General features: G+C 32.5%; 99 protein-coding genes, 1 pseudogene and 3 other annotated features (2 of these 103 running past the window's edge). Of the genes and pseudogenes, 85 read left to right on the top strand and 15 right to left on the bottom strand.

Going from position 1 to position 115343, the window contains the following annotated elements:
• The 11 genes from AXE85_RS05445 to AXE85_RS05395 form a co-directional block, all read left to right on the top strand.
• Positions 1-446, top strand: partial view of an energy-coupling factor transporter transmembrane component T gene (locus AXE85_RS05445; protein ID WP_062173728.1) — the 3' portion only. Its footprint begins 244 nt before the window's first position; only the last 446 of its 690 coding nucleotides appear in the window; its start codon lies off the left edge, out of view; its stop codon occupies positions 444-446.
• Positions 433-1836, top strand: coding sequence for an ABC transporter ATP-binding protein (locus AXE85_RS05440; protein ID WP_062173726.1), 1404 nt, complete (start codon positions 433-435; stop codon positions 1834-1836). The genes AXE85_RS05445 and AXE85_RS05440 overlap by 14 nt, the downstream gene beginning before the upstream one ends.
• Positions 1837-1848: 12 nt before the next feature.
• Positions 1849-2433, top strand: coding sequence for an MptD family putative ECF transporter S component (locus AXE85_RS05435; protein ID WP_062173723.1), 585 nt, complete (start codon positions 1849-1851; stop codon positions 2431-2433).
• 46 nt (positions 2434-2479) lie between these two features.
• Positions 2480-2676 (top strand) — a binding site (T-box leader).
• Between the two features lie 208 nt (positions 2677-2884).
• Positions 2885-3706, top strand: a complete 822-nt coding sequence (locus AXE85_RS05430) for a transporter substrate-binding domain-containing protein (RefSeq protein WP_062173721.1) — start codon at positions 2885-2887, stop codon at positions 3704-3706.
• 18 nt (positions 3707-3724) lie between these two features.
• Positions 3725-4366: an amino acid ABC transporter permease gene (locus AXE85_RS05425; RefSeq protein ID WP_062173718.1), complete on the top strand. Its 642-nt coding sequence runs from the start codon at positions 3725-3727 to the stop codon at positions 4364-4366.
• Between the two features lie 12 nt (positions 4367-4378).
• The gene (locus AXE85_RS05420; protein WP_174222374.1) at positions 4379-5095 is read left to right on the top strand and encodes an amino acid ABC transporter ATP-binding protein; all 717 of its coding nucleotides are present in this window, start codon (positions 4379-4381) and stop codon (positions 5093-5095) included.
• A 205-nt stretch (positions 5096-5300) separates the two neighbouring features.
• Positions 5301-6965, top strand: a complete 1665-nt coding sequence (gene dnaX, locus AXE85_RS05415) for a DNA polymerase III subunit gamma/tau (protein ID WP_062173714.1) — start codon at positions 5301-5303, stop codon at positions 6963-6965.
• A 105-nt stretch (positions 6966-7070) separates the two neighbouring features.
• The gene (locus AXE85_RS05410) at positions 7071-7388 is read left to right on the top strand and encodes a YbaB/EbfC family nucleoid-associated protein (RefSeq protein ID WP_062173712.1); all 318 of its coding nucleotides are present in this window, start codon (positions 7071-7073) and stop codon (positions 7386-7388) included.
• Positions 7389-7392: 4 nt separating this feature from the next.
• Entirely contained in the window at positions 7393-7989 is a 597-nt protein-coding gene (recR, locus tag AXE85_RS05405; protein ID WP_062173710.1) for a recombination mediator RecR, read from the top strand.
• A gap of 16 nt (positions 7990-8005) precedes the next feature.
• Positions 8006-9982 carry a transketolase gene (gene tkt, locus AXE85_RS05400; protein WP_062173708.1) on the top strand — a complete coding sequence of 659 codons (1977 nt, stop codon included), beginning with the start codon at positions 8006-8008 and terminating at the stop codon, positions 9980-9982.
• Positions 9972-10343 carry a S1 RNA-binding domain-containing protein gene (locus tag AXE85_RS05395; protein WP_062173706.1) on the top strand — a complete coding sequence of 124 codons (372 nt, stop codon included), beginning with the start codon at positions 9972-9974 and terminating at the stop codon, positions 10341-10343. Before tkt ends, AXE85_RS05395 begins: the two co-directional genes overlap by 11 nt.
• Positions 10344-10596: 253 nt before the next feature.
• On the opposite strand, the gene AXE85_RS05390 is transcribed toward AXE85_RS05395, so the two are convergent.
• Positions 10597-11580 (bottom strand): DDE-type integrase/transposase/recombinase, encoded by a 984-nt coding sequence (locus tag AXE85_RS05390; RefSeq protein ID WP_062174743.1) that lies wholly within the window; start codon positions 11578-11580, stop codon positions 10597-10599.
• A 416-nt stretch (positions 11581-11996) separates the two neighbouring features.
• On the opposite strand from AXE85_RS05390, the gene alaS reads away from it, so the two are divergent.
• From alaS to AXE85_RS05310, 16 genes and pseudogenes are all read left to right on the top strand, one after another.
• Positions 11997-14621 (top strand): alanine--tRNA ligase, encoded by a 2625-nt coding sequence (alaS, locus tag AXE85_RS05385; RefSeq protein WP_062173704.1) that lies wholly within the window; start codon positions 11997-11999, stop codon positions 14619-14621.
• Positions 14622-14750: 129 nt separating this feature from the next.
• The gene (locus tag AXE85_RS05380; RefSeq protein ID WP_062173702.1) at positions 14751-15056 is read left to right on the top strand and encodes an Asp23/Gls24 family envelope stress response protein; all 306 of its coding nucleotides are present in this window, start codon (positions 14751-14753) and stop codon (positions 15054-15056) included.
• An 11-nt stretch (positions 15057-15067) separates the two neighbouring features.
• Positions 15068-15463, top strand: a complete 396-nt coding sequence (gene nusB / locus AXE85_RS05375) for a transcription antitermination factor NusB (protein WP_062173701.1) — start codon at positions 15068-15070, stop codon at positions 15461-15463.
• An 11-nt stretch (positions 15464-15474) separates the two neighbouring features.
• A complete protein-coding gene (gene xseA / locus AXE85_RS05370; protein WP_062173699.1) occupies positions 15475-16734 on the top strand; it encodes an exodeoxyribonuclease VII large subunit in 1260 nt (419 codons plus the stop codon).
• Entirely contained in the window at positions 16735-16935 is a 201-nt protein-coding gene (gene xseB, locus AXE85_RS05365; RefSeq protein WP_062173697.1) for an exodeoxyribonuclease VII small subunit, read from the top strand.
• A complete protein-coding gene (locus tag AXE85_RS05360) occupies positions 16928-17788 on the top strand; it encodes a polyprenyl synthetase family protein (RefSeq protein WP_062173695.1) in 861 nt (286 codons plus the stop codon). Before xseB ends, AXE85_RS05360 begins: the two co-directional genes overlap by 8 nt.
• Before the next feature lie 25 nt (positions 17789-17813).
• On the top strand, positions 17814-18401 hold the full coding sequence (locus AXE85_RS05355; RefSeq protein ID WP_062173692.1) for a methyltransferase domain-containing protein: 588 nt from the start codon (positions 17814-17816) through the stop codon (positions 18399-18401).
• A 27-nt stretch (positions 18402-18428) separates the two neighbouring features.
• Positions 18429-18572 carry a hypothetical protein gene (locus AXE85_RS05350; RefSeq protein ID WP_062173690.1) on the top strand — a complete coding sequence of 48 codons (144 nt, stop codon included), beginning with the start codon at positions 18429-18431 and terminating at the stop codon, positions 18570-18572.
• Positions 18573-18831: 259 nt separating this feature from the next.
• Entirely contained in the window at positions 18832-20025 is a 1194-nt protein-coding gene (locus AXE85_RS05345) for a glycerate kinase (protein WP_231723753.1), read from the top strand.
• On the top strand, positions 20015-20878 hold the full coding sequence (locus AXE85_RS05340) for a DMT family transporter (protein ID WP_231723752.1): 864 nt from the start codon (positions 20015-20017) through the stop codon (positions 20876-20878). Before AXE85_RS05345 ends, AXE85_RS05340 begins: the two co-directional genes overlap by 11 nt.
• 17 nt (positions 20879-20895) lie before the next feature.
• Positions 20896-21771 carry a C39 family peptidase gene (locus tag AXE85_RS05335; RefSeq protein WP_062173688.1) on the top strand — a complete coding sequence of 292 codons (876 nt, stop codon included), beginning with the start codon at positions 20896-20898 and terminating at the stop codon, positions 21769-21771.
• Between the two features lie 248 nt (positions 21772-22019).
• A complete protein-coding gene (gene rpsP, locus AXE85_RS05330; protein WP_021752330.1) occupies positions 22020-22292 on the top strand; it encodes a 30S ribosomal protein S16 in 273 nt (90 codons plus the stop codon).
• A 156-nt stretch (positions 22293-22448) separates the two neighbouring features.
• A pseudogene (locus AXE85_RS05325) lies at positions 22449-23101 on the top strand (amino acid ABC transporter permease).
• 3 nt (positions 23102-23104) lie between these two features.
• On the top strand, positions 23105-23734 hold the full coding sequence (locus AXE85_RS05320; protein WP_062173686.1) for an amino acid ABC transporter ATP-binding protein: 630 nt from the start codon (positions 23105-23107) through the stop codon (positions 23732-23734).
• Positions 23735-23746: 12 nt separating this feature from the next.
• A complete protein-coding gene (locus AXE85_RS05315) occupies positions 23747-24583 on the top strand; it encodes an amino acid ABC transporter substrate-binding protein (RefSeq protein WP_062173684.1) in 837 nt (278 codons plus the stop codon).
• 281 nt (positions 24584-24864) lie between these two features.
• Entirely contained in the window at positions 24865-25488 is a 624-nt protein-coding gene (locus tag AXE85_RS05310; protein ID WP_082729127.1) for a VOC family protein, read from the top strand.
• 118 nt (positions 25489-25606) lie between these two features.
• Here AXE85_RS05310 and rpsD read toward each other — a convergent pair whose 3' ends face one another.
• Positions 25607-26209, bottom strand: a complete 603-nt coding sequence (rpsD, locus tag AXE85_RS05305; protein ID WP_062173680.1) for a 30S ribosomal protein S4 — start codon at positions 26207-26209, stop codon at positions 25607-25609.
• Between the two features lie 365 nt (positions 26210-26574).
• On the opposite strand from rpsD, the gene secA reads away from it, so the two are divergent.
• The 6 genes from secA (at position 26575) to trxB (ending at position 33479) form a co-directional block, all read left to right on the top strand.
• On the top strand, positions 26575-29145 hold the full coding sequence (gene secA / locus AXE85_RS05300; RefSeq protein WP_062173677.1) for a preprotein translocase subunit SecA: 2571 nt from the start codon (positions 26575-26577) through the stop codon (positions 29143-29145).
• Between the two features lie 197 nt (positions 29146-29342).
• Positions 29343-30269 (top strand): manganese-dependent inorganic pyrophosphatase, encoded by a 927-nt coding sequence (locus AXE85_RS05295; RefSeq protein WP_062173675.1) that lies wholly within the window; start codon positions 29343-29345, stop codon positions 30267-30269.
• A gap of 119 nt (positions 30270-30388) precedes the next feature.
• Positions 30389-30775 carry a phage holin family protein gene (locus tag AXE85_RS05290; RefSeq protein ID WP_062173673.1) on the top strand — a complete coding sequence of 129 codons (387 nt, stop codon included), beginning with the start codon at positions 30389-30391 and terminating at the stop codon, positions 30773-30775.
• A gap of 16 nt (positions 30776-30791) precedes the next feature.
• The gene (gene hprK / locus AXE85_RS05285; protein ID WP_021752320.1) at positions 30792-31739 is read left to right on the top strand and encodes an HPr(Ser) kinase/phosphatase; all 948 of its coding nucleotides are present in this window, start codon (positions 30792-30794) and stop codon (positions 31737-31739) included.
• 1 nt (position 31740) lies between these two features.
• Positions 31741-32544, top strand: coding sequence for a prolipoprotein diacylglyceryl transferase (gene lgt / locus AXE85_RS05280; protein ID WP_062173670.1), 804 nt, complete (start codon positions 31741-31743; stop codon positions 32542-32544).
• Positions 32545-32558: 14 nt separating this feature from the next.
• Entirely contained in the window at positions 32559-33479 is a 921-nt protein-coding gene (trxB, locus tag AXE85_RS05275; RefSeq protein ID WP_062173668.1) for a thioredoxin-disulfide reductase, read from the top strand.
• A gap of 40 nt (positions 33480-33519) precedes the next feature.
• Here the strand turns inward: trxB and AXE85_RS05270 are convergent, their stop codons facing one another.
• Entirely contained in the window at positions 33520-33990 is a 471-nt protein-coding gene (locus AXE85_RS05270) for a GAF domain-containing protein (RefSeq protein WP_062173666.1), read from the bottom strand.
• Positions 33991-34422: 432 nt separating this feature from the next.
• On the opposite strand from AXE85_RS05270, the gene pheS reads away from it, so the two are divergent.
• Genes pheS through AXE85_RS05250 form a run of 4 tightly spaced genes read left to right on the top strand, consistent with a single transcriptional unit; the run spans position 34423 to position 39314 of the window.
• On the top strand, positions 34423-35448 hold the full coding sequence (gene pheS / locus AXE85_RS05265) for a phenylalanine--tRNA ligase subunit alpha (RefSeq protein WP_062173664.1): 1026 nt from the start codon (positions 34423-34425) through the stop codon (positions 35446-35448).
• Positions 35449-35460: 12 nt separating this feature from the next.
• Positions 35461-37854, top strand: coding sequence for a phenylalanine--tRNA ligase subunit beta (gene pheT / locus AXE85_RS05260; RefSeq protein WP_062173661.1), 2394 nt, complete (start codon positions 35461-35463; stop codon positions 37852-37854).
• Between the two features lie 10 nt (positions 37855-37864).
• Positions 37865-38482: a glycerol-3-phosphate 1-O-acyltransferase PlsY gene (plsY, locus tag AXE85_RS05255; protein ID WP_062173659.1), complete on the top strand. Its 618-nt coding sequence runs from the start codon at positions 37865-37867 to the stop codon at positions 38480-38482.
• Entirely contained in the window at positions 38466-39314 is an 849-nt protein-coding gene (locus tag AXE85_RS05250; protein ID WP_062173656.1) for a bifunctional 5,10-methylenetetrahydrofolate dehydrogenase/5,10-methenyltetrahydrofolate cyclohydrolase, read from the top strand. Before plsY ends, AXE85_RS05250 begins: the two co-directional genes overlap by 17 nt.
• 247 nt (positions 39315-39561) lie before the next feature.
• Here AXE85_RS05250 and rpsT read toward each other — a convergent pair whose 3' ends face one another.
• The gene (gene rpsT, locus AXE85_RS05245) at positions 39562-39804 is read right to left on the bottom strand and encodes a 30S ribosomal protein S20 (RefSeq protein WP_062173654.1); all 243 of its coding nucleotides are present in this window, start codon (positions 39802-39804) and stop codon (positions 39562-39564) included.
• A 360-nt stretch (positions 39805-40164) separates the two neighbouring features.
• Between rpsT and AXE85_RS05240 the strand changes: the two genes are divergently transcribed.
• The 10 genes from AXE85_RS05240 to rplT all read left to right on the top strand — a co-directional run bounded on the left by AXE85_RS05240 (position 40165) and on the right by rplT (position 52625).
• A complete protein-coding gene (locus AXE85_RS05240; protein ID WP_062173652.1) occupies positions 40165-40692 on the top strand; it encodes a QueT transporter family protein in 528 nt (175 codons plus the stop codon).
• A 183-nt stretch (positions 40693-40875) separates the two neighbouring features.
• Complete coding sequence (locus AXE85_RS05235; protein WP_062173650.1) at positions 40876-41610, top strand: MerR family transcriptional regulator; 735 nt, start codon at positions 40876-40878, stop codon at positions 41608-41610.
• A gap of 98 nt (positions 41611-41708) precedes the next feature.
• Positions 41709-41841, top strand: a sequence feature (ribosomal protein L10 leader region).
• 32 nt (positions 41842-41873) lie between these two features.
• Positions 41874-42374 carry a 50S ribosomal protein L10 gene (gene rplJ, locus AXE85_RS05230; RefSeq protein ID WP_062173648.1) on the top strand — a complete coding sequence of 167 codons (501 nt, stop codon included), beginning with the start codon at positions 41874-41876 and terminating at the stop codon, positions 42372-42374.
• A gap of 40 nt (positions 42375-42414) precedes the next feature.
• The gene (rplL, locus tag AXE85_RS05225; protein ID WP_021752740.1) at positions 42415-42777 is read left to right on the top strand and encodes a 50S ribosomal protein L7/L12; all 363 of its coding nucleotides are present in this window, start codon (positions 42415-42417) and stop codon (positions 42775-42777) included.
• A gap of 155 nt (positions 42778-42932) precedes the next feature.
• On the top strand, positions 42933-43529 hold the full coding sequence (locus AXE85_RS05220; protein WP_062173646.1) for a class I SAM-dependent methyltransferase: 597 nt from the start codon (positions 42933-42935) through the stop codon (positions 43527-43529).
• A gap of 150 nt (positions 43530-43679) precedes the next feature.
• A complete protein-coding gene (gene rpoB, locus AXE85_RS05215; protein ID WP_062173645.1) occupies positions 43680-47477 on the top strand; it encodes a DNA-directed RNA polymerase subunit beta in 3798 nt (1265 codons plus the stop codon).
• A 68-nt stretch (positions 47478-47545) separates the two neighbouring features.
• Entirely contained in the window at positions 47546-51226 is a 3681-nt protein-coding gene (gene rpoC, locus AXE85_RS05210) for a DNA-directed RNA polymerase subunit beta' (RefSeq protein WP_062173643.1), read from the top strand.
• 90 nt (positions 51227-51316) lie between these two features.
• Positions 51317-51429: a sequence feature (ribosomal protein L20 leader region), on the top strand.
• 30 nt (positions 51430-51459) lie between these two features.
• Positions 51460-51987: a translation initiation factor IF-3 gene (gene infC, locus AXE85_RS05205; protein WP_021752744.1), complete on the top strand. Its 528-nt coding sequence runs from the start codon at positions 51460-51462 to the stop codon at positions 51985-51987.
• A 26-nt stretch (positions 51988-52013) separates the two neighbouring features.
• Complete coding sequence (rpmI, locus tag AXE85_RS05200) at positions 52014-52208, top strand: 50S ribosomal protein L35 (RefSeq protein ID WP_004631723.1); 195 nt, start codon at positions 52014-52016, stop codon at positions 52206-52208.
• 57 nt (positions 52209-52265) lie between these two features.
• Positions 52266-52625 carry a 50S ribosomal protein L20 gene (gene rplT, locus AXE85_RS05195; RefSeq protein WP_062173641.1) on the top strand — a complete coding sequence of 120 codons (360 nt, stop codon included), beginning with the start codon at positions 52266-52268 and terminating at the stop codon, positions 52623-52625.
• A gap of 49 nt (positions 52626-52674) precedes the next feature.
• On the opposite strand, the gene AXE85_RS05190 is transcribed toward rplT, so the two are convergent.
• Positions 52675-53487 carry a phosphotransferase gene (locus AXE85_RS05190; RefSeq protein WP_062173639.1) on the bottom strand — a complete coding sequence of 271 codons (813 nt, stop codon included), beginning with the start codon at positions 53485-53487 and terminating at the stop codon, positions 52675-52677.
• Between the two features lie 351 nt (positions 53488-53838).
• Between AXE85_RS05190 and yaaA the strand changes: the two genes are divergently transcribed.
• The 24 genes from yaaA (at position 53839) to AXE85_RS05070 (ending at position 86346) form a co-directional block, all read left to right on the top strand.
• Positions 53839-54054 carry a S4 domain-containing protein YaaA gene (gene yaaA, locus AXE85_RS05185; protein WP_062173637.1) on the top strand — a complete coding sequence of 72 codons (216 nt, stop codon included), beginning with the start codon at positions 53839-53841 and terminating at the stop codon, positions 54052-54054.
• Positions 54044-55183, top strand: a complete 1140-nt coding sequence (gene recF, locus AXE85_RS05180) for a DNA replication/repair protein RecF (protein WP_062173635.1) — start codon at positions 54044-54046, stop codon at positions 55181-55183. Before yaaA ends, recF begins: the two co-directional genes overlap by 11 nt.
• Before the next feature lie 102 nt (positions 55184-55285).
• Complete coding sequence (gyrB, locus tag AXE85_RS05175; RefSeq protein WP_062173633.1) at positions 55286-57202, top strand: DNA topoisomerase (ATP-hydrolyzing) subunit B; 1917 nt, start codon at positions 55286-55288, stop codon at positions 57200-57202.
• Positions 57203-57218: 16 nt separating this feature from the next.
• Positions 57219-59666 carry a DNA gyrase subunit A gene (gene gyrA, locus AXE85_RS05170; RefSeq protein WP_062173631.1) on the top strand — a complete coding sequence of 816 codons (2448 nt, stop codon included), beginning with the start codon at positions 57219-57221 and terminating at the stop codon, positions 59664-59666.
• Positions 59667-60140: 474 nt separating this feature from the next.
• Positions 60141-60425, top strand: a complete 285-nt coding sequence (locus AXE85_RS05165) for a CD1845 family protein (protein WP_041954212.1) — start codon at positions 60141-60143, stop codon at positions 60423-60425.
• Between the two features lie 89 nt (positions 60426-60514).
• Positions 60515-61543 carry a DUF6017 domain-containing protein gene (locus AXE85_RS05160; RefSeq protein ID WP_062173630.1) on the top strand — a complete coding sequence of 343 codons (1029 nt, stop codon included), beginning with the start codon at positions 60515-60517 and terminating at the stop codon, positions 61541-61543.
• A gap of 2 nt (positions 61544-61545) precedes the next feature.
• Positions 61546-62031, top strand: a complete 486-nt coding sequence (locus AXE85_RS05155; RefSeq protein ID WP_062173628.1) for a PcfB family protein — start codon at positions 61546-61548, stop codon at positions 62029-62031.
• Positions 62028-62759 (top strand): phage antirepressor KilAC domain-containing protein, encoded by a 732-nt coding sequence (locus AXE85_RS05150; RefSeq protein ID WP_062173626.1) that lies wholly within the window; start codon positions 62028-62030, stop codon positions 62757-62759. Before AXE85_RS05155 ends, AXE85_RS05150 begins: the two co-directional genes overlap by 4 nt.
• Entirely contained in the window at positions 62749-64530 is a 1782-nt protein-coding gene (locus AXE85_RS05145; RefSeq protein ID WP_062173624.1) for a VirD4-like conjugal transfer protein, CD1115 family, read from the top strand. Before AXE85_RS05150 ends, AXE85_RS05145 begins: the two co-directional genes overlap by 11 nt.
• A gap of 63 nt (positions 64531-64593) precedes the next feature.
• Positions 64594-65031, top strand: coding sequence for a hypothetical protein (locus tag AXE85_RS05140; RefSeq protein ID WP_062173622.1), 438 nt, complete (start codon positions 64594-64596; stop codon positions 65029-65031).
• A 175-nt stretch (positions 65032-65206) separates the two neighbouring features.
• On the top strand, positions 65207-65518 hold the full coding sequence (locus AXE85_RS05135) for a single-stranded DNA-binding protein (protein ID WP_009526171.1): 312 nt from the start codon (positions 65207-65209) through the stop codon (positions 65516-65518).
• 1 nt (position 65519) lies between these two features.
• Positions 65520-65735 carry a Maff2 family mobile element protein gene (locus AXE85_RS05130; RefSeq protein ID WP_004634421.1) on the top strand — a complete coding sequence of 72 codons (216 nt, stop codon included), beginning with the start codon at positions 65520-65522 and terminating at the stop codon, positions 65733-65735.
• A 10-nt stretch (positions 65736-65745) separates the two neighbouring features.
• A complete protein-coding gene (locus AXE85_RS05125) occupies positions 65746-66609 on the top strand; it encodes a VirB6/TrbL-like conjugal transfer protein, CD1112 family (protein ID WP_004634419.1) in 864 nt (287 codons plus the stop codon).
• Between the two features lie 10 nt (positions 66610-66619).
• Positions 66620-66892, top strand: a complete 273-nt coding sequence (locus AXE85_RS05120; RefSeq protein ID WP_021003069.1) for a hypothetical protein — start codon at positions 66620-66622, stop codon at positions 66890-66892.
• 3 nt (positions 66893-66895) lie between these two features.
• Positions 66896-67285 carry a PrgI family protein gene (locus AXE85_RS05115; RefSeq protein ID WP_062173620.1) on the top strand — a complete coding sequence of 130 codons (390 nt, stop codon included), beginning with the start codon at positions 66896-66898 and terminating at the stop codon, positions 67283-67285.
• Positions 67197-69626 (top strand): VirB4-like conjugal transfer ATPase, CD1110 family, encoded by a 2430-nt coding sequence (locus AXE85_RS05110; protein WP_062173618.1) that lies wholly within the window; start codon positions 67197-67199, stop codon positions 69624-69626. The genes AXE85_RS05115 and AXE85_RS05110 overlap by 89 nt, the downstream gene beginning before the upstream one ends.
• A 4-nt stretch (positions 69627-69630) precedes the next feature.
• Positions 69631-71802 (top strand): C40 family peptidase, encoded by a 2172-nt coding sequence (locus AXE85_RS05105; protein WP_062173616.1) that lies wholly within the window; start codon positions 69631-69633, stop codon positions 71800-71802.
• Between the two features lie 21 nt (positions 71803-71823).
• Positions 71824-72060: a hypothetical protein gene (locus AXE85_RS05100; RefSeq protein WP_062173614.1), complete on the top strand. Its 237-nt coding sequence runs from the start codon at positions 71824-71826 to the stop codon at positions 72058-72060.
• Positions 72038-72913, top strand: a complete 876-nt coding sequence (locus AXE85_RS05095) for a CD1107 family mobile element protein (protein ID WP_062173612.1) — start codon at positions 72038-72040, stop codon at positions 72911-72913. The genes AXE85_RS05100 and AXE85_RS05095 overlap by 23 nt, the downstream gene beginning before the upstream one ends.
• Positions 72914-73009: 96 nt before the next feature.
• Positions 73010-74722, top strand: a complete 1713-nt coding sequence (locus tag AXE85_RS05090; protein WP_062173610.1) for a DNA topoisomerase 3 — start codon at positions 73010-73012, stop codon at positions 74720-74722.
• 60 nt (positions 74723-74782) lie between these two features.
• The gene (locus AXE85_RS08635) at positions 74783-83917 is read left to right on the top strand and encodes a helicase-related protein (protein WP_062173608.1); all 9135 of its coding nucleotides are present in this window, start codon (positions 74783-74785) and stop codon (positions 83915-83917) included.
• A 44-nt stretch (positions 83918-83961) separates the two neighbouring features.
• Positions 83962-84780: a hypothetical protein gene (locus AXE85_RS05080; protein WP_062173607.1), complete on the top strand. Its 819-nt coding sequence runs from the start codon at positions 83962-83964 to the stop codon at positions 84778-84780.
• 106 nt (positions 84781-84886) lie between these two features.
• Entirely contained in the window at positions 84887-85480 is a 594-nt protein-coding gene (locus AXE85_RS05075) for a type IV toxin-antitoxin system AbiEi family antitoxin domain-containing protein (RefSeq protein WP_062173605.1), read from the top strand.
• On the top strand, positions 85480-86346 hold the full coding sequence (locus AXE85_RS05070; protein WP_062173603.1) for a nucleotidyl transferase AbiEii/AbiGii toxin family protein: 867 nt from the start codon (positions 85480-85482) through the stop codon (positions 86344-86346). The genes AXE85_RS05075 and AXE85_RS05070 overlap by 1 nt, the downstream gene beginning before the upstream one ends.
• An 83-nt stretch (positions 86347-86429) precedes the next feature.
• Here AXE85_RS05070 and AXE85_RS05065 read toward each other — a convergent pair whose 3' ends face one another.
• The 8 genes from AXE85_RS05065 to AXE85_RS05030 all read right to left on the bottom strand — a co-directional run bounded on the left by AXE85_RS05065 (position 86430) and on the right by AXE85_RS05030 (position 94517).
• Positions 86430-87761, bottom strand: a complete 1332-nt coding sequence (locus tag AXE85_RS05065; RefSeq protein ID WP_062173602.1) for a relaxase/mobilization nuclease domain-containing protein — start codon at positions 87759-87761, stop codon at positions 86430-86432.
• A gap of 5 nt (positions 87762-87766) precedes the next feature.
• Positions 87767-88117 carry a plasmid mobilization protein gene (locus AXE85_RS05060; RefSeq protein WP_005539291.1) on the bottom strand — a complete coding sequence of 117 codons (351 nt, stop codon included), beginning with the start codon at positions 88115-88117 and terminating at the stop codon, positions 87767-87769.
• 184 nt (positions 88118-88301) lie between these two features.
• Positions 88302-89936, bottom strand: coding sequence for an ABC transporter substrate-binding protein (locus tag AXE85_RS05055; protein ID WP_062173600.1), 1635 nt, complete (start codon positions 89934-89936; stop codon positions 88302-88304).
• Positions 89937-90005: 69 nt separating this feature from the next.
• A complete protein-coding gene (locus tag AXE85_RS05050; protein ID WP_062173597.1) occupies positions 90006-90785 on the bottom strand; it encodes an ABC transporter ATP-binding protein in 780 nt (259 codons plus the stop codon).
• Between the two features lies 1 nt (position 90786).
• Positions 90787-91575, bottom strand: coding sequence for an ABC transporter ATP-binding protein (locus AXE85_RS05045; RefSeq protein ID WP_021676601.1), 789 nt, complete (start codon positions 91573-91575; stop codon positions 90787-90789).
• Between the two features lie 2 nt (positions 91576-91577).
• On the bottom strand, positions 91578-92396 hold the full coding sequence (locus AXE85_RS05040; RefSeq protein ID WP_062173595.1) for an ABC transporter permease: 819 nt from the start codon (positions 92394-92396) through the stop codon (positions 91578-91580).
• Positions 92389-93318, bottom strand: a complete 930-nt coding sequence (locus AXE85_RS05035; RefSeq protein WP_021676599.1) for an ABC transporter permease — start codon at positions 93316-93318, stop codon at positions 92389-92391. The genes AXE85_RS05040 and AXE85_RS05035 overlap by 8 nt, the downstream gene beginning before the upstream one ends.
• Before the next feature lie 224 nt (positions 93319-93542).
• Positions 93543-94517: a helix-turn-helix transcriptional regulator gene (locus AXE85_RS05030; RefSeq protein ID WP_021676598.1), complete on the bottom strand. Its 975-nt coding sequence runs from the start codon at positions 94515-94517 to the stop codon at positions 93543-93545.
• 235 nt (positions 94518-94752) lie between these two features.
• On the opposite strand from AXE85_RS05030, the gene AXE85_RS05025 reads away from it, so the two are divergent.
• From AXE85_RS05025 to ppc, 11 genes are all read left to right on the top strand, one after another.
• Positions 94753-96486 (top strand): ABC transporter ATP-binding protein, encoded by a 1734-nt coding sequence (locus AXE85_RS05025; protein WP_062173593.1) that lies wholly within the window; start codon positions 94753-94755, stop codon positions 96484-96486.
• A 9-nt stretch (positions 96487-96495) separates the two neighbouring features.
• Positions 96496-98214 carry an ABC transporter ATP-binding protein gene (locus AXE85_RS05020; RefSeq protein WP_062173591.1) on the top strand — a complete coding sequence of 573 codons (1719 nt, stop codon included), beginning with the start codon at positions 96496-96498 and terminating at the stop codon, positions 98212-98214.
• A gap of 16 nt (positions 98215-98230) precedes the next feature.
• Entirely contained in the window at positions 98231-99580 is a 1350-nt protein-coding gene (locus tag AXE85_RS05015; protein ID WP_062173589.1) for an MATE family efflux transporter, read from the top strand.
• 239 nt (positions 99581-99819) lie between these two features.
• Positions 99820-100230 (top strand): sigma-70 RNA polymerase sigma factor region 4 domain-containing protein, encoded by a 411-nt coding sequence (locus tag AXE85_RS05010; protein ID WP_006267676.1) that lies wholly within the window; start codon positions 99820-99822, stop codon positions 100228-100230.
• Positions 100231-100693: 463 nt separating this feature from the next.
• Entirely contained in the window at positions 100694-100924 is a 231-nt protein-coding gene (locus AXE85_RS05005) for a DUF6870 family protein (RefSeq protein WP_062174740.1), read from the top strand.
• A 141-nt stretch (positions 100925-101065) separates the two neighbouring features.
• The gene (locus AXE85_RS05000) at positions 101066-102736 is read left to right on the top strand and encodes a recombinase family protein (RefSeq protein ID WP_062173588.1); all 1671 of its coding nucleotides are present in this window, start codon (positions 101066-101068) and stop codon (positions 102734-102736) included.
• Entirely contained in the window at positions 102737-104419 is a 1683-nt protein-coding gene (locus AXE85_RS04995; protein ID WP_062173586.1) for a recombinase family protein, read from the top strand. It abuts the gene before it with no gap.
• A gap of 1 nt (position 104420) precedes the next feature.
• Positions 104421-105965, top strand: a complete 1545-nt coding sequence (locus AXE85_RS04990; RefSeq protein WP_062173584.1) for a recombinase family protein — start codon at positions 104421-104423, stop codon at positions 105963-105965.
• Positions 105904-106995, top strand: coding sequence for an ORF6N domain-containing protein (locus tag AXE85_RS04985; RefSeq protein ID WP_062173583.1), 1092 nt, complete (start codon positions 105904-105906; stop codon positions 106993-106995). Before AXE85_RS04990 ends, AXE85_RS04985 begins: the two co-directional genes overlap by 62 nt.
• Before the next feature lie 31 nt (positions 106996-107026).
• Complete coding sequence (gene tnpA / locus AXE85_RS04980; RefSeq protein WP_062173582.1) at positions 107027-107482, top strand: IS200/IS605 family transposase; 456 nt, start codon at positions 107027-107029, stop codon at positions 107480-107482.
• Between the two features lie 344 nt (positions 107483-107826).
• Entirely contained in the window at positions 107827-110517 is a 2691-nt protein-coding gene (ppc, locus tag AXE85_RS04975; RefSeq protein ID WP_062173581.1) for a phosphoenolpyruvate carboxylase, read from the top strand.
• Positions 110518-110542: 25 nt separating this feature from the next.
• Here ppc and AXE85_RS04970 read toward each other — a convergent pair whose 3' ends face one another.
• Both AXE85_RS04970 and AXE85_RS04965 read right to left on the bottom strand, forming a co-directional pair.
• Positions 110543-111028 carry a hypothetical protein gene (locus tag AXE85_RS04970; RefSeq protein ID WP_062173580.1) on the bottom strand — a complete coding sequence of 162 codons (486 nt, stop codon included), beginning with the start codon at positions 111026-111028 and terminating at the stop codon, positions 110543-110545.
• A gap of 9 nt (positions 111029-111037) precedes the next feature.
• Entirely contained in the window at positions 111038-111382 is a 345-nt protein-coding gene (locus tag AXE85_RS04965; RefSeq protein ID WP_062173579.1) for a winged helix-turn-helix transcriptional regulator, read from the bottom strand.
• A gap of 188 nt (positions 111383-111570) precedes the next feature.
• On the opposite strand from AXE85_RS04965, the gene AXE85_RS04960 reads away from it, so the two are divergent.
• From AXE85_RS04960 to clpX, 3 genes are all read left to right on the top strand, one after another.
• Positions 111571-112158, top strand: coding sequence for a nitroreductase family protein (locus AXE85_RS04960; RefSeq protein ID WP_062173578.1), 588 nt, complete (start codon positions 111571-111573; stop codon positions 112156-112158).
• A 251-nt stretch (positions 112159-112409) separates the two neighbouring features.
• Entirely contained in the window at positions 112410-113888 is a 1479-nt protein-coding gene (locus AXE85_RS04955; RefSeq protein ID WP_062173576.1) for an aldehyde dehydrogenase family protein, read from the top strand.
• A 397-nt stretch (positions 113889-114285) separates the two neighbouring features.
• On the top strand, positions 114286-115343 hold the 5' portion of the coding sequence (gene clpX / locus AXE85_RS04950; protein WP_062173574.1) for an ATP-dependent Clp protease ATP-binding subunit ClpX. 154 nt of this gene lie beyond the right edge of the window; the window shows 1058 of its 1212 coding nt (coding positions 1-1058); its start codon is at positions 114286-114288; its stop codon lies off the right edge, out of view.

Genomic DNA, 115343 nt, shown 5'->3' with positions numbered 1-115343 from the left:
TTTATATTTTCCTGCGAATGATTCCGGTAGCAATGATTTCTTATATTTTAGTTAGTGCCGTTAAAAGTAATGAATTATTATCATCGTTTGAACAAATTCGTCTTCCTAAAAAATTAATGTTGAGTGTTACCGTTACGCTTAGATTTTTTCCAACATATAAAACAGAAATAAAGATGATAAGGGAGTCATTGAAAATGAGAAATATTATTCTTACACCTAAAGAACCTCTCAAATATTTAGAATATTGGATAGTTCCGGTTCTCATGAGAATGAATTTAATTGCAGAGGAAATGACGGCAACGGCGATGACTAAAGGGGTCGAGTCACCGTATAAAAGAACATCATTTTATAATGTTAAAATGAGGACATTTGACTATATATTTTTAGTTATTATTCTTTTAATATTTATATTTTTATTAGGAGGAGCGAACAGTGTTAGAATTTAATGATGTTTCATTCACTTATAAGAACTCTAAGGAAAAAGTATTGAAGAATGTAAGTTTTTTTGTAGAACAGGGTGAATGTGTTTTATTAACCGGAGTATCCGGAAGTGGGAAATCGACTGTGGTTCATCTAATAAATGGGCTTATTCCAACTTTATATGAAGGCGAAGTAACCGGTGAAATATTATTTAATAAAGAAAATATAAGTGAAAAAAAATCTTTTGATATAGCAAAAGAAATTGGTTATGTCAGCCAAGATCCTAGAGGACATTTTTTTACAACAAATACAACAAGTGAGTTGGTGTTTGCTATGGAAAATTATGGGATGACTTTGGAAAAAATGCACGAAAGATACGAAGAAATAAAAGAATTATTAGAATTGGATAGTATACTTGATAAAAATATTTTTTATATTTCAAGTGGAGAACGCCAAAAAATTGCGATAGGTTGTAGCCTGTGTTTAGAACCTAAAATGATAATTTTGGACGAACCGTCTTCTAATCTGGATTTCTATACAACTAAGAAACTGACATCTTTAATACAAAAGTTAAAGATAGCAGGATATACGATAATTATAGCTGAACATAGAGTTCATTACTTAAAAGATTTAGTAGATAAAGTTTTACTGGTGAATGAAGGAAAAGTATCTGAAAAAAAAATTTACGATTTAGTAAACAATAAGGAGATACCACTCCGAAGCCTTGATGTGTTTAATTTAGGAATTTATAATAAAAAAGAAGTTACTTCATCTGAGTTGATAGCTAAGATGAAAGATATAAATTATAAAAATATTTTAAATAATATAAACTTGGAAATATTTAAAGGAGATATTATAGGTTTAATCGGAAAAAACGGGGTAGGAAAAACAACATTGCTAAGATTGTTCACGAAGATAATAACTTCAGACAGTGGAGAAATAATAAAAGATTCTAATCCGTTTCTAGTTATGCAGGATATGGATTATCAGTTTTTTACAGAATCTGTTGAAAGTGAGATAAAGTTTGGTAATGACGGAGCTGAAATACAAAGAATTGATACATTATTAAATAGTTTATCTCTTGATAAATTAAAAGAAAAAATTCCATTTGAACTTTCAGGAGGGCAAAAACAAAGATTACTTATTGCAATAGCTGCGTTGTCTAATGTTGATCTTTTAATGTTTGATGAGCCGACTAGCGGTTTGGATTTTGTAAATATGAATAAGGTAAGCGAAATATTAAAAGGAATATCTAAGAACAGTTCTTTAATAATTGCCACTCACGATGTCGAATTCTTGTATAGAACTTGTAATAGAGTAGTATATATTGAAGAGGGGAAAATAAATAAAGATTTTTATTTAACGGAAGAAAATAAAGAAATTGTAAAAGATATATTTTTAAATATGAAAGGATAGGTGAAAATAAAAATGAAATTAAAAACAAAAGATTATATATTTTTGGGAATGACTACAGTTTTATCAATAGTTGTATATGTAATTGCAATGATGATATCTAGTATGTTTGGAGCGTTTGGACATAGTGTATCACCGGGAGTGTGGGGGCTTTTAGCCGGAACAATTTTTGTTTATCTTTGTTATAATTATAACAAATTCGGAATATTTACGGTATTTATTATTATACACATGATTATCTTCTCTTTAATGGGGGGAGCTTATATTCCTTGGCTTATTTCGTCAATATCAGCGGCATTTTTAGCAGATGTTATTTTAAAAGTAATGGGACATGCTAATGTAATTGCCCAATGTTTGGCACTTAGTCTTATAAATATAGGATTTGCTTGTGGTGCATGGATTCCTATTATATTTTTTGCCGATTCATATAAAAGTGATTGGGTAAAACGAGGGCAAACTGCTGAAGCTATGGATGCAAGTATAAAATACGGTTCAGGACACTGGATGATTATAGGAGCAGTTGTTATTATAGCTTTAAGTAGTTTGGGTGTACTAATAGGACGAAAAATTTTGAAAAAATATCAAAAAAATCAAAAATAATACTTGACAATTATTTTTTTAGGGTGTAAAATGATTATCAAATAAAACAAAGCCTTGGAAAAGAATAGTAATTTAGTAAGAAATTTTTAGCGAGTTAACGTTGGTGAAAGGTTAGCAATTACTCTGAATGAACGTACTTTTTTGGTGATTATGAAAATAATTGGTTACTCTGCCTTAAAGAGTTCGAGTGGGTATATTAAATACCAAAAAAAGTGGCAACGCGGAATTTGATTCGTCTTTTTACAATTTACATAAATTGTAAAAAGACTTTTTTATTTAGCTTGCACATAAGTTTATATAATACCATGGATTATATAAACGGGTGATTAATATATCAAAAAGAGTGGCACCGCGTAAATTCGTCTCTTTGTGATTAGATAAAACTAATTGCAAAGAGATTTTTTAATTACTAATTACAACTTTTTCAAAAAATATTTAAGGAGATAAGATGATGAAAAAATTATTATTATTTATAACAGCACTAATGACAATAATCACGTTAACAGCGTGTTCAAAAAGTAATTCAAAAACAAAAGTAACAGAAATAAAAGACAAAGGGAAAATAGTTCTCGGTGTATCACCGGATTATCCGCCTTATGAATTTTTAACAACAGAAAATGGTCAGAAAAAGGTTGTAGGTGCGGACATCTATTTAGCTCAAGAAGTTGCTAAAAAATTAGGAGTTGAAGTAGAAATTCAAGAGATGGCTTTTGATTCGTTAATTGCAGCTCTTAATGCAAATAAAGTGGATATGGTTATTTCGGGTGTTAATCCAACAGATGAAAGAAAAAAAGCGGTTGACTTTTCCGATATTTATTATACAAGTAAAGGAATATTTGTTGTAAATAAAGATAGTGAAGAAATAAAATCTAGTGATGATTTAAAAAATAAAAAAGTTGGAGTTCAAAAAGGGTCAACTTATGAAACTTATGTTAAAGAACAATTAAAACTTGATGATAAAAATATTCAAGCATTAACAGATGTTACAAGCTTACTACAAGATTTAAAAAATAAAAAAATTGATGTGGTTTTAATACCGGACGATGTAGCAAAAATTGCGATGAATAAATATAGTGATATTAAAATCAGTACATTTGCAGCGGAAAACGATCCGGAAGCAACCGGTATGGCAATAGCTTTTAAAAAAGGAAATGATAACAGTAATAAAGAATTATTAGAACAGGTAAATGCAGTTATAAAAGAAATACAGGCTAAAAAACTATTTGAGCAGGAGCTTGATAAATATGCGAAAATAGCTGCTAAAAGCGAATAGAAAGAGGTAAAAAGATAAATGTTTGATTTTCTCCCAAATTACTACACAACATATTTAGAGGCAACGGTAACAACATTAAAAGTTTCACTTATTGCATTATTAATAGGGTTAATACTAGGAGTTTTAGTTTGCTTAGCTAAAATAAGTACAATAAAGATATTAAATATTTTGGCCGGCATTTATGTAGAGGTTATTAGAAATACGCCGATACTGGTGCAAATTATGATTATTTATTTTGCACTACCGGAAGTTGGGGTGTCATTTACACCGTTTATGTCAGCAATTATTGCCCTATCAATTAATTCGGGAGCGTATGTTAGTGAAATATTCCGTTCAGGGATAGTTGCTATTGATAAAGGACAAATGGAAGCCGGACGTTCTCTGGGGTTAAGTTACTTTCAAACGATGAAACTTATCATTTTGCCGCAAGCATTTAAAAATAGTTTGCCGGCACTTGGGAATGAATTTATTTCTCTTGTTAAAGAATCGTCAATAGTATATTTTGTTGGTGTAGCTGATATAATGTTTACGGCTAACACTGTAAAAAATGCAACTTACCAAACGTTTGGACCGTATTTAGTGGCTGCGGCAATATATTTTATAATTACTTCAGTGCTATCACTATTGGTAAAACGTTTGGAAAAAAAATTAGCAAAGTAGGTGAATAAATTGTTGTTGGAAATAAGAAACTTACATAAAAAATTTGGTAAAGAAGAAGTTTTAAAAGGTGTAAATATTAATGTGGAAAAAGGGGAGAAAATTGTAATATTAGGTTCAAGCGGTAGTGGGAAAAGTACGGCACTTCGTTGTATAAATTTATTAGAGAAACCTTCAGCAGGGGAAATAAAGTTTAACGGTAAAGATATTACAAAACAAAATATTAATGAATATAGAAAAAAAGTGGGAATGGTATTTCAAAATTTTAATTTATTTCCCAATATGAACGTATTAGAAAATATAATACTTGCTCCAAAAACTTTTGGTATAGATAAAAAAGAAAACCTTGAAAAAAAGGCATTGGAATTATTAAACAGGGTAGGTTTAAAAGATAAAAAATCCGCTTATCCAAACAGTTTGTCAGGTGGGCAAAAGCAACGTGTGGCAATAGCACGTGCTTTGGCAAATTCTCCGGAAGTTTTGTTGTTTGACGAACCGACAAGTGCATTAGATCCGGAGATGGTTAAAGAAGTTCTTGATGTTATTAAAGAATTATCTGAAGATGGATTAACAATGGTAATTGTTACTCATGAAATGAATTTTGCAAAAGAGGTAGCCGATAAAATAATTTTCATGGATAATGGGATAGCTCTTGAAGAAGGAACACCATCAGAAATTTTTGATAATCCTAAACAAGACAGAACAAAAGAATTTTTCTCAAAAATATTATAAAATTAAATAGTGTGCAAAGTAGCTGATTTATTGTTAAAAATATTTTAATAATAAATCAGCTTAATTTTATGTATAAATATATTTTAGAAGTTCTTATATAAGTTATATATATGGCTTTTTGTTGCTGATAAAAAATATTTTATCCCTATATGTTATTATTAAATTATGATATAATAAGATAGTCAAATTAATATAGGAGGTTTATATGTTTCAGGCATTATATAGAAAGTACAGACCGCAAAACTTTGATGACATAGTAGGTCAAAATCACATTGTTTCTGTTTTGAAAAATGCAATAGAAAAAAACCAAATTAGTCATGCCTATTTATTTTATGGACCACGTGGAACCGGCAAAACATCCATTGCTAAAATTTTTGCCAACGTTGTTAATAAAAATGATATTTATCAAAAAGAAAATGTTGATATAATTGAAATAGATGCAGCAAGTAATAACGGTGTCGATGAGATTCGTGATATAAAAGAAGCTATAAAATTTTTACCGTCAGAAGGGAAATATAAAATATATATTGTAGACGAGGTTCATATGTTAACAACGGCAGCATTTAATGCTTTGTTAAAAACACTGGAAGAGCCACCCGCACACGTTATATTTATTTTAGCAACAACAGAAATTCATAAGATACCTGCAACAATCCTTTCACGTTGTCAACGTTTCGAGTTTAAAAATTTAACAACAAATCAGTTAAAAGATAGATTAATTCATATTGCTAATCAAGAAAATCTTGATATTGAAGATGAAGCGATAACTAAAATTTCTAACTTAGCTAAAGGTGGTTTGCGAGATGCAATTAGTATTTTAGATCAAGTGTCTAACTATGCTGATAAAATAACATTAAAAAATATATTAGATGTAACCTCGTCACTTAGTGAGGAAACTATTCTCGAATTTTATAAATTACTTCTTAGTGGTGATGTAACTAAATCTTTATTGATGTATAATGATTTTTTAAATCAAGCTAAAGATACCAAATTAATATTAAATGATTTAATAAATATTACGAGAGATGTTATTGTATATAAAAATTTAAAAAATACTGATTACACAGGATATGATGTTAATATAATATCAAAAGAAATTGAAACAGTTCCGTTTGATTATTTTTATAGAATAATTCAAATATTGTCAGAAACTGAACAATTTATTAGATTTTCGACAGAACATGTTAGTTATATGCAAATTTGTATTGTAAAAATTTGTTCAAAAGAAATTTTTTCAACTGATAGTAATTTTAATCCATCTCAAAATGTTTCAACAATTGAGATAACAAATTTAGAAAATAGAGTTAAACAGTTGGAAGACAAACTACTAAATATAACTTTTAATAAAACTGAAAATAACGTGTTAGTAGAAGATAAGGAAATTTTACAAGATAATACTACTTTACAAGACGCCTCGCCAAAAGAAGTAATAATAAAAGATAAGATAAAGATTAAGAAATTATTAGCTGATTCTAATGATAATTTTACCAGTTATGCAGCTAATGTATTTAATAAAATTATGGATGAAAATTTAAGTACAAATAATTTTCAAGTTGTGGAAATGCGAAAAATATTCAAATCAAGCACGCTTATTGCATCTTCTAAAACAGGTGGATTACTTGTGTTTAATGAAGTTGATAGTATGATTAGACTGACCCAAAGTACAAAATATAAAAAATATTTAGAAGAGTTATTTAAACATTACATTGGAGTGGAATATACAATATATGCTCTTCAAGCGAATCAATATCAAAGTTTAAAAAATGAGGATAATATTATAGAACAAAAGTCAGTAGAAGTAAAATTAGAAAATATAGAAAAAACTTCAAAAATAGAGGAATTGTTTTCAGATATTATTATAGAAAAATAAACGTTATAGAAAATAAAATTAAATATTTTTAAAAAACTGAAAAATATTGACAAGTTAGCTGATTTTAAATAAAATTATATTATATTAATATTAGGAGGAAATAATATGCGTGGAATGGGAAATATGCAACAGATGATGCGTAAAATGCAAAAAATGCAAAAAGATATGTTAGCAGCCCAAGAGGGATTAAAGGAGCAAACTGTAGAAGGGACAGTATCAGGTGGAATGATAACAGTCACAGCTAACGGTGACGGTAAAATTTTGGATATAAAAATAAGAGAAGAGGTAGTAGATCCGGAAGATATTGAAATGTTGCAAGATTTAGTGTTAACAGCGGTAAATGATGCATTGGAAAAATCTACACAATTAAAAGAAGAAACGCTAGGCAAATTTACTAACGGCTTAAATATTCCGGGTTTATAGTCTAATGCAATATCCAAAACCAATATTAGACTTAATAGATAGTTATGCAATGCTACCGGGAATTGGTAGAAAAACAGCTGTAAGGCTTGCTTTTCACACATTAAAAATGCATGATGATGATATAGAGAATTTTTCAAAATCTCTTGTAAATCTTAAAAAAAATTTAACAAACTGTGAAATTTGTCATAGGCTTAGTGAAACAAAAGTGTGTGATATTTGTTGTGATAAATCAAGAGATGAATCAATAATTTGTGTAGTAGCTACAGATAACGATTTGGTGGCTATGGAAAATATGCAACAATACAAGGGATTATATCATGTTTTAGATGGTCTTATATCTCCTATGGATGGAATAGGGCCTATGGATATTAATATTAAATCGTTGTTTGAAAGAGCAAAAAATCCGGCGGTAAAAGAAATAATTTTAGCGACAAACTCATCACCTGAAGGGGAAGGGACAGCTAGTTTTATTTCACGTTATTTAAAAAATACAGGTATAAAAGTTACAAGACTAGCTCAAGGAATTTCCTTTGGAAGCGATATTGAGTATGTTGATGAAGTTACTTTATCGAGAGCAATTTCAGGAAGAATAGAATTATAATTTAGGAGGATATTGTATGTCACAACAATCAATCAACGCAATAAAAGTATTAGGGGTTGATGCAATTAATAAAGCTAAATCGGGGCATCCCGGCATTGTAATGGGTGCTGCACCGATGGCGTATTCATTATTTTCTAAACATTTGAAAGTAAATCCCGCTGTGCCGGGATGGATCAACAGAGATAGATTTGTTTTATCGGCAGGACACGGATCAATGTTGTTATACGCATTATTACATCTTTCAGGTTTTGAAGATGTAAGTATAAAAGAGATAAAAAATTTCCGTCAGTGGAATTCAAAAACTCCGGGGCATCCGGAATTTGGTCATACTAAAGGAGTTGACGCTACAACCGGTCCGCTAGGGCAAGGGATTTCTACTGCTGTTGGTATGGCGCTGGCTGAGCGTTACTTGGCAGCTAAATACAATAAAGAGGGTTTTGACATTTTTGACCATTATACTTATGTAATTTGTGGTGATGGTGATATTATGGAAGGTGTCGCATCAGAAGCATCAAGTTTTGCTGCAGTACAAAAATTAAATAAATTAGTGGTTCTTTATGATTCAAATGATATTTGTTTAGATGGAGAAACTAAAGACGCATTTTCTGAAAATGTTCGTGCCAGATATGAATCTTATGGTTGGAATACGCTATTGGTAGAAAATGGTGAAGATATTGTGGCGATAAGTAACGCCATTGAAAAGGCAAAACAATCAGATAAACCGACTTTGATTGAGGTAAAAACCGTAATCGGTGCCGGAGCTCCTAATAAACAAGGAACAAACGGTGTCCACGGTGCACCGTTAGGTGAAGAAGAAACAACATTATTTAGAAAAAAAATTGATTGGAACTATGCTCCTTTTGAAATTCCGGAAGAAGTATATGAAGATTTTAAAGTTAATGTTGCAAATCGTGGAAAAACTGCGAATAACGAATGGGAAAAATTATATAATGAATACAAGGAAAAATTCCCGGAATTAGCAGCCGAATTAGAAGAGGTATTATCAAGAAAAGATATTAAACATCTTTCTAAAGAAAGTTTTAGTTTTAAAAATGTAGGCGAAGCTCAAGCTACTCGTAATTCATCACAAGATGCAATTAATAGTATAGCTGCTGTGCTTCCGACATTTTTCGGAGGATCAGCCGATCTTTCTCACTCTAATATGACATTTATTAAAGAGGAAAAATTGCAAGATAATACTAATAGAACAGCACGTAATATTCAATTTGGTGTACGCGAATTTGCAATGGCTACAGTTCTTAATGGTTTAACATTACATGGCGGAGTGCGTGTTTTTGGCGGTACATTCTTTGTATTTTCAGATTATTTAAAAGCAGCATTACGTTTATCTGCTCTTCAAAATTTACCTGTTACATATGTATTTACTCATGATAGTATAGCAGTTGGCGAAGATGGTCCGACACATGAGCCTATTGAACATCTGTCATCATTAAGAACGATTCCGAATTCTTATGTGTTTAGACCTGCAGATGCTGTTGAAACACAAGCAGCATGGTATTTATCGCAAAAAGCAAATACAAAACCGACATCATTAGTATTAACACGTCAAGGTTTGCCGGTGTTAGAAAATACCTCATTTGAAAAAGTAGAAAAAGGTGCTTATGTTGTTTATGAAACTTCGAATAACTTTGATACTATTATAATCGCAACTGGTTCAGAAGTAGCGCTTGCAATTGAAGTAGCGAAAACACTGGAAAAAGATGGAGTAAAATTACGTGTTATAAGTATGCCGTCAATGGAATTATTTGAAGAACAATCAAAAGAATATAAAGAAAGTTTATTACCATTTAATGTAAGAAGACGAATATCTTTAGAGATGGGTAGTACAGCTTTGTGGTATAAATATGTAGGATTGGATGGGCTTGCTATCGGAATTGATAAATTTGGTGCTTCTGCTCCGGCAAATAAAGTAATTGAAGAATATGGCTTTACAGTGGAAAAAGTGGTAGATAGAATAAAAAATGAGTTATAGAGAAATACAACAAGGAGATATAATAAAAGTAAAGGTTACAGCAGTGAAACCTTATGGCGCTTTTTTTGAAACCAAAAACGGTCAAGCCGGATTAATTCATATCTCAGAAATTACCAACTGTTTTATTTTTGATATTGGAAGTTATTTAAAAGTTGGAGAAGTTTTAGATGTAAAAGTTTTATCAATAAAAGATAATAAGATAAATGCTACTCTAAATTTTAAACAAAAAACTCAGAACAACAATAAAAAAGAAATTAATAGTTTAGATACACTTAATTTTGTTTATGGTTTCAGCACTCTTAAACAAAATATGAAACTTTGGAAAAAAAAGGCTATTATGGAAATTAGAAATTCAAAATAAATGTATATTTGTAAATGATGTGAAACAAAAAAAGTAAAAAATAAATACCAGATATAATAGAATTACATAGAAGCTAGCTTCTATGTAAACCGTATGAAGCCCCCGACGTAAAATACATTATTTTATTAGATTTGCCAGCTTTAATTCCTTAGAGAACATTTCAGATTTCTAAAACTTATTTGTCAAGGATTTGAAAAAGGCGTAGCCCTTGTCCTTGACAAATAAGTTGTGAAATCTATTATCTAACAAGGAATTAAAGCCGGCATATTTTTATAGACTCTTTCCGTAGCTCTTTTCTTTTTTCAACAGGAGAAAGCCAATTTAAAGTCTGCATAGGAAGACGGTTAGAGCGATATAGATACTTTTTCATCTGAGATACAAGATCATCATACGAAAAGAAAGATAAATGCCTGTAAAAACGTTCATTATCATTTCTATGACTACGTTCAACCTTACCGTTATGTCTAGGAGTTCTAGGTCTAATAAGTTGATGTTTAATGCCAAGATTATTACACAATACATCAAAAGGGTGTATTCGTTTAGTATCTTTAAAATGCGTAAATTCAAAACCATTATCAGTTTGAATTATCTTAGGTTTATACCCAAAATAATCAATAGCCATTTTAACAAATTGAACAGTAGAGTATGATGATTGTTCTTTAAAAGGGAAAATAAATCTTTCCCTAGTAGCTTCATCAATGATAGTATATTGATAAAATTTATCTGGAATTTCTCCTACATAACAACGTTTAGGAACATATTTCACATCAAGTTGCCATTTTTTACCAATTTCAGTAGGTGTATCATAAGGTTTAGGTTTATAAGGAATTACTTTTTTCTTAGTATCTTTATAAAAACCTAATTTTCTAAGCACTCTAAATAAAGAACAAGGATGTCTTTTATAACCTTTGTTGAATTTAAGTTTAGCATATAATTCAATCATAGAAATATTAGGATTACGTTTAATAAGATTTTTAATCCAAGACAATTCTTCAACTGTATGGGCGTTAGGGTGAATGGAATGAGGTCTATGAGACTTATCTATAAGAGACTCTTTAGTACCGTCATATTTTTTATTCCAACGCAAAAGAGAGGCTTTTGATATTTTATAGCGCCTACAAATAAAGCGGATAGAGTTACCATTTCTATAAGTTTTAACTGCAGCTATTCTTGTTTGTAAAGTATGAGGTATATATCGTTGTGTTTTTTCTATATTTTCTGTTATAATAGTTTTCATAAGAGTAAATTCCTTTTTTTGATTTGTAGGTAACTTCATTATACAGGATTTACTCTTCTTTTTTTTATTATATGTCTCACATCTATTGTAACACTACAATGGAAATTAGAAATTCAAAATAAACCTATTGACAAATATTTGATAACTGTTTATAATGATAGTTAAATACAATGATGAAGTGTAGGAATTAAAAGTAATTCACATTATCCTAAGAGAAAACCTGTCGGTGAAAAAGGTTTATAATGTACTTTTATGCTACCTATTTAACAGCTTCATGGCATTAAAGCCGTTATAAAAACTATGAGGAGTTTTATACTCGAAGTAGGGTGGTAACACGATTATAGTCGTCCCTTGTGTAATTTTACACAAGGGACATTTTTTAGTTGTTATTTTACAATATCGAAAGGAGAACAGCAATGAAACAACTGACATCATCACAAACAAGAAGAATGTTTTTAGATTTTTTCGTAGAAAAAAATCATAAAATAGAACCGAGTGCTTCACTCGTACCGATAGATGACCCGTCTTTATTATGGATTAACTCAGGTGTAGCGACATTGAAAAAATATTTTGATGGACGAGAAATTCCGGAAAATCCAAAAATAGTAAATTCACAAAAATCTATTAGAACTAACGATATTGAAAATGTTGGTAAAACAGCACGACATCATACATTTTTTGAAATGTTGGGAAATTTTTCAATTGGTGATTATTTTAAAAAAGAAGCCATTGAATGGGCGTGGGAGTTTTTAACAGCTGAAAAATGGTTAGCACTCGAAAAAAAAAAATTATCTGTAACTATTCATCCGGAAGATATGGAAGCATATGATATTTGGAAAAACGATATCGGTTTACCGGAAGAACGAATTATTCGTATTGAAGGAAATTTCTGGGATATCGGAGAAGGTCCGTCCGGACCGAATACAGAGATTTTTTATGATCGAGGAGAAGATATTGATACAACATCACCAAAAGAAGAGATGTATCCCGGTGGAGAAAATGAACGTTATCTTGAAGTTTGGAATGTAGTATTTAGCCAATACAATCACAATGCCGATGGTACGTATACAGAATTGCCGGCAAAAAATATTGATACCGGTATGGGATTGGAACGTATAGTTTCAGTATTGCAAGATGTACCAACTAACTTTGATACGGATTTATTTATGCCAATTATGCGTGAGATAGAAAAACTATCAGGTATTAAATATGGTGCATCCGTTGAACAAGATGTTGCATTTAAGGTGATTGCCGATCATATTAGAACAGTGGTGTTTGCAATAGCTGATGGTGCGTTGCCGTCGAATGAAGGACGTGGTTATATATTAAGACGACTGCTACGTCGTGCGGTTCGTTATGCAAAAGTTTTAGAATTGAATACCTCATTTATGTATAAGTTAACTGACGTTGTTGCAGATATTATGGTCGATTATTATCCAAATGTTAAAGAATCAGCTGATTTTGTAAAAGATGTGTTATTAAAAGAAGAAGATCGTTTCCATGAAACATTAAATGAAGGAGAAGCAATCTTAGAAACAATTGTAGAAGAAGTAAAAAATACGACGAAAATTATTTCAGGAAAAGATGCGTTTAAATTGTATGATACATTTGGATTTCCTATTGAATTAACACAAGAATATGCAGAAGAGTACGGCTTAACTGTAGATTTAGATGGTTTCAATGAAGAAATGGAAAAACAGAAAGAACGCGCTCGTTCATCTCGTCAAGATGATTCTTCAATGCAGGTTCAAACTGATCTATACAATAAAATTATTGGAGATAGTGAATTTATCGGTTATACACAATTAGTGGAGAAAAATGCATCGTTATTGGCAATAGTTGATAAAGAAGAAAATGTATTAAATTCTTATCAGGGTTCTGAAGTTGTGAAAGTGGTATTTGATAAAACGCCATTTTATGCGGAAAGTGGTGGACAAGTTGCCGATCATGGTATCATTTTTTCACAAAATGTCAAAGCAAATGTACTTGATGTGAAAAAATTACCGGATAAACGTCATATTCACTTTATAAAAATTATTGAGGGCGAATTAGTTGTCGGTGATAAATATACATTGGAAGTTGATAGAGAATACAGATTAAATATTGAAAAAAATCATACGGGAACACACTTATTAAATGAAGCATTAAGACAAAAAGTAGGTTCTCATATTAAACAAGCAGGTTCATTGGTAACAGATGAAAAATTACGTTTTGATATTACTCACTTTGCTCCATTAACAAAAGAAGAAATTGAGATGGTGGAAGAAGAAGTAAACAAGCAAATTTGGAATTCACTTGAAATTAAAACGGAAGAAATGCCAATTGCAGAAGCAAGAAAACTTGGTGCACAAGCATTATTTGGAGAAAAATATGGTGATGTGGTAAGAGTAGTATCAATAGGTGATTATTCTATCGAGTTATGTGGTGGTACGCATAATGCAAATAGTGCGGAAATAGGAATTTTCAAAATTATTTCTGAATCGGGAGTAGCAGCCGGGGTACGACGTATTGAAGCGTTAACCGGAAAAGCAGCTTATAAATATCAAAAAGAACAAGAAAATACATTACATGATATAGAAAAACTTGTTAAAGGTAATGCAAGTAATGTTGTGGAAAAAGTTTCACACTTACAAACAGAGATTAAAAAATTATCCAAAGAAAAAGAAAGTTTGCAACAAAAGATTGCTAATGCAGAGTTAAGTAATTTAGTAAACAATGTGAAAGTTGTAAATAATATAAATGTTTTAACTGCTGTAGTAGAATCGGATAATATGAATCATTTGAAACAGTTAGTTGATAATGCTAAGACAAAATTAGAAAATTACATAATTGCATTTGCTTCCGTTAATGATGATAAGGTAAATTTTGTAGTTGCTGTGGATAATAACTTAACTAAAAGTTATAATGCAGGAAAACTGGTAAATATATTAGCGACAATATGCGATGGTCGTGGTGGAGGTAGACCTAACATGGCACAAGCAGGAGCAAAAAACAAAGATAATATTAACAATGCATTTGAAGAATTGCTTAAAAATATTTAAAAGAGCAATATAGATAAAAGGTAGCTATTGCTATCTTTTTTCTTTGAAAATATGATATAATAAAACTTATTATAAGAATTATTTTGTCTTTAAGTAAACAAACTATTATATGATTAGGAGGATAATTCCATGGAAAATAAAAAATTGGGAACTGTAGAAATTAATCCACATGCTCTAACGGTAATTGCTAATATAGCAACTACTGAAGTAGAAGGAGTGTCAAAATTACTAGGTAAAAAAATATATTCAAAAGGTGTAGATTTGGAATTTTCCGGTGATGAATTAATTATAGATGTCTATTGTAATTTAAAATCTGGTTTTTCAGTAACGAAAGTTGCCAGAAAAATTCAAGAAAATGTAAAAAACTCAATCTTCAATATGACTGAAATCAATACAAAAAGTGTTAATGTAAATATTTTAGGAATAGATTTTTAGTAGGAGAAAAAATGAAAAGTAGACATGAATTAAGAGAAGCTGTTTTTAAAATTTTATTTCAAATAGAAAAAACAGACTTAAATTTTAAAGAGTTATTAGAATTGGAAAATGAAGAAATCTCAGGGAGTAAATATGTAAATGAAACTTTAGCTCAAATATTAATGAATATAGATGAAATAGATGAAGTTATAAGTTTAAATTTAAAAGATTGGAAATTAGAACGATTATCAAAAATGGATAGACAAATACTTCGCATAGCTGCCTATGAGATTTTATATAGTGAAATTCCATACAAAGTTTCTATAAATGAAGCGGTTGAGTTATCTAAAAAATATAGCGAAAAAGATGAAAGTTATAAGTTTATAAATGGTGTTTTAAAAGGTGTAGTGGAAAATAGTGCGAAATAAGGGGTGTTCAAATGAAAGAAAGAACTTATTTAACAGTCACAGCCTTAAATAAATATATAGAGAGAAAATTTCTCCTAGATCCATATTTGGAAGAAATCTATATAAAAGGAGAAATCTCTAATTTTAAAATACATAACAACAATAATATATATTTTTCAATAAAAGATGAAAACACCAGAATAAATGCTGTCTGGTTTGGTGCAAAAAATTTTGAGTTTAAAGGTGGAGATACGGTTCTTATTAAATCAAAAATAAATTACTATTTCCCAAGAGGAGAGCATAATTTATTAGTTATTGATATGAAAAAAGATCGTATAGGAGAGCTTTATCAAAAATTTTTAGAGTTAAAAGAAAAATTAGATAAAGAGGGTCTTTTCTCTTCGTTATATAAAAAACAGATACCGAAACTAAGTGCAAATATAGGAGTTGTCACTGCAGAAACAGGTGCAGCTATTCAAGATATAAAAAGAACGATAATGCGACGCTTCCCATTGGCTAATATTAATTTATATTCAACGCTTGTTCAAGGTGAAAATTCCGTTCAGGATATAGTTAAAAATATAAAATTGGCAGATAATGGAGATAATGATGTAATTATTTTAGCACGTGGTGGCGGTTCAATAGAAGATTTGTGGAGTTTTAATACTGAAGAGGTAGTTAGGGCTATTTTTAATTGTAATACACCAATAGTAACCGGAGTAGGGCATGAAACCGATATTACATTAGCAGATTTTGTTTCTGATATGAGAGCTTCAACTCCGACAGCAGCGGCGGAGATAGTTACTCCAAATATTGAAGATATAAAAAATAAACTTAAGTTTAATTTAGATAAACTAAATAACAGAATAAAATTTATCTTGGAAAGCAGTAAGGCATGTATAGTAAAAAATAAAGAGAATCCATATATAAAAAATTATCTTAATATATATTTAGAATATAAAAGAAATTTAGAGGCAACAGAAAAAAATTTACAGCGTATTCTTAATGCCGGTATAAAAGAAAAAAAAATAGATTTTTTTTATAAAAAAGAAGAATTTTTAGATATAGATATTTTGGAAAAATACAAAGAAAATTTTGCAAAAACTATTGAACACTTGGAAGCAAATTCGCCTATTAATATTATGAAAAAAGGTTATTCAATCACATTTTTAGAAGATAAAAAAGTAACTTCTGTTAAAGAAATAAAACCGAAAGATAACGCAACAGTGCAGTTGTTGGATGGAGTTTTTACCTGTGAAGTAAAAGAAGTATTAAAAGAAGGAGTTAAGTAAATGAAAAAAGAAAATTTTGAATCTAATTTAGCTCAATTAGAAAAAATAGTAGTTAATTTAGAAAGTGGAAATTTGTCATTGGAAGATTCACTGGAACAATATAAAGCAGGTATTGAAATTATAAAAAATTGTAATCAAATTATAGAAAATGCTGAAAAAGAAGTTGAAAAAATAGTTAAGGATTTTAAAAATAATGAATAACTTTGAATTATTTATCCAAGTACATAAACCTAAATTAAATGATTTTTCCAGAGAATATATAAAGGCTTTGGATATCCCACTTCCTTTAAAGGAATCTATTATTTATTCTTTAATAAATGAGGGTAAAAAAATTCGCCCATTGTCATTTTTATATTTATTAGATTATTATAGAGTGGATTATAATAGGTACTTTGACGTAGCACTAGCTATAGAATTGGTACATACTTATTCATTGGTTCATGATGATTTACCGGAGATGGATAATGATGATTATCGTTGGGGGAAACTTACAAATCATAAAGTTCATGGAGTAGATGTTGCTGTTTTAACCGGAGATGCTATGTTGACATTAGCTTTTGAAGTTCTTTCAGAATGTGAAGTAGATAGTAAATTAAAAATAAGGTTGATAAAACAATTAGCAAATTATTCAGGAGCTATGGGTATGATTGCCGGTCAAATTTATGATGTTAAACAAAAAAGTTTTAATGTTGATGCAAATTATCTTCGTAATATGCACAGTTTAAAAACAGGAAAATTAATAGAATTACCGCTAGATTTTGCAACATTAATAGCGTATAAAAAAAGTGATTATGAATTAATAAAAGATTTTGGTAAAGAATTAGGAATTGCATATCAAATTAAAGATGATATATTAGATTATTACGGAGATTTCAAAAAAATTGGTAAACTTCCAAGCGATGAAAATATGATTACTTATCTTAGTTTTTATGGAATAACAGAGTGTGAGCAGCTCTTGTTAAAACATACCCAAAATGCAAAAAATATTGCAAAAAAATTAGAAAATAATAATTTGGAGCAATTTGCAGATTATCTTTTAAGAAGGGAAAAATAAGATTCAAAATATAGGAAGGGATAATATGTCAGAACAAAAAAATTTAAAAATAAGATTATCAGTAGATTCATTCTATGATAATATTTCAAAGAATAAACAAAAGACAAAAATCAATCCAAAGGATTTAAGTAAATCTTTAGGTTATGATGAAAAAATAATAAACGAGTTCCCGGATGAAATAAATATGGGACTTTCTTGTGGAAATCCTATTCAGCATTTGAAGTTAAAAGAAGGTCAAAGTTTGATAGATTTAGGTTGCGGAGCCGGAATGGATATTTTTATTTCCAGAATGAAATATCCTAAAGCAGGAACATTATATGGTTTAGACAGATTGGATTCTATGTTGGAAAAAGCAAAAAGTGTTCGTGATAAAAAAGGATTAAAAGATATAGAATTTATAAAAGGTGAATTGATTAGTATTCCGTTAAAAGATAAGGTGGTAGATAGGGTAATAAGCAACTGTGTAATAAATTTAGAACCTGATAAGCAAAAAGTTTATAATGAAATATATCGTATCTTAAATGATGAAGGAATGTTTGTTATTTCGGATATATTATTAAAAAAAGATTTACCGATAGAATGGAAAAATTCACAAAAAATGCACTGTACTTGAGTTGCGGGTGCTCTTCTGGAAGAAGAGATGGTAAAAATAATACAAAAAGCCGGATTTAAAAAATTTCAAATCATAAACTCTGATGTTACTGATGAATATGCTGAAAAATGGGGATATGGCAAAGAAATGAAAGATTATATTCAAAGCGGATTGCTTATTGGTAGAAAGTAATAGAACAAAAAAAATACGAAAGTTTAGGGATAAACTTTCGTATTTTTTATACGATAAGTTGTAAAATAAAGTGAAATATCTTGATAAAGTAATTTAATTGATTGATCTTAAATTTGTAATTTCTTATGTATTAAGAAAATAAAATTGGCAATAAACATAGGAGAAAGCTATATACGAGAGAACATTAAAAATTTTAATGTTTTTAATTGTTTAAGTTAATGTATTTTAAAATGTATCTACTTTAAAAAGAGAAAAATTAATGTTAGAATATAAGAAAGTACATATTAAGGGGCAGATAAAAATGAAAGTTATGATAGCGATGAATGAATTCAAAGGTTGCTTAACATCGAAAGAACTTTCTTTAATAATAGAAAAAACAATTAAGAATGTTAATAAAAAAATAGATATAGTAAAAGAAGTTATTGCTGACGGTGGTGACGGATTTTTAGATATTTTTGAAAATTTTGATAAAAAAACTTTTACTACAGTTAATGCAATCGGAGAAAAAACTGAAGTTAAATACTTAGTAAATCATAATACTAAAGAAGCTGTTATAGAAGTTGCAGAGATAGTTGGTATTAGAAATTTAAGTAAAAAAGAATGTAATCCGTATAAAACAACTACTTATGGTTTAGGAATTTTGATAAATACTTTGTTATACGAAGGGATAAAAACCTTTACTATAGGTCTTGGCGGCAGTGCAACAAATGATTGCGGTATAGGAATGTTGTCCGCACTTGGCATTAAATTTTATGATGAAAATAATAATCTTTGCGTGAGAGGAATTTCAGAATTAAAAAATATCGTAAAAATAGATGATACTATGGTAAGTAAGTACTTAAAATATGCTAAGTTTAATTTAATATGTGATGTAGAAAATCCTTTGTATGGAAAAAATGGGGCAACATATATTTTTGGTGGGCAAAAAGGTTTGGATGAAAGAGATTTTTCTATTGTTGATGATTATGTTAAAAATTTTTCTAAAGTAGTTTACGATAAATATAAAAAAGATTTTTCAATAATTAAAGGCAGTGGAGCTGCCGGTGGATTGGCATATGCTTTTTTGAATTTTACCAATTCAAAAATGTTTAAAGGTTCTGAATATATGATTAATTATTTGGATATAGAAAATAAAATCAGGGATATTGACGTTTTAATAACGGGCGAAGGCTGTTTGGATAAACAAAGTTTTATGGGAAAAGCACCGATAGAATTAGCAAAAATTGCGAAAAAAAATAATAAAAAGGTGATATTTTTAGCAGGTAGCATTACAGATGATGAGTTGGAACAACTTTCAGAAAATAATAAAGAATTAATTGATGCAAGTTTTACTATTCAACGAGGTGTTATTTCAATACGAGAAGCGTTAGATAAAAAAATAGCAACTAAAAATATTGAAAAGACAATTGAACAAATTTTTTGCATATTGGAGTTGTTTAGTAGTGAAGTGTAGAAGTAATATTTTAATGGGAATATTTTGTATAGTTATGGCAGGCTTCGGATTTGCATTGATGGCATTGTTTGTTAAATTATCAGGAGATCTACCATCAATGCAAAAAGCTTTTTTTAGAAACTTAATAGCTGCATTTATAACAATATTTCCATTAATGAAGCATAGGAGAAAATTAAGATTACCTTCCAATAAAATTGAATGGTCAACTTTAATTATAAGGGCTATTTTTGGAACTATCGGTTTAATTTTTAATTTTTATGCTATTAGTCATATAAATTTGGCAGATGCATCAATTATACAAAAACTTTCACCATTCATTATTTTAATATTATCATATTTTGTTTTTAAAGAGAGAATGACAAAATTTCAAGTAGGTGCCATTGTTATTGCATTTATAGGGATATTATTTGTTATTAAGCCTAATATAAACGGTTTAATAAGCAAAGGAGCCGCTGCAGCATTGATGTCGGCATTAGGAACAGGAGTAGCATATACATGTGTTAGATATTTAGGTTTAAAAAAAATCTCAGGAGAATTTATTATTTTATTTTTTTCAGTTACATCTACTTTAATGCTGCTGCCTTATTTAATTTTTGATTATCATGAAATGTCAATATATCAAATTAGTATGTTACTTTTTGCGGGTATTAGTGCTTCTATCGGACAATTTGGAGTTACATTTGCATATAGATTTGCGCCGGCAAAAAATATTGCGGTTTTTGATTATTCTCAAGTTTTATTCGCAGGGATATTAGGTATTATTTTTTTAGGTGAATTTCCTGATTTTTACAGTTTAATAGGGTATTGTATAGTAATTTTGATAGGAATAGTTTTGATTTTAAAAACAAATTAATTGAGAAAGGGTACTAAATGAAAAAATTTATAAAAGTGCTAATTGGAATAATTTTAGTTTGTGGGATGTTATTTTTATATTATTCCAAAAATTCATTATCGGAATTATTTTTTGGTAATAGTCAAAAAACGACTTCAGTGAATAAAAAAACTATTAAAATAAGAGATGGAATACGTGGAGTTGTACAGCCTAACCCTTTTATAGTAACTGAAGGAGAAATTAACCGAAATTTATTGGAAAATAGTAATAACAATTTAGTAGGGCAACTAATTTATACTAGAAAAAATGAATTACCAGAAGCACAACAAAAGTTACTGGCAAATAATAAAGATACTACACAGTATATATTAGGCTATTTAACCGGAGAGCGTGTACCGTTTGAATATGGGGAAACAGCAGAATTAGAAAGAAAATATCCTTATTATATACAGTGGGACAGAAGATGGGCATATGATGAGCTAGGAGATATAGATGTTGCAATTGGCGGATGTGGACCGACGAGTGTTGCAATGGCAATTGGCGGATTATTAAATGACAAAACTATTACCCCAAGAAAGATTGCGGAAATAGAAAATAAAAATGGTTATTTTACATCACATGGAACTAGTTGGAATTTTTTTGATTTTATTGCAAAAGAATATGGGCTAAAATCTAATCAAGTATATTTAAGTAAAGAAAATATAGATAAAGTATTAAAACAAGGAAATCCAATAATTATGTCGGTAAAACCTGGGAAATTTACAACTGTCGGTCATATTATTCTAGTTGTTGCAAAAGATAAAGATGGAAATTATATAATTAATGATCCGAATAGTTATACAAGAACATTAAAAACATGGAGTTATAATGAGTTAAAAACAGAAATAGTAGCAATGTGGGAATTTTCAAAATAGTTGTAAAGTAAAAATATAAGAACTTGACATCAAATCAAAAAACCTTATATATCAGTTTATAAAGATAATATCTATATCAACAAAAAAAGTTTACACTTTTTTTGAAAAAGTCTTGACTTTCTTTTTTTATAATGATAGAATAGTTACTAGCTTAGAAACCTTAGCAAAAAGATTCAACTTTTTCATTAAAACACTTCATAAACACACACATTAAATTAATAAAAAGTTGAAACATAAGGAGTACAAACATGGCAGTAAAAATCCGTTTAAAAAGATTAGGTGCTAAGAAATCACCTTTTTACCGTATCGTTGTTGCTGATTCAAGATCTCCACGTGATGGTCGTTCTATTGAAACTATCGGTACTTATAATGCTGTAAAAGATCCGGCAGAAGTTAAAATTGACGAAGAATTAGCGTTAAAATGGTTAGGTAATGGTGCACAACCTTCTGATACAGTAAGAAGTTTGTTATCAAAAGAAGGAATTATGAAAAAATTTCATGAATCAAAATTAAATAAATAATTTTTGGAGCGTCTTAAGACGTTCTTTTTTTATTATTTAAACATTATTATTGAAATTAGCGTGCATTTTTGATACAATTATAACAAGTTTTCAGAAAATTAGAGAGAGAAGTTTGCTATATATGGTTATATAACAAAGTTATTATAGGAGGTTATTATGGAATATTTAATAGAAATATTTCCTAGTTTATTGAATGGTGCATTGATTACAATAGAAGTATTTCTCTTAGTTCTTATTTTATCAATTCCACTAGGAATTATTATTTCTTTTATAATGCAGTTTAATATAAAGATAGTAAATTTTATTATCAGCATTTATATTTGGATTATGAGAGGAACACCATTATTATTACAATTAATTTTTATTTATTATGTTTTACCAAATGTAGGTATTCGTTTTGAAAGGTTACCGGCTGCTATTATTGCATTTACACTAAATTATGCGGCTTATTTTGCGGAAATTTTTCGTGGTGGTATAAATTCTGTACCAAAGGGACAATATGAGGCGGCTAAGGTGTTAAAATTTACTAATTTACTAATTTACAAACGATTCGTTTTATAATTTTGCCTCAGGTAATAAAAATTGTTTTGCCTAGTGTTTTTAATGAGATTATGAGTTTAGTAAAAGATACATCTTTAGTTTATGCTTTAGGAATAAGTGATTTAATATTAGCGAGCAGAACAGCTGCTAACAGAGATGCCAGTTTAACACCGATGTTTGTAGCCGGTGCTATCTACTTAATTTTGATTGGAATAGTAACATTGGTTTCAAAACGTGTGGAAAATAAATATAATTATGATAGGAGTTAAATTATGTTAGAATTAAAAAATATATGTAAAACGTATAACAATAGACAAATTATTTCTAATTTGAATTTAACAGTAGAAGATGGAAAAATTTTAGCTATTGTTGGTCCATCCGGAGGGGGAAAGACTACACTTTTAAGAATGTTGGCAGGGCTAGAAACTATTGATTCGGGTGAAATTATCTATAATGGTGAAAATTTACCACTTAATGAATTAGAAAAGAGAAATTTATTGGGATTTGTTTTTCAAGATTTTCAATTATTTTCACATTTAACGGTAATAGATAACTTAACTTTATCTCCTATAAAAACGTTGAATGTGTCAAAAGAAACAGCAAAGAAAAAAGCTAAAGAGTTGTTAGAAAAATTGGGTCTTAGTAAACAAGTAGATTCATATCCACATTCATTGTCAGGTGGTCAAAAACAACGTGTGGCTTTGGCACGTGCAATGATGATTGATCCTAAAATAATTGGTTATGATGAACCGACGAGTGCCTTAGATCCTGAATTACGCTTGGAAGTAGAAAAACTGATTTTAAAAAATAGAGAATTAGGAATTACTCAAATAGTAGTAACCCATGATTTGAAATTTGCCGAAAATATTGCTGATAGTATTTTGAAAATAGAAGCTAAGTAAGGTGATGAAAATATGAAAAAAATAAAAATTATACTTTATATAATCACTACTTTTATATTGTTAACAGGTTGTGCCAGTGGTGGGGCGAATAAACCTAAAAATGATAACTGGAAAGAATTTGAAAATTCTAAAAAAATAGTAATTGGTTTTGATAATACTTTTGTACCGATGGGATTTCAAGATAAAAGCGGTGCAAATATCGGTTTTGATATTGATTTGGCAAATGCTGTTTTTGCTGAATATGGAATTAGTGTAGAGTGGCAAGCTATTAATTGGGATTTAAAAGAAACAGAATTAAAAAATGGTAATATTGATTTAATATGGAATGGATATTCAAGAACAAAAGAAAGAGAACAAAACGTTTTATTTACAGATGATTATATGATTAATGAACAGGTAATTGTTACAAAGAAAACTTCCGGAATAACAAAGGTAAGTGAATTAAAAGAAAAAGTTCTTGGAGCACAGAATGGTTCTTCCGGTTACGATATTTTTAATGCAGAGCCAAAAGTTCTAAAAGATTTTGTAAAAGGTAATGATGCGACACAATACGAGAGTTTTAACGAAGCAATAATAGATTTGGAGAATGAACGTATAGAAGCATTATTAATTGATAGAGTATATGCAAATTATTATTTAAAACAACAAAATAAATTATCAGAATATAATATATTTAGTGCAGGCTTTGAGAGTGAATCATTTTCTGTCGGAGCAAGGAAAGCGGATAAAACACTTGTTGGAAAAATAAATTCAGCTTTTAAAAAATTATATCAAGAAAAAAAATTTCAAGATATTTCGAAAAAATGGTTTGGTGAAGATGTGGCAACAAAAAATATTAAAAATAGATAATCGGTAGATTTTTAAAATCTACCGATTTTTTCTATATAGAGATAAAAATTGTTAAAAGAAACAAAAGAACGTTAAATTATGGATATATAAAAGAATTTCTCATTAACTATAATATTAAGAAATACAATAGCAGTTATGACGGTTTTGTAAGTATTAAAAATTAATAAAATCGTTGTGGATAAGTAGAACTTTTAATGGTAGAAAAAAAGATTTAAGAATGATATAATGATACAATATTAGAAGATATTTAGGAAATAAATTAAATTTTATGGAGATGAATTATGAGAAGTGGACATATAGTATATAAAGTAAATAATTTACAGGCTGCTGTTAAGGAATGGGAAAATAAAGGATTTGAAGTTGAATATGGCAGAAAAGAAAATCCTATTAATGCTTTGATATATTTTAGCGAGGGGGCTTATATTGAATTATTGCAAAATACGGGAATTCCTAAAATTGTAAAACTGTTAAGTAAATTATTCGGCGTAAGTAAAAAAATGGAAAGATTTCATTATTGGGATACCTGTGATGAGGGATTATGCGGTTTTTGCCTAGAGAAAGATTTTGGCAGTTTAGACGAAGAAGTTGAGTTTTTAAAAAAGAAAGGTATAAAGGGAATATTATTTAATAACCTTAAAAGAGTTGATACAAAAGGTAGAAATTTACAATATAGATGTTTCTTTCCGGAAGGAGTAAATTTTCCATTTTTAATGAGTTATTTCAGTGTAGACCCGAAACCTATAAATTTTATCCATCCCAACGGTATAAAGAAAATAAAGAAAATTATTTTTAAGATTGATGAAGATAATGCCAATATATTAAGACAATTGATTGATGATGATGTACTTGAAATTATAGATGATAATAATGAAAAAGGCATAGTTTCTATTGAATACGACTATTAGATTGGAGAATTATAAAGCTTAGAAAACTAATTAATCTATTTATATTATAGTTAATGAAAAACCTACTCAAAAGTAACTGAGTAGGTTTAAATGGTATTGAGTTTCTTTGATAAAGAGATTATCTGTTGTAGTACTCAACAATAAGTTGTTCGTTAATTTCCGGATGTAGTTCACTTCTTTCCGGTAATCTTACTAATGATCCTTCTAATTTATCAGCATCAAAAGTTAAGTATTCAGGAATAAAGTTGGTGATTTCTACAGCTTCTTTAACGATTTCCAAGTTTCTTGATTTTTCTCTTATTGAAACCACTTGTCCCGGTTTAAGTGCATAAGAAGCGATGTCAACTTTTTTACCATCAACAAGCACATGACCATGGTTAACCAATTGTCTAGCTTGACGATTAGTTCTGGCTAAACCTAAGCTGTAAACTACTGAATCTAAACGAGTCGCAAGTAATGCCATAAAGTTTTCACCGTGAAGACCTTGCATTTTTCCTGCTTTATCAAATAATTTACGGAATTGTTTTTCGTTCATACCGTGTAGGTAACGAAGTTTTTGTTTTTCTTGTAATTGTAATCCGTATTCAGATAGTTTTTTTCTCAAAATTGGACCATGTTGTCCCGGTGCGTAAGGACGTTTAGATAACTCCTTACCTGTGCCGCTTAGAGAGATACCTAAACGACGAGATTTTTTCCAAGTTGAACCTGTAAAACGAGCCATGAATATGCTCCTCCTTTAATCTTTTTGTTTTTTGTGTATAAAACAAAAAGCATGACTAATCATTGTTGTATATGTTATAAAATTGGAACTTCACCTAGTAGCATAGGTTACGAGTAGCCACGTGAGAACGTATAACATAGGGGCAATAATAATTAATCTACTACTATTATTTTACACCGCTTATTAGTTTATCATTAAAATAATTATTAGTCAACTGTTTTATCGGAAGAATAGAAGATATAAAAACATATTTTACTTAATAAATACTTAAAATCTCTTTATAATTATTGCTTTAAAGCGAAATGAGTGCTATAATTGTATGATGTATTATAGTATATAAAATTTATTTTGGAAGGAATATATGAATGGCTATTTTAAATAAAATATTTGATGCTAATAAAAAAGAAGTTAAAAATTTAGCAAAGTTAGCTGATAAAGTATTAGCTAAAGACGAAGAATATTCAAACTTAACTGATGAACAATTAAAAAATAAAACACAAGAATTTAAAGATTACATTCAAGAAGAAAAAGATAACGGAAAACCAATAGCTGATATTTTAGATAAAATATTAGTAGATGCTTTTGCAACTGCACGCGAAGGAGCGCTTCGTGCTTTAGGTATGAAACCTTATAAGGTGCAAATTATGGGGGGAATCGCTCTTCATCGTGGGGATATTGCAGAGATGAAAACCGGAGAAGGTAAAACTTTAACGGCTACAATGCCGGTGTATCTTAATGCTTTAGCAGGAGATGGAGTTCATGTTGTAACGGTCAATGAATACTTATCTCAACGTGATGCTGAAGAAATGGGAGTTCTATACAATTATTTAGGGTTAAGTGTAGGTCTTAATCTTAACTCAATGAATTCAAAAGAAAAAAGAGAAGCGTATAATGCTGATATTACTTATTCAACAAATAATGAATTAGGTTTTGATTATTTGAGAGATAATATGGTTAAATCTGTTGAAGCACGTGTTCAACGTCCATTAAACTATGCTGTAATTGATGAGGTTGACTCAGTATTAATTGATGAAGCTAGAACACCACTTATTATTTCCGGTGAAGGACAAGAATCTACATCGTTATATCATGTAGCTAATGCGTTTGTTAAAACTTTAAAACGTGCTGAAGAAGAAGACGGCAGTGACGGTGATTATACATTAGATGTAAAAACAAAAGCTATTCAGCTTTCAGAAAACGGTATAGATAAAGCAGAAAATCATTTTGGTCTAAAAAATCTTTATGATTTAAAAAATGTAGATTTAACACATCATATAAATCAGGCATTAAAAGCAAATTATACAATGGCACTTGATGTTGATTACGTTGTTGCAGAAGATGGAGAAATCTTAATAGTTGACCAATTTACAGGTCGTACAATGCCGGGACGTCGTTTTTCAGAAGGACTCCATCAAGCGATTGAAGCAAAAGAAAATGTTCCAATTCAACGTGAAAGTAAAACAATGGCGACAATTACATTCCAAAATTTCTTTAGAATGTATAGAAAACTTAGCGGTATGACAGGGACAGCAAAAACTGAAGAAGAAGAATTTAGAAATATTTACAATATGTACGTCACTACTATTCCTACCAATATGCCTGTAATAAGAGAAGATGCACCCGATTTTATTTATTCAAATATGAATGCTAAGTTTAATGCGGTAGCTAAAGAAGTAAAAGAACGTTATGATGCGGGGCAACCTATTCTTTTGGGTACAGTTTCTATTGAAACCAGTGAACTTGTTTCAAAACTTCTATACAAATATGGTGTACCTCACAAAGTTTTAAATGCTAAACAAAATGAAAGTGAAGCCGAAATAATTAAACAGGCAGGGCAAAAGGGTTCTGTTACTATAGCTACCAACATGGCAGGTCGTGGTACTGATATTAAACTAGGAGAAGGAGTTCGTGAATTAGGCGGTTTGGCTGTGATTGGTACAGAACGCCATGAGTCACGTCGTATTGATAATCAGTTACGAGGACGTTCAGGACGTCAAGGTGATCCGGGATATAGTCGCTTTTATTTATCACTAGAGGATGAACTTATGGTTCGATTCGGAGCAGATAGACTTAAACGAATTATGGGTGCTGCCGATGATACTCCATTAGAAAGTAGAATGGTAAGTAAATCGGTAGAAAGTGCTCAAAAACGTGTAGAAGGAAACAACTATGATGCACGTAAGCAAGTACTTCAGTATGATGATGTTTTGCGAAAACAACGTGAGATTATGTACGGTGAACGCAATGAGGTATTGGAAAATGAAGTTGTAACTGACATTATAGATAGAATGGTCGGCGAAGCTGTTGATAAAACTATTCAATATGCCGGAGAAATGATGGAAGCACAAAGCGAAAAAGAAGAAACAGAAGAAATTGTTAAATCAATAAACGAGAAGTTTTTAGGAGCAAATCCTATTTTAGATGTAGAATATGCCGAAGTTATGTCAGATGAAGAAATTAAAGAACTTGCGCTTCGTAAAATCAACAAAGAATTGGAGAAAAAACGTGAGCTTCTAGGTGAAGATACAATGAATTCATTTGAAAAATATATTCTTCTTAACTCTATAGATGACAGATGGACAGATCATATTGACCAAATGGATCAATTAAGAAAAGGCATTTTCTTGCGTTCATATGGACAAATTGATCCACTTCGTGAGTATAAAAACGAAGGGCATGAGATGTTTGAATATATGATTGATGAAATTGAAAGTGAAGTAGTATCAAATCTTCTTCGTATAAAAGTTGAACGTCACGAAGAAATAGAGATAAAAAAAGAACCTACTAACTTAGTAACAAATGATAGTAAGGAACATATCGCACGTGGACCTGTCAGAAGCCAAAAACGTGAAGAGAAAAAAGCTCGAATAGACGAAAGAAAGAAAAAAATAAAAGAGCTAAAAGCACAAAAAGAAAAAACATATAAAAAGAAATAATTAGTATAAATTAAGAAGCTATTTTTTGTGTTTTATAATATTAAAATTCAAACGTAAAAAACTTTCTATATTTAATACAAACTTTTTCTTTTAATTATAAAGGTTTTAATTTATAACTCAAAAGTAAAATTTGAAAAAATTAAAAAAACAAGGTAAAATAGAGAGTACAGTAATTATATGCAGTAAGGAGTTTAGAAATGACTAATATTTTAATTTTCGGACATAAAAATCCAGATACAGATTCGATTTGTTCAGCGGTAGTCTACAATAACATAAAAAGAATTCAAGGAATGGATACTGAAGCGGTTCGTTTAGGTGAATTAAATGATGAAACAAAATACGCATTAGAATATTTTAATGTAAGAACACCGCGTTTAATATCTGAGGTATCAGAAGGGCAAAATGTAATTTTAGTTGATCATAATGAGTTTCAACAGTCAGCGAACGGAATAGAAAAAGCTGTTATTCGTGAAGTAATTGATCATCACCGTATTGCAAATTTTGAAACATCAGGGCCGTTATATTATAGAGCGGAGCCGTTAGGTTGTACCGGGACTATTCTAAAAAAAATATATGAAGAGCAAAGTGTTCATATAGATAAGCAAATGGCAGGTTTGATGTTATCAGCAATTATATCAGATTCATTACTTTTTAAATCTCCAACATGTACACTGCGTGACAGAATTGCAGCAGAAGAATTGGCAAGTATTGCTGAAGTAAATTTAGAAGAGTACGGATTAGCCATGCTGAAAGCCGGTGCATCAACAAAAGATAAAGAGGCACAAACTTTAATTTCATCAGATGCAAAGGAATTTATTTTAGGGGAAGATAAGTTGGTGATTGCTCAAATAAATACCGTTGACGCAAAAGAAGTTGTGGAACGTCAAATTGAATTAACGGAAACAATTAATAAAGAAATATCAAAAAGAGGATTGTCAGCTTTTGTTTTCGTTATTACCAATATTTTAACATCAAACTCTGAGGTTCTTGTTCTTGGTGATAAAAAAGATAAAGTGGCAAATGCCTTTGAAAAAGTGTTAACTAATGACCTGATGACATTAGAAGGTGTAGTTTCTCGTAAAAAACAGGTAGTACCGCAAATTACAGAAGAATTTACGAAATAATTTATAATAATATAGAGTAGGAGTAGGACTGATTGTAAAGTGGATAATGTTTTCTTGATAATCATCTCCGACTCCTGCTTATATTTTAAAGTTTAATTTTAATAATAAGAGGAAAATGAATGAAAGAAAGAAAATCATTTGTATGGAATTTTGTAAAAAGTATTGTCATAAACTTTTTAATAGTGCTTGCTTTTTCAGGGCTTTTTGGTAATAGTTTACGAATAGAAAAACCGATTTATGGATTTGTTGGGGCAGTATTAATTACTTTGTTGTATATGTTCATCCGCCCGCTATTATTTATGTTAAGTATTATACCGATTATTATGACATTTGGTATTTTTATTGTTTTTATTAACGCATTTTTAATAACGTTGGTTTCGTATTTATTGGCACCACGTTTTGAAATTAGTTCATTTGCTTCAGCATTATTTTTAGCTGTATTTATATCGTTATTTAATATGTTTTTAAATAGTAATGATAGAAAAATAATTATTAAAAAATTTTAATATAGGAGATAATTTTATGAAAGAATTAACAACTAAGGATTTAGTAGATAAGCTGAATTTAGAAATTATTAGCGGTGATAAAGGACTGGATCGTAAAATTATTTCTGATGAATTATCACGTCCAGCACTGCAATTAGCAGGATATTTTTCTTATTATTCTCCACAGCGTATTCAAATATTAGGGACGAGTGAATTATCATTTTTTAAATTAGTTGCAGATATAGAAAAAAAATCACGAATGCGAATGCTTTGTACACGTATTACACCTTGCATTATTGTAACCCGCGGTTTAAATGTTCCGAAAGAATTAATAGAAGCCTCTAATAAATATGATACACCGGTACTTCGTAGTAAAAATGATACTACAAAAGTTATGGGGAGCATTTCTAATTATCTTCAAAAGGAATTTGCCCCTACTATATCTATTCACGGTGTTTTTATTGAAGTATATGGTATCGGGGTGCTTATTACAGGGGAGAGTGGTATTGGTAAGAGTGAAATTGCCCTTGAACTTATTAAACGTGGGCATAGATTAATAGCAGATGATAGGGTTGATATCAAAGAATTGGAAAAAGATTATTTAATCGGTAATTGTGAATCTACCCTTATAAAACATTTGTTGGAAATTCGTGGGTTAGGAATTATAAATGTTATGACTTTATTTGGAACAGGGGCAGTAAGAAGTGATAAAAGATTGCAGCTTAATATCCACTTGGAAACATGGAATGAAGCTAAGCAATATGATCGTATAGGTTTAAGTGATGAATATAAAGAAATTTTAAATTCCAAAATTGAGAAAAAAACTATTCCGGTACGACCGGGTAGAAACGTGGCGATTATTATAGAATCGGCAGCGATGAATTACAGATTGAATAAAATGGGAATAAATACTGCTGAGGAATTTACTAATCGCCTTGAAGAAGAAATAAGAAAAAAAAATATAAGAAATAGTAAGGGGGAATAATATGACCGTAAATTATATTAATCCAATAGCATTTCATTTATTTTCAAAACCGGTATATTGGTATGGAATAATAATAGCAACTACGGTGCTGATAGCGTATTTAATGGCAGAAAAAGAAGCAACCAAACGAGGTTTGCCTAATGAAATAATGTTGGATTTATTATTAAGGATGTTGCCGGTAGCATTTATTTTTGCGAGATTATATTACGTCGTTTTTAGATGGGATAATTACTCTAAAAATCCCGGTGAAATAATTGCCATTTGGGATGGCGGTATTGCTATTTATGGTGGTTTAATAGGTGGATTTTTAGTGCTATATTTTTTTGCAAAAAAAAGAAATATAAAGATTATAAAATTGTTGGATATAATAGCTCCAAGTTTGTTGATCGGACAAGCGTTGGGAAGATGGGGGAATTTCTTTAACCATGAGGCGTTTGGTGGAATAGTTACAAGAAAATATCTTCAGGATAGACTAATACCGAATTTTATTATAGAAAATATGTATATAGACGGTGCATATCGACAACCGACATTTTTATACGAAAGTTTATGGTGTGTTGTGGCGTTAATAATTTTATTGGTGGTGAGAAATAAATTATCACAGAGTGAAGTTTTTGTGGGATATTTAATTTTATATGGAACAGAGAGATTTATTGTAGAGGGTATGAGAACAGATTCGCTATATTTAGGGATGTTTAGAATATCTCAAGTTCTTTCGCTGGTATTTGTTATAGGAAGTTTGATATACTTAGTATTACTCAATACAAAGTATAAAGATAAGAAAATTTTGTATATAAATTCTTAAAGAAGGTGTAAAGTATGACAGAAAAAACCTATGATGTAATAATAGTAGGAGCAGGACCTGCGGGGATGACAGCTTCTATTTATGCAGGGAGAGCAAACTTATCCGTATTAATGTTGGAAAGAAAATATCCCGGTGGACAGATGTTATCTACTGAAGAAATAGAAAATTATACCGGTTTTGAGCAAATAACCGGCCCGGAATTATCGGAAAAAATGTTTGAACATTCTAAAAAATTTGGAACAGAATTTGCTTTTGGAAATATTACAGAAATTAAAGAAAAAGATGGGTTAAAATATTTAACGACAGATGAAAAAACTTATATTTCAAAAACCGTAATTATTGCTACCGGTTCAGAACATAAAACATTGGGAATTCCGGGAGAAGAACTTTTTTCAGGAAAAGGAGTTAGCTACTGTGCTGTTTGTGACGGGGCATTTTTCAAAAATAAGAATGTTGTAGTAATCGGTGGCGGCGATTCTGCGATCGAAGAGGCGTTATATTTATCAAACTTGGTTGGCAAAGTAACTATAATTCATCGAAGAGATAAATTACGTGCTCAGAAAATTTTACAAGATAGAGCTTTTGCAAGAAAGAATATTGAATTCGTTTGGGATAGTATTCCTTTGGAAATAAAAGGAGAACGTAAAGTATCGTCAATAGAATTAAAAAATGTGAAAACAGGAGAGAAAACTTCCTTAGAAGCAGATGGTATCTTTATCTATGTTGGAATGTTACCGCAAACCGCAGATTTTTTACAGCTGGGAATTACTAATGAAGTTGGATATATTCCGACAAAGGAAAATCTTGAAACAAGGGTTGCTGGGATATTTGCGGCAGGTGACGTTAGGGTAAAAGATATTCGTCAAGTAGTAACCGCTACGGCAGATGGTGCTATAGCAGCACAAAGTGCATATAGTTACATAGAAAATTTATAATAAAAGAAAATTAACCGTAAGATTAATTACGGTTAATTTTTTAACAAAATTTTATTTTTTCAAAAATTATTTCGGTAGCTTCTGAAAAGGCAGCTACCTCATTTTGAGTAAATCTATTGAATAGTGTTGAATCAATATCCAACAAAGCAACTACTTTGTTATTTTTTAAAATAGGTATAACAAGTTCACTGTTAGATGCACTATCACATGCTATATGACCGGGAAAATTATGAACATTTTCAATATATACGGTATTTTTTGTAGTAAAACAATGACCGCACACACCTTTATTAAAAGGAATTCTGGTACAGGCAACTTTTCCTTGAAAAGGACCGAGAACTAAGTTGTTTTGAACAGAATCAACTAAATAAAAACCAACCCAATTTGTGTCAGGGAGATATTCCTTGTAAAAAGCAGAAAGATTAGAAAGGTTGGTAATCAGATTACTTTCATTTGCTATTAATGCACTTGCTTGTTCGATAAATAAATTTTTGTTATTAACAATATTCATAAATAAAACCTCCACAAAATTTACTTTATTATCGCATAAGTCGATTAAAAAATAAAGAGAAATATATAGAATAACAATATTTCAAAAAATATAATTATTTGACAATGATATAGTTTTATTATATTATTTTAAGTATAAATTTTAAAAACGGTGATTAAGACGGTATATGGTGTATTTCTAACAGGGAGCAACTTTTTAACTGAAAGGGTTGTATTAATATAGTGTATATTTTCAGCTTATGAGTAATTGTATAAGTAATAGTTATGAGTACAATCGGCTAGTGTCCGTTATGCACTTTAAATATAAGGAAGCTTATTGTAGCTTCGAATTTGGGTGGTACCACGATATATTCGTCCCTAGGGTGAGAAAACTCTAAGGGATTTTTTATTTTAGATAAGTTATATCTATAATGTAATTTTAGGAGGAGATAATATGTCTTTATTAGAAAATATAAAAAGAGAATACATTGAATTAGTAAAAGTAGTTTCTGATGAAAAATCTTTATATGAACTTAAAGTCAAATTTTTAGGTAAAAAAGGGCAGTTAACCGAGGTTATGAAGAGAGCGAAAGACTTAGCCCCTGAAGAACGCCCGTCTTTTGGAAAAAGTGTTAATGAGGTAAAAAATTACATTAATCAGAGTATTGAAGAAACACGTAAGGAAATTGAAGAGCGAGCGTTGGAATTAAAGTTGGCGAGTGAAGAAATTGATGTGACATTACCAAGTAAAAAAATAGAACTTGGTGGTGTAAATCCTTTAAATAAAATTATTGAAGAAATAGAAGAAATTTTTATTTCAATGGGATATGCTATTGCAGAGGGGCCGGAAGTAGAAACGGATAAATTTAATTTTGAGATGTTAAATCTGCCGAAAGATCATCCGGCACGTGATATGCAAGATTCGTTTTATATCACCGATGAACTTCTGATGCGTACACAAACATCACCGGTACAAGCACGTGAAATGCTTAAGGCGAATGGTAAAGGACCTGTGAAAATTATTTGTCCCGGTAAAGTATTTAGACGTGATAATGATGATGCAACACATTCTCATCAATTTACACAAATTGAAGGATTAGTAGTTGATAAAAATATTACATTTAGTGATTTAAAAGGAACATTGGAACATTTTATTCAGGCAATTTTTGGAAAAAATAAAAAAATACGTTTACGTCCAAGTTTTTTCCCATTTACAGAGCCATCGGTTGAAGTTGATGTATCGTGGGGAAATGAAGATGATGAAGAAAATATTAAATGGTTAGAAATTCTTGGAGCAGGTATGGTTCATCCTAATGTGCTTAAGATGGCAGGTTTCGATCCGGAATTGTATACCGGTTTTGCATTTGGTATGGGACCGGAGCGAGTAGCAATGTTGAAATATGGAATTAGTGATATTAGAAATTTCTATACAAATGATGTTAGATTTTTGAAACAATTTAATAGTGATAGAAATGATTAATGGAGGTAGATGATGTTAGTAAGTTATAATTGGTTAAAACAATATATAGATATTAAAGATAGTGCGCAAGATCTGGCAGAAAAGATTACACGAGGTGGAATTGAGGTAGAAGGTGTAGAATACTTAGCAGAAAATATTTCTAATGTTGTTGTAGGTTATGTAAAATCAAAAGAAAAACATCCGGATGCTGAAAAATTAAATGTTTGCACAGTTGATGTTGGAGAAAAAGAAGATTTACAAATTGTCTGTGGTGCGCCGAATGTGAAAGCAGGACAATATGTGATAGTAGCTAAAATCGGTGCAAAATTACCGGGTATTAAAATTAAAAAAGCAAAATTACGTGGTGTGGAATCTCAGGGAATGATTTGCTCACTAAAAGAACTTGGTTTAAACCAAAGTGTTGTACCGAAAAAGTATCAAGATGGTATTTATATTTTTGAAACAGAACAAAAACTAGGAAGTGATGTAGTAGAAGTTTTGGGATTAAATGATTATATTTTGGATCTCTCTATTACACCAAATAGAGCAGATGCATTGAGTATGCGCGGTTTGACTTATGAACTCGGTGCTTTATATAATCAAACGGTTAAATTTAATGATAAAAAATACGAAGAAAATACTACTGATACCAACTTAAAAGTGTCAATCCAAAGTGAAAATTGTATAAATTATTTAGCACAGATTGTAAATAATATTACAGTAGTTGATTCGCCATTATGGTTACAAACATGTTTAATGAATTCGGGTATTAGACCAATTAATAATATTGTGGATATAACAAATTATGTTCTGTTAGAATTTGGACAACCAATGCACGCTTTTGATAAGAAATTAACCGGAGACAATATTGTAGTACGTGATGCTGAGGTAGGAGAAATTTTAAAAACTTTAGATAATGTTGAAAGAAAATTACAAAAGGATGATCTAGTTATAACTGACGGTATAAAACCCATCGCATTAGGAGGAGTAATGGGTGGGAAAAATACTGAAGTAAACGGCAATACAACAAGTATTATTTTAGAATCAGCTTATTTTAATCCTATTACCGTTCGCAAAACTTCTGCATACCATGGTTTAAGAAGTGATTCTTCTGCACGTTTCGAAAAGGGCATTGATATTAATATACAAAAAGTCGCATTACAAAGAGCAACCGAGTTAATTTTAGAGCTATGTCCGGAAGCTACAATAGAAACAATTGTGGGAGAAGCAAAAACACTTAGCGATAAAGAAATAATAATTACCGAAAATTATATTAATGATTATTTAGGAATAGAGTTATCTAAAGAAAAAATTATTAATATTTTACAAAGTTTGAGCTTCAATGTGGAAAAAATAGAAGATTATCTATTGGTAAAAATTCCGACAAGAAGACCGGATATTACAATTAAGCAAGATTTAGTAGAAGAAATAATCAGAATATACGGTTATGATAATTTAGCGTCTACATTACCTAAATTTTCTAAAACAACACGAGGAGGTTTAACTTATAGTCAACGAGCGGTAAGAGATTTAAGAAAAATTTTTGTAACATTAGGATTTAATGATACAATTAACTATTCGTTAGTATCCGAAAAGGAAAGCACAGAATTTACGTTAGAAGATCACCATAAGGTAAAATTACTTATGCCTATGACGGAAACACATTCAACATTACGTCAAAGTCTTGTACCGGGATTATTAAATGCAACAGCATATAATGTAGCTCGTAAGCAGAAAAATCTGAAAATTTTGGAAATAGGGAAAGTTTTCTTTGGTAGCGGTGACGATAATATTCAGCCAACTGAAAAGTTATATCTATCAGCAGCGTTAACAGGAGTAGAACACTCTACAAAATGGTTAAAAGAAGAAAAGGAAATAGATTTTTACAGTGCCAAAGGATATTTAGAAACTATTTTTGAAAGATTAGGATTAGTAGAAAAAATTTCTTACAAATCAGTTAAATTGAAAAATATGCATCCCGGAAGAACGGCGGAAATGTATCTTGGAGAAAAGAGATTAGGTTTTATCGGAGAAATTCATCCTGCGTATGCCGGAGATAAAGGTTTAAATAAAACTTATGTTTTTGAAATAAATTTAGAAGAAATTATTTCAGAGAAAAAAGTTAAACCACTTTATGAAGAAGTAACTAAATATCCGGAAATCACTCGTGATGTAGCAATGCTTGTAGATAACAAAGATGAATATGCAAATATATATTCGGTAATTGAAAATGTAAATAGCAAACTTATTACTAATATAGAATTATTTGACTTATATGAGGGATTAGAGCTTCTTACGGGGAAAAAATCTATAGCACTTACGTTAACTTATAGTGATAAAGAAAAAACTTTAACTGATGAAGAAGTGACAGAAGCTCATGAAAAAGTATTAGATGCTTTAAGTAACTATGGAGCAATCATAAGATAGGAGAATGCTTATGGTATTGAAAATTTTATTGTTATGTATATCGGCTTATCTTATCGGTGCGATTCCCTTTGCACTAATAGTGGGAAAAGTATTTTACAATGTTGATATTAGGACTATGGGTAGTGGTAATCTCGGGACGACAAATACTTTTAGGTGTCTTGGAAAAAAAGCAGGAATTATTGTTTTTGTAATGGATGTTGTAAAAGGAATAATCGCAATTTTTATCCCTACACTCGTTATAGGCAGAGTAGAATATTTATCGATATTCGGAGCACTTGCAATGATAGGACATGTATTTCCTATTTTCGCAAATTTTCGTGGAGGCAAAGCGGTGGCAACAGGATCGGGAGTATTTATATTTTTGTATCCATTTTTAAGTATGGTTATGATTGTAATATTTTTCGCTACAATATTTTTAACCGGTTATGTATCATTGGGCAGTATTTTAATATGTTTAATGTCAATAATTTATTTATCTATTTTTGAAGTCGGAATAGATAAGTATATAATGATAACAATGTGTATTTTTGTTATCTATATGCACAAAAAAAATATAAAAAGACTTTTGAACGGAACGGAGAGTAAATCAAAATTAAAAATAGGTGGAAAAAATGACAGAAATAATTAGTGGAACAAGTTTAGCAAAACGATTAAGAGAAGAAATAAAACAAGAAGTAGGGATTTTAAGAGAAAAAAATATTGAACCAACTCTAGCGGTAGTTATAGTAGGAAATAATAAAGCTTCTCTTAGCTATGTCAATTTTAAACATAAGGCATGTTTAGAAAATAATATAAAGTCTATAAAAGTAGAACTTGATGAAAATATTACAACAGAAGAGTTACTTAATGAAATAAATAAATTGAATAATGATAATACAATAAATGGTATTTTAGTTCAGTTACCATTGCCACAAAGTATTGATGAAGAAAAAATTTTAAATGCTATAAATCCGGAAAAAGACGTTGATGGATTTCATCCGATAAATGTAGGAAAATTAGTGGCCGGGTCTGCTGAGTTAATTCCCTGCACACCGCTCGGAATTATGGAGATGATTAAGTCAACCGGTGAAATAATAGAGGGGAAATTAGCACTGGTAATTGGAAGAAGTAACATTGTCGGGAAACCTGTTTCTACTTTATTACTACAGGAAAATGCAACCGTGATTACAGCACATTCAAAGACAAAAAAATTAGAAACTTTAATAGAGAATGCTGATATAATAGTTTGTTGTGTAGGGAAAGCACATTTTTTATCAGGAAACGAAAAAGTAAAAGAGAATTGTATTATTATTGATGTAGGAAATAATTATATTAATGGAAAATTAGTTGGTGATGTTAATTTAGAAAAATTTATAGGTAAGGTGGCTTATATTTCGCCGGTACCGGGAGGAGTAGGGCCGTTAACAATAACAATGTTAATGAGAAATACACTGATAGCAACACATAAAATGAATAAATAAGGATAAAATGGATTGATTTAAAAACTAATAGTTCCAACAAAATTATTTATTGGTAGCTGGATGTAGGTGTATATTGATTTAGGTTTATTTTAAAGAAATTTATTCAAATTTATTGAATTGGGAGCAACTTTACAAAATCGAGATTTAACGAAATCATGATTTTTGAATTGCTCTCTTTTTATTTGTAGTGTTAAAAATAAAAAACCACTTATTCCAAATTAGAACAAAGTAGTTTTTAAACGTTTAATTATTTAGCTAAGTTTGATTTGTATCTGGCAGCTGTATTTTTATGAATTAGGTTAGTTTTAGCAGCTTTATCAATTTTTTTATAAGCAAGGTTTACTAACTCTGCAGTGTTAGCAGCACCTTCAGCTTTAGCAGCTTTAGCTTTTTTAATAGCTGTACGCATTTCTGATTTTTTAGCAGTATTGCTAGCATTTGTTTTAGCGTCTTTTCTCACACTTAGAACTGATGATTTAATGTTTGGCATACGATTCACCTCCTGCAATGAATTTTTTATTACTAAGAAATATTAATTAATATTCTTAATTACAATGAATTAAGTGTTGCTAAAAGCAACTACCTAATTTTAACATAACAAAGAGTTAAATGCAATATATTTTTAAGTTTTTTATGAGTAGGTTAGAAAAATTTGTTGTTTTTTATATTTTGTATTGACTAATGAGATAGATAATGTTACCATATAAAACATTGGTAATTATTTTGTTATCATAGAAATTTTATAATAAAGATGTTTGAGAGATCCATCTATAAAAAAAACTGTGGTAAACACTGATTTCTCATTTCAGTGTTTTATTTTTTTCTCTTGAGCAGGATAAGGAGTTTTTATATGAGAGATAATAAGGTTAGAATATTAACGATACAAGCATTAATAACAGCGATTTATGTTGTACTTACAGTAGTTGTTGCACCTTTTTCTTATGGTGCTATACAGTTTAGAATTAGTGAATCGTTATCTCAGCTAGTAGTGTTCAGTAAAAAATATTGGTTTCCAATTACATTAGGTGTAGCCGTAGCAAATATTTTCAGTCCGCTCGGTATTGTTGATGTATTTTTCGGTACCCTTGGTACAGGATTAGCACTATTAATAAGTGTCTTTGTATTCAAATTTATAAAAAGCAGATATGTAAGACATATTATGAATATCATTTTATATTTGATAATTTGCATGCCGATTATCGCTTATGAAATTACTATTTTTAGTGGTAATAATTCAACACGAGTACCATTTGAATTTGGGGTATTTTCCTCAATCTATGTTTCATTATTATTATCTCAGGTAGTTGTGATGATTATCGGTATTGTAATAACAGAAGCATTAAATAAAGTAATAGATCTAAAGAAAGTTTTTGAATAATAAATTTAACGGTCAAGTAATTTTATACCACTTTTTAAATTTGTTTAATTTATTTAAGAAAAAAGTGATAACTTGACTGTTTTTTATTCAATAAAAAATTTTTTTTTGTTATTGACACTAACGTTACGTTATAATGTAAACTATATATATCAGCTGGTAAAAAACAAACACTAGGAGGTGGATATGTACACAATAGGAGAAATGTCAAAAATTTCCGGTGTTAGTGTTAGAACACTGCATTATTATGATGAAATAGGTTTGCTGTCACCAATTAAAGAAAAGAATGGTTATCGCAAGTACAGTGAGAAAGAATTAGATAAGTTACAACAGATTATGTTTTACAAGTGTTTAAAGTTTTCTTTGCATGATATAATGAATATTTTAAATGGTAACGTTGATCACATGGAAATTTTAATCAGACAACGAGAACTAATAAAAAAGGAAAAGTATCGTTTTGATCAGTTGCTTAAAACGATTGATAAAACAATAGAACATATAAAAGGAGAAAAGATGATGACTGTAGAGGAAAAATTTGTAGGTTTTAGACATGAAGATTTAGAGAAGTATGAAGAACGTGCAATGGAAAAGTATGGTAAAGAAGTGATAAAAGAAGCAAAAAGACGAAGAGGCGGCGTTGAAAATATAGCTAATGAAGAGTTTAATAATGTGTTTAAAACATTAGCTAAATATAAAGCAGATGGTTTAAGTGTTGATGATAAAAAAGTACAAGAAGAGATTGATAAACTATATAATCATATAAATAAATATGGATTTGATTGTACATTAGAAGTATTTTCTCTTATAGGAAAAGGCTATGCGCAAAATCCGGAATTTAGAAATAATATTAATAAATTTGGAGCGGGCGTAGCAGAATTTACGAGTGAAGCAATAGAATATTATTATGAAAAAACTAATTAATTGATTGATAGATTGTAATTTTCGATGATAGGTAACTGATAAATTCAAAAATTTTTAATAAATCTATTGACAAAATTTAAAATATATACTACACTAATAAGGTCAGTTTAAATGTACCGTAGACAGTAGGGGGAGCAATCCTTAATTAGCCTACCGAGGACAAAAATTCGAAAAGAAACTTATGTGCCTTTTTGTATGTTCTCGCATACAAAAAGGTATTTTATTGGTACTGGGATTGATAAATCTACTTAGGAGGAAGTTCAATGTCAAAAGCTATTGAGAAAAAACAAGAGTTAGTTAACCAAATTGCTGAAGAAATTAAAGCTAGTTCATCAGTTGTTATTGCTGACTACCGTGGTTTAAATGTTGCAGAAGTAACAGAACTGCGTAATAATATGCGTAACGAAGGTTTAACTTTTAAAGTTTATAAAAACTCACTAGTTCGTCGTGCTATGAAAGAAGCCGGCGTTGAGGGGTTAGATGAAGTTCTAACAGGACCGAACGCATTTGCTTTTTCAACAGACGATGTCGTAGCGCCTGCCAGAGTTTTAAATGATTTCGCTAAAGAACATGAAAACTTGGAACTTAAAGCCGGTGTTATAGAAGGAAAAGTTGCAGATTATTCAGAAATTAAAGCTATTGCCGCATTACCAAGCCGCGATGGGTTACTTTCTATGTTGCTATCTGTATTGACAGCGCCAATGCGCAATACTGCTTTAGTTGTTAAAGCTGTAGCAGACCAAAAAGCTGAACAAGAAGCTTAATAAAAAATTAAAACATAATTAAAATCGGAGGAAATTTATAATGACTAAAGAACAAATTTTAGATGCTATTAAAGAAATGTCAGTTTTAGAATTAAACGACCTAGTAAAAGCAATTGAAGAAGAATTCGGGGTAACTGCTGCTGCACCTGTAGCTGTAGCTGGAGCTGCTGTAGCCGGAGCTGCTGAAGAAAAAACTGAGTTTGATGTAGTATTAACATCAGCTGGTGATTCAAAAATAAAAGTAATTAAAGTTGTTCGTGAAATCACAGGCGACGGATTAAAAGAAGCTAAAGAAAAAGTTGATGGTGCACCGTCAGTTGTTAAAGAAGGAGCTTCTAAAGAAGAAGCTGAAGAAATTAAAGCTAAATTAGAAGAAGTTGGAGCTTCTGTAGAAGTTAAATAATTTCTAAATTATTAAGTAGATAAAAAATAGATAGATGTAAATAAACAATAATATTCTATTTGAGAATATTTGATACGATGATAATAACAAAAATAGTATATCTCAAGTGTTTTACTTTGAGGTATGCTATTTTCTTGATTGAAGGAGTATTTATAATGGAGCATTATTATACTAACAATCCGACAACAAATAGTTGCGAGAAAATTATATATTCTGAAATTAATAATACTAAATTAAAATTTTATACAGATAATGGGGTATTTTCAAAAGATAATATAGATTTTGGAACTCGGAGTTTGCTGGAGAGTTTTTTCAGCAAAAAATTAGACGTAAAAGTAGCTGATATCGGTTGTGGTTACGGTGTTATATCTATTTATCTGGCGAAAAAAAATCCAACTTACACATTTACTATGGTAGATGTAAATAATAGAAGTCTTGAATTAGCTAAAAAAAACATTGAATTAAATAAAGTGATAAACAAAATAGAAGTAATAGAAAGTAGTTCTTTCGATAATGTAAAAGATATCTTTGATATAGTTATTACTAATCCTCCTATAAGAGCCGGAAAGCAAATTGTTCATAAAATTATGGAAGATAGTTATAATCATTTAGTAATAGCCGGAGAATTGTGGGTTGTAATACAAAAAAAACAAGGGATGGCAAGTTGTAAAAAATTACTTGAAGAATTATTTTCTAATGTAGAGATTATTAGTAAAAATAAAGGATATTACATTTTAAAAGCAGTAAAATAATTGACAATTTACTATGATTATGATAAAATGGTGAATTGCAAGTAATTCTATTTTAGCATAATAGAGTTATATAAAATTATATAAGAAGAAAGAGAAAATGTATAATATTTTCTTTTTAGTTTATAAGAGAAATACTAAGAGGTGACACAGTTGCAAAAAGTTAAATTTGGTAAGCACAGACAAAGACGTAGCTATGCGAGAATTTCAGAAGTAATCGATTTACCAGACTTAATAGAAATTCAAACGTTATCTTATGAGAAATTTTTAGAAACCGGTTTAAAAGAAGTTTTTAGAGATGTTTCTCCAATTGAAGGTAATAATGAAAAATTAAGTTTAGAATTTATTGATTATAAACTTGGAACTCCTAAGTATAATGTTGATGAATCAAAAGAACGTGATGCTACATATTCAGCACCACTACGTGTAAGAGTTCGTTTGATTAATAAAGAACGTGATGAAATTAAAGAACAAGAAGTGTTTATGGGTGAACTACCGCTAATGACGGAGACAGGAACATTCATAATAAACGGTGCAGAACGTGTTATCGTTTCACAATTAGTTCGATCACCTTCTGTGTATTTTACGGAAGATGATAAATTAAAGGTAAAAAATATTCCTAATGCATATAAAACAACTGTGATTCCTAACAGAGGAGCTTGGTTGGAATTTGAGAAAGATATTAAAGGTTTGGCATATGCCAGAATAGATAGAACAAGAAAAATTCCGCTAACAACACTTATCAGAGCCTTGGGATTTAATTCGGATGAGGAAATCATCAGATTATTCGGTGAAGATGCTGAGCTTCTTAATACATTGGAAAAAGATGAGAATCAGGATGTCGGGACAGCTTTAAAAGTAATCTATGATAAACTTCGTCCCGGAGAACCCGCGAATGTTGAAACAGCTAAATCTACATTGTATGGACGTTTTTTTGATCCGCGTCGTTATGATTTGGCAAAGGTAGGAAGATATAAACTTAATAATAAACTTCATGTCGCTGAAAGATTAGAAAATCAAATTTTAGTAGAGCCGATTGTTGATACTGAAACAGGTGAAATTTTAGTAGAAAAAGGTATTAAATTGACTCGTGAAATTTTAGATAATATTCATGAGGAATTAGAAACTACAGCTAATATAAGAGAATTTGATATGAATGAATCGCTTGACGGAAGTGACAGTTTAAAATTACAGTTATTTAAAATTGTGAATCAGGTTAAAGTTGGAAATGATTACAATGTTGATGAGTTGACAGCAGATCAAGTATTACATGTTATAGGTAATGCTTCACCGGATAAAGATATTTTAACATTAACTATTGCCGATATTATAGCAAGTATTAATTACTACTTATTATTAATCAGAAATAGAAGAAATGATGATTCGTTTGAGTATGAATTAATAGGTAGGGTTGATGATATTGATCATCTTGGTAATCGTCGACTTCGTTGTATAGGTGAATTACTTCAAAATCAAATTCGTGTCGGTATTTCTCGTATGGAGCGTGTCGTTAGAGAAAGAATGAGTATTCAAGATACTAATGAAATTACACCGCAACAGTTGATAAATGTTAGACCGGTTACTGCGATTATTAAAGAGTTTTTTGGAAGTTCTCAATTATCACAATTTATGGATCAAACCAATCCGTTAAGTGAGCTTACTCACAAACGTAGATTGTCTGCGCTTGGACCTGGTGGTTTAACGAGAGAACGTGCCGGAATGGAAGTTCGTGACGTCCATTATTCTCACTATGGGCGTATGTGCCCGATTGAAACGCCGGAAGGACCAAACATTGGCTTAATTAACTCACTATCTTCATTCGCAAGAATTAATGAGTATGGTTTTATTATGACTCCATATAGAAAAGTAGAAGTTGATAATGAAGGGCGACCTTATGTTACTGAAAATGTTCAATATTTAACAGCAGATCAGGAAGATAAATATGTGGTTGCACAATCTAACTCGAATGTAGATGAAAATGGATATTTCTTAGATGATGAAGTTGTTTGTCGTTTTAGAGGAGATAATACGATTAAACCTAGAGAAATGATGAACTTCATGGATGTATCACCTAAACAGGTAGTATCAGCAGCTACAGCTTGTATTCCATTTTTAGAAAACGACGACTCTAACCGTGCGCTTATGGGTGCAAACATGCAACGTCAAGCGGTACCTTTGATGGTAACTGAAGCACCGTTTGTTGGAACCGGTATGGAGCATTTAGCAGCACGTGATTCAGGAGCAGCAGTTATAGCTAAATATCGTGGTATTGTTGAATATGTGGATGGTGCTAAAATAAAGGTACGACGACTTGAAATTCTTGACGGAAATGAAATTAAAGGTGAGTTAGATACATATATTGTACATAAATTTGTACGTTCTAATCATAGTACATCATATAATCAAAAACCTATTGTTAAAGTAGGAGACAGAGTTGAACCGAAAGATATTCTTGCTGACGGACCATCTATGGATAAAGGAGAATTAGCATTAGGTAAAAACTTAGTGGTAGCATTTGTTAACTGGGACGGGTACAATTATGAAGATGCTGTTATTATGAGCGAACGTCTTGTTAAAGATGATGTTTATACTTCTATTCATTTAGAAGAATATGAAACAGAAGCAAGAGATACAAAACTTGGACCGGAAGAAATCACACGTGAGATACCTAATGTAGGAGAAAATGCTCTTAAAAACTTGGATTCACGCGGTATTATCCGTATAGGTGCGGAAGTAAAAGATGGGGACATTCTTGTCGGTAAAGTAACACCTAAAGGGTTAACAGAACAAACACCGGAAGAAAAACTGTTATACGCAATTTTCGGTGCAAAATCTAAAGAAGTACGTGATACTTCATTGCGTGTGCCACATGGTGCTGACGGAGTAGTAGCGGATGTTAAAATTTTCAAACGTGAAGATGGTGCGGAGTTAGCCAATGGCGTTAACGAATTGGTTAGAGTATTTATTGTTCAAAAACGTAAAATTCGTGTTGGTGATAAAATGGCTGGTCGTCATGGAAATAAAGGGGTTATCTCAAATATTTTACCTGAAGAAGATATGCCTTATTTACCGGATGGGACGCCCGTTGATGTTATGTTAAATCCACTTGGAGTACCGTCACGTATGAACATTGGACAAGTATTAGAACTTCATTTAGGTATGGCGGCTAAACAACTCGGTATCCACGTAGCGACACCGGTGTTTGACGGTGCTAGTGATGATGATGTTTGGTCAACTGTGGCAGAGGCCGGTATGGCAAAAGATGCTAAGACGGTTCTTTATGACGGGCGTACCGGTGAACCGTTTGATAGTCGTGTTTCAGTTGGAGTTATGTATATGATTAAACTTGCTCACATGGTTGATGATAAACTTCATGCACGTTCAATTGGTCCATATTCATTGGTAACGCAACAACCTCTTGGAGGTAAAGCACAATTTGGTGGACAAAGATTTGGTGAGATGGAGGTATGGGCATTAGAAGCATATGGTGCAGCTTATACACTTCAAGAAATCTTGACTTACAAATCAGATGATACGAACGGTCGTATTAAAACTTATGAAGTTATTGTTAAAGGTGAGAATATTCCGCGTCCCGGAGTACCGGAATCGTTCCGTGTTCTTATGAAAGAACTTCAAGCCTTAGGTATGGACTTTAGAGTAATGGATAATGATGATAATGAAGTGGATATGGGTGATATAGACCTAGGCGATACTATAGATTTTCATACAGGTTTAGGACACTTACATGAAAAAAAAGAAGATGAAGTTAAGAATGAAGAAACTGATGAAGATGTAGATATTGATACTGAAGACGAAGAAAATGAGGAAGTTGATGAAAATAGCGGTTATCAATCACTAGCTGACTTATTGCTGTCAAATAATGATGAATATGATGATGTAGAAGATATAGAAGATGAAGAAATCGAAGAAGATTTTGATAATGAAAAATAAAAATTTTACAATGAATCACAAAATACTATTCAAGGCTATTATACAAAATAATAAAGGAGGTATGCTCCTTGATAGACGTAAATAATTTTGCATATATGAAAATTAGTTTAGCCTCTCCTGAAAAAATAAGAAGTTGGTCTTATGGAGAAGTTAAAAAACCGGAAACGATAAATTATAGAACTTTAAAACCGGAAAATGATGGGTTGTTCTGTGAAAGAATTTTCGGACCAACAAAAGATTGGGAATGTGCTTGCGGTAAGTACAAAAGGGTAAGATATAAAAATATAAAATGTGATAAATGTGGTGTTGACGTTACTTTATCAAAAGTACGTAGAGAAAGAATGGGGCATTTGGATTTAGCAGCTCCGGTCAGCCATATTTGGTATTTCAAGGGAATACCAAGCCGTATGGGTCTGCTATTGGATCTTAGTCCCAGACAATTAGAAGAAGTAATCTATTTTGCTTCATATATTGTAATTGATCCGGGTGAAACGGACTTTATGAAAAAACAAATTGTTTCAGAGCGTGAAGTTCGTGAGGCACGTAGTACATTCGGCGCTAACTCATTTGTAGCTAAAATGGGAGCGGAAGCTATCCGTGATTTATTGGCAGAGTTAGATATTGAAAAAGAATTAAGAGATTTAAAAAATGAACTTAAAGAATTAAGTGAGAGTAATTATAAATCAGGACAAAAAATTGTTAAAATTATTAAACGTGTAGAAGTGTTTGAAGCGTTTAAAAATTCCGGAAATAAACCGGAGTGGATGATTATGACCGTTTTACCTGTTATACCTCCTGAATTACGTCCAATGGTTCAGTTGGACGGTGGACGTTTTGCAACGAGTGATTTAAATGATTTGTATCGACGTGTTATTAATCGTAATAACCGTTTGAAAAAACTTATAGAATTAAAAGCACCCGGCTTAATCGTTCAAAACGAAAAACGTATGTTACAAGAAGCAGTAGATGCTTTGATAGATAATGGTCGTCGTGGTCGTCCGGTTACCGGCCCCGGCAACAGAACTTTAAAATCGTTATCTAATATGCTTAAAGGTAAACATGGACGCTTCCGTCAAAACTTACTAGGTAAACGTGTTGATTACTCTGGTCGTTCAGTTATCGTAGTTGGACCGAATTTGAAAATGTATCAATGTGGATTACCGAAAGAAATGGCGCTTGAATTGTTTAAACCGTTTGTAATGAGAGAATTAGTAAAACGTGAATTGGCGAATAATATTAAAAACGCAAAAAATCAAATTGAAAGAATGGAAGATCACGTTTGGGATATATTGGAAGATATTATTCGTGAACACCCGGTATTACTTAACCGTGCACCGACATTGCACAGATTAGGTATTCAAGCTTTTGAACCGATTTTAGTGGAAGGTCGTGCGATAAGATTGCATCCACTTGTAACTACAGCGTTTAATGCTGACTTTGACGGTGACCAAATGGCTGTTCACGTGCCGCTATCAAAAGAAGCACAGGCTGAAGCACGTATGTTAATGCTGGCTGCACAAAATATTCTTAACCCAAAAGATGGAAAACCTGTTGTTACACCGTCTCAAGACATGGTTCTCGGTAACTATTATTTAACATTAGAAAGACCGGGAGCAATCGGTGAAGGTATGATTTTTAAAGATGCTGACGAAGCAAGAATGGCATATCAAAACGGGTATATTCATTTACATACTCGTGTTGGTATTGCAGCAAAATCATTCAATAATCCGACATTTACAGAAGAACAAAATAAAAAATTATTAATTACAACAATTGGTAAAGTTATTTTTAATGATATACTTCCGGCCGGCTTTCCATTTTTAAATGAACCAACTAAAGATAACTTGGAGGTAGCAACACCGAAAAAATACTTTGTTGCAACAAGTGAATTATCAGAAGGCGGGCTTAAAGCCTATATTAAAGAAAAAGAAACCGCAATACCATTTAAAAAAGGTTTCTTGTCAAAAATTATTTCAGAAATTTTTAATAGATTCCATATTACCGAAACATCTATGATGTTGGATAGAATGAAAGACTTAGGATTTAAGTATTCTTCAAGAGCTGGTATTACCGTTGGGGTAAGTGATGTGTTTGTCTTACCAAATAAATATGATATTCTTGCAGAATCACAAGAAAATGTTGATAAAATCACTAATCTATTTAGACGTGGTTTATTAACGGAAGAAGAACGTTATCAAAATGTTATTGCACAATGGGCAAAAGCTAAGGATGTTATCCAAGATCAACTTATGGACTCTCTTCCTGCGACTAACCCAATTTATATGATGAGTGATTCGGGAGCACGTGGTAATGCGTCAAACTTTACTCAACTTGCCGGTATGCGTGGACTTATGGCATCTCCATCAGGTAGAATCATGGAAATGCCGGTACGTTCATCATTTAAAGAAGGACTTACAGTATTGGAATACTTTATTTCTTCTCATGGGGCACGTAAAGGACTTGCAGATACGGCATTAAAAACTGCTGATTCAGGGTATTTGACACGTCGTCTTGTTGATGTTGCCCAAGATGTTATTGTTCGTGAAAATGATTGTGGAACATCTCGAGGTTTAAGAGTGGCAGCACTTAGAAATGGAACTGATGAAATTGAGAGTTTGCAAGAACGCTTAGAGGGAAGATACAGTAAAGAAACTGTTGTTCATCCGGAAACCGGTAAAGTCATCGTTGAAGATGGTGAATTAATCACGTTAGATACAGCGAAAGAAATAGAAAAAGCCGGTATCGAAAGTGTTGTAATTCGTTCGGCGTTTACATGTAATAGTCGTCATGGAGTTTGTGAGAAATGCTATGGTAAAAACTTAGCAACTGGAGAAAAAGTTGAAGTAGGAGAAGCAGTAGGTACAATAGCTGCTCAGTCTATTGGAGAACCGGGAACACAGCTTACGATGCGTACATTCCATACCGGAGGGGTAGCAGGTGCAGATATTACTCAAGGTTTACCTCGTATTCAAGAATTATTCGAAGCACGTAATCCAAAAGGGAAAGCTTTAATTTCAGAGGTAGATGGAACTGTAACAAAAGTAGAAGTGGATAATAATCATATTCGTAGAATATTTGTATTAAGTGAAATTGGAGAGGAAAGAGAGTATCAAGATTACGGTACAAGTCGTATGTTAGTTAAGGAAAACGATGAGGTTAAACGTGGTCAAGCATTAACTGAAGGGTCTATTGAACCCAAAGAATTACTTTCTATTGCAGGATTGGAAGCTGTACAAAGTTACTTATTGACAGAGGTACAAAAAGTTTACCGTATGCAAGGGGTTGAAATTAGTGATAAACACGTTGAAGTAATGGTAAGACAAATGTTGAGGAAAGTGCGTGTTATCAATGCAGGAGATACCGACTTGTTACCGGGTTCATTAGTAGATATTCATAGGTTTACTGATGAGAATAAAAAAATTCTTAAACATCGTGGAAATATGGCAACAGCGAAACCTGTTATTCTTGGTATAACAAAAGCATCTTTAGAAACGGAAAGTTTCTTATCAGCAGCGTCATTCCAAGAAACAACAAGGGTTCTTACAGATGCGGCGGTTAAAGGTAAAACCGACATGTTGATGGGACTTAAAGAAAATGTTATTATTGGTAAATTGATACCTGCCGGTACCGGTATGCCTAGATATAACAACATTGATGTTCAATATGAAGAAGATTTAGAGCAAGAAATGGAACAAGAATTAAGTAAACCCATTGAACAAGAATTACACGATGAATTAGAAACTATTTAATTAAAAATGTGATAGAAATATAGAATATAAAAAAGTTTTGATATTTCTATTGACAAACATTAAATAAATATGTACAATAGATAATGTTGAATACAAAAGTAGAAGCACCCGTTTCTCACCTGCCAATGTTGATTGTTCAGGTTTATGTAGATGAAATGTAGAATTTTATGCTGGGTGTTTTGCACCCAGCTTTTTATTTGCTTTTAGTATTTAATGAATTTTATAAATAGGAGGTGCTGGTCATTAGTAAAGATACTGCACAAGTAAATGAAGGTATTAAAGCGAAAGAGTTTCTTTTAATTAGTCAAAACGGAGAACAATTAGGAGTAAAATCTAAAGCAGAGGCATTGCAAATAGCAGAAAGAATGAATTTAGATGTCGTTTTAGTTGCACCTAATGCAAAAACACCGGTTGCTAAAATTATGAATTATGGTAAATTCAAATTTGAGCAACAGAAAAAAGAAAAAGAAGCACGTAAGAAACAGAAAATCGTTACAACAAAAGAGATACGTTTATCTCCTACGATAGAAAAACACGATTTTGAAACTAAATTAAAAAATGCTAAAAAATTCTTAGCAAAAGAAGATAAAGTAAAAGTTTCTATTCGCTTTAAAGGGAGAGCAATCACCCATAAAGAAATTGGACAGAAAGTTTTAGAAAACTTTTCTAACGAAGCTAGCGATATAGCAACTGTCGAACAAAAACCTAAAATGGAAGGTCGCAGTATGTTTTTAGTTCTAGCACCAAAAAAAGAGAAATAAAGGTTTAATATAGGAGGAATTTGATAATGCCAAAAATGAAATCTCACCGTGGTTTAGCAAAACGTGTGAAAAAAACAGCTAACGGTAAGTTAAAACGTAGCCGTGCTTATACATCTCACTGGTTTTCAAGAAAAACTACTAAACAAAAACGTCACTTACGTAAAGCATCATTAGTATCTCGTGGTGATTACAAACGTATTAGAACTTTATTAGTTAAGTAATATAGAATTTATAATGTAAATACTTATTTATAAGTTATACTAAAGGAGGAATTAGATATGCCACGTGTAAAAGGTGGAACAGTGACTCGTCGTCGTCGTAAAAAAGTTTTGAAATTAGCTAAAGGTTATTTTGGATCAAAACATACATTATTCAAAGTAGCAAAACAACAAGTAATGAAATCTGGAATGTATGCGTTTAGAGATCGTCGTCAAACTAAACGTAATTTCAGAAGATTATGGATCGTTCGTATCAATGCTGCTGCTAGATTAAACGGACTATCATACAGTCGTTTAATGAACGGTCTAAAAGTTGCAGGTATTGATATTAATAGAAAAATGTTATCAGAAATAGCTATTCATGATGCTCAAGCTTTTTCAAGCATTTGTGAACAAGCAAAAGCAGCATTAGCTAAATAATAAAGATAAAAAGAAACTAGCAATTAGGTTAGTTTCTTTTTATCTTTATTTAATAAATAATTTTTCGAGGAGTTTTAAGGCTCTGATATTTCTTTACGGCAATCTCATGATAAATTTCTTCGCCACGTTTTTCATAAAGTAGAGTAGCCCAAGTGTACCATAATAAATCGCAAAAACGCAAGAAAATATCTAGTTTATTAAAATCACATTGTTTATCTGTGAAATATGCTTTGAGGAAAGTGATTGTTTCCTGATAATCCAGTTCATTTTCTGATATGAAACTGGCAATATCAAAGTAATAATCATTTTGCCCGGCATATTCATAATCTATTAAAAACAGATTATTTTCAGTAAATAAAAAATTCCCTTCAACTAAATCATTATGACATAATCTGTCAGGTTTATAAACCTTTTTTATTTCATCAACCAAATAAATAAAATTATCAATATCCAATTCATCAATAAGATTGAAATAAGAGTAAAAAGTATCAACTATATTGAAAGAATTTTCTGCCTGAAATTTTTTCGAATGAAACTTCTTAAGCAACTTTGCTATTTCGATGATGTTGGATAAATTTTTTTGCGAGATAAATGTTTTAGAATTTTTTTGGTATGGTGTAATAAGGTTGTTATTATTATAATGAATTACATTAAGAAAATACGGTTCATTTTTTAATAATTTAATGGCTTCTTTTTCGTTTTCTTTATTAACAAGTTTAGTATCATCTTTTTGTGTTCTGTAAAAATAACTATTTTGCTCAGTATGAACGATGTAATTTTTGTTAGTAATACCATAGCTTGTTTCTATCATGGTAATTATTTTTTCTTCGAGAATTTTTTCCAGTTTTTCTTTTTTATACATATATATCACTCACTCTTAATTTTAAATCACCCATATTATATAATATTAGCTTGTTTATGTAAAATGAAAAAGTTTTCAACAAAAAAATTGGAATTATAAATTAGTATATTAAAATCCTATTTTTTAGATGGAATTAGTAAAAAAATATTATCATAAACATTTTAAATTTTATGTTAATTTACCTAAAAGAATATATCAAAAAAATGGTTGATATAATTGAAAAATAGATAGAAAAAATGAAGTTAATATAACATGTTTCCTTGAAAAAAAAATTGTTTTTTGATATAATTAAAGAGTATAAAATATATTTATATACAAAATATTTTTTTTAAATTTTACAGGAGGTGTAAAGTGAAAAAAGTAGTAATTGATAATGAGTATATTACTTTATCTCAATTTTTAAAAATGGAAGACTTTATTAATTCCGGAGGACAGGCAAAGTTTTTTCTTTCGGAAGAAGATGTATTTTTAAACAATGAATTAGAACAGCGTAGAGGGAAAAAACTATATTCAGGTGACATAGTAAAGATAAAAAATAAAGAATTTTTAATTAGTAATGAAAATTAGAGAATTAAAATTACTTTATTTTAGAAATTATGAAGCACTTGGATTGGAGTTACATCCCTCTCTTAATGTTTTAGTCGGTGATAATGCTAATGGTAAAACAAATTTAATAGAGGCTATTTTTTGTTTAGCACTGGGGAAAAGTTATCGTACTAAAAGTGATAGTGAATGTATTAAATTTGGAGAAAGTGCAACAGCGATGTCTTGTGTACTGAACAAAAGAAATAGAAATATAAATATTATGCTTGGAATAAGCAATAAGGGAAAAAATGCAAAGATAGCAGGAATAAAAAGAACAAAACTCACAGACTTTGTGGGTGAACTTAATGTCGTTTTATTTTCTCCGGAGGATTTACAAATTGTAAAAGGTTCTCCGGTGCTAAGAAGAGAATTTATTAATAGAGAATTTTATCAATTCTCAAGAGTATATCATAGATATAATCTTATGTATCAGCATTTGTTAAGACAGCGTAATGCTTATTTAAAAGATATGAGAAAAAATCCGAAAGATGAGTTAGCATTAACGTATCTTGAAACTTTAACATCTCAATTGGTAAAAATTGCTATGTATATCACAAAAGAGCGTGTTAATTTTGTAAGAGATATAGCAAAACTTGCAAAGGATAATATGAATAATATTTCGAATGGTACGGAGAAATTAGAAATAAGGTATAAAAGTTCTATTTTAGAACAACTTAGCATTGAAAATATTGATGATAAAAGATTTACTGAAGAAAATATTGTTGAAAATATGATGAAAAAATCATTTGATGATATTATGCGTGGAAGTACAAAGGTAGGTCCGCATCATGATGATTTAATTTTCTATATTAATAATTTAGATGCAAAGGTCTATGCTTCACAAGGGCAACAACGTAGTATTGTTTTATCGCTAAAACTTTCAGAAATAGATTATCTGAAACAGAAAACAGAAACTTATCCGGTACTTCTGTTAGATGATGTTTTAAGTGAACTTGATAAAACACGTCAGCAAAAGTTGTTGGATGCAATTAATGAAAATGTTCAAACTTTTATAACAACACCTTCAATAACTGAGATAAAAGAGGAATTATTAAAAAAATCTAAGGTATTTTATATAAAACAGGGTAATGTTAGTGAAACAAGTTATTAAAAAAATATTTTGTAATTATTCAAAGATGAATGATAATATTTTATAGTAAAGAAAGTTATATTTAGTTAAAATGATAAATGTAATAAGATGAAAGGAATAATCATGGTAGAGAAAAAAGAAATGCAAGAATATAATGCTGACCAGATTCAAGTTCTTGAGGGGCTTGAAGCTGTTAGGGTAAGACCCGGTATGTATATTGGTTCAACATCAAGTAAAGGGTTACACCATCTTGTTTGGGAGATAGTAGATAACTCTATTGATGAAGCGTTAGCAGGGTATTGTGATACGATTACTGTTGCGATTGAAAAAGATAATTGGATAAGAGTAGAGGACAACGGACGTGGTATTCCGATTGATATTCAGGAACAAACGGGAAAACCTGCATTAGAAGTAATTTTAACAGTATTACATGCCGGTGGTAAATTTGGCGGTGGCGGTTATAAAGTATCCGGAGGACTTCATGGAGTTGGGGCTAGTGTAGTTAACGCTCTATCTACCGACTTGGAGGCGTACGTTCATCGTGATGGTCATATTTATTTGATGAAGTTTCAACGTGGGGAAGTTGTACAAGATATTACGGTTGTCGGTGTAACTGATAAAACAGGGACAACAGTTCGTTTTAAAGCTGATCCAGAAATTTTCCAAGAAACAACGGAGTATGAATATGATATTTTACGTATGCGTATTCGTGAACTTGCATTCTTAAATAAGGGAATTACGATTATTCTTAAAGATGAAAGAGAAGGGCAAGAAAAAGAAGAATCGTTTTGTTATGAAGGCGGATTATTGGAATATGTTGAAATGCTTAACGAGAACAAAGATGCTCTGCATGAGGCAATTTATGTTCAAGGAGAAATGGATGGCAAAGAGGTTGAAATTTCAATGCAATATAATACAGGTTACGCCAGCAATGTTTTAAGTTATGCAAATAACATTAATACCCATGAAGGCGGGACCCATGAAAGTGGGTTTAAAACAGCCTTAACACGAATTATTAATTCTTATGGAAAGAAAAATAAACTGATTAAAGAAAAAGAATCATTAACAGGTGATGATGTTAGGGAAGGTCTTGTTGCTATTATTTCCATAAAACATCCTAATCCACAGTTTGAAGGACAGACAAAAACAAAACTTGGAAATTCAGAAATGAGTACCATAACTAATAAATTATTTTCAGAAGAGTTAGATAGATTTTTACTGGAAAATCCTAAAACTGCAAAAATTATTGTCGAAAAAGGATTACAAGCATCACGTGCAAGAATTGCCGCTAAAAAAGCTCGTGAATCAACACGTCGTAAAAATGCTTTAGAATTTACAAATTTACCGGGGAAATTAGCTGATTGTTCCAGCAAAGATGCAACCGAATGTGAATTATTCCTAGTCGAAGGAGATTCTGCAGGAGGAAGTGCAAAACTTGGACGTAACAGCACTTTTCAAGCTATTTTACCATTAAAAGGTAAGATTTTAAATGTGGAAAAAGTAAGAATAGATAAAGTATTATCTAGTGATGAAATTCGTTCTTTAATTACGGCTGTAGGAATGGGAATTGGAGAAACATTAAATATTGACAAATTACGTTATCATAAAATTGTGATTATGACTGATGCTGATGTTGACGGAAGTCATATTCGTACGTTGTTATTAACATTCTTCTTTAGATACATGAAAGAATTAATTGATGCAGGATATGTTTATATTGCAAGACCGCCATTATATGGTTTAAAAGTTGGGAAAAAAGAATATTATTCACATACAGAGGAGGAATTAAAAGAGCATATTGAAGAATATGCTAAAGATAAAAAATATGCCGTTCAACGATATAAAGGTCTTGGAGAAATGAATGCTGAAGAATTATGGGCTACAACAATGGATCCGGAACATCGTTTAATGTATAAAGTAAGTATTGATGATGCACAACGTGCAGATGCGGCGTTTGAGGTCTTAATGGGTGAAAAAGTTGAACCTAGACGTAAGTTTATTGAAGAGAATGCGTTGAATGTTATTAATTTAGATGTTTAATACGAAAGGATAGAACATGGAAGATAATAAAAATAATATTACCTTGAGAAACATAACAACAGAAATTGAAAATTCTTTCTTGGATTACTCAATGAGTGTTATTGTCTCACGTGCATTGCCGGATGTACGTGATGGTTTAAAACCTGTACATAGAAGAATATTATATGCCTTTAATGAATTAGGACTAACATATGATAAACCTTATAGAAAAAGTGCAGCGGTAGTAGGGGAAGTAATGGCAAAATATCACCCTCACGGTGATTCTGCAACATATGGAACAATCGTTCGTTTAGCACAAGATTTTAATAGTCGTTATCCGCTGGTTGACGGGCAAGGAAACTTTGGTTCTATTGACGGAGATGGTGCTGCTGCAATGCGTTATACAGAAGCACGTATGAGTAAAATCGCATCCGAAATGTTACGTGATATAAATAAAAATACTGTTGATATGCAAGATAACTATGACGGTACCAAAAAAGAACCAAAAGTATTGCCGGCCAAAATACCTAACTTATTAGTAAATGGAAGTAGCGGTATCGCAGTAGGTATGGCTACAAATATTCCACCGCATAATTTAGGAGAAGTTATTGACGGTATTGTGGCACTGTCCGATAATCCTGATATAACAATAGCGGAACTAATGACAAAAATAAAAGGACCGGACTTTCCAACCGGAGCATATTTACTGGGGCGTAGCGGCATAGTTAAAGCATATAATACCGGACGTGGTTCAATTATTATGCGTGGTAAAACTGCAATTGAGCAGATGAAAAATGGGAAAGAACGTATTGTTATTACAGAAATACCTTATCAGGTAAATAAAGCAAAATTGGTAGAAAAAATAGCGGAATTAGCCCGTGATAAAAAAATAGAAGGTGTAACAGATTTACGTGATGAAAGTAGTTTGAAAGGAATTCGTATTGTTATTGAATTACGCCGAGATGTTAACAGTAATGTAATTTTAAATAATCTTTATAAATTGACGCCTCTACAAAGTTCATTTGGTGTGAATATGATTGCTCTTGTAAACGGTGTACCTAAGTTATTAAATTTAAAAGAGGCACTATATTATTATTTAGAACATCAAAAAGAAGTTGTAGTAAGAAGAACGAAATTTGATCTCAAAAAAGCACAAGATCGTGCTCATATTTTAGAAGGATTAAGGATTGCCCTTGATAATATCGACAGAATAATTAGTTTAATTCGCGGTTCTAAGACAACAGAAGAGGCCAAAACAGGATTAATAAAACAATTTGATTTATCTGATATTCAAGCACAAGCTATATTAGATATGCGACTACAACGTTTAACAGGGTTAGAACGTGAAAAAATTGAAGATGAGTATAGTAAATTAATGAATTTAATAAAAGATTTACAAGATATCTTGAATAAAGAAGATCGTGTTCGTGAAATTGTTAAAACAGAGTTACTCGAAATAAAAGAAAAATATGGAGATTCACGTCGTAGTGTTATAATTGAAGGACAAGTTGATACGATAGATAATGAAGATTTAATAGAAAAAGAACAAATAATTATTACATTATCACACAATCAATATATCAAACGTTTAGCAGCTAGTACATATAAATCTCAAGGACGTGGTGGACGTGGTGTTAATGGAATGACAACAAATGATGAAGATAATATCGCATATATGTTAAGTTGTTCAACTCATGATCATATATTATTCTTTACAGATAAAGGTAAGGTATACACACTTAAAGGATATGAAGTTAATCAAATGAGTAGACAATCAAAAGGAATACCGATAATAAATCTTCTTGAAATTGAAAAAGAAGAAAAAGTTAATTCTATTATTGCCATTTCCGACTTACAAGAAGAAGGAACAAATCTAATTTTCTCTACTAAGTTTGGTATTATTAAAAAATCTAAACTCGGTGATTACGCAAGTATTCTTAAAAAAGGGAAAATAGCACTTAAACTTGATGACGGTGATTCTCTAATAGATGTTCAACGAATTACTGATGAACAAGATATTATGATTGTAACAGCTAATGGGCAAGCAATTCGTATTAATGCAGAAAAAGTACGTACCATGGGACGGGTGAGTCGTGGTGTGAAAGGTATTACACTCGGTTTAGATGATTATGTTATTGGCATGGAAGTAGTAGATGAAACGAAAAAAATCTTGACTGTAACCGAAAATGGTATTGGTAAAATATCTAAATCAACGGAATTTAATGTAATTAACCGTGGAGGAAAAGGTGTCAAAGTAGCAAAAGTTACGAAGAAAACAGGTAAAATCGTTGCGGTAAAATCAATTGCAGGTAACGAAGATCTAATGGTAATGACAAACCAAGGTGTTATTATTCGAATTGATATTTCAACAATTAGTACACTAGGGCGTACAGCAACAGGGGTTAAAGTAATCAATTTAGTTGATGATCAAAAAGTGGCGACAGTTACATTAGCAGAAAAAGAAGAAAATTATGAAGAAGAATAATCTGATGTAAAATTGATTATATTACATGACTACCGATCATAAAAAGCAGTTAGAAAGTTTATACGAAGGATTTAGTTTTGTCATAACAGGACTAAATCCTTTTAATTAATGGCTTTAGCCAGTTGAGGAGGCGAAGTCTCCGAAACAATAAACCACCCGCTATGCGGGTGCGAGAAAAGAGTTAAACAATTGAAAAATCATCCTTTCTTGATAAAATAAGAGTAGTTCAAGCACTAAAATAAAGAAAGGATGATTTTAATTATGGCAAATAAACATAATAGTTTATCGCATACAAAGTGGGCTTGAGATATAATAGGGATACAGAGGAAAAAGCTTGATAAATAGGAGCTTTCAGCACTGTATCCCTATTTTTAAAATCAAACAAAATATCGAAAAGGAGGCTTTTATGATATGTAGAAAAATATTTCAAGCCATTGTGTCAGTTATTCAATTAGCAAAGGCGGTGGTGAATCAATGAGATGGATAATAAAAATAATCTTGTTCCCAATCAGCCTGCTGTTAAGCATTTTGACCGCATTTCTAACATTCTTGCTTAGTATAGGAACAGCGATATTGTATTTGCTAATGCTGATGTGTGTATTTGCTGCCATAGGCTCGTTCTTTATGCTACACAACACAAGAGCAGCAATAGAAGCACTTATCATTGGATTTTTGTTAAGTCCTTACGGAATACCGATGATTGGAGTGGCAATCATAGCTTTTATACAAGGAATCAATGAAGCCATAAAATCAATATAAAAAATTTCATAAAAATGGTTACCAAGGGCGATAGATAAAAACTATCGTCTTTTTTAGTGGAAAAATATCATGGAAAGGAGAGCTTTTAGATGAGTATGTATTTATTTGATGAACAACCTATCGTTGCAAATAAGACATTGGCAAGAGAGATAGGTTTAAATGAAGCTCTTATCTTACAGCAAATAAACTATTGGATAGAAATAAATAAGAAATCCGGCAATAACTTCTATGACGGAAGATATTGGACATATAACTCAATAAGAGCATGGCAGGAAAAAGATTTTGACTATATGAGTTTCGATACTGTAAAAAGAACCTTTGCGAAGTTGGAAAAGGCAGGTTTTCTACTCGTAGGAAACTACAATAAAGATCCAAGAGATAAAACAAAATGGTACACCATAAATACTGAAAAACTGGAGGAACTTTATGCTGAAATTGAGAACAAAAAGAAAAAAGAAGAATTACAAGCCTTAGAAAAAGCTGTGCCTAATGCATTAGGGCAAAATGCACCAATGGAAAAGTGCAAAATCCACCAATGCACAAGTGCAGATTGCACCAATGCAACAGAGCAAAATCCACCAATGCAAAATGGCAATATGCCCCAACCATTACCAGAGAATACTACAAATAATTCATCAAAGATTACTACAGATATTTCATCATATAATTCCACCCATCATTCCGTCATAGATGCCGAGTATTCAGAACCAAGAAAAAGGATGGACGGAGAGGCGGAAATAGAAAACAAAAATATATATCAGAACTGCTTAGATGAGTTAAGAACACAGACAGGCTATTATGAACATCTTGAGTTGGGCAATAAATTTATAGTTAAAGACTTTGATGAGGTATTAAAGATACTGGCAGATATTATGATACTTGATGATAGAGAGTTTGTTACAATCAATCAAACGAAGCTTCCTGCACATATAGTAAAAGAAAGATTTAGAAAACTTAAATCAGAGCATTTGGAGTATCTGTCAGATGTTATTAAGGAAAATGAATACAAAATTAGGAATATCAGAGCATTTGTCCTAACAGCAGCATATAATGCACCAAGTGGGATAGATGCACATTACTCTGCCCTTGTAAGCTATGATATGAGAGGAGGATATTGAATGTGATTAACGAAGAAATTGCAAGAAAGACACTAAGCCTTGAAGTTAAGGCTGCCAAAGTAACCGGAAAACTTCTTTTAACGCTATTGAAAAAACTGATGAAAGAAGCAAATAAACTTGGAGGACTTGAAAAACTCGTTAAAGTAAACGGAAATGAAGTCAAGCTCAAAGATATGGCGAAAAAAGGACAGCTTGAAGAAATACCGGTAGAAGAAGCGGAACTGAAAGAACTGAAAAAAGAGCTGAACAAATACGGTGTTAAGTTTTCGGTAATGAAAGATAAAGAAACAGGTAAATACTCCGTATTTTTCCAAGCCAAAGATATGAAAATGATGGAGAAAGCCTTTAAAAATGCTCTTGTAAGATCAGAAAGAAAAACGGAACGGAAAGAGTCCGTTCGTAAAAATATTGAGAAGTTTAAAGAGATGGCAAAAAATACTGTTTCTAAGGACAAAGTTAAGAATAAGCAAAAGGAGCAGAGCCTATGAGCAGCTTGATAACATTTGAAAATATGGAATTTGGGAAACTCACTGTAATGGAAAAAGACGGTGAGTTTTTCTTTATCGGAAAAGAAGTAGCCGAAAAACTGGGCTATTCAAACACGAGAGATGCTTTGGTAAGACATGTGGATATAGATGATAAAGCTGATGTCGTGTTTCACGACGGCAGGCAAAGAAGAAGTATGGTATCTATCAACGAGTCAGGATTATACTCTCTGATCCTATCTTCAAAGCTGCCACAGGCAAAGGAATTTAAGAAATGGATCACCACAGAGGTATTGCCGAGTATTCGTAAGAATGGCGGATATATCAAAAATCAAGAAAAAATGAGCAATGAAGAAATATTGGCAAATGCGGTACTCCTTGCCAATCACCTGATTGCTCAAAAAGAAAAAATCATAGAGGATTTAGAGCCGAAAGCCAAGTATTTTGATGAATTGGTAGATAATAACTTGCTGACCAACTTTAGAAACACAGCAAAAGAGCTTCATATTCCACAAAAGGTATTTATTCAATTCCTCTTAGAGAAGGAACTCATTTACAGAGATAAGAAAAACAGACTTCTACCCTATGCTAAGAACAATAAGGGATATTTTGAAGTAAAGGAATGGTGCAGAAACGATAATGATGCAGTGGGCATTCAAACCTTTGTAACACCTAAAGGAAGACACTTTCTTTTACTCTTGATTGGAGGTGAAAAGACTCGTGATAGATAAAATATTAAAAGATATTAAAGGCATATTTAAGGTGCAAGATAAGGCAAAGTTTGTAAAACAAAACATTCCCTATCTTGCATTTTTCTATATTGGCAACATCTTCTCTCATCATGTGAGAAGCTATACCGGTGGAGATGTGATTGACAGGATATTTCAGGGAATATTAGAGCTTAATACAATGAGTTTTCTCCCAAGTATTTATTTGGTGGATATACTGACAGGAATAGGAGTTGCTGCTATAATTAAATTCATTATCTATACCAAAGGTAAAAACGCCAAGAAGTTTAGGCAGGGAAAAGAGTATGGCTCAGCAAGATGGGGAAATAAAAAAGACATCGAGCCGTACATGGATGAAAAGTTTCAAAACAATATCTTGCTCACTCAAACAGAACGATTAACTATGAACGGCAGACCGTCTAATCCAAAGTATGCAAGGAATAAGAATGTACTTGTTATAGGAGGATCAGGAAGTGGTAAGACTCGATTTTTTGTAAAACCCAACCTTATGCAAATGCACAGCAGCTATTGTGTTACCGATCCAAAAGGTACGATCATTCTTGAGTGTGGCAAAATGCTTGAAGATAACGGATATGAGATAAAAATTTTAAATACCATCAACTTCAAAAAAAGCATGAAATACAATCCATTTGCCTATATTCATTCTGAGAAAGATATATTAAAACTTGTTCAGACTATCATTGCAAATACCAAAGGTGAGGGAGAAAAAGCAGGTGAGGATTTTTGGGTAAAAGCCGAAAAACTCTACTATACAGCACTTATCGGCTATATCTTCTATGAAGCTCCAAAGGAAGAAAAGAACTTCGCTACTCTCCTTGATATGATAGACGCTTCAGAAGTCAGAGAAGATGATGAAACCTATATGAATCCGATAGACAGACTCTTTGAAGCACTGGAAAAGAAAGAGCCTACACACTTTGCAGTCAAGCAATATAAGAAGTACAAATTGGCAGCCGGAAAAACTGCCAAATCGATTCTTATAAGCTGTGGTGCAAGGCTTGCTCCCTTTGATATTCAGGAACTTAGGGACTTGATGCAAGAAGATGAACTGGAGCTTGATACTCTTGGAGATAGAAAGACTGCCCTCTTTGTTATTATCTCGGACACCGATGATACCTTTAACTTTGTAGTATCCATTATGTACTCTCAGTTATTTAATCTTTTATGTGATAAAGCGGATGATGTATATGGTGGCAGGCTTCCTGTCCATGTGCGATGCCTGCTTGATGAGTTTGCAAATATCGGCTTAATTCCAAAGTTTGAGAAGTTGATTGCCACAATCCGAAGCCGAGAGATTTCGGCAAGCATTATTTTACAGGCACAATCTCAGTTAAAGGCAATCTACAAGGATAACGCCGATACAATCGTAGGTAACTGTGATAGTACCCTATTCTTAGGTGGCAAAGAGAAAACAACACTTAAAGAGCTATCTGAAACACTTGGTAAGGAAACCATAGACCTATATAACACTTCTGAAACAAGGAGCAATCAAAAGAGTTTCGGATTAAATTATCAAAAGACGGGGAAAGAGCTGATGAGTCAGGACGAAATAACAGTAATGGACGGCAGTAAATGTATCTTTCAACTTCGTGGTGTCCGCCCTTTCCTATCGGATAAATTTGATATTACAAAGCACAAGAACTATAAGCTACTTGAGGATTATGACAAGAAGAATTTGTTTGATATAGAAAGCTATATGAAAAGAAGGGGCAAGGCTAAACTAAATAAGAATACGGTTATTATGAAGTTGTAGCTGTTAGATATTATTTGCATTTGGTATAATAATCAAAGAGAAATACACAAGGAGGAAACCTTATTGAACGATAAAGAACTGATAGGAAAAGTTCATTCATCTATGTATCACCAATTAAAAAGAAAAGGATATGCAACAGCAGTAGATGTGCTTATGGATTTGGAAATACTTTCAAAGACCGACTATGAACTTTGGAGAAATGGAAAAGTTTTGTATTTGGAAAAAGTATGCAAGGTCAATCTTAAAAAATTGTCTACAATACTGCATGAAATGAGGGTATATGCAAAGAAAGGAAATCTAAAGCCGTCGTTTTGTGTATATAAGAAATGGGCGGTTAAGAAAAAGAACGGGCAAGGGAAAAAGCCGGTTATTAAACTACGGTTTAGCAAAAGTGGTTCTGAAGATATTGAAAAATGGTATGCTACTCACTTTGTAGACACGAAGAAGATAGAAAAGATAAAAGAAGAAAAACAAGTAAACAGCAGTGATGATAAGCAGTAAGTCTAAAAATAGATTTGCTGCTTTTTTCATGTAAAAAGCAGGAGGAAAGATGATAAGGATAAGAAATCCCACTTAATAAAACATAAGAAAACTTAACAGTAGCGTTATGAAGCGATTGGAAAATAAAACTTTCAGTCGCTTTTTTTATTGAAAAGAAAAAGGAGAAATAAAAAACATGAAGCAGGAAATGATTAACATCAATGCCAACTTGGTTGCAGAGCCTACGTTCTCAAGTTTTGAAAAAGATGAGGAAACAGTAGAAGTTACAAACTTTACTCTTGTAAAAAAGTACGGGAAAGGCAAGGAATATATCAACTGTGCAGCCTATGGCGAGAAGGCAGAAACAGCAAAAGACTTTGAAAAAGGCGATCTCATTCATATCTTTGGATATTTCAAAGAGCGTGAAAAAGACGGTAAGACTTACAAAAACTTTGTAGTAAAGTCATACAACAAAATTGAGAAGAAAGAAAATAGGGAGGAAGAATAAAATGGAATTTTTTACACAGGCGGTAAATGTATTAAAAATCTTGGTAACAGCAGTAGGGGCAGGACTTGGAGCGTGGGGAGTTATCAACCTGATGGAAGGATATGGTTCAGATAATCCCGGAGCAAAATCACAGGGTATAAAGCAGCTTATGGCTGGAGGAGGTATTGTCCTTATCGGCTTAAAGCTTATTCCGCTACTTGCAAATCTTTTGAAGTAAGGAGAAATCTATGTTTGGTATTTTCGATAAGATAGAAGAATTTTTCAGAGAACTTCTGCTCGGAGGTATCAAGGCAAACTTAGAGTCCATGTTTCTTGACATAAACAATCAGGTAAACAGCGTTGCAGCAGATGTAGGAAAGACACCTATGGGGTGGAACGGAGAAGTATTCAGCTTTATTAAAAATATTAATGATTCCGTTATTATTCCCATAGCAGGGCTAATAATAACGGCAGTCCTTTGTATCGAGCTTATCAATATGGTCATGCAAAAGAACAATATGCACGATACGGATACCTTTGAGTTTTTCAAATACATCATCAAGATGTGGATTGCTGTATGGTTAGTATCTCATGCCTTTGAGTTTTCAATGGCGGTTTTTGATGTTGCACAAAGTATGGTAAACAAGGCGGCAGGGGTAATCAACACCTCTGCCACCGTTTCCGGAGATCAGATTGTTCAGATGGTGGATGCCCTAAAGGATAAAGGACTGGGTGAGCTTTTAATGATTCTGTTTGAAATCTCACTTGTAAAAGTTGCAATACAGGCAATATCCATCGTGATTATGCTTGTAGTTTATGGAAGAATGTTTGAAATCTATGTGTACTCATCTGTTTCAGCCATTCCTTTTGCGACGATGGGAAACAAAGAATGGGGGCAGATAGGAACAAACTACATCAAAGGACTGTTTGCTTTAGGGCTTCAGGGATTGATTCTAATGGTTTGTCTTGGAATTTATGCAGTATTGGTTAAAACGATAAACTTTACGGACATACACACGAGCATATTTATGGTACTCGGATATGCCGTATTACTGGGACTGATGATGTTAAAGAGCGGAACACTTGCAAAAAGCGTGATGAACTCGCATTAAGGAGGATAAGATGAAAACAACAGAAAATAAAGAAAGACTCTTTTTATCTGTGGAAGTTTTCCTTGCAGGATTTGCAGTAGCTTTTACTGCACTAAACAGGAGAAAACTAAGCAGACTGGAGAAAAAGATTGATACTGTCAAAAGAGACAGCAATTCCATTTTGATGTTTCAAAGTGAGAAAAATAATGAGATGGAAAGAGAAATCGAAGAAGTAAGGGACGAAGTTTCAAGCGTATATGGACATATAGAGGAACTTTTGAGAATAAAGGAAGATGGGAGGTAGCTTATGGCGTATGTACCAATTCCAAAAGATTTAAATAAAGTTAAAACAAAAGTTGCTTTTAATCTTACCAAAAGACAGCTCATAGGATTCAGCGTTGCAGGACTGATAGGAATCCCCGTATATATCTTTACAAGAAAATTTGTACCAAATGATATAGCGGTCATACTTCTTATTGTATCAACGCTTCCTATATTTTTCGCAACTCTTTTTGAAAAAGACGGACTGCCCTTTGAAAAGTATTTTAAGCATATCTATTTACACAAGTTTTATCAGCCTATGAAGCGTGTGAGAAAGGAGGTTTACCTTGAACAGCAAAAGAAAAATTCAGCAGATAAAGTTAGAAAGAAACAAAAAGGCACTGAAAAGTCAAAAAAAGGACTTAAAGCAAGATAAAACAAAGATGAAAAAAGAGAGAAGCGGATTTTTAAGTCTTATCTTAAAGAAAGAGCCGAAACGCCATACCGTAGAAGATACCATTCCCTATCTTAGAATGTTAAAAAGCGGTATATGCCAAACAGATGAAAGGCACTTTAATAAAAGTATTGTCTTTGAGGACATTAACTATCAGCTTGCCTTAGATGAAGATAGGGATTTGATTTTTAATCAGTTTGCAAACTTTCTAAACTCCTTTGATCCAAGTGTTAGACTTGAGCTTTCATATATCAATCAGCTTGGAAGGAATGAAGAAATGCAATCGGCAATACAAATACCGGATAAAAAGGACGGCTTTGACGAGATACGATTAGAGTTTAGAGAAATGCTAAAAAGCCAGATAGTAAAGGGAAATAACGGGCTTAGAAAATCAAAGTATGTAACATTTACGGTAGAGGCGGACAATATGGAGCAGGCAATCTCAAAACTTGAAAGACTGGAGATAGACATCTTATCCAATCTTAAAAATATGGGAGTAAGGGCGGAAAGCCTTACCGGCGAAGAAAGGTTAAAGATTCTTCACGATATATTAAATCCAAGTAAGACATTTTACTTTTCATATAATGACTTGCAAAGAAAAGAAAGTACAAAGACATATATTACACCTGATGAATTTAACTTTACACCAAGCAGATATTTTAAGTTCGGCAAATTCATCGGAGCAACAAGCCATTTTCAAATCCTTGCAAGTGAGCTTTCAGACCGTATGCTTTCAGAGTTTTTAGACATTGATGATAACATCAATATCTCGTTTCATATCAGGGCGATAGAACAGAGCGAAGCCATTAAGATGGTAAAAAGGAAAAATACCGATATTGATAAGATGCGAATTGAGGAAAATAAAAAGGCGGTAAGATCGGGTTATGATATGGACATCTTACCGTCAGACTTAATCACCTATGGGGAAGATGTAAAAAGCCTGTTAAAAGACTTGCAGACAAGAGATGAGAGAATGTTTGTTGTAACCATTGTCTTTATGAATTTTGCAAGGACAATACAAAAACTTGAAAACTCTATTGCACAGATAAGCTCTATTGCCAATAAGCATAACTGTAAGATAAAAAGGCTTGACCACACACAGGAACAGGGACTTGTAAGTGTACTTCCTCTTGGAGTAAATAAGCTTGAGATTAACAGAGGACTTACTTCCTCATCTACGGCAGTCTTTATGCCCTTTACAACGGAAGAACTTTTCATCAACTCAAGCAACAGTTTGTATTACGGATTAAATGCCCTCAGTCATAACCTGATTATGGCAGACAGGAAAAGGCTCAAAAATCCGAACGGTTTGATACTTGGTACACCGGGTAGCGGTAAGTCATTCTCAGCAAAAAGAGAAATGGCAAATGCTATTATTGTAACGGATGATGATGTCATTATCTGCGATCCTGAAGGAGAGTACGGAAACCTTGTAAGACAGTTTGACGGGGAAGTTATTAAAGTCAGCAGTAAGTCAAAGGACTACCTCAATCCCCTTGATATAAATATGAACTACGGGGATGGGGACGCACCGCTTAAAGACAAGGCAAACTTCATAATGAGTATGCTTGAGCTTGTAGTTGGCGGTAGCGGACTTACAGCGGAAGAAAAGTCGGTAATAGACAGGTGCTTGCCTAAGATTTATGAGAAGTATTTTGACAATCCGATAAAAGAAAATATGCCGATACTTCAGGATTTATACGATATGCTTAAAAATCAGGAAGAAAAAGTCGGTAAGAAACTGGCAACTGAGATGGAGATTTATGTAACAGGCTCTCTTAATGTATTTAACCATCAGTCAAATGTGGATTTGAATAAGAAACTCCTTTGTTTTGACATCAAAGAGCTTGGAAGTCAGTTAAAGAAAATAGGCATGCTTGTGATACAGGATCAGGTGTGGAATAAGGTATCTTTAAACAGAGGAAATAAGGCGACAAGATACTATATAGACGAGTTCCACCTGCTTTTAAAAGATGAGCAGACCGCCTCCTACTCAGTAGAGATATGGAAGCGTTTCAGGAAATGGGGTGGTATTCCGACAGGTATCACGCAAAATGTCAAAGACCTACTCATGAGTAAGGAGATAGAAAATATCTTTGATAATACTGACTTTGTACTAATGCTTAATCAGGCATCCGGCGATAGAGAAATACTTGCAAGAAAGCTTAAAATCTCAAAACCTCAGCTTAAATATGTTACCAACTCCAATGAGGGCGAGGGACTGCTGTTCTTTGGAAATACCATAGTTCCATTTATCGACAAGTTCCCAAAAGACACCATTTTATATAAGAAGATGACAACGAAACCTGAAGAAGTGAGGTAGGCTTATGAATAAAAAACTGAAAAAAGACTTTGCCGAAAGACAAAAAATAAAGGAAGAAGCAAAACTTTTAGGGAAAGATAGTTTTGATATTGACGAAAGTAGTAAGCTAAAGCATGGGGATGATTACAGAGGAAAGATTATTCATGACAAAGACAGATTTCAGGATAAGATACACGAAAAGATAAGCAAGAGAATTTCTAAGAATGAGCTTACTCAGGGAAGTTCCAAGAAAAATGCAAGGCATAGAAAATCTGTTAAGATAAATAACAGTCAAGGAAATGACAACAAAGGAAATGCCGAAATAAAGTCAGACTATAATATCGATGTGAAAGACGGACGAATCTACGATCCTTTAGGCAAAGACCTTGATAATGACGGTATCATCGACAGATATGACAATGACTTTAGGGACAGCGACTATTTTGAGTCAACTTATGATGTGGAAGATAATCTTCATATAAAAGAGGATATGACAGAAAAATTCTCAAAAAAGCATAAGGCTCGAAAGGAAAAGTATAAGAAGAAAAACTATTCAGATAAGCTCTATACAAGAAGTAAGGAGAAGACTTCAAAAGAAGAAAATGCTAAAGATAAGGCTGAAAGCAAAAATACCGGTAAAGAAACTGTCTATGACAAAGAAAAAAAGAACAGGCTTTCCAAAGAGCAAAAAAAGGCACTGAAAAATAAGGTCGCAAAGGTGTCTGCTCTATCAGGACTTGCAAAAGGAAGTGAAACGGTAAGGGATTATCTTTCCCATGGCAGTGATGAAAATCAGGGCGTGGAAACAGGAGAAAAGATTGCAGATGTAAACTCAAAATTACTTCATGGGATAAAAAATTATGCCAATAAGAAAAAGGCTAAGAAAAGCTATGATATCAGCAAAAAAGATTACAAGATACGAAAGCGTAAATCAAAGCTGGAGTTTCGGGAAGCCAAAGAGGAATTAAAGAAAACGGATGAGTACAAGAAAGCTGATACCTTTAAGAGATTTCAAAAGCGTAAGCAAATGAAAGATACTATAAGAAAGCAGAATAAATCAAGGCTTAGGGACAGGATTAAGGAAGGAGTTATTAACACCTTAAAGAGTTCAAAGGAAATGATTGTACGAAAAGCAAAGGGACTTATGATGATTGTCATAGGTCTTATTATTTTACTGACTTTCTTTACCAACTTTGCAGGCACATCTATGACTGGAATGATGAACTCTACAAGCGGAGTATTAACCACAACCTATCTTTCCAACCAAACTGTGCTAAGTGAAATCAATCAGCAGTTTTCGGGATTGGAGGAAGGACTACAGGAGGAGATAGATTCCGTAGAGGGAAATTATCCCGGCTATGATGAATACATCATAGAAAAAGAGGGAGAAATCGGACACAATACCCATGAACTTTTATCCTACATCACTTCAAGATGTGGAGAAATTAAGGATTCAAAGGAAGTTCAAAGCATCATCAATGACCTTTTTACAAAGATGTATGATTTATCTTATCGGGAAGAAATTGAAATCAGATACAGGACAGTTACGGAAACATATACCGATGAAGATGGCAATGAGCATACCGAAAGCCATGAAGAAGCCTATGAGTATAAGAAGCTCATAGTAACGCTGAAGAAAAGAGAAATGGACAGTGTTGTAAGAGAAATCTTTGCAGAGTATCCCGATAATGTTCTTCACTATGAAGCACTGCTTGCATCTAAAGGAAATATGGAAACTGTCTTTGGAAGCGGAAACGGAAATTTATCGGAGATTGTAGAGAATCCCGACTTTTCAAATCCGGGAATTGCCTTTGATGATGTAACGGTGAAGGCATTGTTTAACGAAGCGGAAAAGCATATCGGAAAGAGATATGTATTTGGGGCGAACGGGCCGAATAACTTCGACTGTTCGTCCTTTGTGTGTTGGAGCTTTACCCATTCGGGAGTAAAAAATATGCCACGAACGACCGCTTGGGGAATTTACAAAACTTACTGCAATCCCGTATCACCATCGGAAGCAAAGGCGGGAGATATAATCTTTTTTAAAAACACCTATAACAGTGGAAGTCCAATATCTCACGTCGGCATTTACGCAGGGAACGGAATGATGATACACGCAGGAGATCCGATTCGCTTTGTCAGTATCAATACACCTTACTGGAGAGAACATTTCTATGGATTCGGTAGAGTTCGTTAAACGATGAAAGGACGGTAAAATGTGAAAAAAGAACTTACAGCAGTAAAAAACAAGATAAAGAAGTTAAGGGATAAGAAGGCTCTGATTGATGAAGAATTGGAGCCTTTATTGATTCGTGAAGAAGAACTTGAAAATGAGGAGATTATTGCCATTTGCAGGAAGAACAACATCACAATTACAGATTTAATGGCAAAGGTTAAAAAGGAACAAACAGAAACGAAAAAGGAGAAAACAGATGAGAACAGTTATGAAAAATAAGGTATTTACAAGGCTAATGACAGTTTTGCTTCTTGTGGTTATGGTCATTATGGCAGCTTACCCATCGGTAGCCTATGCACAGGTTGATGAAAAAGAAGCAGCACAGGAAACACTAAAAGAAGAACCGAAAAAACCGGAAATTACAGTTATTAAAAAGGAAGAAGAAAAAGAAGTCCGCTATCCCAATAAGTTAAATGCGAAAGAACCTGAGAACTTAAAACAAAATAATGCGGCTTCAAACGGTGAAAAGGCAAATACAAATAAGGGAGTGGCTTCCGCTCCCTCAAAAGCAAGAGCTTCCGTTACTGAAAACAAAGATAATGCGAACCAAGATTATCCGATTCATCATAACAGCGATAAGGACAATAAAGAAACAGACAAATATTCAGCCGATGCAAGACAGTTTATTACCTTTAAGACGAAGAACGGTAAGACCTTTCACCTCATTATCAATCACGATGAACAGGGAGAAAATGTAATGCTCCTTACCGAAGTTTCCGAAGATGATCTGCTCAATATGGTTGAAGCAAAGGAAAAACCGAAAGAAGTAGTTAAGGAAGAATCCATAAAGGACGAAGCGAAAGAAGAAACAAAGCCTGAAAAAAAGGAAGAAAAAAGCAGCACCGGAACATATATCCTGCTTGCTCTTGTAACTTTGGGGGCGTTGGGAGCAGGCTATTATTTTAAGGTAGCAAAGAAGAAAGAAGATAAGGAACTGGAAGCCTTAGAGGAAGATGATGATTTTTTCTCGGAAGCGGAAGGCAGCGAAGAAATGGAAAATGAAGAAGTTGAAAATCAGAAAATGGAAGATGAAACAGAAACAGATGACAGTGAAGATGAATTAGAAGAATAATTCTTCACGAAAAACATATAATATTCAGAACATAACACAGGGCGAGAGAACTACAACTTTCGCCCTATTTTACTGAGAACAAGGAGGAAAAACGATATGGAACTTGTGATAGCAGAAAAACCAAGCGTTGCCTTATCCATTGCCAAAGTGATTGGGGCAAAGAATAAAAAAGACGGACACTATGAGGGTAACGGGTACAGAGTAAGCTGGTGTGTCGGGCATTTAATTCAAATGGCAAATCCCGATTCTTATGATGAAAAGTATGCAAAATGGAATATTGACGACTTGCCGATTATTCCAAGTGAGTATCAGTACGAGGTGGCAAAGGCAACGAAAAAGCAGTTTAATACACTTAAAAAACTGATGAACGATAAGGAAATTGATACAGTTATCAATGCCTGTGATGCAGGACGAGAGGGAGAAGCTATCTTTAGACTTGTATATCTTCAGGCAAGTTGTAAAAAGAAGATGAAAAGGCTTTGGATTTCATCAATGGAAGATTCTGCAATTAAAGACGGCTTTGATAAGCTAAAAGACGGAAAAGACTATGACAATCTTTTTGAGTCGGCACAGGCAAGGATGGTAGCAGATTGGCTTGTCGGGATGAATATCAGCAGGCTTTATTCCTGCATGTATAAGCAAAACTATTCTGTGGGCAGAGTTCAGACACCTACCCTTTCCATGATTGTTAAAAGAGATGACGAGATAGCCAACTTTAAGAAAGAAAAATACTATACGGTAGAAATTGAACTTGACGGCTTTACTCTTTCGACAGAACGAATTGACAGCTTGGAAGTGGCAGAACAGCTTAAAAATTTACTCGAAAACAGAATAGAAATTGCGGATGTCATTCAGAAAGAGAAAATTATAAAGCCTGATCTGCCCTTTGACCTTACAACCTTGCAAAGAGAGTGCAATAAGTATTTCGGATACAGTGCAAAACAAACCCTTGATTACGCACAGAGTTTATACGAAAAGAAGCTGATTACTTATCCAAGAACGGACAGCAGATATTTAACCGAAGATATGATTACAAGCACAGTCAACAATATCTTAGGAAAAAATGATTTTGATACAGAGCGTATCAAGGTAGTATTCAACTCTAAAAAAGTTACGGATCATCATGCGATTATCCCGACCGTATCATCGCTCAGTGAAGATATATCAAAACTTCCTGAAAGTGAAGCAAAAGTATATCGACTGATTTCTAATAAGTTTCACGCAAGTGTAGGCTATCCACTCACCCAAAATACTACAAAAATTGTAGCTGAATTTGACGGTTTTGAATTTACAAGTACCGGCAAGGTAATTAAAGACGAGGGCTTTACAAAGTATTTGAAAGAATATATGTCTAAGAAAAATGAGGAACCTGTTTTGCCGGAGATAAATGTGGGTGACGTCCTTGAAATAAAGGAGAAAGAGATTAAAGAAAAGTACAGTCAACCTCCTAAACACTTTACAGAGGATACACTCCTAAAGGCTATGGAGCTTGCAGGTAATGATGCACTGGAAAAAGGTGTTGAAGTGGAAAGAGAAGGACTTGGAACACCGGCAACAAGAGCAGGCATTATTGAAAATCTGATTTACAAAGAATTTATTGAACGAGATAAGAAGAATCTGATTGCAACACCGAAAGGAAAAAGCCTGATAGAGATTGTTGCAGATAACTTTAAATCGGCAGAAATGACGGCACAATGGGAAATGGAGTTGTCTGATATATCACAGGGCAAATCTTCCAAAAAAGAGTTTTTAGAAAAGATTGAGGAACAGATAAAACATACGGTAGAGGAACACCAGAAGAATGAATAGGAAAAATGAATAGGAAATTAAATCCCCCGAAATCGGGGGAATTAGAAAAAGGAGGTAAAAATGCGAATCAATGATTTTCATAACATTTTGGAGCTTGTAAAACAAGATATTCTGCATAGCGAAGCGGAATATTTAAAGCTCCTAAAGGTTGTCGGGAACAATCAAAGATATGACTTTAGAAGTCAATTAAGTATCTATGATAAAAATCCTGAAGCAACAGCTTGTGCCAAGTTCGACTATTGGCGTGAACGCTTTCATCGAACAGTTATGCGAGGACAGAAAGGGATTCCGATTTTAGAGGACTACGGAACATATAAAAAGGTTGACTATATCTTTGATGTAAGCCAGACCGTTTCAAGAAACAGAAATGTCAATGAGGTCAATCTTTGGCGATTTGATAAAGAAGCTCATCAAGAGGTCTTAAAGGAAATGATAGCAAGTGAAGGCTATGAAGAAAGCGAAAGTAATCTTGAAAATATCTTTTCCTTAAGCAGAATTTATGGCGATGAAAAGATAGACAGCCTGATGAATGAGCTTAGAATAGCTGATGAGGACAGAACATCCTTTGTCAAATTTTTAAGGGATTCCATCAGCTATGCAGTAGCTTCAAGATTTAAGTTATACTACCCTATGGATAAGGAGCTGTTAAGAGAAAATTTCAAAAGACTGGACAGCATATCCCTTATGAGTCTTTGTGAAACCGTATCGGATATTAGTGGAAATATCATAGATACAACCATTCAAAAGAGCAAAGAGATAGAACTTCAAAAAGGAGTTTTAAGAAGCAGAGAAGCAGGATATAATAAGATTAAAGAAGAAATTGAGGGAGGAGAAAACCATGTACTTCGACGAGATGATCAGGAAAGAATTAGTGAAACCGAGCGAGTTTTCAGAAATGGAGAGTATGGACGAAATAATAGAGAAAATCAGGGAGAATACTCTGAACCATTTGGAGGAACAGACGGAATTTATCAGGGAATTTCCGAATCCGACCTACGCAGTGATGAGGCTGGATTACCTTTCACAGAGCGAGGAGCAGAGCCGCTTCGAGATGTTAGTGGATCTATACAAGGAGAAGAAGCTGACAGAACACCTGATGGACATTCAGAAACAGGCGATAGCATTTATGAGAACAGAGAAACCGAAACTGATGGCATCTTGGAAGATCAAGAGCGAGAGCGATCCACAGTATGGGGCGATGATTTCAGCCTTGAAGGAAATGACCATCAAGGAAATCGTCGAAATCTAAAAGAAAATACTGAAGTAGAGATAAGAGAAGCTGACAAGGCTTCTTTTTATTTGCCTGAAAACTCTTACGGACAGATAAGGCTTAGCATCCCTCTTGCTCAGAAAGATATAGATACTGTCCTTATTAACGGGGGAAATCACGATGGGGGCAGACTTCCTATCATTGCCGAGTTTTCCAAAGGAAAAAGCAATGAAGAATTGGGAGAATATCTTAAAAATACTTTTCAAGGGGGAAACGGCTATATCATTGACGGAAGTGAAATCTCAGCTTGGTATTCGGGTAAGGGGATTCATTTTGCTTCCGGAACATTAGTAAGAGAAGATAACACACAAGTTTTAAGTTGGAGTGATGCTGCCAACAGAATTGCTGAACTTTTGGAAAACGGAGAGTTTGCTACCAATGTGGAGATTTCAGAAGCCTTGGATTATGAAAGGGATAGAATTTCAGAATTTCTATGGTATCTCATTCACGATTTGAGTGAGGAAGGAAAAGAACAAGGCTTTTTTGAATTTCTCGAAAAGGGAGGTGGCTTTCCGGATGAAACAAAACGATTATCCGAGGCACTGAAAAATCCTGAATACCTTGTAGATGTTATCAAAGAGTATGGACGATTTTTAGAAGCATATAGAGAAGATAGAGATGTACTAAGGTTTCACTATCACAAAGTAGACAGCCTTTATCAGAAGCTACAGGAGCTTGAACTGTCAAGAAAAGAATACAGTACCAATCTAACCGAACTTCCGAAAGTAAAAGCCTTTATTACGGAAGATGAAGTCCTTGCTACCCTTTCAAGGGGAAGCGGAATCGATAGAGGAAAAGAGAGAATTACAAAGTTTTTCAAAGAGAACCATACTTTACAGGAAAAAGCCGACTTCTTAAAAGATGAATACGGAACAGGAGGAAGAAGCCATGCGGTATCAGGTTTGACAGGCAGTGGAGAATGGCATGATGCCAAAGGAATAAAACTGGAAAAGAATGATTGCAGCGATGTGTTCCTTACTTGGTCAAGTGTGGCAAAGCATATTGATGAGCTGCTTTCTAAAAATCTTTATCTTGAAGAAAAGAAAATAGAAAGTAAGGCAGAGAGAGAAGAAGAAAAAGAGCCACAAAAATCACAATATTATTCTAAAGATGAACCTGAAAATCTGATGACAAAGGAAATGCTTGAAAGAGTACCGGAACTTTACGCACAGGAAGAAATTGATTTAGCGGATAAGGAAGTTCATGCAGCATATATCATTCCTTTTAGAAGCAACTGGACTTGGTATATGACGGAGTACGACAGAGAAAGCGGTGATGCTTTTGGTCTTGTTTTAGGGATTGAACCTGAATGGGGATATTTCAATCTTGAGGAACTGAAGGAACTAAACGCACAAAGACTTATTTTAGAGGATTTTCCAAAGACTTTTCGAGAGATTAAAGATACAGAGCTTGTAAAACAGATGAGCGAGGAAGAAATAGACCGAGTATTTAACGGGCAGCTTTCCTCAAAAGAGAATCATAAGGAACAGGAAATCTTTTATCTTAGTGATGAAATGGGAATTTCATTAGAAGAAGCAGAGGTTATTATCAACGATAGGAACAAATTATCAGGTGTTAATGCAGAGGATAAAGAAAAAGAAGCAGATGACATAAATGCCCTGCCTGATGAAAAAATTGCTATTAAGGTCGGCACAGAGTTCATTGTGGCAGATAAGTCTGATGTAGCTCATATCAATTTATCCGAAGCGGAAAATAGCGTGGCTCTTGGCGGTGTAAAGTACAAGCTGTTTTATGGAGAAAGCTATGAAGATAGCAAAAAGGTTGATGAACTGATAGACAGCTACGGCTATACAGCGTATCAGCTAAAAGAACATTTAAGAATAGATACAGCCGAGTATAAAACTTATGAAAACTTTGAAGAAATGGAAGAAACACTTGAGAAAAGTCCTGTTCAACCTACCCTATTTGACTACATTTGGCAAAAGGAAGAAGTAGAGCTGAATGAAAAAGAAGAAAGTCTTACAGAACAATTTGCAGTGAAACAAGGTGATACCGTCTATTTTGACCATGAAGCATATATCGCAAGGGATATTGAAAAAAATAAAGTAAACGGAAAGCCGGAGGTATGGCTTTATCCGGCAAGAGATGGAAATAGGCAAATTGCAATCGTACCGTTTATGAATAATGAGGAGCTATTAAGAAAGATAAGCCTTGAAAGACCAAACTTTTTGGTTGGCGATGAAGTGAGATACAAGGATAAGGACTGTACGATTACCCGCTTTGATAATATGGGAAATAACCTAAAGACCGTAACGGTTATGGACAATACCGAATATCTTGGCGGTATGATAACCGGCTCCGATGTGATTCCCTATCGTTTGGATAGCGACCTTGAGAGGATATTTGAAAATCTGACATACAAGAAATCGAAAGATATAATTCAAGATATTGATGAAAAGGCAGAAAAACCTAAAATAGAAGCTCATAACTTTAAGATTACCGAAGAAATCCTCCCTGAAAAATTAACGCCAAGTGAAAGGTTAAACCAAAACCTTGAAGCAATCTCCATGCTTAAACGAGTGGAGAGTGGACAAAGAGAGCTTGACAACACCGCTCAGGAAGTCTTGGTAAAATATGTCGGTTGGGGCGGACTTTCTGAAGTCTTCGATGAAGAAAAGGGCGGTCAGTGGGATACCGCAAGAAAATTCCTAAAAGAAAATCTATCGCCTTTAGAATATGAAGCAGCTAAGGAATCTACCTTAACTGCCTTTTTTACGCCTAAAACAGTCATTGACAGTATCTACTCTACCCTGTCAGGAATGGGCTTTAAGACTGGTAATATCTTAGAACCGTCAATGGGCATCGGAAACTTTATCGGCAATCTTCCTGATGAAATGAGTGAGTCAAAGTTTTACGGTGTAGAGCTTGACTCGGTAAGCGGTCGAATTGGAAAACTTCTATATCCGGAAAGTGATATACAGATTAAAGGACTGGAAGAAACTTCCTTTTCCAATAATTTCTTTGATGCTGTTATCGGTAATGTACCCTTTGGAGAGTACAAGGTCAATGACAGGGAGTATAACAAAAATAACTTTCTGATTCACGATTATTTCTTTGCCAAGTCCATTGATAAAGTCAGAAATGGCGGTATTATCGCTTTTATAACATCTTCAGGGACGATGGATAAAAAGGATGAAAGTGTCAGACGATACATTGCAGCAAGGGCGGAGTTTTTAGGAGCCATCAGACTTCCGAACGATACCTTTAAGGGCGTTGCCGGAACGGAAGTAACATCGGACATTATTTTCCTAAAGAAAAGAGATAGTATTAGAGAAAGGGATGAGGACTGGGTACATCTATCTGAAGATGAAAAGGGACTTGTATATAACAAATACTTTGTAGATCATCCCGAACAGGTACTCGGCACAATGCGTGAAGTATCAGGAAGATTTGGAAATACCCTTGCTTGTCTACCGAAAGAAAATGCTGACTTAAAGGAATTACTTACAAAAGCAGGTACAGAAATATCAAAGAACGCAAAGTATGAGGAAATAGAGCTGCTTGATGATGAAATCACATCTATCCCTGCCACAGATGATGTCAAAAATTTTTCATATACTATCATTGATGACGAAGTGTATTACAGGGAAAATTCTCTTTTTGTAAAAAAAGAGATAACGGACAAAAACAAAGAAAAGATTAAAGATTATCTTGAGCTGAATACTGCCCTTAAAGATGTCATTTACAAACAAAAGGAAGATTTTTCCGACGATGAAGTGAAAAAATCACAGGAAAAGCTGAGTGAAATCTATGACAGTTTTTCTAAAAAGCATGGCTATGTCAATAACCTAAGTAATACCAGAGCCTTAAAAGAGGACAGTAACTTCCCTCTTGTTTCCTCCATTGAAATCCTTGACGAAGAAGAAAACTTCAAGGCAAAGGGGGATATATTCTCCAAGAGGACAATCACAAAGGCAAAGACCATTGACCATGTGGACACTTCCCTTGAAGCACTGGTATTATCAGTATCCGAAAAAGGATATGTGGATTTTGAGTATATGGAAAACCTGACAGGAAAAGACAGACCTACTTTGATTGAGGAGCTTAGAGGAGAGATTTATCTAAGTATCAGGGAAGAACAGAACTTTTACAGACCGCTATCCTTTAACCTCGAAGATGGGGATTTACCTTTTGCCTGTGCAAATGGTAGCAATTCATATAAGTATGGCTATGTTACAAAGGACGAATACCTATCAGGAAATATCAGGGATAAAATCGCCATTGTTGACAGCTATCTTTCAAAGCTAAGACAGACCGAAAGAGAACTTCCTCATCTTGGGTATGCGGAAGATGGAAAAGAAAAAGAGCTGATAAGCTATGAGATGAACCGTTTGGAATATCAAAAATCAGAACTTACCAAAGTATTACCGAAAGAACTGGAAGCAAGTGAGATCAGCGTTCGTCTTGGTGCAACTTGGATACCGATAAAAGATATAGAAAAGTTTATCTTTGAAACACTGAAAACACCGGGCTGGGCAAGATGGGATATTAAGGTTAAATTTTCAAATCTCACAAGTGAATGGAATATTGAAGGAAAGAGCAGAGATAAGGGCAACGATCTTGCAGAAATGACCTACGGAACATCAAGGGTAAACGGATATAAGCTGATTGAAGATGCCTTAAACCTTAAAGAAACAAAAGTCTTTGACCAGATTGAAAATCCGGATGGCTCGAAAAGTTCTGTGCTAAATAAAAAGGAAACTCTCCTTGCAGGACAGAAACAGGAGCTTCTAAAAGAAGAATTTAAGAACTGGATATTTAATGATCAGGAAAGAAGAAGCAGACTTGTAAAGCTCTACAATGAGCGTTTTAACTCTATCAGAAATCGTGAATATGACGGAAGTAACCTCTCTTTTGAGGGAATGAATACGGAAATAGAGCTTAGACCTCATCAAAGAAATGCCATTGCAAGAAGCCTTTACGGAGGAAATACCCTGCTTGCCCATGTGGTGGGAAGCGGAAAGACCTTTGAGATGGTCGCTTCCGCAATGGAAAGTAAAAGGCTTGGAATGTGTAGTAAGTCGCTCTTTGTCGTGCCGAATCACCTGACAGGTCAAATAGGCAGAGAGTTTATGCAGCTTTATCCGTCAGCTAACATTATGGTGGCTGATAAAAAAGACTTTGAGCCAAGAAACAGAAAGAGATTTATCGGTAAGATTGCTACCGGAGAATATGATGCGGTTGTAATCGGTCATACGCAGTTTGAAAAAATCCCAATGAGTAAGGAATATCAGGAGAAACATATTCAGGATCAGATTGATGAAATTTTGAACTATATTGAGGAATACAAGCACGACAGAAACCAAAATTTTACGGTTAAGCAACTTGAAAAGACCAAGAAAAAACTGGAAGCAAGGCTTGAGAAACTAAACGATGATTTTAAGAAAGACGATGTCATTACTTTCGAGGAACTGGGTGTAGATAAGCTTTTTGTGGACGAAGCACATGGATTTAAGAATTTGTATCTTCATACAAAAATGCGTAATGTTGCAGGGATTGGGCAAAGTGAAGCCTTTAAGTCATCCGATATGTTTATGAAATGTAGATATATGGACGAGATGACAAACGGGAAAGGAATAGTCTTTGCCACAGGAACACCAGTAAGTAATTCTATGACGGAGCTTTACACCATGCAGCGTTATCTTCAGTATGAAAACCTAAAGAAGAATCACTTGGAGCATTTTGATGCTTGGGCAAGTACCTTCGGGGAAACTCAGTCCGCCTTTGAACTTGCTCCTGAAGGAATAGGATACAGGGTGAAAACAAGATTTTCAAAGTTTTATAACCTACCTGAATTGATGTCCATGTTTAAGGAAGTAGCAGATATTCAGACCGCAGATATGCTAAATCTTCCAACACCTGAAGCACACTATGAAGTAATTAAAACCTTGCCGAGCGAGGAACAAAAAGAAATCCTAAAGGGATTATCTGAAAGAGCGGATAAGGTTAGAAATAGAGTGGTAGAACCTGATGAGGATAATATGTTAAATATTACTAATGATGGTAAGAAACTTGCCCTTGACCAAAGACTGATCAATCCCCTACTTCCTGATAATCCTGACAGCAAGGTGAATGTTTGCGTGAAAAATGTCTTTAGTATTTGGGATAAGACCAAAGAAAATAAGTCTACACAGCTTCTATTTTCCGATATGTCCACGCCAAAAGGAGATGGAGAATTTAACATTTATGATGATATTAGGGATAAACTTGTAGCTATGGGCATACCGAAAGAAGAAATAGCATTTATCCACGAAGCGAACTCCGATAAACAAAAGGATGAACTCTTTGCAAAGGTGCGTAAGGGAGATGTGAGGATATTACTTGGTTCAACTCAGAAAATGGGAGCAGGCACGAATGTGCAGAATAAACTGATTGCACTGCATGATTTGGATGTGCCTTGGCGTCCTGCGGATCTTGAACAGCGTGCGGGTAGAATTGTAAGACAGGGTAACGAAAATGAGAAAGTAAATATCTATCGTTATGTAACGGAGAATACATTTGATGCCTATTTGTGGCAGACGATAGAAAACAAACAGAAATTCATTTCTCAGATTATGACCAGTAAGACTCCTGTTCGTGTGGCGGAAGATGTGGATGAAAATTCCCTTAACTATGCGGAGATAAAAGCCCTTGCAACAGGAGATCCAAAGATTAAGGAAAAGATGGACTTGGATAATGAGGTTACAAAACTTAAAATGCTTGAAGCAAACTACAAGTCCAATCGTTACAGATTAGAGGATAAGGTCGCAAAAAATTATCCGGAAGAAATTGCAAGGACGGAAAAACTCATTGAAGCTGTTAAGAATGATATAGCAAGTGTAGAACCTAAAGCGGTAGGTGAGGAAAAGTTTACTTCCATTACTATTTTAGGCGAGAAGATTACTGATAAGAAATTAGCCGGAGAAAAACTTCTTGAAGCTATCAAGACTATAAAAATCAATGAAAGTAAGATGATAGGAAAGTATAGAAATATGGATTTAGAGGTCAACTATAACTTCTTTACCAATGAGCATAACTTCAGCTTAAACGGTGCTGCAAAGTATTCAGGAGAGCTTGGCATAAGTGCAGACGGTAATATCATAAGACTGGATAATGCTCTTGAGAAAATGCCTGAGAAATTAAAGAGGCTTGAAGAAAAGCTCGTTAGTACCAAAGAACAGCTTGAAAATGCCAAAGAAGAACTTAAAAAGCCGTTTGAAAAGGCAGATGAACTGAAAACTAAAGTATTAAGGCTTGCCGAACTGAATAAGCTGCTCGATATGGGAGAAGTGGAAGAAAAGAGAAATGACAATCCCCTTGTGGAAGATGTAAAACGAGCGATTATTGACTTCTGTAACAGAGAGTATGAAGAAAACCACAGCTACGATGAATTTGACACGCTATATCCTGATTTAAAGCATATCGGGATTGCCTATACCAATACGCCCGATGAAAGACATGGGATTCAGTACGAACTGAATTTAGAAGCTAAAACATGGACACAGTATATTGATGATACTCCAATCAAAACAGAGAGCTTCGACTATGAAAACAAGGGAGAGAACGAAGCTCTAAGGAATATGAAAAATGAGATTGAGCTATCCTCTTTTGAAGATTTGATCTATGTGGATTCCGAAGATTTAAGAGCAGCAACGGGACTTGATATTGATGATGAAGGAAACTTCTATGATCCGCTTGCAAAAGACCTCGACAATGACGGTATCATCGACAGATATGACAATGACTTCAGGGACAGCGATTACTTTGAATCAACCTATGATGTGGAAGATAATCTTCATACAAAAGAGGAAACTTCTCAAAGAACGGAAGATAAACCGTCTATTTTAGGACAGATCAGAGCTTATCAAAGTGAAAGCAAAACGGAAGAGAAACAAACTACAAAAGAACAGGAATATGCAAGATAAGGGAGCGAACAGCTCCCTTTTACCATGAAAGGAGATATAAAAACATGGATTACAAAACAATAAGGGATAGGATTGAAGATATGGCAAAGGATAACCACAAAGATTTTGTGAAGGCGGTTATCAGCATGGAAAAAGGAATTAACGATGAGAGTGCCTTAGATAAGCTCTATGATGCTTATATGGCAAATGATACCATCAATCTGCTTCATGAAGATTTCGATTACATGATTGAAGATTTAAGAGAACAGGGACAGATAAAAGACCTGCCCTATGTTCAGCAGGAGAAAGATGACCTTGTAAATATTGTCGGAAATGTTGTAGGCAATGTAGATGTAATCGAAAGAGAAAATAAGAACGGAGAAGCCTTTAAGGTGGCAAATTTCTCCGTAGTTTCCAAAGATGATGACGGGAATAAGGTATATCATAATTGCTCCGCTTATGGAGAAAAGAGTGATATTCCAAAGGACTTTAAACAGGGAGATTTTGTGAAACTTTTTGGTCAAATCAGAACTTCTATTGATGATAACGGCAAGGAGCATAGCAATGTAAGGATATTATCCTCAAAGCTCTTAAAGGCGAAAGAACAGATGAAAGGACAGGATAAGAGTCAAGAGATTGCTAAATTGAAAAGCGAGATAGAAGAAAGAGAAAAAGACTTATTTTATGCTGATTCTTGGGAGCAATCAGGACAGATTAGAGCAGATATTGAAAAAATGAATGCTAAGTTAAATACCTTGATCAATTCTGAAAAAGGTCAAGAAAACGGTAAAAAATCCATACTTGGTGCTATCAAAGAATATCAGGCAGAAGATAAAGAAAAGCCAAAAGTAAAGCAGGAATCGTCAAAAGAAACGGAAAGATAAGATGATGGTCGGTGTGGTCTTCGGACTGCACCGGCTCTTTTTTTGTCTATATGTTTACTTTTACGCTTATATAATATATAATAAGAGCGTGAAAGGAAGTGAGTTCATGAACCAGTTAGAACAGATTGGGGAAATTTCAACTGTGGGTAATGGAGTTTTAAGAACTTCAGAAGTCATCAGTAAAGGAATTTCTAAAACGACTTTGGCAAAATTTGTAGAAAAATATAATTATGAGCGTATTTCACATGGAATTTATTGTTCTCCGGATGTATGGAAAGATGGACTGTACTTATTACAGCTTCGTTGCCCGAAAACAATCTTTTCTCACGATACAGCCTTGTTTCTGCTTGATATGACGGATCAAGAGCCGCTGCAATATACTGTTACGGTAAAAAGTGGATATAATGCCACTCATTTAAGAGAAGATGGTGTAAAAGTATTCTCTATTAAAAAAGACTTTTTTGAACTTGGGATTTCAAAAGCAAAAACACCTTTTGGAAATGAAGTTTTCATCTATAATCCTGAGCGTACTGTTTGTGATATGATTCGTAGTCGTTCACAAATTGAAATTCAAATTTTTCAGGATGCAATGAAGCAGTATATCAGGCGTAAAGACAAGAATTTGCACCTGCTTATGGAATATGCAAAAAAACTTCGAGTAAATCATATGTTAAGTAAATATTTGGAGGTGTTATTATAATGATTCATTCATCAAAACAACTAAAAGATTTGATACGAAATTTGTCAAAAGAAGTCGGTATTGAAGCCCATGTACTGATTAGAAAATATATGATGGAGCGGTTTTTAGAGCGAGTATCTTCATCAAAATACAATGGAAGTTTTATCCTAAAAGGCGGAATGTTGGTAGCAGCTTTTGTAGGGGTAGAGGCAAGGGCTACAATGGATATAGACACTACCATTAAAGGTATTCCTGTAACGATAATTGATATGGAGCGTACAATTACAGAAATTTCAAATATAGATTTAGATGATAATGTGAAGTTCAGAATTAAAAAAGTATCGGAAATTATGGATGAAGCAGAATATTCAGGAATACGATTCAGTATGGATGCTGTATTAGATGGAGCAGTTATTCCTTTGAAGATAGATATTTCTACAGGCGATGTAATTACTCCAAGAGAAATAGCCTATTCATACAAACTGATGTTTGAAGATAGAACAATCCCCATTATGACATATCCTATTGAAACGGTCTTGGCAGAAAAGCTGGAGACTGTCATTTCAAGATCCATAACCAATACAAGAATGAGAGATTTTTATGATATTCACATACTCTTAAAATCACAAAGTATAAATGCTGATATATTGGCTTTAGCGTTAGAGAGAACTGCTAAGAAGAGAGGAAATTTTAGCCTTTTAGAAAATGCAGAAAGCGTATTGAAGATAGTAAAATCAGATGAAGATATGAAAAGGTTGTGGGATATTTATCAGAAAAAGTTTAAATATGCAGGCGAATATACTTGGGATGAGGTAATACATTCGGTTAGGGAACTATCCATAGAAGCTAAATTAGATGTTGAAAAAATATCTGTTGCAGAAAAATAGAGAGAATACAAAAAAATGACAATGTGGAATCCGCAAAAATAGAAAAAAGATATGAAAGATAAAAGGAAAAAAGAGATGAAGATTTATCTCTCCATCTCCTTGCCCATATAAATTCCATAGTTCTTTCGTATCTGATAAAGCTCGTCCATAGTCGATTTTGAGGAAGAATACTCCTGCATAAGGGTATTCTTTTTTTCTTGCAATTTATCAAGCTCAGATAAAATATCCCTTGAATTTGGCAGCTTGGAATAAGACTTTTTAAGCTCGGAAAGAGCGTTTTCATAGAGGGTAATCTGAGCTTTGTATTCCTCGAAAAATGCCCTATCAGACGGATTCGCCTTATATTCCTTGTAATAGGCACGATATTTTTTGACAATATGAACTTGCTCCATCGTAGTGGATAACTGTTCCATTTCCTTATCAATCGCCTTGATTTTATCCTGTAAATTTTGTCTTTCATCAGCACTTTTCTTGATAAATTCGTCAAGCTGCTGAACAGATTTTATGCCGTGTTCTCTAAGGAAGATAACAGACTCAGCCATTGTATTAAGGTTATGTTTGGTTGCCCAATATTCATAGCCTTTGCTTTCTTTTACTTTCATATTGGTGTTCATATCAATAACATTGCCGATGCGTTTTTTGACAGCATGGGTTTTAATAGATGATCTTTCTGCAAGGCGTTCTTTTAATCTTTCTTCAGTGTAATCTTCTCCGATTGTTTTGGCTCTGGTAAATCTCGGCTTATCTTTTGGCTTAAAAGCAATATGTTTGCCATACTTAATTTCATATCCAAGCTCAGCCATTTTCCTTAGAAATTCATCCCAATCCTTAGACTGTTTTATCATTCTGTCAATATCAAATTGAAGCCTACTTTTCCAAGAAGTCCCTTTCTTTGCCTGCTCATTTTCATACCAAGACTTTCCGCTTGTTTTGTATTTTTTCTTATAACTTTCGTAAAACTCATCAATGACAGATAGGTTGTTTTCTTTGCATAGCTTATCGCTCTGGTAACGGATCTTATGATAGCTTTTCTTGTTCGACTGATAGCATTTACCGGTAACCATATTTACATTATTGAAGATGATATGATTATGGATATGCCCTTTATCTATGTGCGTCGATAAGACAAACTCATACTCATCTTTGAGTATCTTTTTACATAACTCAAGACCGATTTGATGTGCCATTTCAGGCGTTGTTTCTCCCGGTAAAAAAGATTGAATCAGATGTCTTGCAAGGACAGTTCCCTTAGTTCCCGCCTCCCCTCTTGTCCTTAAAAACTGAGTATGAGCAGTTGACTGATGGCATTTATGCGTACTGACTAAAAGCTGTTCATCTGTTTTATCTCTATTAACAATATAGTCAATAGCAAGATGAAGGGTTGATTTTATAGGGTGTATTTTTGTAATCGCCATAAATTTTAATCACCTCCGGAAGTCCTGTTTAGAAGCAAGGAATGAATTTGCCACAGTTCTTTTGAGAAATGTTCAATCTCTTTTTTCATATCGCCTATGTCCTCTTTGTAGATAACACCGGTCGAATTTACTCGCTTTGCAATCTGATTGATGTTGTTTGTTGCGTTGGAAAGTAAGCCTTGTAAATCTCTAAACGGTTCTAAATCTATTTGATAAATTTCTTTTTCTAAAACGCATTTGCGGATAAAGTGGCTCATATTTCTGCACCTTGCGAGCTTTCTTTTCTCCTCAAAAAGAGCTTTTTCTTCTTTGGTCAACTTAATTTCAAGTCGTTCATTTCGTATCCTATTTGCCATAGGTATATTTTCCTCCTTTGTGTGAATTTCGGGGGTATTAGGGTCTCCCTAACAAGCTAAAAATTGATAAAAAAAGAAGCAGATCCCAAAGGGCTGCTTCATCAATTTTTCCGTAAGTGTACGGACACTTACTGTGCTTGCTACAAAAGAATGATTTATAGCAAGTGTTAAGCAAGTATTCAATTTACTTTGTTCTGATGTTGGAAACATCTAAATAGTCAGGCTGGTAGTGGAACTTGTAGTCTGTGATTTTATCCGCATTATAGACGGTCATACCAACCGTTCTTGATATAGGGACTAATGCTGCATCGTCATGTAATCCATTTATAATTGTATTATACACATTCTGAATTTCTTTTTTATCGGTCATAGTATTTAAGCTTCTGATTAGCTCATCAGAGTTTTTCATACTGGTTAATGCTTTTGATGTCATATTATCCATTACCGGATTTTTTGAAAATGATGAAACCAGTTTATATGGATCCATTGGTATGTTGTATGTTATTCCGATAGCCAGTTGATACTTGCCTTCAGAGATGTTTTTATAGTGATTCATTGTTTCGGAACTTGATGTTTTCACTTCAAATCCAACTTTTTTTAGGTCGCTGGCAACGGCTTCTGATATATCTTTGAGCATTGCCTGATCACTTGAGCAAGAAATATTTACAGAGAGTTTTGTGCCATCCTTTTCACGAATACCATCACCATCTTGGTCTTTCCAACCGGCTTTTTCAAGCAAATCTTTAGCTGTTTGTTCTGAATAAGAATAAGATTCAGTGTCCACATTGCAATATGGTAAATTTTTATCCAAGATTGAAGGAGCTTCTTTCTCAATATCTCCCAGAATATTTTTTCTTAGAGATTTTGTATCTATTGCGTAATTTATTGCTTTTCTGACAGAAACATCATCAAAAGGAGATGTGTCAGTATTAATACCGATATATCTTGTTTGAATTACAGTATCTGATGTTTTGCCGGCAAAGGACTTGTCTTTTTGTAAAGAATAATAAGAATCATAACTTAGATTATTCGTACCTAAAATCAAGTCAACTTCTTTGTTGCGAAGTGCCAGTAATTTGGAATCATTATCAGGAATGATTTTGATTTTAAATGATTCTACATCAACATTTTTACGGTTGTAATTCGGATTTTTTACAAAGGTGTAGGTATCATTGTCCTTTTGACCATTATACATGTATGGACCGGTTCCCATTGTGGCGTTTTTTACTTTTTCTGATAATGTACCATCTGCATTAAATGCGTTTGGCGACATAATTCCCATAGGCAGAGGGAGAGTAAAATCATTGAGAGCACCATAGTAAGGAGATGACAGTTTAACAGAGACAGTATATTTATCAACAACAGTGATTTTTTCTATTAATGTACTTGTTAGACCAAAAGCTCCGTTATATGTTTCTAAATTTTTTCCGACATTCTCGAAATTTTTTTTCACTACTTCAGCAGTTAATTCCTCGCCATCAGAGAACTTAATATCCTTTTTTAATTTAAAGGTATAAGTCATATTATCTTTGCCTACATCCCATTTTTCTGCAAGACCGGGAACAAAGTTTCCGTTTTCATAATTGATGAGAGTTTCATAGAAGTTTGGGATATAATAAAGCAACCCAAATGTTCCGTTTGCCTTCAGAGGTTCTTGAAAAACAGAAAATCCACCATCAAAATTCCAACTTTCACAAAAAGTTAATTCTTTTACTTTTTTTGAATTTCCAACTGTGTTTTGTGAGCTGCATCCGGTTGTTATTGACAAGAGCATAATGAAAGAGAGTAATACTCCCAATAGTTTTTTTGTAGTTTTCATAAATACACGTCCTTTCTTTAGTTGTTTGTAATTACTTGCTTACTACTGAAACTGATGTTTTTTGTAAGTTCATCTGCCATAGGGAGTATCAGGGGGAAGTGAGGCAATTAATTCCCTTGAGTATTCTCCATGAAATGAATCATATGAAGTGGCATTGGATATTTCTTCTATTATTTTTCCTCCTTTCATAACAAATATGTGGCTTGCCATATATAGAGCAACATCTATATCATGAGTAATGAATAAGTAAGTAATTTTCCTTTGTTTTCGTATTTCTATCAGAAGATCTAATATTTTCTTTCTTACAGTTGCATCTAATCCGCTTACAGATTCATCAAATATAATATACTTGGGTTCAACACATATAGCTCTTGCTATACAGACTCGACTTTGCTGCCCACCTGATAATTCATGAGGATATTTTGATAAAACTGATTCGGGAAGCTCCATTTTAACAAGTGTGGATATAATCGTTGAATATATTTCGCTTTTTGTTAAATTACATAACTTATGTAACGGCTCATATAGGCTGTCAATAATAGTTTTTTTTGGATCTAAAGCTCCTGAGCTATCCTGAAGGACTAATTGAACATTTTTTCTCATTATAAGAATTTCTTCTTTAGTCATTGACCAGATATTTTTATTGTTAAAATGAATAGTTCCGTTACTGGGAGGAATTATTGCAGATAACATCATTGATAATGTACTTTTGCCACTGCCACTTTCACCCACCAAAGCATAAGAAGTATTAGGTAATAGTGAAAATGAAACATCATTTACTGATATGAAATCTTTCTTATTTGCTCCCAAACAAGGATATTTTCTACTCAAATGTTCTACAACAATCATTCTATATTCCTCCTCCCTTTAAAATACTGGCTTGTAGTAAATTTTTAGTGTAATCAGTCTTTGGAGAGTTAAAAATTTCAAATACAGTTCCTTTTTCAATAATAATTCCATCTTTCATTACAATCACATTGTCAGCTAATTTTGCTATAACTCTAAAATCATGAGTAACTACAATGAGTGAAATTCCAGATTCTTTTATTTTGATAAATTGCTCTAAAACAATGGATTGTGTTTTAATGTCAAGTGCCGTTGTTGTTTCATCTGCTATGATTATCTCAGGTGATAGCATTAGAGCTAATATAACCATTAATCTTTGCAACATGCCGCCGCTTAGTTGTGATGGAAAACTATTAAGGATACGCTCTGTTTCTGATAGTCCAAATTTAGTTAAATTTTCCTCTATACTTGCCATAAGGTGTTTTTTTGAAGCATTTTGGTGTAATTTTAATGTTTCAAGTATTTGTTTACCTATTTTACTCATGGGATCAAAAGCACTCATAGGATTTTGCATTATTAATGCTATTTTTTTCCCTCTAACGGCATTTAATGATTTATCAGAAAGAGATAGCAGATTTTGGTTTTCAAACAGAATTTCGCCGCTTACATCAAATGCTTTTCTGTCTAATAAATTTAATACAGAGCGGCATGTTAAGGTTTTACCACTACCGCTTTCACCAATAATACCTAAGATCTCACTATCATTAAGTCCAAAATTTATATTATCAATGAGAGTTTTTTTATACTTTCGGTGAATGATTTTTAAATTTTTTATTTCCAATAATGGATTCATACCTAATACTCCTTTGGTGAAAGTACATCCCTTAATGCTTCTCCCAATATATTAAATCCTGCTGAAGTAAGCAAAATACACAGACCGGGATACATGATTAGCATTGGATTAGAATATAAATATTGCTTTGAATTTGACAGCATTACACCCCATTCAGGAGTGTTATCGGCAAGTCCGATACCCAAAAAAGAGTATCCGGAAATCATCAATATAATAGCTGCAATACCGGTACTGAAATATACAATGATTAGTGGGGCAATATTAGGAAATATATGTTTAAATATAATTTCAAAAGAATTGCAGCCTGAAATCGTAGCTGCAATTATGTAATTTTTTCTCTTTTCTATTAATACATAGCTGCGTATTACTTTCACAAACCAAATCCACATAGAAAATACGATGGATATTATTAAGTTGACAGCTCCCTGTCCGATTATTCCTAATAGGGCAAGGACTATAACCATTGGTGGAAATGCCATAAAGATATCACATACTATTAAAATTATTTTATCTAAAACACCTTCAAACCAAGCACTGACAGTTCCTACAATGGTGCTTATAAAAGCAAGTATAAGTAAAGTCGGAAATGCAATGCTTAATGAATATCTTGCACCATAAACCAATCTTGAAAATACACAACGCCCCAGTTGATCCGTTCCAAGAGGATATGTACTCGAAGCAGGTAAAAACTTTTCGCTAATGTTGACAGTATAAGGACTGTTAGGTGCTATAAAAGGTGCGAATAAAGCAACTGTAATAACCAATATTACCAATAATAAGCTGAAAACAGCTTGTCTATTATGAAATATTTTCTTAGCCATTGAATTCCTCTCCTTTAAAAATATGGGGACTCAATAAGTGATTTATGTTTTCTGCAATAGAATTAGATATGACAAATATTATTCCAAGCATCAACATACACCCTGTAATTGCCGGGGTATCTCTATTTATAATTGATGACATAAAATATGAGCCAAGCCCCGGCCATGAAAAAACACTTTCAACAATTACGCTTCCGGCGATCATCATACCGATGTTTTGGAAGAATAGAGTAATCATTGGAGGAAGTGAATTTTTTAAGATATGATTACATAAAATCCTCTTATTAGATAAACCTCTGGATTTTGCATATATCACATATTCCTGTTCCATGTTTTCAAGCAGTATAGTTCTTAGTAGTTTGGTAGATGATGAAATTACAGGGATTGCAAGGGTTATAGATGGCAATATTAAGCTCCTGAAATTTCCATACTCTACTACTCTAAAAATAGGTATAGTAATTGCAAACAATGAAAGTAATAGATAACCAAGCCAAAAAGAAGGAATGGATATACCTAAAATCGTTATATTTTGTATAAGTTTATCAACAAATTCCCCTTTTTTATAAGCAGAAACTAAACTTAAAGGAATAGTGAAAAGCACAATAAAAAATAGTGCAGCAATAACAAGGGTAATGGTTGCCCAAAATTTTTCTTTAATGTCAGTTACCACAGGATTAGATGTTTGATACGAAGTACCCAAATTACCCGTTACAGCCATTTTTAACCAATTTGTATATTGAACAAATATAGGTTTATCCAAGCCTTTTTCGATTCTAACTTTCTCAATTTGTTCCGAACTTGGGTTGCCATATAAATGGTGAGCAATAGTTTCGGCTGAATCAATGGAAGATATATTTGAAAGGAAAAAGGATAACAGGCTTATCATGAATAATATAAGTATTAACCTAAAAAATTTACTCATTAATCTCAAAATAAAACCTCCCTTAACCAAAAAATGTGAGTTAGACAAATATAACTAACTCACATTTTACACATTATTTAGTTTATAAACAAGGTTACAAATTTCAATTTTAAAACACCCTTAAACGCTTATTAAATCACAAGAAATAGAGATTTTACATAATATTATTTTGAAATAAGTTAAAATATCGTGATAGATATAAAAAATATTACGATATAAAACTTTTAGATATGATGAATATTACGATATTCCATAGGACTCATTTTAAAAGTTGATTTGAAAATCTTTGCAAAGTGTCCCGCATTTTTATATCCAACCTTTAGAGCAATATGATAAATTTTATCGTCTGTATCTTGCAATAGCAAAAGAGCATAATTCATTCGCATTACTTTTAAGTATTCATAAACGGTTGTTCCATAAACCTGACGAAATGCCATCTGAAAACGGGAGCAACTCATGTTTGCCATTTTTGACAATTCTTTTATGGAAGGATAAGCGGATAAATTGTTTTTCATAAATGTAATGACCTTGTTTAGAGAACGCTTATCTTTTCTATCCAACTTTACAGAGATATATGGACGATTTTCTTCTTTTTGGGCAGTATTAATTATTAGAGATAAAATTTCGATAACCTTGCTTTCCATATATAATTTTCTGGTATTTCCTATAGCCGGACAGTCTTTGATTTGTTGAAAAACAAAGTTTAATTCCGGTGAATTAGGCTTTTCAATTAAAAAATCCAAAGCACTTTTATATGATTCATAAGTATTTCCAAAATATCCCTCTAAAAATGAATCGAAATATTTTTTTGTTATGATAACTTTAGTGAAACAGGTAGGCTTATTAGCTTCGCAGAAAGCATAAGCACTTTTTCGGGTATTTGCGTAACAGCAGATTCCTTTGTCAACCTGCTTTACCTTTCTGCCGCCAACTTTAAATGAACTTGAATCAGTTTCAAACTGACTAATCTCAAAATATTCCTCCTTAATTTCAGCCACTTTTTCAAAATTACTTTTAGGGATAAAGCTTGCAATTATAATTAAAAACTGACCATGAAAATTCATTATCTGCAAAGTTCCATTCCCATATTCTGAACTCATACGATAAAAATCATTTTCTGAATCAGATTCTTCCTCAATTTTATAGAAATGTAAACTTTCAGGTAAATTTTTATAATATTCAATAACTGTACGGTTCAAAGTATCACCTCCTCGTATTAAACATCATTTTAGCACAAGTTTATATCATAATCAACTAAATTTATATCACAATATTTTAATTTTTGTCTGATAAAATCTCTTATAACTGCTTAAATAAAAGGATTTTAAGGATAACTATATTAGTATATTCTAAAATAGTCAATTATTGACTTAATTCTTATTTTGACATAGTCTATAAATAATAAATAATATAATTTAAAGAAGGTGATTTTACATGGAAAATTTTAGTAATAAGAAGTTGAATGTATTTTCGCTGCTTAGCTATGAAAAATTCAAAATAGCGATTGGAATATTTTTAGGTTCGATTTGCGGCTTGTTATCATTTGTGCCGTATGTTGTTTTATATAAAATGATTGCAGCTTTAATCAACAACCAAATTGATTTTAAGTCTGTGTTGCCATGGGCTTTAGTTATGATATTTTCAACAATCCTGCAAAATATATTGATGTCGATTACTATGATATTCACCCATGTTGCCGCATACAATATTATACACCGTTTGAAGATGGAAGCCCTTGAATATTTATCAAAAGTGAGTTTGGGATTTTTTAATAACAAAACATCCGGAGAATTAAAAGCGGCATTATTTGATGATATTGAAAAATTAGAAGGGTTTATAGCACACAATTTAATAGAAATTACGCAGGCAGTAGTTATCACTATAATATCAATGTTAATAATGTTTTATATCAATGTATTTATGGCATTAACAATGCTTCTGCCTGTCGTTGTTGGCGTGCTTCTACCAACAATGATGATGAAAAAGTATCCTAATCTGACTAAAAAATATACAGATACTTTTTCTGAGCTGTTAAGTTCTATAAATGAGTATATTAACTGTATGCCGATTATAAAGATGTTTGGATTAACCGTAGAAAAATTTGCAAAGTTAAGTGCTGCATCAAAAAGCTATACGGAATGTTTAGTTGAAATGGCAAAGTGTTCTTGTTATCCACTTGCCATAACGATAGTAATTTTGGATTCAGGCATATTATTCACATTGCCAATAGGCGGTTTTTTGTATGTAAATGGGTTGATTTCTACAGAACATTTATTGATATTTATGTTACTAACGATGTGTTTTTACAGGACATTTTTTAACCTATTTAATATTGCGATGGGAAGAATTGAGTTAAACAGTGGATTGGTCAATATAAAAAAACTTTTTGGAATACCGGTTGAAGTGGTAGGAAAAGAACAACTGAAGTCTAAAAATTTGGATATTCAATTTAATGATGTCAGTTTTGGATATGATGATGAGAATGTTGTGTTAAAAAACATCTCTATGAAGATTGAACCTAAGTCATTTACTGCATTTGTTGGAGCTTCTGGAGCAGGAAAAACAACAGCAGCGTCCTTAATAGGGAGATATTGGAATGTTGATAAAGGTGAAATTTGTATCGGAGGAATTCCTATAAACGAACTAAGTGAGGAAACTCTTACTTCTGCGGTTTCGTTTGTATTTCAGGATACATTTTTAATGGAAGATACCTTGTTTGAAAATATTAGAATGGGCAGTGAGGCGGATGAAGAAAGTGTAAAAGAAGCAGCAAAATATGCACAAATTCATGATTTTATTACTACACTTCCAAAAGGATATGATACCAAAATCGGAGAGGAAGGATTTAAACTTTCAGGTGGACAAAAACAAAGAATCAGTATAGCGAGAGCAATTCTGAAAAACGCTCCGATTGTTATTTTTGATGAAGCGACTTCATATTCGGATATTGAAAATGAACACAAGATTCAGACGGCATTGAAAAATTTATTAAAAGATAAAACAGTAATTATGATTGCTCACAGGCTTCATACAATATGTGATGCCAATAAAATTATAGTGTTTGAAAAAGGGGAAATAGTTGAACAAGGTACACATAAAAGACTTTTAGAAATAAATGGATACTATTCTAAAATGTGGGCAAGTTATATGAAAAATTATGTGGAGTAGGAGGGAAAAATGTTAAAGGGCATAAATAACCTGATAGGTAAGAATAAAAATAGACTGTATTATCCTATTTTCCTTATGTGCTTGGATTCATTAGGGAGTATGGTTACATATTTCGTTTTATACCTGACCATAATAGATATTTTTCATGGAACATTAGATATCACTTATATTTCCAAGTACACATTGATATGCTTTATAGGCGTTATGTTAAGGATTTTAATATATAGGAAAAGCTATCTTTTGTCTTTTGAGCAATCTTTTTTAACAACCGGGGTTTTACGCACTGACTTAGCAAATCATTTTAGAAAATTAAGTTTAGGTCATTTCAGCAAAAACAGTAAAGGATATTTAATAAACACATTAACAAATGATTTAAGTAGTTTTGAAGGATTACTTTCACACGCATTGCCATTTTTTATAAAAACAATAACTACCTGTTTAATGCTTATAGTCGGAACCTTTTTTATTGACTTTAGACTTGCTTTCGCTGAGTGCATAGTAATCATCATATCAATACCGATATTGCATTGGGGCGAGAGATTATCTAAAAAACTTGAAAATCAGAAACGAAAACTAAATGAAACTATGGTTTCTAATGTTTTGGAATATATAAATGGCATAAAGGTTTTTAGAGCCTATGGTATGCAGGTATCAAATTTTACCAGATTAAAAAGCAATATGGAAGCAGTCAGAAAAAATGGTATTCAAACAGAAGTGAAAATGGCTATTCCAACGGCATTATATGGAAGTTTGATAAATTTTATTGTGCCAATATCACTATTAAGCGGAAGCTATTTGCTCATGGGTGGAGATTTAAAAGCTGAGTCTTTGATTGCGTTTTTTATTATGGGAATTGCCGTTTCCGGAATTTTAATTTCATTTGAGAGATATTATATCATGCTTAAAAACTTAAAAATAGCTTCTGACAATTTAAATAGAGCTATGGACTGCGAAGAATATGATTTTGACAGTAAGAAAAATGCTTTAAAAAACTATACAGTCAGATTTGAGAATGTTTCATTTTCCTATGAAAAGAATAAAGAAGTTCTGCACGACATTAGTTTTGTAGCAGAAGAAAGAAGTATAAACGCACTGATAGGAGAATCTGGTTCTGGGAAAAGTACCATAATGAATTTAATCACAAGGTTTTGGGATATAACAGATGGGGAAATTACCATTGGAGGAGAAAATATTAAAAATTTAAATCCGGATTTTTTATTAAATTCGGTAAGCGTAGTATTTCAGGATAATATTTTGTTATCAGATACTATTTTAAATAATATCTCCATAGGCAATCCAAATGCAACTTTTGAGGAAGTTGTTGAAGCTTCAAAAATTGCCTGTTGCCATGAGTTCATTATTTCTTTACCTGATGGATATAATACAAAAGTTTCAGAAGGCGGCACATCACTTTCAGGTGGAGAAAAGCAGAGAATTTGTATTGCCAGAGCAATTTTAAAAAATGCTCCAATATTGTTATTGGATGAATTTACAGCATCTTTAGATGCAGATAATGAAATTAAGATTAATAAAGCATTTGACCATTTGATAAAAGGAAAGACGGTTTTCACTATTGCTCACAGGCTTCATACAATAAAAAATGCAGACCAGATTATTTTAATGAATAACGGAAAAATAGAAGAAATAGGAAAACATGATGAATTGATAAAGAAAAAAGGTCATTATTACCAAATGATTAAAGAGCAAGAACAGGCAAAAAACAAATAATGTAAGGAGCGGGAAAATGAATAGCAGCAAAATAAAGATTATGAGTGAGGAAAATGTTGCGAAAGCTTTGTTTAAACTTGGAATGCCAATGGTTGTAAGTATGCTGATAATGGCATTATATAATGTTGTGGATACTTACTTTGTATCAGGACTGGGGAAACATTCAGTAGCAGCCGTATCGGTAGCTTTTCCGATTTCTCTTATTTTTTCGGGGATTGGGTTAACTTTTGGTGCAGGGGCAGGTTCTTATATATCACGATTATTAGGTGGAGAAAAGAAGAAGGAAGCAGATATAGTTGCTACTGTAGCAATGTTTACAAGTGTTATCATCGGAGCGATTACCGGCATGACACTGCTGTTTCTGCTGACTGATGTTTTGAAATTTATGGGAGCAATCCCTTCTATAATAGAAATTGCTAAAAAATATGCCATCATATTCATTATAAGTACAATGGTCAGCACTGCTAATGTAACGGCAGGCAATCTGGCGGTAGCACAAGGGGCAGCTAAAGTTTCCTTAAAAGCAATGATTATTGGTTCGGTTTTGAATATGGTTTTAGATCCTATATTTATATATGGATTAAATTTGGGAGTAAATGGAGCAGCTATTGCAACTCTTATATCTCAAGTCGTAACCCTGTTTATTTATATCATTTATTTTAAAAGCGAGAAAAGTTATATAAAACTTAAAATTTCTAATTTTAAGCCAACCATTAATGCTTATAAAGAAATATTGAAAGTTGGTATTTCAATGTTTTTGCTCCAGATTTTTTCAAGTATATCTATGAGTAAAATATCATCTTCGGCATCTTTATATGGGGAAGATGCGATTGCTGCAATGGGGATCGTACTTAGAATTGTAACTTTGGGAACGAATGTTGTTTTTGGATATATGAAAGGATTACAGCCATTAGCCGGCTTTAATTACGGTGCGAAGAACTACAAAAGATTAAATGAAGCAATAAGGTGCTGTATAAAATATATAAATCTATTTTGTTTAGTATGGACAATTTTACTTTATATATTTGCACCAAATATATTATCTATCTTTGGAACTGGTGAAAGTGTTTTGAAAATAGCAGTTCCTGCTTTAAGAGCAGGAGTCATTATGTTTATTACATTTGGATTTCAATTCACATATTCCACATTATATTTATCAATGGGAAAAGCCTTAGCTGGAGGATTTTTAAGCATTTGCAGACAAGGAATTATATTTTTACCGATCATTCTGCTTTTGCCTAAAATTTTTGGATTAAATGGTGTGATATATTCTCAAGCTGTCGCTGATTTAATAACCACAATTATAACAATACCTTTTGCAATAGATGTAAGAAAAAAATTAAGATTAAATTCAAATGAAATATAAAAATTGAGGGAAAGAGCAGATGAAATGAGAAAAGTAAATGTATCAGGAGGATAATTATGTTCAATGAAATAATAATGAGAGCTTTAATGATGGAATCACCTTTTTTCGTATTGTCTAAGAATTTATTTAAATAATTCGGCAATACTTACCCATTTTAGAGGACTTCTTATGCTTAAGTGCAGGAGTCCTCCTTTTTTTGCCTGAAAACAAGCAGACAGAAAAAGAATGGAGGACTTGAAATGAAAAAAGAATACTACCTTTATGTCAATGGGCAAAAGGTGAAAGTCAGTGAGGAGATATATAAGGTCTACTGGCGTGAGAAAGAGCATGAAAAATATTTGGAGCAGGTGGACAGGAAAAACCACTTGCTCTTTTTTTCATCATTAGACCATGATGGACATTTCTATGAAAACATTGTTGATGAAGGCATTGATGTTGAAAAGATTGTGGAAACACAGATGATGATTGAAGCGGTCAGAAACGCTATATCAAGGCTCAATGCAGAAGAAAAGGACATCATAGAGCGTTTGTACTTTCATGATGAACCAGTCCGTTCGGTAGCAAAGTTAAAGAGTATCACACACCCGGCTTTGATTAAGAAAAGAAACAAAATCTTAGAGAAGCTGAAAAAATTTATCGAAGAAATTTAGAATTTCGGTAACCAAAGGGGTCAAATTTTCCTTATATAAAGTGAAGGGGAGTTTGACCTCTTTTACTTTCTTTAAACAAGAGATAGGTTGCTATGGCAAATTGGAAAATAGAAAGAAAGATCCCTTTCAAATATTTTGTTCTTTGACAACTAAATAGACCAAGGTAGGACTTTATCTGCTTGTGGAGAATTATGACTTACGCCAAGACCTTTCTGCTGAGAGATTTCGGTTTTATGAATACTGGTTAAACCAAGGAAATAAGAAAGTGAGCGATAAATAAGATTACATAAAAAACAGATGTGGCAGTCTGTTCGTTGATACAGGCGGTGATAATGATACTTCAACAGTTTATGCCGGCTCGTCTTGAATAAGGGGCGGAGGTGAGATTCCTATGTTGTCAGCCAAGACACCTACCAATGTCATAAAACTTAAAAAAGAAAATAACAGGGAAAGGAGTTTTCTAATGAATACAGAAGAATTAGCAAGATATAAAAACATGTCAGCGGAAGAGATAGACAGGAAAATTGTCCCTGATATTGAAAATATAAAAGATAAGAAAAATGCAGAGCCGCTTTCCATGTACTTTATGAAAGTCGGAAATGTCATTGTTAAATGTAGCTATGCAGAGAATGGAAGAAGTTTGGAGGATTGCTTTTTGTCTTACCTAAAAAAGAAAGCAATGCTTCTTGATTAAAATATGATAAAAGGGGCAGACTTTTTTACAAATCTATGGTATAATACGAATCAAATAGGGATACAACTTCATAAGAGCTGAAAGACTCCAAGTTATCATATTTCTCCTTAAAAAAGAATATGAAAGTTTGGAGGTTTTGTTATGTCTAAAAACAATTTAGATACAGATGTTCTCAAAGTTGCCATGTATCTTAGATTATCACAAGATGATGAAAAATATGATAAAGGCTTTAAGGTGGAAAGCAACAGCATTTCCAACCAAAGACTTCAGATTAATGACTTCATTGATAAAAATGAGGATATGGAGCTGATAGAAGAATATGTCGATGACGGATATTCAGGGATAAACTTTGAAAGACCGGCATTTAAGAAAATGATGGAAGATGTCATCACAGGGAGAATTAACTGCATTGTTGTAAAAGACTTATCCAGATTTGGCAGAGATTATATTGATAGCGGAAGATACCTGCAAAGAGTGTTTCCCTCTCTTGATATAAGATTTATTGCCCTAAATGATAATTATGACAGCTATACAGCCAGTGAAACGGAAAAGAACTTGGTCATTCCGTTTAAAAGCTTCATCAATGACAATTATTGTAGGGATACTTCCGCAAAGGTCAGAAGTGTCTGCAAGGTAAAGAGAAAACAGGGACAGTTTATATCAAACTATGCTCCTTACGGCTATGAAAAAGATAAGGAAGATAAGCACAAAATAGTAATTGATAAAGAAGCAGAATATGTGGTGCGGGAAATCTTCTCAATGAAGCTTGAGGGGTACAGCTCCTACTCTATTGCCAAACACTTAAACGATAATGGAATCCCATCACCGATGGAGCATAAAAAGGCAAAGGGAATAAGGTATAAGACAGGCTTTAGCACAAAGGCGGTTGCCAAATGGGATACGCCGGCAGTTAATCGTATTTTAACCAATGAAATCTATATCGGAACACTGCAACAGGGAAAACGGGAAAAAATCAATTATAAGCTGGATAAAGTGGTTTCCAAGGATAGAAGTGATTGGATTGAAATAGAGGATAATCATGAAGCCATTATTGATATTTATGACTTTGAAATTGTCCAAAAACTTTTGAAATGTGATATAAAGGCAAAAAATGTCGGAGAGAAAGCAGATTTGTTTTCAGGGCTTTTATTTTGCAAGGACTGTAATGCTCAGATGACGAAGAAAGTTGATAAGAGAGGGAAAACTCCCACTATTTACTATATCTGCTCCCAGTACAACAAAGGAAAAGAGTGCAGCAGGCATTCAATCAAACAGGAGGATTTAAAAGTAAGCGTACTTGAGATGATTCGCCATTACATCAACTCTCTTGGAAAGTATGAAAGCATTTCGGAAAAAGTAAGGGACATGGAAGTATCCTATGAGCTTTTTAAGAAAATAGATAAAAGACAGGAATATACCAAGAAAAGCAAGGCAAAGTTTGAACTTTTAAAATCAGCTCTGTATCAGGACTTAAAAGAGGGAATCATTTCAGAAGAAGAATTTTATGGTATGAGAGAGTTTTATACAAACCGTATCGTAGAAAGCGAACTGATTTTAGAAAAACAAAATAAGGAGATCTCAAGGCTTTATCAAAAAAGCTTGGGAAACAAAAACTTCCTGTCAGATATTAAAAAGTACAGGAATATAAGCACCTTAGAAAGAGGGCTTCTTGTAAGACTTGTCGATAAAATCTATGTTTTGGAAGAAAAAAGGATAGAAATCCATTTTAACTATGATGAAACCACAGATATACTGGATAAACTAAGCGACTACGCAAAGCAATCCTCCGAGCTGATGAAGGAGGTGGTGTAGATGGCAAGGACAGCGAACAGACGGGAAAGGGCAGAAGAAGCTTCATTAAGCAAAGAAAGCAGAAACAGTTTTCAAACAGCGATTTACACAAGAATATCAAGAGATAAAAAAGAAAAGCCGAGCGATTCCATTGAAAATCAAATTGCCCTTTGTGAGAGTTATATAAAGAGAAATGACGGGCATAACTTGGTAGGGATATATAAAGACATCGCAAAGACAGGGACAGAATTTGAAAGACCTGACTTTGAAAAACTTATGGGGGAAGTAAGGACGGGAAAAGTCAACTGCATTATTGTAAAAGACCTATCCCGCTTCGGAAGAAATTATACGGAGCTTGGAAACTTCATTGAAAAGATATTTCCGTTTCTTGGAGTAAGATTTATTGCGGTTAATGACAATCTGGATACCTTTCACATGGAAGATCCCAATAAATCTCTTGAGGTAATCTTGAAGAATATTGTAAATGAAACTTATGCAAAAGACATTTCAAAGAAAGTATCAAGCTCTCATCAGATGAGGATCAAACAAGGCGGATTCATCTGTGGTGCGGCTCCTTATGGCTATACAGCAAGAAAAGATGAAGATGGAGTAAGACGGTTATATGTTGATGAAAATACAGCTTCCATCGTAAAAGAAATTTTTGATGCGTATTTGAAGGGATTTAGTACACTTGATATTTCAAAGTTACTGTTTGAAAAGAAAGTATATATAGCAACTGATTATAGCAAGTTTGGAAAAGCTAAAGCTGATGAAAATGAGCTTATAAGAGCGTGGATGCCGACAACAATATTACAAGTGCTTAAAAATCGTGTATATACAGGAACACTCATTCAAGGCAGAAATCAAAAGCATTTATTTGAAGGTAAAAAGAGAGAAAGGCTTGACGAAGAACATTGGACAATAACAGAAGATGCCCATGAAGCAATTATCTCGCTTGATACATTTGAAAAGGTACAGGAGAAAATTTCCTCAAAATCTAATTCCATTAAAAATAGCAGAAAAGAAAATAAGAATGCTAAGGATGATACAGTATTTAGAGGAAAACTTTATTGTGGGATTTGTAAGAGAAAAATGAGCGTACACAGGCAAAAAAGCGGTAATAAAACTGTATTTTATTTTAGCTGTAATCGGTTCAGAGAATTTACAACAGAAAAATGCGGAACATCTATTACAGAGGCTACTCTTGAAAAAACTGTTAAAGCAGTCTTTGATGCTATTCTTTTAAATAACAGTAAAAGTTATAAGGCTTATCTAAATGCTTATGACAATCTTAAAATAGAGTTGGATAAGAAAAAGGAAAAAGAAATAACTGAAATTGAAAGAAAAATTTTAGGCTTTAGCAGACTTCAAAGTGAGTATTATGAAAAATATGTTTTGGGCAAGTGGAGGAAAGAAGATTTTGAAAGGGAAAAAGGACTTCTGGGTAAAAAGAAAGCAGAACTTAAAAGCCTAAAAGAAAGACAAGTTGCTATCTTTGAAAAAGAGGTATTTGAACTTGAAGAAAGGCATAAGTACCTTACAGCACTTTTTAAAGGTAAAACAAAGAAATGGGATAAAGACTTTGTAGATAGCATCATTGATAAAATCTTTATAGGGAAAGATAACACAATAGAAATCAAATTTAATTTTGAAGAAACTCCTGTGATTACTGAAAAACTTGGTAGAAAGACAAGGAGGAGCTGATATGAATACAGTAGATTTTTATTTAAGACTTTCCTTAGAAGATGACGACTTAAAAGACGAAAGTAACAGCATTACTTCCCAAAGAGAAATCTTAAAAGACTATATCAGTTCAAAAGAAGAATTTACCGGAGTGAAGATAAGAGAACATATTGATGATGGCTATACCGGAACAAATTTTAATCGTCCTGCATTTCAAAAGATGATAGGTCTTGTGAAGAAAAATGAGATAAGAACTATTCTTGTAAAGGATTTATCACGATTTGCAAGAGATTATATTGAATCCGGAGCATATATTGAGCAGATATTCCCTTTTATGCAGGTTCGTTTCATCTCTGTGAATGATAATTATGACAGTAATAACAATGAGAATGGAATCAGCAGTTTAGAAATTCCTTTTAAGAATCTTGTCTACGACTACTATTCCAAGGACATTTCACAAAAAATCAGTTCATCAGTAAGAGTAAGACAGGATAGAGGGTATTATTTCGGTTCAAAAGCACCGTATGGATATGTAAAAGATGAAAAAGACCATCATCAGCTACTTGTCGATGAAAGAGTGAGAAACATCATTGAAGAAGTCTTTGAAAGATACCTTAGTGGTGAAAGTATGCTTTCAATCTCCAAGGATTTTAATCATAGAGGTGTTTTAACGCCAGCAAAACATATAGGGCTTAAAAGAGGAAGTGGAGTATGGACAGGACAGATTATCAGATATGTTTTAACACAAAGAGTTTATACAGGAGCTGTTGTTGGTGGAAAGACAAGGGTACAGGAAGTTGGTTCTGATAATAGAAAATGGGTTGATAGCAAAGACTGGATAATTAGAGAAGATATGCACGAAGCTATTATCTCTAAAGAAGATTTTGGTAAAGTTCAGGATATGCTAAACAGCAATGCAAAACTAATCAGTAGAGAGCGTAAGAATTTTCATATACTTCAGGATAAGGTCTATTGTGGTAAGTGCCATCATAAAATGACCTATACAGTTAATTATGGAAAAACAGATGGGTATTGTTGTCCATATAGATATACGGCAGTGGATTGTGGTTGCTTGAAAGGGAAGATAAAAGCAGAAACATTGGAAGATATTGTTTCAAAAGAGATTAAACTTTATACAGAGAGCTTTCTTGAAAAAGAACAGACAAGAAAGATTGAGTATAAAGTTATGGAAAGCATTTGTGAAAGCCTGCTTGACAGGAAGAAAAGACTGGAAGCGGAAAAGCAAAAGATTCAGGTTTCCAAAATGCAGCTTTATGAAAGGCATAAACAGGACGAAATAGATAAGGAAGCATATTTATCAAAGAAAGAAGATTTAAGCAAAAAACTTAAAAATACAGAACAGGAAATAGCCATCATTACGGACAAGATAAAAGAAAATACATCTTCAGGACATAACCTTAATGTTGATAAGCTAAGAGAAGCGGTTGCAAAAGGAGAGCTTGTTTTAGACTGGATCAACGAAGTCATAGACAGGATTTATGTTTATGATAAAGACAAGGTGGAGATTATTTGGAAATTTGAGAAAGGGAATGGAAAAGATGGATAAAAAAGACGAAATTATGCTTGTAAATCAGGAATCCCTTGCAGAAAAAATTTATATTATCAGGGGACAGAAAGTAATGCTTGACTTTGAACTGGCAGAAATTTATGGGTATGAAACAAAAAGATTTAATGAACAGGTCAAAAATAACATTGAGAAATTTGACGATGATTTCAGGTTTCAACTCACAAAAGAGGAATGGGAAAATTTGAGGTCGAAAATTTCGACCTCAAAATCGGAAACAGGTTCAGGAGGCAGAAGATACTTACCTTATGTTTTTAGTGAAGCCGGAATCTATATGCTGATGACGGTTCTTAAAGGGGAGCTTGCTGTCAAGCAGAGTAAAGCCTTAATACGCACTTTCAAGCAGATGAAAGACTACATTGTAGAAAACCAAGGCTTGATTGGACAAAGAGAATTTTTACAGCTTTCCATGCAGATAACAAGCAATGTTGTGGAAATGCAGGGTTTAAGACGAGATTTAATGAATGTGGAAGATAAGGTGGCAGGGTTGGTGGACAATTTAGGTAATGTTGTGCATAAATCCGAACTGTCAGAGTTAATTCTTGACCTTAGCAATCCACAGCTAAAATATGGATTTTTGCTTTTAAACGGAGAGCCGATTGAAGCGAATCTTGCTTATAGGGACATTTACAGCATAGCAAAAAAGAGCATTTATATCGTTGATAACTATATCGGAGTTAAGACACTTGTACTGTTAAAGGATATACCCTCATCGGTAGAAATCACTATATTTAGCGACAATGTTGGTAAAGGACTTCATACCCTTGAATACCAAGATTTTTGTAAAGAATATCCGTTTAGAAGGGTAAAGTTTCAAAAATCCGGCGGGGAGTTCCATGACAGATATATTATCATTGATTGGAATACAGATAAGCAGAGGATATACCACTGCGGAGCTTCTTCCAAAGATGCAGGGCAAAGAATCACAACTATATCGGAAGTAGTTGACCAAGTAGTATATGCAGACCTGATAAACAAGCTCTTGAAAAATCCAATTTTAAAGTTAAAATAGAGTAAAAAAAGTTGATTGGAAATTTGAAAAAATATGTATCCAATACTTGACACAAGGGTGGATATGTAAATACCATATTGTATTTACCCCTAAGTATAGACGAAAAATAGAATTTAATCAATACAAACGAGATATAGTAGATATAATAAAAAGGTTATGTAAGTATAAAGGAGTGGAAATAATAGAAGGACATATAATGCCAGATCATATACATTTGCTGTTATCAATACCACTAAAATATAGTGTATCAAGTTTTATGGGATATTTGAAAGGAAAAAGTTCACTGATGATATTTGATATGCATGCAAACCTGAAGTATAAGTATGGGAATAGAAAGTTTTGGGCAGAAGGATACTATGTAAGTACTGTAGGTTTGAATGAAGGTACAATAAGAAAATACATCAAAGATCAAGAAGCGCATGATATTGCAATAGATAAACTGACAACAAAAGAATATACAAATCCATTTGGAAATAAGAAAAAATAGATAAACCCGTTTGACGGGTAGCGGGCGTAAAAATACAATAGGGCTTGAACGAATGTGAAAGCCAGCGCCTTGAGGTGCGTGTTAGTAACAAAGGGTTATACCCGAAGAGAAAACCACCCCTTTTCAGGGGTGGTCATTATTTTAGTATAACTTTTTGTTGTTAAAATATAAAATAATTAGTTATTTTTTCTAAAATCAGAACATTTTGACAAAAATGGTCATAAAAGTTTGCAAATTAAGAAAAAAACTGGGAAATATCAAAAAATAAATTGTTTTCTTCTTTAAAAAGCTATATAATGGATATATGCTATTAAATTTCATATAAAAATACTAAGGAGTATTACATGCAAAGTACGAGATTAGAGAGTAGTATTAACGAAAATATTGTTCAAGAAGAGATTCAGCTATTGACTGAAATGTTGTTGGAAGCCACTAGAAAAATGACATCAGAAGAAACTTTTAAAAAAATTATGACATTAAAAAAATTGGCGGATAACAAAAAATATGATGAATTAAATACTGTTGTAAAAGATTTAACAAAAGAGGAAATGTATACAGTAGCAAAATTTTTCTCAGTATTGCCGCTTCTTATAAATATAGCGGAAGATGTAGATTTGGCATTTGAAGTAAATTACAAAAATAATGCCGGTGAAAATTATATAGGAAAACTTAAAACGGCAATAGAAAAAATAACGGATAATACTATATTAGAGAATATAAATGTTGTTCCCGTTTTAACTGCTCATCCTACACAGGTTCAAAGAAAGTCTATGTTGGATTTAACCGAAGAGATACATTCACTGCTTAGAAAACACCGTGATATTAAGCAAGGGCTCATAAATGAAACGAAATGGAGAAATAGTCTTCAAAAACATATAGAGATTATTTTACAAAGTGATACTATTCGTGAAAAAAAATTAAAAGTATCAAATGAAATAACTAATGTTCTTGAATATTATAATCGTTCTTTTATTCAAGCAATTTCTACCCTAATGACAGAATATAAAAATTTACTTAAAGAAAATAATATTTCTTTAATGAATGAAACACCAATTACTATGGGAATGTGGATAGGAGGAGACCGTGACGGAAATCCTTATGTAACTGCAGAAACATTAAAACTTTCAGCTATGAAACAATGTGAAGTAATATTAGATTATTATGTTGTAAAATTAGAAAATCTGTATAGAACATTTTCTATCTCTTCTCAATTTATTAACGTAAGTGATGAATTGAGAAGTCTTTCAGAAAAATCAACAGATGTTTCTGAATATAGGGAAAAAGAACTTTATAGAAAATCTATTTTTTACATTAAAGAAAAACTATTAAATACAAAAAATTATTTATTAAACGATATAAAATCAGAAAATATTTATTTAACAACCTGTGAATTTGAAAAAGATTTAGAAGTCATAAAAAATTCTCTTTTGGAAAATAATGGGGAAGTATTTATAACCGGAGAATTTGAAGAATTATTAAATATCGTAAAAATTTTCGGCTTTTATTTGGCAAGTATTGATATGAGGCAAGATTCCAGTGTTCACGAAGTTTGTGTAGATGAACTATTAAGAAATGCCAATATAGTGAAAAATTACAGCGATTTACCGGAAAAAGATAAATGTAAAGTGTTATTAAAGCAATTAGTTGAAGATCCCAGACCGCTCAGTATCGGGGATAATTCAAAACAATCAGAACAGTTAAATAAAGAACTTGAAATTTTTAGAACTGCAAGAATTTTAAAAGACAAGTTAGGTGATAATATTATTAAGCAAAGTATTATTTCACATACAACAAGTATTTCGGATTTGTTAGAACTTGCTATCATGTTAAAAGAAGTTGGATTAGTAGGAAAAGATTTTGCAAGGCTTCAACTTGTCCCATTATTTGAAACTATTGAGGATTTAGAAAATTCATATGAAGTAATGGATAATTATTTGAAATTGGATATAGTTAAAGAATGGATTAAAGATAACAAATATTATCAAGAAATAATGTTAGGTTATTCTGATAGTAATAAAGACGGAGGTTATTTATCTTCGGGTTGGTCTTTATATAAGGCTCAACAAAAACTGGCTTTATTAGGCGATAAACATGGAATAAAAATAACATTTTTCCACGGACGTGGAGGAACTGTCGGTCGTGGTGGTGGTCCCAGTTATGATGCGATAGTATCACAACCGCTAGGTAGTCTACAAGATAGAATTCGATTAACAGAACAAGGTGAAGTAATAGGAGCAAAATACGGCAATAAAGATGCCGCTTACTATAATTTGGAAACATTATTCTCGGCAGTAATAGAAAGAATGAATTCTGATAAAGTAGAATTAGATGAGAGTTTATATAGAAAAATTACAAATGTAATGGATGAAATTGTTACAGATAGTTATAAAACATATAGAAAATTAGTTTTTGAAAATAAAGAATTTTATAATTATTTCTTTGAGGCTACTCCAATAAAAGAAATTTCCAGTTTAAATATCGGCTCACGACCGGTATCACGTAAAAAAATTACGGATATAGGTGGACTTCGTGCTATACCTTGGGTATTTTCATGGTCGCAAAGTAGAATAATGTTACCCGGTTGGTATGGAGTAGGAACAGCATTCTCTAATTTTATAAAAAAAGATAGTAAAAATCTCTCTTTTCTTCAAGAACTGTACGAACAATGGCCATTTTTCAAAGCATTATTGTCAAATGTTGATATGGTGATGTCAAAAGCAGATATGGGGATTGCAAAAGAATATGCAAATCTTTGTAGTGATGAAAAAACAAAAAAAGTGTATAGTGAAATTTTAAAAGAATGGAATTTAACAAAAGAGGTTGTTTTAAAAATTTCTAAACATAGTAATTTTTTAGAAGATAATTTCTATTTAACACAAAGTTTAGAGCATAGATTACCATATTTTAATACATTAAATTATGTACAAATAGAACTTATAAGACGTGCAAGACAAGGAGAAATTCCTGATTCTCAAATAAATACAATTCATATAACAATAAACGGAATAGCAACAGGTTTAAGAAATTCCGGATAATATGAAACCGAAGTAATAGAAAATGTTACTTCGGTTTTTTTGATATTAATGTTGAAAAATCCAAATCATCATATTTTGATTTTATATTTTTAGATAGAGTATCAAAATTATTATTTGGAAATAACGGATCAAAATCATCGTCGATAGAATTTTTTTTATGCTGTGAAGTAAATTTATTACCGGAAATATCCTCTTCTTGATCAGTTAAATTTTCTGTATAAATTTTTTTATAACTATTTTGATGATTTATTTCAATATCATTTGGAGAGCTTACACCTTTAAAGTTGTAAAATAACGGACCATATTCTTCCAGTAATTCTTCGTTTGATAAGTTAATAAATGGATTTTCTATTTTCTCTACCGTTTTGGAGTAAATTTCTTCTACTATTTTTTCATTAGTTTCTATGGTGGCTACATTATTTTGCCAAGATAAAATAATATTAAAAAGTATTTCGAGTTGTTTTTCACTTAGATACGGTAGATAATTTCTAATTTTTTGTGCTGTATCCATAGTTTTACCTTACGATTTTTGAGCTGTTGTTTTTAAATATTCAATATAATCAGCACCCCAATTTTCCAATTCATCAAGAACTTTTTGAAAATTTTTTCCTATTGATGTTAAACTATATTCAACTTTTGGGGGAACTTGAGCGTAAACTTCACGATGAATAAGACCGTCATGTTCCAGTTGTTTAAGTTGTTTAGTTAAGGTAGCTTGAGTAATTTCTCCAAGTTCACGTTGTAATTCATTAAATCTTTTTTCTTTATTACTAAGAATATGAAGTATCAAAATAGTCCATTTTCCCGCAAGGATCTTTTGTGTAGTAAAAAATGGGCAAATTCCAAATAAAGTTTCGTTTTTCATATTTTACCTCCTGAATTTTATTAAAATTTATATTGATATTATGAAATTCTATCAAAAAAGATACTAAGTATAATAAAAAAACGTACTTGATATTTTTTTTATACAACTATATAATCATATATATAAATTATAAAACAAAAATGCTCTTGAAGCAAGATAAAATTTAAAAATAAAAAGGAGATTTTAATATGACACAAGAAAAATTATATCAAACAAGAAGAAGTAATTACGCATTAGGAAAAAACCTTCCAATTTCAGAAGAGAAAGTGTTAGAAATTATAAAAAATGCAATAAAATATTCACCAAGTGCTTTTAATTCGCAAACTGCACATGCAGTAGTGTTGTTAGGTGATAACCACGATAAATTATGGAATATAACATTTAATGAATTATCTAAAATATTACCTAATGAAGATGCTAAAAAAACAACTAAAGATAAATTAGATACTTTTTCTGCAGCATACGGAACAATTTTATTCTTTGAAGATCATGATGTAGTAAAAGGATTGCAAGAACAATTTCCAACATATGCTGACAATTTTCCATTATGGTCTGAACAATCAACAGGTATTGCATCATTTGCTGTATGGAATGCATTGGCAGAAGCTGGAGTAGGTGCAAATATCCAACATTATAATCCATTAATTGATGATGCTGTAGCTAAAGAATGGGATATTCCGACCAATATGGTATTACGTGCACAAATGCCGTTTGGTGAAATTACAGCTCCGGCAGCACCTATTGAGAGAACTGATAGAACACGTATAATAAAATAATTTGTTAAAAAATTATAAACTTTCTTTTTAATTAATTGTAATAAAAAGAAAGTTTATTTTATTTATTTATAATTATGAGTAAAATGAATAGAATTTTAAAAAAGAAAAAGGTTAGTTTTAATTTTTTATATTTTAAATTTAAGAAAATATAAAACTATATTTTTTATGAATAATAAATTTATAAGCACAAAAATTGAAACGCATACATTGTTATGTTATTATAATAAAAAAATTAAAAAGGAGATTTTCTGATGGAAAAATTAAAAAAAGAAAATTTTAAAATGTATATTGATGGGGAATGGGTGGACTCATCAGATAAATTAGTTGTGAAATCTTATAACCCGGCTAATTCAGAGTATTTAGCGAACTTCCCAGATGCGACTGAAGAAGATGTAAATAGTGCAGTAGCGGCTGCAAGAAGAGCCTTCAAAACTTGGAGAAAAACAACAGTTAGCGAACGTGCTGCCTTATTAAATAAAATTGCAGATATAATTGATGAAAATACGGAACTGTTAGCAATAACAGAATCACTTGATAATGGTAAACCGATAAGAGAAACTTTAAGTGTTGACGTTCCGCTAAGTGCAAAACATTTTAGATATTTTGCGGGATGTATTTTAGCTGATGAAGGACAAGCAACGGTATTAGATGAAAAATTTTTAAGCCTAATTTTAAGAGAGCCTATAGGTGTTGTTGGGCAAATTATACCTTGGAATTTTCCGTTTTTAATGGCAGCATGGAAACTTGCACCGGCTTTGGCAGCAGGGAATACTATCGTTATTAAACCGTCAAGTTTAACTTCACTTAGCTTGTTGACATTTGTAGAACTAATTCAAGATATATTGCCTAAAGGAGTGTTAAACGTAGTTACAGGGCGTGGAAGTAAATCAGGTGAGTTTCTAAAAAATCATAATGGTTTAGATAAACTCGCATTTACCGGATCAACAGAAGTTGGAAGAAAAATTGCCTTAGCTGCTGCAGAAAAATTGATACCTGCAACATTAGAATTGGGTGGAAAATCAGCAAATATTATTTTAGATGATGCAGATATGGAAAAAGCATTAGACGGTGTTCAATTAGGTATCTTATTTAACCAAGGACAAGTATGCTGTGCCGGTTCAAGAATATTTGTTCAAGAGGGTATTTATGATGAGTTTGTAGCGAAAGTAAAAGAAAGATTTACTAAACTTATAATAGGGGATCCGTTAAACCCTGAAACACAAATGGGAAGCCAAATTGATGAAAAACAAGCCGAGAAAATTATTAACTATATTGAAATTGCTAAAAAAGAAGGTGGAGAAATTCTTGTAGGCGGAGAAAGATATACGGAAAATGGTTGTGACAAGGGAGCATTTGTTAAACCTACATTAATTACTAATATAAATAATGGATGCCGTATCGCTCAAGAAGAGGTATTTGGTCCGGTTTCGGTAATTATTAAATTCAAATCTGATGAGGAAGTTATTAACCAAGCAAATGACAGTGAATATGGACTGGCTGGAGCAGTATTTTCTAAAAATATTAATAGAGCATTAAATATTGCTCGCAGTGTTGAAACCGGAAGAATGTGGGTTAATACTTATAATCAAATTCCGGAACACGCACCATTCGGCGGATATAAGAAATCAGGTATTGGACGTGAAACTCATAAAGTTATTCTTGAACACTATTCACAAATGAAAAATATCTTAATTGATTTAACTGATGATATATCAGGATTTTATAATTAAGACTTCGTAAAGAAATAAAGGTGTAGAGCAAAAATCTACACCTTTATTTTTTAAGAAAATAATTTATTATTGCAATTTTGATAAAATAACAAATTGCTGTTTTTTTATATTATTTTAAAATAGTTATAATATTAATTTTTCAGAGTTTCTATCAAGGTATTTGGAATAAATCGTTTCACGTAAAAATACATATTATGATAGAAATTCTGAAATTTTTATAAATTAAAATAGATAAAATAAAAGAAAGAACGATACATGAATATTTGTAGATTGCACTAAAATTACTAGAAAATATAGGGGATATATGGTATAATGTAGTGTATCTTTTTGAGCTTTGTGATACAATTATGATGATAGATAAAAGAATTATAAAGTTCAAGATTGTGAGGTGTAATTAATGAAACACGATACTAAAAAAATACATTGTTCATTTTGTGGTAAAAGCACTGATGAAGTGTTTAAAATGATTGCAGGTAACGATGTATTTATTTGTGATGAGTGTGTAGATTTATGTTCTGATATGATTGAAGAAGAATTAGAGTATAGAAATAATTTAACAAAAAAAGAATTTAAATTATTAAAACCACATGAAATAATGAATAAACTAAATGATTATGTAATAAGTCAAGATAAAGCAAAAAAATCAGTTGCTGTTGCTGTTTACAATCATTACAAGAGAATAAATACAAAAAAAGATGATAACGATATTGAGTTGCAAAAAAGTAATATTGCTTTAATTGGGAGTACAGGTTCAGGGAAAACTTTAATAGCACAAACCTTGGCTAAAATGTTAGATGTTCCTTTTGCTATTTCCGATGCAACAACTTTAACAGAGGCCGGGTATGTAGGAGAGGACGTTGAAAATATTTTACTTCGTCTTATTCAAAATGCCAATTATGATATAGAGAGAGCTGAAAGAGGAATTATCTATATTGATGAAATTGATAAAATTGCTAAGAAAGGTGAAAATGTTTCAATAACACGTGATGTATCCGGTGAAGGTGTTCAACAAGCATTGTTAAAAATCTTGGAAGGAACGGTTGCAAGTGTGCCGCCACAAGGAGGAAGAAAGCACCCCGGAGAAGAAATGATAAAAATAAATACAAAAGATATTTTATTTATTATCGGTGGAGCATTTTCAGGAATTGAAGAAATAATAAAACGTCGTTTAGGAGAAAAAATTATTGGTTTTACTAAGAGTGATGAGCTTAATGACGAAGAAGATATTATTTCAAAAGTAAAACATGAAGATTTGGTAAAATTTGGAATTATACCGGAATTTATAGGTAGAATACCTGTCATTTGTTATTTAGAAGAACTCGATGAGAAAGATTTAATAAGGGTATTAAAAGAACCTAAAAATTCGGTATTAAAGCAATATGAATACTTATTTGAATTAGATAATGTTAAGTTAATATTTGAAAATTCAGCATTGGAAGAAATTGCCAAAGAATC

Source organism: Gemella sp. oral taxon 928 (genome assembly GCF_001553915.1).
In the GTDB taxonomy this organism is placed as follows: domain Bacteria; phylum Bacillota; class Bacilli; order Staphylococcales; family Gemellaceae; genus Gemella; species Gemella massiliensis.
The sequence above is the reverse complement of the archived record's forward strand: the minus strand, read 5'-3'. Positions and strand labels throughout refer to the sequence as shown.

Excerpts from the sequence above, each read along its gene's own strand:
- AXE85_RS05435 (WP_062173723.1), top strand. The coding sequence starts at position 1,849 with ATGAAATTAAAAACAAAAGATTATATATTTTTGGGAATGACTACAGTT.
- AXE85_RS05430 (WP_062173721.1), top strand. The coding sequence starts at position 2,885 with ATGAAAAAATTATTATTATTTATAACAGCACTAATGACAATAATCACG.
- AXE85_RS05425 (WP_062173718.1), top strand. The coding sequence starts at position 3,725 with ATGTTTGATTTTCTCCCAAATTACTACACAACATATTTAGAGGCAACG.
- dnaX (WP_062173714.1), top strand. The coding sequence starts at position 5,301 with ATGTTTCAGGCATTATATAGAAAGTACAGACCGCAAAACTTTGATGAC.
- AXE85_RS05410 (WP_062173712.1), top strand. The coding sequence starts at position 7,071 with ATGCGTGGAATGGGAAATATGCAACAGATGATGCGTAAAATGCAAAAA.
- recR (WP_062173710.1), top strand. The coding sequence starts at position 7,393 with ATGCAATATCCAAAACCAATATTAGACTTAATAGATAGTTATGCAATG.
- tkt (WP_062173708.1), top strand. The coding sequence starts at position 8,006 with ATGTCACAACAATCAATCAACGCAATAAAAGTATTAGGGGTTGATGCA.
- AXE85_RS05395 (WP_062173706.1), top strand. The coding sequence starts at position 9,972 with ATGAGTTATAGAGAAATACAACAAGGAGATATAATAAAAGTAAAGGTT.
- AXE85_RS05390 (WP_062174743.1), bottom strand. The coding sequence starts at position 11,580 with ATGAAAACTATTATAACAGAAAATATAGAAAAAACACAACGATATATA.
- alaS (WP_062173704.1), top strand. The coding sequence starts at position 11,997 with ATGAAACAACTGACATCATCACAAACAAGAAGAATGTTTTTAGATTTT.
- AXE85_RS05380 (WP_062173702.1), top strand. The coding sequence starts at position 14,751 with ATGGAAAATAAAAAATTGGGAACTGTAGAAATTAATCCACATGCTCTA.
- nusB (WP_062173701.1), top strand. The coding sequence starts at position 15,068 with ATGAAAAGTAGACATGAATTAAGAGAAGCTGTTTTTAAAATTTTATTT.
- xseA (WP_062173699.1), top strand. The coding sequence starts at position 15,475 with ATGAAAGAAAGAACTTATTTAACAGTCACAGCCTTAAATAAATATATA.
- xseB (WP_062173697.1), top strand. The coding sequence starts at position 16,735 with ATGAAAAAAGAAAATTTTGAATCTAATTTAGCTCAATTAGAAAAAATA.
- AXE85_RS05360 (WP_062173695.1), top strand. The coding sequence starts at position 16,928 with ATGAATAACTTTGAATTATTTATCCAAGTACATAAACCTAAATTAAAT.
- AXE85_RS05355 (WP_062173692.1), top strand. The coding sequence starts at position 17,814 with ATGTCAGAACAAAAAAATTTAAAAATAAGATTATCAGTAGATTCATTC.
- AXE85_RS05350 (WP_062173690.1), top strand. The coding sequence starts at position 18,429 with ATGGTAAAAATAATACAAAAAGCCGGATTTAAAAAATTTCAAATCATA.
- AXE85_RS05345 (WP_231723753.1), top strand. The coding sequence starts at position 18,832 with ATGTTAGAATATAAGAAAGTACATATTAAGGGGCAGATAAAAATGAAA.
- AXE85_RS05335 (WP_062173688.1), top strand. The coding sequence starts at position 20,896 with ATGAAAAAATTTATAAAAGTGCTAATTGGAATAATTTTAGTTTGTGGG.
- rpsP (WP_021752330.1), top strand. The coding sequence starts at position 22,020 with ATGGCAGTAAAAATCCGTTTAAAAAGATTAGGTGCTAAGAAATCACCT.
- AXE85_RS05320 (WP_062173686.1), top strand. The coding sequence starts at position 23,105 with ATGTTAGAATTAAAAAATATATGTAAAACGTATAACAATAGACAAATT.
- AXE85_RS05315 (WP_062173684.1), top strand. The coding sequence starts at position 23,747 with ATGAAAAAAATAAAAATTATACTTTATATAATCACTACTTTTATATTG.
- AXE85_RS05310 (WP_082729127.1), top strand. The coding sequence starts at position 24,865 with ATGAGAAGTGGACATATAGTATATAAAGTAAATAATTTACAGGCTGCT.
- rpsD (WP_062173680.1), bottom strand. The coding sequence starts at position 26,209 with ATGGCTCGTTTTACAGGTTCAACTTGGAAAAAATCTCGTCGTTTAGGT.
- secA (WP_062173677.1), top strand. The coding sequence starts at position 26,575 with ATGGCTATTTTAAATAAAATATTTGATGCTAATAAAAAAGAAGTTAAA.
- AXE85_RS05295 (WP_062173675.1), top strand. The coding sequence starts at position 29,343 with ATGACTAATATTTTAATTTTCGGACATAAAAATCCAGATACAGATTCG.
- AXE85_RS05290 (WP_062173673.1), top strand. The coding sequence starts at position 30,389 with ATGAAAGAAAGAAAATCATTTGTATGGAATTTTGTAAAAAGTATTGTC.
- hprK (WP_021752320.1), top strand. The coding sequence starts at position 30,792 with ATGAAAGAATTAACAACTAAGGATTTAGTAGATAAGCTGAATTTAGAA.
- lgt (WP_062173670.1), top strand. The coding sequence starts at position 31,741 with ATGACCGTAAATTATATTAATCCAATAGCATTTCATTTATTTTCAAAA.
- trxB (WP_062173668.1), top strand. The coding sequence starts at position 32,559 with ATGACAGAAAAAACCTATGATGTAATAATAGTAGGAGCAGGACCTGCG.
- AXE85_RS05270 (WP_062173666.1), bottom strand. The coding sequence starts at position 33,990 with ATGAATATTGTTAATAACAAAAATTTATTTATCGAACAAGCAAGTGCA.
- pheS (WP_062173664.1), top strand. The coding sequence starts at position 34,423 with ATGTCTTTATTAGAAAATATAAAAAGAGAATACATTGAATTAGTAAAA.
- pheT (WP_062173661.1), top strand. The coding sequence starts at position 35,461 with ATGTTAGTAAGTTATAATTGGTTAAAACAATATATAGATATTAAAGAT.
- plsY (WP_062173659.1), top strand. The coding sequence starts at position 37,865 with ATGGTATTGAAAATTTTATTGTTATGTATATCGGCTTATCTTATCGGT.
- AXE85_RS05250 (WP_062173656.1), top strand. The coding sequence starts at position 38,466 with ATGACAGAAATAATTAGTGGAACAAGTTTAGCAAAACGATTAAGAGAA.
- rpsT (WP_062173654.1), bottom strand. The coding sequence starts at position 39,804 with ATGCCAAACATTAAATCATCAGTTCTAAGTGTGAGAAAAGACGCTAAA.
- AXE85_RS05240 (WP_062173652.1), top strand. The coding sequence starts at position 40,165 with ATGAGAGATAATAAGGTTAGAATATTAACGATACAAGCATTAATAACA.
- AXE85_RS05235 (WP_062173650.1), top strand. The coding sequence starts at position 40,876 with ATGTACACAATAGGAGAAATGTCAAAAATTTCCGGTGTTAGTGTTAGA.
- rplJ (WP_062173648.1), top strand. The coding sequence starts at position 41,874 with ATGTCAAAAGCTATTGAGAAAAAACAAGAGTTAGTTAACCAAATTGCT.
- rplL (WP_021752740.1), top strand. The coding sequence starts at position 42,415 with ATGACTAAAGAACAAATTTTAGATGCTATTAAAGAAATGTCAGTTTTA.
- AXE85_RS05220 (WP_062173646.1), top strand. The coding sequence starts at position 42,933 with ATGGAGCATTATTATACTAACAATCCGACAACAAATAGTTGCGAGAAA.
- rpmI (WP_004631723.1), top strand. The coding sequence starts at position 52,014 with ATGCCAAAAATGAAATCTCACCGTGGTTTAGCAAAACGTGTGAAAAAA.
- rplT (WP_062173641.1), top strand. The coding sequence starts at position 52,266 with ATGCCACGTGTAAAAGGTGGAACAGTGACTCGTCGTCGTCGTAAAAAA.
- AXE85_RS05190 (WP_062173639.1), bottom strand. The coding sequence starts at position 53,487 with ATGTATAAAAAAGAAAAACTGGAAAAAATTCTCGAAGAAAAAATAATT.
- recF (WP_062173635.1), top strand. The coding sequence starts at position 54,044 with ATGAAAATTAGAGAATTAAAATTACTTTATTTTAGAAATTATGAAGCA.
- gyrB (WP_062173633.1), top strand. The coding sequence starts at position 55,286 with ATGGTAGAGAAAAAAGAAATGCAAGAATATAATGCTGACCAGATTCAA.
- gyrA (WP_062173631.1), top strand. The coding sequence starts at position 57,219 with ATGGAAGATAATAAAAATAATATTACCTTGAGAAACATAACAACAGAA.
- AXE85_RS05165 (WP_041954212.1), top strand. The coding sequence starts at position 60,141 with ATGAGATGGATAATAAAAATAATCTTGTTCCCAATCAGCCTGCTGTTA.
- AXE85_RS05160 (WP_062173630.1), top strand. The coding sequence starts at position 60,515 with ATGAGTATGTATTTATTTGATGAACAACCTATCGTTGCAAATAAGACA.
- AXE85_RS05150 (WP_062173626.1), top strand. The coding sequence starts at position 62,028 with ATGAGCAGCTTGATAACATTTGAAAATATGGAATTTGGGAAACTCACT.
- AXE85_RS05135 (WP_009526171.1), top strand. The coding sequence starts at position 65,207 with ATGAAGCAGGAAATGATTAACATCAATGCCAACTTGGTTGCAGAGCCT.
- AXE85_RS05130 (WP_004634421.1), top strand. The coding sequence starts at position 65,520 with ATGGAATTTTTTACACAGGCGGTAAATGTATTAAAAATCTTGGTAACA.
- AXE85_RS05125 (WP_004634419.1), top strand. The coding sequence starts at position 65,746 with ATGTTTGGTATTTTCGATAAGATAGAAGAATTTTTCAGAGAACTTCTG.
- AXE85_RS05120 (WP_021003069.1), top strand. The coding sequence starts at position 66,620 with ATGAAAACAACAGAAAATAAAGAAAGACTCTTTTTATCTGTGGAAGTT.
- AXE85_RS05115 (WP_062173620.1), top strand. The coding sequence starts at position 66,896 with ATGGCGTATGTACCAATTCCAAAAGATTTAAATAAAGTTAAAACAAAA.
- AXE85_RS05105 (WP_062173616.1), top strand. The coding sequence starts at position 69,631 with ATGAATAAAAAACTGAAAAAAGACTTTGCCGAAAGACAAAAAATAAAG.
- AXE85_RS05095 (WP_062173612.1), top strand. The coding sequence starts at position 72,038 with ATGAGAACAGTTATGAAAAATAAGGTATTTACAAGGCTAATGACAGTT.
- AXE85_RS05090 (WP_062173610.1), top strand. The coding sequence starts at position 73,010 with ATGGAACTTGTGATAGCAGAAAAACCAAGCGTTGCCTTATCCATTGCC.
- AXE85_RS08635 (WP_062173608.1), top strand. The coding sequence starts at position 74,783 with ATGCGAATCAATGATTTTCATAACATTTTGGAGCTTGTAAAACAAGAT.
- AXE85_RS05080 (WP_062173607.1), top strand. The coding sequence starts at position 83,962 with ATGGATTACAAAACAATAAGGGATAGGATTGAAGATATGGCAAAGGAT.
- AXE85_RS05075 (WP_062173605.1), top strand. The coding sequence starts at position 84,887 with ATGAACCAGTTAGAACAGATTGGGGAAATTTCAACTGTGGGTAATGGA.
- AXE85_RS05070 (WP_062173603.1), top strand. The coding sequence starts at position 85,480 with ATGATTCATTCATCAAAACAACTAAAAGATTTGATACGAAATTTGTCA.
- AXE85_RS05065 (WP_062173602.1), bottom strand. The coding sequence starts at position 87,761 with ATGGCGATTACAAAAATACACCCTATAAAATCAACCCTTCATCTTGCT.
- AXE85_RS05060 (WP_005539291.1), bottom strand. The coding sequence starts at position 88,117 with ATGGCAAATAGGATACGAAATGAACGACTTGAAATTAAGTTGACCAAA.
- AXE85_RS05055 (WP_062173600.1), bottom strand. The coding sequence starts at position 89,936 with ATGAAAACTACAAAAAAACTATTGGGAGTATTACTCTCTTTCATTATG.
- AXE85_RS05050 (WP_062173597.1), bottom strand. The coding sequence starts at position 90,785 with ATGATTGTTGTAGAACATTTGAGTAGAAAATATCCTTGTTTGGGAGCA.
- AXE85_RS05045 (WP_021676601.1), bottom strand. The coding sequence starts at position 91,575 with ATGAATCCATTATTGGAAATAAAAAATTTAAAAATCATTCACCGAAAG.
- AXE85_RS05040 (WP_062173595.1), bottom strand. The coding sequence starts at position 92,396 with ATGGCTAAGAAAATATTTCATAATAGACAAGCTGTTTTCAGCTTATTA.
- AXE85_RS05035 (WP_021676599.1), bottom strand. The coding sequence starts at position 93,318 with ATGAGTAAATTTTTTAGGTTAATACTTATATTATTCATGATAAGCCTG.
- AXE85_RS05025 (WP_062173593.1), top strand. The coding sequence starts at position 94,753 with ATGGAAAATTTTAGTAATAAGAAGTTGAATGTATTTTCGCTGCTTAGC.
- AXE85_RS05020 (WP_062173591.1), top strand. The coding sequence starts at position 96,496 with ATGTTAAAGGGCATAAATAACCTGATAGGTAAGAATAAAAATAGACTG.
- AXE85_RS05015 (WP_062173589.1), top strand. The coding sequence starts at position 98,231 with ATGAATAGCAGCAAAATAAAGATTATGAGTGAGGAAAATGTTGCGAAA.
- AXE85_RS05010 (WP_006267676.1), top strand. The coding sequence starts at position 99,820 with ATGAAAAAAGAATACTACCTTTATGTCAATGGGCAAAAGGTGAAAGTC.
- AXE85_RS05005 (WP_062174740.1), top strand. The coding sequence starts at position 100,694 with ATGAATACAGAAGAATTAGCAAGATATAAAAACATGTCAGCGGAAGAG.
- AXE85_RS05000 (WP_062173588.1), top strand. The coding sequence starts at position 101,066 with ATGTCTAAAAACAATTTAGATACAGATGTTCTCAAAGTTGCCATGTAT.
- AXE85_RS04995 (WP_062173586.1), top strand. The coding sequence starts at position 102,737 with ATGGCAAGGACAGCGAACAGACGGGAAAGGGCAGAAGAAGCTTCATTA.
- AXE85_RS04990 (WP_062173584.1), top strand. The coding sequence starts at position 104,421 with ATGAATACAGTAGATTTTTATTTAAGACTTTCCTTAGAAGATGACGAC.
- AXE85_RS04985 (WP_062173583.1), top strand. The coding sequence starts at position 105,904 with ATGATAAAGACAAGGTGGAGATTATTTGGAAATTTGAGAAAGGGAATG.
- ppc (WP_062173581.1), top strand. The coding sequence starts at position 107,827 with ATGCAAAGTACGAGATTAGAGAGTAGTATTAACGAAAATATTGTTCAA.
- AXE85_RS04970 (WP_062173580.1), bottom strand. The coding sequence starts at position 111,028 with ATGGATACAGCACAAAAAATTAGAAATTATCTACCGTATCTAAGTGAA.
- AXE85_RS04965 (WP_062173579.1), bottom strand. The coding sequence starts at position 111,382 with ATGAAAAACGAAACTTTATTTGGAATTTGCCCATTTTTTACTACACAA.
- AXE85_RS04960 (WP_062173578.1), top strand. The coding sequence starts at position 111,571 with ATGACACAAGAAAAATTATATCAAACAAGAAGAAGTAATTACGCATTA.
- AXE85_RS04955 (WP_062173576.1), top strand. The coding sequence starts at position 112,410 with ATGGAAAAATTAAAAAAAGAAAATTTTAAAATGTATATTGATGGGGAA.